General features: G+C 58.1%; 69 protein-coding genes and 15 pseudogenes (1 of these 84 only partly in view). 43 read left to right on the top strand and 41 right to left on the bottom strand.

Features of this window, described 5'->3' with window-relative positions:
- Positions 1-1,148 (top strand): Xaa-Pro peptidase family protein (locus EN851_RS16805; RefSeq protein WP_210234925.1); only part of this gene is annotated, 1,148 nt, incomplete at its 5' end.
- A gap of 131 nt (positions 1,149-1,279) precedes the next feature.
- Positions 1,280-1,963, top strand: coding sequence for a hypothetical protein (locus tag EN851_RS16800; RefSeq protein WP_135929588.1), 684 nt, complete (start codon positions 1,280-1,282; stop codon positions 1,961-1,963).
- Between the two features lie 1,069 nt (positions 1,964-3,032).
- Here the strand turns inward: EN851_RS16800 and EN851_RS37180 are convergent.
- Positions 3,033-3,755 carry a zinc ribbon domain-containing protein gene (locus EN851_RS37180; protein WP_245520751.1) on the bottom strand — a complete coding sequence of 241 codons (723 nt, stop codon included), beginning with the start codon at positions 3,753-3,755 and terminating at the stop codon, positions 3,033-3,035.
- A gap of 46 nt (positions 3,756-3,801) precedes the next feature.
- Between EN851_RS37180 and EN851_RS16785 the strand changes: the two are divergent.
- Positions 3,802-4,005, top strand: a pseudogene (locus tag EN851_RS16785) (ATP-binding protein); the annotation flags it as partial.
- Positions 4,006-4,207: 202 nt separating this feature from the next.
- Here the strand turns inward: EN851_RS16785 and EN851_RS37175 are convergent.
- Positions 4,208-4,499 (bottom strand): annotated as a pseudogene (locus EN851_RS37175) (phage integrase N-terminal SAM-like domain-containing protein); the annotation flags it as partial.
- Positions 4,500-4,805: 306 nt separating this feature from the next.
- Between EN851_RS37175 and EN851_RS16775 the strand changes: the two are divergent.
- The 5 genes and pseudogenes from EN851_RS16775 to EN851_RS37165 all read left to right on the top strand — a co-directional run.
- Positions 4,806-6,026, top strand: a complete 1,221-nt coding sequence (locus tag EN851_RS16775) for an acetyl-CoA carboxylase biotin carboxylase subunit family protein (protein WP_135929586.1) — start codon at positions 4,806-4,808, stop codon at positions 6,024-6,026.
- Between the two features lie 311 nt (positions 6,027-6,337).
- Positions 6,338-7,471, top strand: a complete 1,134-nt coding sequence (locus EN851_RS16770; protein ID WP_135929589.1) for a Xaa-Pro peptidase family protein — start codon at positions 6,338-6,340, stop codon at positions 7,469-7,471.
- 131 nt (positions 7,472-7,602) lie between these two features.
- Positions 7,603-8,292: a hypothetical protein gene (locus tag EN851_RS16765; RefSeq protein ID WP_135929584.1), complete on the top strand. Its 690-nt coding sequence runs from the start codon at positions 7,603-7,605 to the stop codon at positions 8,290-8,292.
- Between the two features lie 1,215 nt (positions 8,293-9,507).
- Positions 9,508-9,758: pseudogene (locus EN851_RS37170) on the top strand (IS110 family transposase); the annotation flags it as partial.
- A gap of 65 nt (positions 9,759-9,823) precedes the next feature.
- Positions 9,824-9,962: pseudogene (locus EN851_RS37165) on the top strand (IS110 family transposase); the annotation flags it as partial.
- Positions 9,963-11,133: 1,171 nt separating this feature from the next.
- On the opposite strand, the gene asnB reads toward EN851_RS37165, so the two are convergent.
- Complete coding sequence (gene asnB / locus EN851_RS16755; RefSeq protein WP_135929583.1) at positions 11,134-12,972, bottom strand: asparagine synthase (glutamine-hydrolyzing); 1,839 nt, start codon at positions 12,970-12,972, stop codon at positions 11,134-11,136.
- A gap of 2,370 nt (positions 12,973-15,342) precedes the next feature.
- Between asnB and EN851_RS16750 the strand changes: the two genes are divergently transcribed.
- From EN851_RS16750 to EN851_RS16705, 12 genes and pseudogenes are all read left to right on the top strand, one after another.
- A complete protein-coding gene (locus EN851_RS16750; protein ID WP_135929582.1) occupies positions 15,343-16,629 on the top strand; it encodes a methylaspartate ammonia-lyase in 1,287 nt (428 codons plus the stop codon).
- Positions 16,613-17,764 carry a CaiB/BaiF CoA-transferase family protein gene (locus tag EN851_RS16745; protein WP_135929581.1) on the top strand — a complete coding sequence of 384 codons (1,152 nt, stop codon included), beginning with the start codon at positions 16,613-16,615 and terminating at the stop codon, positions 17,762-17,764. The genes EN851_RS16750 and EN851_RS16745 overlap by 17 nt, the downstream gene beginning before the upstream one ends.
- 121 nt (positions 17,765-17,885) lie before the next feature.
- Positions 17,886-18,788 (top strand): CoA ester lyase, encoded by a 903-nt coding sequence (locus EN851_RS16740; RefSeq protein WP_245520750.1) that lies wholly within the window; start codon positions 17,886-17,888, stop codon positions 18,786-18,788.
- A 123-nt stretch (positions 18,789-18,911) separates the two neighbouring features.
- Positions 18,912-19,838 carry a LysR family transcriptional regulator gene (locus EN851_RS16735; RefSeq protein ID WP_135929580.1) on the top strand — a complete coding sequence of 309 codons (927 nt, stop codon included), beginning with the start codon at positions 18,912-18,914 and terminating at the stop codon, positions 19,836-19,838.
- Positions 19,839-20,041: 203 nt separating this feature from the next.
- Positions 20,042-21,475: an NAD-dependent succinate-semialdehyde dehydrogenase gene (locus EN851_RS16730; RefSeq protein ID WP_135929579.1), complete on the top strand. Its 1,434-nt coding sequence runs from the start codon at positions 20,042-20,044 to the stop codon at positions 21,473-21,475.
- A 6-nt stretch (positions 21,476-21,481) separates the two neighbouring features.
- Positions 21,482-23,026: a fumarate hydratase gene (locus EN851_RS16725; protein ID WP_127313399.1), complete on the top strand. Its 1,545-nt coding sequence runs from the start codon at positions 21,482-21,484 to the stop codon at positions 23,024-23,026.
- Positions 23,027-23,227: 201 nt separating this feature from the next.
- Positions 23,228-23,725, top strand: coding sequence for an Lrp/AsnC family transcriptional regulator (locus EN851_RS16720; protein WP_135929578.1), 498 nt, complete (start codon positions 23,228-23,230; stop codon positions 23,723-23,725).
- A gap of 157 nt (positions 23,726-23,882) precedes the next feature.
- Complete coding sequence (locus tag EN851_RS16715) at positions 23,883-25,289, top strand: aminotransferase (RefSeq protein WP_128284838.1); 1,407 nt, start codon at positions 23,883-23,885, stop codon at positions 25,287-25,289.
- Positions 25,290-25,556: 267 nt separating this feature from the next.
- Positions 25,557-25,832, top strand: coding sequence for a hypothetical protein (locus EN851_RS37695; protein ID WP_189521868.1), 276 nt, complete (start codon positions 25,557-25,559; stop codon positions 25,830-25,832).
- The gene (locus EN851_RS37690; RefSeq protein WP_281041087.1) at positions 25,777-25,992 is read left to right on the top strand and encodes a hypothetical protein; all 216 of its coding nucleotides are present in this window, start codon (positions 25,777-25,779) and stop codon (positions 25,990-25,992) included. The genes EN851_RS37695 and EN851_RS37690 overlap by 56 nt, the downstream gene beginning before the upstream one ends.
- Positions 25,934-26,356, top strand: coding sequence for a helix-turn-helix transcriptional regulator (locus tag EN851_RS37685; RefSeq protein WP_189521855.1), 423 nt, complete (start codon positions 25,934-25,936; stop codon positions 26,354-26,356). The genes EN851_RS37690 and EN851_RS37685 overlap by 59 nt, the downstream gene beginning before the upstream one ends.
- Positions 26,334-26,960 (top strand): annotated as a pseudogene (locus EN851_RS16705) (acyl-homoserine-lactone synthase). Before EN851_RS37685 ends, EN851_RS16705 begins: the two are co-directional and overlap by 23 nt.
- Before the next feature lie 808 nt (positions 26,961-27,768).
- Here the strand turns inward: EN851_RS16705 and EN851_RS16695 are convergent.
- Positions 27,769-28,050, bottom strand: a complete 282-nt coding sequence (locus EN851_RS16695) for a hypothetical protein (RefSeq protein ID WP_135929577.1) — start codon at positions 28,048-28,050, stop codon at positions 27,769-27,771.
- 197 nt (positions 28,051-28,247) lie between these two features.
- On the opposite strand from EN851_RS16695, the gene EN851_RS37145 reads away from it, so the two are divergent.
- From EN851_RS37145 to EN851_RS16660, 6 genes are all read left to right on the top strand, one after another.
- Positions 28,248-28,352: a hypothetical protein gene (locus tag EN851_RS37145; protein WP_245458612.1), complete on the top strand. Its 105-nt coding sequence runs from the start codon at positions 28,248-28,250 to the stop codon at positions 28,350-28,352.
- A gap of 1,385 nt (positions 28,353-29,737) precedes the next feature.
- Entirely contained in the window at positions 29,738-30,649 is a 912-nt protein-coding gene (locus tag EN851_RS16680) for a hypothetical protein (protein ID WP_091597930.1), read from the top strand.
- On the top strand, positions 30,646-31,113 hold the full coding sequence (locus EN851_RS16675) for a hypothetical protein (RefSeq protein WP_091597927.1): 468 nt from the start codon (positions 30,646-30,648) through the stop codon (positions 31,111-31,113). The genes EN851_RS16680 and EN851_RS16675 overlap by 4 nt, the downstream gene beginning before the upstream one ends.
- Positions 31,114-33,114 (top strand): hypothetical protein, encoded by a 2,001-nt coding sequence (locus tag EN851_RS16670; RefSeq protein ID WP_135929576.1) that lies wholly within the window; start codon positions 31,114-31,116, stop codon positions 33,112-33,114. It begins immediately after the preceding gene.
- Positions 33,115-34,266: 1,152 nt separating this feature from the next.
- Positions 34,267-34,809 (top strand): SET domain-containing protein-lysine N-methyltransferase, encoded by a 543-nt coding sequence (locus EN851_RS16665; RefSeq protein WP_135929575.1) that lies wholly within the window; start codon positions 34,267-34,269, stop codon positions 34,807-34,809.
- Between the two features lie 122 nt (positions 34,810-34,931).
- The gene (locus EN851_RS16660; RefSeq protein WP_135929574.1) at positions 34,932-35,669 is read left to right on the top strand and encodes a class I SAM-dependent methyltransferase; all 738 of its coding nucleotides are present in this window, start codon (positions 34,932-34,934) and stop codon (positions 35,667-35,669) included.
- 750 nt (positions 35,670-36,419) lie between these two features.
- Here EN851_RS16660 and EN851_RS16655 read toward each other — a convergent pair.
- Positions 36,420-38,864, bottom strand: coding sequence for an FAD-dependent oxidoreductase (locus tag EN851_RS16655; protein WP_135929617.1), 2,445 nt, complete (start codon positions 38,862-38,864; stop codon positions 36,420-36,422).
- A gap of 722 nt (positions 38,865-39,586) precedes the next feature.
- Here EN851_RS16655 and EN851_RS37140 point away from each other — a divergent pair.
- Positions 39,587-40,060 (top strand): annotated as a pseudogene (locus tag EN851_RS37140) (IS481 family transposase); the annotation flags it as partial.
- A 964-nt stretch (positions 40,061-41,024) separates the two neighbouring features.
- Entirely contained in the window at positions 41,025-41,762 is a 738-nt protein-coding gene (locus EN851_RS16650; protein WP_135929616.1) for a LuxR family transcriptional regulator, read from the top strand.
- A gap of 546 nt (positions 41,763-42,308) precedes the next feature.
- On the opposite strand, the gene EN851_RS16645 is transcribed toward EN851_RS16650, so the two are convergent.
- Entirely contained in the window at positions 42,309-42,590 is a 282-nt protein-coding gene (locus EN851_RS16645) for a DUF2285 domain-containing protein (protein WP_127239666.1), read from the bottom strand.
- A 116-nt stretch (positions 42,591-42,706) separates the two neighbouring features.
- On the opposite strand from EN851_RS16645, the gene EN851_RS16640 reads away from it, so the two are divergent.
- A complete protein-coding gene (locus tag EN851_RS16640) occupies positions 42,707-42,940 on the top strand; it encodes a helix-turn-helix transcriptional regulator (protein WP_091597910.1) in 234 nt (77 codons plus the stop codon).
- A gap of 478 nt (positions 42,941-43,418) precedes the next feature.
- On the opposite strand, the gene EN851_RS16635 is transcribed toward EN851_RS16640, so the two are convergent.
- The gene (locus EN851_RS16635; RefSeq protein WP_029354712.1) at positions 43,419-43,685 is read right to left on the bottom strand and encodes a DUF2285 domain-containing protein; all 267 of its coding nucleotides are present in this window, start codon (positions 43,683-43,685) and stop codon (positions 43,419-43,421) included.
- Positions 43,686-43,794: 109 nt separating this feature from the next.
- On the opposite strand from EN851_RS16635, the gene EN851_RS16630 reads away from it, so the two are divergent.
- Positions 43,795-44,013, top strand: a complete 219-nt coding sequence (locus EN851_RS16630) for a helix-turn-helix transcriptional regulator (RefSeq protein WP_029354714.1) — start codon at positions 43,795-43,797, stop codon at positions 44,011-44,013.
- Positions 44,014-44,753: 740 nt separating this feature from the next.
- Here the strand turns inward: EN851_RS16630 and EN851_RS16625 are convergent.
- From EN851_RS16625 to EN851_RS16595, 7 genes are all read right to left on the bottom strand, one after another.
- On the bottom strand, positions 44,754-45,452 hold the full coding sequence (locus EN851_RS16625; RefSeq protein ID WP_135929615.1) for an OmpW family protein: 699 nt from the start codon (positions 45,450-45,452) through the stop codon (positions 44,754-44,756).
- 38 nt (positions 45,453-45,490) lie between these two features.
- On the bottom strand, positions 45,491-47,653 hold the full coding sequence (locus tag EN851_RS16620) for a prolyl oligopeptidase family serine peptidase (RefSeq protein ID WP_126097363.1): 2,163 nt from the start codon (positions 47,651-47,653) through the stop codon (positions 45,491-45,493).
- A gap of 213 nt (positions 47,654-47,866) precedes the next feature.
- Positions 47,867-48,781, bottom strand: coding sequence for a hypothetical protein (locus tag EN851_RS16615; protein WP_126097364.1), 915 nt, complete (start codon positions 48,779-48,781; stop codon positions 47,867-47,869).
- A 365-nt stretch (positions 48,782-49,146) separates the two neighbouring features.
- A complete protein-coding gene (locus tag EN851_RS16610) occupies positions 49,147-49,821 on the bottom strand; it encodes a hypothetical protein (RefSeq protein WP_127275150.1) in 675 nt (224 codons plus the stop codon).
- Between the two features lie 108 nt (positions 49,822-49,929).
- Positions 49,930-50,352: a hypothetical protein gene (locus EN851_RS16605; RefSeq protein WP_126097366.1), complete on the bottom strand. Its 423-nt coding sequence runs from the start codon at positions 50,350-50,352 to the stop codon at positions 49,930-49,932.
- A gap of 334 nt (positions 50,353-50,686) precedes the next feature.
- Entirely contained in the window at positions 50,687-51,004 is a 318-nt protein-coding gene (locus EN851_RS16600) for a hypothetical protein (protein WP_126097367.1), read from the bottom strand.
- 29 nt (positions 51,005-51,033) lie between these two features.
- Positions 51,034-52,143, bottom strand: a complete 1,110-nt coding sequence (locus tag EN851_RS16595) for an XRE family transcriptional regulator (protein ID WP_126097368.1) — start codon at positions 52,141-52,143, stop codon at positions 51,034-51,036.
- Between the two features lie 140 nt (positions 52,144-52,283).
- Here EN851_RS16595 and EN851_RS16590 point away from each other — a divergent pair, with 140 nt between their 5' ends.
- Both EN851_RS16590 and EN851_RS37135 read left to right on the top strand, forming a co-directional pair.
- Positions 52,284-52,958 (top strand): hypothetical protein, encoded by a 675-nt coding sequence (locus EN851_RS16590; protein ID WP_126097369.1) that lies wholly within the window; start codon positions 52,284-52,286, stop codon positions 52,956-52,958.
- A gap of 423 nt (positions 52,959-53,381) precedes the next feature.
- Positions 53,382-53,729 (top strand): hypothetical protein, encoded by a 348-nt coding sequence (locus tag EN851_RS37135; RefSeq protein WP_245464223.1) that lies wholly within the window; start codon positions 53,382-53,384, stop codon positions 53,727-53,729.
- Positions 53,730-54,448: 719 nt separating this feature from the next.
- Here EN851_RS37135 and EN851_RS16580 read toward each other — a convergent pair.
- Both EN851_RS16580 and EN851_RS16575 read right to left on the bottom strand, forming a co-directional pair.
- Complete coding sequence (locus EN851_RS16580) at positions 54,449-55,642, bottom strand: TlpA disulfide reductase family protein (protein WP_245458614.1); 1,194 nt, start codon at positions 55,640-55,642, stop codon at positions 54,449-54,451.
- A gap of 110 nt (positions 55,643-55,752) precedes the next feature.
- Positions 55,753-56,028: a hypothetical protein gene (locus EN851_RS16575; protein ID WP_126097371.1), complete on the bottom strand. Its 276-nt coding sequence runs from the start codon at positions 56,026-56,028 to the stop codon at positions 55,753-55,755.
- 331 nt (positions 56,029-56,359) lie between these two features.
- Between EN851_RS16575 and EN851_RS16565 the strand changes: the two are divergent.
- A pseudogene (locus EN851_RS16565) lies at positions 56,360-56,681 on the top strand (hypothetical protein); the annotation flags it as partial.
- Here the strand turns inward: EN851_RS16565 and EN851_RS16560 are convergent.
- From EN851_RS16560 to EN851_RS37830, 4 genes and pseudogenes are all read right to left on the bottom strand, one after another.
- Positions 56,678-57,577 (bottom strand): annotated as a pseudogene (locus EN851_RS16560) (aldehyde dehydrogenase family protein); the annotation flags it as partial. The pseudogenes EN851_RS16565 and EN851_RS16560 overlap by 4 nt on opposite strands.
- Positions 57,568-58,193: pseudogene (locus tag EN851_RS16555) on the bottom strand (type II toxin-antitoxin system HipA family toxin); the annotation flags it as partial. The pseudogenes EN851_RS16555 and EN851_RS16560, both read right to left, overlap by 10 nt.
- A 269-nt stretch (positions 58,194-58,462) precedes the next feature.
- Positions 58,463-59,014: an insulinase family protein gene (locus EN851_RS37835; protein ID WP_335930839.1), complete on the bottom strand. Its 552-nt coding sequence runs from the start codon at positions 59,012-59,014 to the stop codon at positions 58,463-58,465.
- Between the two features lie 49 nt (positions 59,015-59,063).
- Positions 59,064-59,120: pseudogene (locus tag EN851_RS37830) on the bottom strand (hypothetical protein); the annotation flags it as partial.
- 604 nt (positions 59,121-59,724) lie between these two features.
- Between EN851_RS37830 and EN851_RS16545 the strand changes: the two are divergent.
- The 6 genes and pseudogenes from EN851_RS16545 (at position 59,725) to EN851_RS16525 (ending at position 64,486) form a co-directional block, all read left to right on the top strand.
- The gene (locus EN851_RS16545; RefSeq protein WP_167498459.1) at positions 59,725-60,063 is read left to right on the top strand and encodes a helix-turn-helix transcriptional regulator; all 339 of its coding nucleotides are present in this window, start codon (positions 59,725-59,727) and stop codon (positions 60,061-60,063) included.
- Positions 60,053-61,369, top strand: coding sequence for a HipA domain-containing protein (locus EN851_RS16540; RefSeq protein ID WP_126063913.1), 1,317 nt, complete (start codon positions 60,053-60,055; stop codon positions 61,367-61,369). The genes EN851_RS16545 and EN851_RS16540 overlap by 11 nt, the downstream gene beginning before the upstream one ends.
- Positions 61,370-62,569: 1,200 nt before the next feature.
- On the top strand, positions 62,570-62,755 hold the full coding sequence (locus tag EN851_RS37130; RefSeq protein WP_245460175.1) for a hypothetical protein: 186 nt from the start codon (positions 62,570-62,572) through the stop codon (positions 62,753-62,755).
- A 54-nt stretch (positions 62,756-62,809) separates the two neighbouring features.
- Positions 62,810-63,343, top strand: a pseudogene (locus EN851_RS37125) (IS21 family transposase); the annotation flags it as partial.
- 10 nt (positions 63,344-63,353) lie between these two features.
- A pseudogene (locus tag EN851_RS37120) lies at positions 63,354-63,664 on the top strand (ATP-binding protein); the annotation flags it as partial.
- 192 nt (positions 63,665-63,856) lie between these two features.
- Complete coding sequence (locus tag EN851_RS16525; protein WP_126097373.1) at positions 63,857-64,486, top strand: hypothetical protein; 630 nt, start codon at positions 63,857-63,859, stop codon at positions 64,484-64,486.
- A gap of 403 nt (positions 64,487-64,889) precedes the next feature.
- Here EN851_RS16525 and EN851_RS16520 read toward each other — a convergent pair whose 3' ends face one another.
- Positions 64,890-65,363: a hypothetical protein gene (locus EN851_RS16520; RefSeq protein ID WP_126097374.1), complete on the bottom strand. Its 474-nt coding sequence runs from the start codon at positions 65,361-65,363 to the stop codon at positions 64,890-64,892.
- A 98-nt stretch (positions 65,364-65,461) separates the two neighbouring features.
- Entirely contained in the window at positions 65,462-65,917 is a 456-nt protein-coding gene (locus EN851_RS16515; RefSeq protein WP_281015810.1) for a transposase, read from the bottom strand.
- 793 nt (positions 65,918-66,710) lie between these two features.
- On the opposite strand from EN851_RS16515, the gene EN851_RS16510 reads away from it, so the two are divergent.
- Complete coding sequence (locus EN851_RS16510; RefSeq protein WP_245329899.1) at positions 66,711-67,226, top strand: DUF2285 domain-containing protein; 516 nt, start codon at positions 66,711-66,713, stop codon at positions 67,224-67,226.
- A gap of 788 nt (positions 67,227-68,014) precedes the next feature.
- Here the strand turns inward: EN851_RS16510 and EN851_RS16505 are convergent.
- The 7 genes and pseudogenes from EN851_RS16505 to EN851_RS16475 all read right to left on the bottom strand — a co-directional run bounded on the left by EN851_RS16505 (position 68,015) and on the right by EN851_RS16475 (position 78,167).
- Positions 68,015-69,490 carry an NAD-dependent succinate-semialdehyde dehydrogenase gene (locus tag EN851_RS16505; RefSeq protein ID WP_126102500.1) on the bottom strand — a complete coding sequence of 492 codons (1,476 nt, stop codon included), beginning with the start codon at positions 69,488-69,490 and terminating at the stop codon, positions 68,015-68,017.
- 405 nt (positions 69,491-69,895) lie between these two features.
- Positions 69,896-70,621: pseudogene (locus EN851_RS37825) on the bottom strand (pitrilysin family protein); the annotation flags it as partial.
- Positions 70,622-71,170: 549 nt separating this feature from the next.
- A pseudogene (locus EN851_RS16495) lies at positions 71,171-72,475 on the bottom strand (pitrilysin family protein); the annotation flags it as partial.
- A gap of 1,950 nt (positions 72,476-74,425) precedes the next feature.
- Positions 74,426-75,754, bottom strand: a complete 1,329-nt coding sequence (locus EN851_RS16490; protein WP_126097375.1) for a HAMP domain-containing sensor histidine kinase — start codon at positions 75,752-75,754, stop codon at positions 74,426-74,428.
- Complete coding sequence (locus tag EN851_RS16485) at positions 75,751-76,410, bottom strand: response regulator transcription factor (RefSeq protein WP_126097376.1); 660 nt, start codon at positions 76,408-76,410, stop codon at positions 75,751-75,753. The genes EN851_RS16490 and EN851_RS16485 overlap by 4 nt, the downstream gene beginning before the upstream one ends.
- 619 nt (positions 76,411-77,029) lie before the next feature.
- Positions 77,030-77,464 (bottom strand): annotated as a pseudogene (locus EN851_RS16480) (helix-turn-helix domain-containing protein); the annotation flags it as partial.
- Between the two features lie 244 nt (positions 77,465-77,708).
- A complete protein-coding gene (locus tag EN851_RS16475) occupies positions 77,709-78,167 on the bottom strand; it encodes a response regulator transcription factor (RefSeq protein WP_245458615.1) in 459 nt (152 codons plus the stop codon).
- A 754-nt stretch (positions 78,168-78,921) separates the two neighbouring features.
- Here EN851_RS16475 and EN851_RS16470 point away from each other — a divergent pair.
- Both EN851_RS16470 and EN851_RS16465 read left to right on the top strand, forming a co-directional pair.
- Positions 78,922-80,043, top strand: a complete 1,122-nt coding sequence (locus EN851_RS16470) for a DUF418 domain-containing protein (protein WP_126097377.1) — start codon at positions 78,922-78,924, stop codon at positions 80,041-80,043.
- 1,542 nt (positions 80,044-81,585) lie between these two features.
- Complete coding sequence (locus EN851_RS16465; protein WP_127249593.1) at positions 81,586-81,798, top strand: cold-shock protein; 213 nt, start codon at positions 81,586-81,588, stop codon at positions 81,796-81,798.
- A 228-nt stretch (positions 81,799-82,026) separates the two neighbouring features.
- Here the strand turns inward: EN851_RS16465 and EN851_RS16460 are convergent, their stop codons facing one another.
- From EN851_RS16460 to EN851_RS16435, 6 genes are all read right to left on the bottom strand, one after another.
- Positions 82,027-82,497 carry a MucR family transcriptional regulator gene (locus EN851_RS16460; RefSeq protein ID WP_127249594.1) on the bottom strand — a complete coding sequence of 157 codons (471 nt, stop codon included), beginning with the start codon at positions 82,495-82,497 and terminating at the stop codon, positions 82,027-82,029.
- Positions 82,498-83,391: 894 nt separating this feature from the next.
- A complete protein-coding gene (locus EN851_RS16455) occupies positions 83,392-83,934 on the bottom strand; it encodes a tetratricopeptide repeat protein (RefSeq protein ID WP_245458616.1) in 543 nt (180 codons plus the stop codon).
- A 53-nt stretch (positions 83,935-83,987) separates the two neighbouring features.
- The gene (gene sctV / locus EN851_RS16450; RefSeq protein ID WP_063169272.1) at positions 83,988-86,051 is read right to left on the bottom strand and encodes a type III secretion system export apparatus subunit SctV; all 2,064 of its coding nucleotides are present in this window, start codon (positions 86,049-86,051) and stop codon (positions 83,988-83,990) included.
- Between the two features lie 232 nt (positions 86,052-86,283).
- The gene (locus EN851_RS16445; protein WP_024505382.1) at positions 86,284-87,174 is read right to left on the bottom strand and encodes a hypothetical protein; all 891 of its coding nucleotides are present in this window, start codon (positions 87,172-87,174) and stop codon (positions 86,284-86,286) included.
- Between the two features lie 117 nt (positions 87,175-87,291).
- Positions 87,292-87,534, bottom strand: a complete 243-nt coding sequence (locus tag EN851_RS37115) for a nodulation protein NopA (protein ID WP_224570034.1) — start codon at positions 87,532-87,534, stop codon at positions 87,292-87,294.
- A 71-nt stretch (positions 87,535-87,605) separates the two neighbouring features.
- Positions 87,606-87,935: a hypothetical protein gene (locus tag EN851_RS16435; protein WP_081714433.1), complete on the bottom strand. Its 330-nt coding sequence runs from the start codon at positions 87,933-87,935 to the stop codon at positions 87,606-87,608.
- A gap of 1,348 nt (positions 87,936-89,283) precedes the next feature.
- Here EN851_RS16435 and EN851_RS16430 point away from each other — a divergent pair.
- Positions 89,284-91,398 carry a hypothetical protein gene (locus tag EN851_RS16430; protein WP_245454733.1) on the top strand — a complete coding sequence of 705 codons (2,115 nt, stop codon included), beginning with the start codon at positions 89,284-89,286 and terminating at the stop codon, positions 91,396-91,398.
- Positions 91,399-91,923: 525 nt separating this feature from the next.
- Here EN851_RS16430 and EN851_RS16425 read toward each other — a convergent pair.
- The 6 genes from EN851_RS16425 to sctQ all read right to left on the bottom strand — a co-directional run.
- Positions 91,924-92,727 (bottom strand): hypothetical protein, encoded by an 804-nt coding sequence (locus EN851_RS16425; RefSeq protein WP_024505378.1) that lies wholly within the window; start codon positions 92,725-92,727, stop codon positions 91,924-91,926.
- Positions 92,728-93,083: 356 nt separating this feature from the next.
- Positions 93,084-94,121: an EscU/YscU/HrcU family type III secretion system export apparatus switch protein gene (locus EN851_RS16420; protein ID WP_024505377.1), complete on the bottom strand. Its 1,038-nt coding sequence runs from the start codon at positions 94,119-94,121 to the stop codon at positions 93,084-93,086.
- Complete coding sequence (gene sctT / locus EN851_RS16415; RefSeq protein WP_024505376.1) at positions 94,118-94,936, bottom strand: type III secretion system export apparatus subunit SctT; 819 nt, start codon at positions 94,934-94,936, stop codon at positions 94,118-94,120. Before sctT ends, EN851_RS16420 begins: the two co-directional genes overlap by 4 nt.
- A gap of 8 nt (positions 94,937-94,944) precedes the next feature.
- Entirely contained in the window at positions 94,945-95,220 is a 276-nt protein-coding gene (locus EN851_RS16410) for an EscS/YscS/HrcS family type III secretion system export apparatus protein (protein WP_024505375.1), read from the bottom strand.
- Between the two features lie 2 nt (positions 95,221-95,222).
- Positions 95,223-95,888, bottom strand: coding sequence for a type III secretion system export apparatus subunit SctR (sctR, locus tag EN851_RS16405; protein ID WP_029354851.1), 666 nt, complete (start codon positions 95,886-95,888; stop codon positions 95,223-95,225).
- Positions 95,881-96,780 carry the 3' portion of a type III secretion system cytoplasmic ring protein SctQ gene (gene sctQ / locus EN851_RS16400; RefSeq protein ID WP_095769044.1) on the bottom strand. Its footprint extends 129 nt past the window's final position, so 900 of the gene's 1,029 nt are visible here — the last part of the coding sequence; the start codon falls outside the window, past its right edge; its stop codon occupies positions 95,881-95,883. The genes sctR and sctQ overlap by 8 nt, the downstream gene beginning before the upstream one ends.

Here is a 96,780-nt window from a genome sequence, read left to right as displayed (position 1 = left end):
ACCGAGATCATTTGATGAAGCATCGTCCGCTCCTCCCGCCACGCTTTCCCATCGATGAATTCCGCTCGCGCCTCGGAGCTTTACGAACCATCATGGTCGAGCGGCGCGTTGAAGTACTTGTCGTGGATCAGCACGAGCATATGATTTTTTTCAGTGGTTACGCATCCACAGCGGCCATGTACCAAGCGCTACTGATCCCCCTTGATGGAGAGCCGGTCCAAGTGGTCCGCGCGCTCGACGGTCCGGTTTTCGGCCAAGCAAGCTGGCTCACCGATTGCGTAACATTTGCCGATAACGAAGATCCTATCAAGGTCGTCGCTGATACCCTTAAAGTCCGCGGTTTTGGAGCCTCGGTTATTGGGGTTGAGCGCGATAGCCATTTTCTCACTGTAAACCGGGCATTAGAGCTCGAAAGCCTGCTGCCGACTGCCAGGATCGTTGATTTCTCCCGTATCATGTGGGAAATGCGGCTGGTCAAGTCGCCGCTCGAGCTTGCCTATCTTGAGAAAGCAGCCGAGATCTGCGACCGAGCGGCGGCGGCAGCCTTCCACGCAGCTCGGGCAGGTATCAACGAGCGCGAAATCTTCATAGCCATGACCAGCGAAGCATGGCGCAATGGCGCGGATAACGCGCAGCTCGCCGCAATCTCGTCCGGACCTTCGACATCCTTTCATGCCTCGCTCGGCGAACGTGTGTTGGAGGAGGGTGATAGTGTGTTTGTGGAACCGGTCCCGCACTTTCGCGGCTACACCGCCAGGATGATGCGCTCGAAAGCCATCGGGGTGCCAACCGATGAACAATTCCGGACTGCAGAAACGATCGTCCGAATTCAAGACGATCAGTTCCACGCCATGAAGCCTGGCGCAAAGGCAAAGGATGTGGACTGCATCGTGCGCCAGGGAATGTTGGCTGCTGGTTTGCGCGACAGCTACACGAACGTAACCGGCTATACGCTTGGCCTCAAACGTCCGCCTCGCACCAGTGATTTCACTCGCGTCTTTCTGGCCGACAGCAACTGGCAGCTGCAGGAAAACCAAGTCTTCCACATGTATACCTCGGCGCGGGGCCTACCGTTCAGCGAAACCGTCGTCGTCACACCGGAGGGCGGGAAGCGCCTGACGAAAATGGAGCGTAAACTTTTCTACTGAGCTCATCTGACTAGGGTCAATCCACGACCGTAGTGGCCGAGCTGCGATCTTTTCAGCCGGCGTTGCCCCCCCCCGGCTGTATTGAGCTCCAATCATTAGCAAGTGGGTGTTGTTCTGAAGGGAGATGCAACGTGAAAACCTTAGGGGTTCTGAGCCTGTTGAACGTTGGCGAGTACCATGGTCAACATCCTGACTTCGGCCAAGGGGTTGGCGATGCGCGCCGTTATGCGTCCCCACCAATATGGAAGACAATCACAGGAGGATGGGCCCGCGATGTTGTCTTGGGTAACTCTGCTTTAGAAGACGAATATGTAAGCGCCGCCCGAGAACTTGTTCAAGAAGGAGCCGACGCAATTACGTGTGACTGCGGTTTTACGGTGCGATACCAGCGGGCGATTGCAGCAGCCGTATCAGTCCCCGTGTCGACTTCAAGCCTGCTGTTGCTTCCAACACTGCTATCCAATGTGCCTGCGAACAAAAAAATCGCAATACTCACTGCGGATTCACGATATCTAGATGCTGGCATTTTCGCGACGCTTGGCATCCATGAGTCATCGCGCTTCGTCGTCGAAGGGCTGGAGGGTACAGCAACCTACGCCTACATGTGGGCTGAGCAAGGCAAGATACACGTCGACGACGTCCTAGCCGACACTGATGACATCATTGCCCGGGTCCAAAAGCATGAAGATGTTGTAGCTATTCTATGCGAGTGCACAATTTTTCCGCGAGTCTCGCCGAGAATACGAAGGGTCACCGGATTACCAGTCTATGACGCGGCTAACAACGCGGCGCTACTTATGGCTGCCCTAAGTTAATGGTAACGCCCGACTCTGGTTTAAACTAAATGGGACAGCGCTGGATTGGAAAGTCAAAGGCTGAATGGAACTGGGGCAGTTACTTCGAGGCAGAACCTCGTTTCACAGGAGACGGCCGCTTGGCTCTTTGTTACCCTGCGTGCTGCGTAGGCCAAACTTCCCGAGCATGAGATTCCTGTACTCACGTCTAAGCGAGCAGAATACACGAGAAATTCGGGTCCAAGGCGACCCACTCTCGCGGCCGAAATTTCGCCCCAGGCGGGGACCGGGACGGAGAGACAAACTTGGGCAACTACACTGGCCCTCCAGCTTGGCCCAATGAAAGCTTATGAAAGAAAGGATGAATATGCTTGAATTCGAGGGACGCCAATACCTTGATGGTCGCGCGTGGATCCACGCGAACTCGGCTGGATGCGTGGCGCGCCTCCCCCCGCCGACAAGCGCACCACATTTGAAGGTGACAGTATCCTCGTCTTCCCACAGATCCGCTGGGCGCTCTCAGACATGCGCAGTGGCGCGGGTCCGGCGCCCACTGCGCATTTTGAGCGTCATGACAGGACCAGTGAGATCGACGCGTTGAAGATCACAGACAGAAAAGGACACATCTCCGCTTCGATCAAGCTCTCCTCGACACCTACACGGATGGCATAGTGGTATTGCATCGCGGACAAATTGTTTACGATTGTTACTTCGGCGCGCTCGAGCCGCACCTGCCGCACGCGATGATTAGAAAGCGATCCCACACTATCTTCCCAAATTGCGTGGCACAGCCTGGGAAGACGCCACCGTGCGCCAAGTGATGGATATGCAAACTGGGCTAGCCTACCTCCAGATGTCCGAGTTTTCCTCGGCGTAGACTCTGTATATCACCGGGCCTGCGGCAGGCGGCCGCGGTTAGCCGATTACTACTTGGGAACGGTACAGAAGGCGCACACGGCACCTACGCGTATAAGAGTGTGAATACCGACGTGATCAACTTGGGTGTGGCCCGCGTGAGTGGCCACACGTTCGCGCAGCTGTTGCAGGAAAGCTTGTGGGAGCCGCTCGGCTGCGAGGAGGACGCCTACGTTCACGTCGATCCTGCCAGAATGCAAATGGCCGGCGGCTTGTGCGTGACCCTTCGATGCTTGCCGGCAACGTTCATCTTCAGCTTCGATGCCGTGTGGTCCCCTCCTTGCGAATGCAGGATCATCTCGATGACACCACCTTGGATGCGGACGACGATCTCGCTCAAGGCTGCGCGAACGATCCTCTTGCGCGTCGCAGATGTCGCTGCCGGGTGCGACCAGGCGAGGTCCAGATCGGCGCCGAGCCGCGTCAACTGATCCCGCTCCTTCTCTCCCAGCGGAGATGGTCTTCTCGTCTCGAGCGCGGCAATCTCGCTTTCGATCTCGTGAACGGCTTCAAGCGCGTTGTTCCAGCGGCGCTCCAACTCGCCAGCGACCAGACGATTGGCAGGGTCGACAGCATCGTATTGCTGCCGCGCATGGGTGGCCTCGTAACGTGCTCGCTGCAGTGACAGTTCGAGCTGCCTTTGTGCGGCTGACGTCTCGCTCGCTTGAGCCTCGAGCGCCTTGGTTGTGGCGTCGATACCGATCGGCTTCAAGGCGCCAAGAACCGCGGCGCCAATAGCCTGATCGGCGCGCAAGCCGCCACACGAGATGCACCGCTTGGTGCCATGATTGACGAGCGCGCCCTCGCAGGGATAGCGACGCCCCGCCTTGCCGCCATAGGCGACACACATCTTGCGGCCGCAATGACCGCAACGCAGAAGCCCTGCGAGAAGCAACACTCGCGCCATACCGCTCCTCTGGCGGTGGCGCTGCCTTTGCCGGTCTGGGCAGTTGCTCTTCCATCTCGTCTCCAAGCTCTACGAGCGCACCAGCGTCATCACCACCACCAATCTCGCCTTCGGCGAATGGCCGAGCGTCTTCGGTGATGCCAAGATGACCACCGCGCTGCTCGATCGCCTTACGCATCATTGCGAGATCGTCGAGACCGGAAACGACTCCTGGCGCTTCAAGAGCCGCTCTCAAAACTAAAGCCGAAAAGCCAATCAGCCGCGCCCGATCAGGCTGTGCAACCCCGACCAGCTCCGCCTGATCGGGCGCTCATCGGCGTGCCCTTCACCGCCCCAAAACCGGGGTCCCGATTTCACGGTCATTGACATCTACGATCCCAAGATCAATCGCAGCTACGGCATGGGCGGTGCGTGTCTTCAGGCTCGCTCGAGAAAGCGGACACAGCGCTGAGAACCACCGGGAGCATGCGTGGCGCGCGGGCATAGGCGATCCGCTCAGGAATCTCGGCATGACCCAACGTCCCGCCGTAAAAGAACCGCAGCGCGCACACCGTCTGGTTCAGCGCTGGCCACGAGATTCCGGTGGAGACCAGATGTACCTGGAAGGCGCGGACGTCCTCCAGGTCAAGCCGGTCCGGGGATCGGCCCACAGTAGCGGGAGAGCTTCGCTACCGCGTGCACGTAGGATCGTTGCGTGGCCGGTGAAAGATTGCGAATCGTGATGTCCTCGATCATGCGCCGGCCACAGTCACGCGGGCTCGGGCAACATCGAAGGGCTGGACTTGAGCCCGAGCTTGCCGCGTCGGAGTGGTTGGTTTGATCGGGCTGGGCTCTTTTCCCATTCCGCCCACCCCTCGTAGCCATCTCATCTCTTGATCGGCTCCACATCGGCTCCCGGCCAAAAAACCGCTTCGAGAAACATTCAGAAAATTTTGCAAATATTTACACTGAGTTTTCCAGGGAATGCTACCATGAGCCATGTAAATAGACGTGATCCTCCACGAGCTACTGACTCACGCACAGATGATAGAAGGTGAACCAATGGAAAGAAGAGCGCTCATCCTGGTGGAAGGCGCAAGTAATATGCTGCGGTACGTTTCAGCGGCCCGGCGCCTCGGCCTCAATCCGATCCCTCTGGTTGCTGACCCGGATCGTTATAAGTACCTTGCGGCGGAAGGGATAGAGGCGATCCGTGTCGATACAAATGACGTCGATGCGCTCGTGCGCGAATGTACTCGGCTGCTTGCAAGCTATCACATTGCTGGCATTACGTCAGCCCTGGAGTTGACCTATGCGGCGGCTGGCAAGCTCTGTCAGTATTTCGATCTACCGGGTCCTAACCCCACTTCGGTTGAACTGTGCTGTGACAAGTTCACTCAACGTCAGCTCCTCAGGAACGCCGGCGTTCCAATACCATCTTATCAACTGGCGACGAATGTGACGGAGGTAGAAAGCTCTGCGGCTCAGATCGGCTTGCCAGTGGTCGTTAAGCCAGCTGCCGGAATAGGGAGCGTGGGTGTTCGATTGTGCCGCACTTTCAATGAGGTAACGCAACATGCGGGTTATCTATTGGGGGGCGAGCACATTGAGCGGTCTTCGCCAAGGATACTGGTAGAAGAATTCGCGCGAGGTCCCCATTACAGTATTGAAATAATGGGAAATGAGGTTATTGGAATCGCTGCCGCCGACTTCGGTCGCCCGCCGCATTTCGTCTGTCGTGAGTACATATATCCTGCCCTACTGGCGGATGACCAGTATAGGCGTATGAACGATGTTTCGCTTAGCTGTTTGCGAGCTCTTGGCCTCGGTTGGGGACCCTCGAACATTGATCTGCGGTGGACGGAGCTTGGCCCAGTTGTCATTGAAGTCAATCCGCGTCTTGGTGGCACGCCCACGCCTCAATTGGTCCAGTTGGCTTACGGAGTCGATCTCGTCACCGAGCATATCAAGCTCGCCATCGGGGAGGAATCGAATTGGGGCAGAAGGCGGTCGCAGATTGCAGCCGCGCGGATTCTACTTCCTGATCGCGACGGCGCCCTCGATTGGATCGAGGGCAGTAGGGCGGCCACCGTGCCAGGTGTAGCCGAAGTTAAATTCTATATTGAACCTAAGACGCCGATTATCAGAAAAGGGGATAGTGGAGACAGGATCGGCCATGTCATGGCCGCTTCGCCCACACGTACTCTGACCAAGTTGATTCTTCAGCGTGCTGTCGACTTGATCGATTGGTCCATCGAGCCGTTTCCGAACCCTGGCGAATAGGAAGCATTCCCTTCGGCTCCCCGAATACCAGCGTGCGAAGCAGTAGGATTTCTTACTAGTCTCTTTGAACATCGCTCCGAAGTGGGGCCAAGGTCTTTGCCATGCCGCCGCAAACAGACAACGAATATATTAGCAGGAGTGATGTAGAACGGAAACACAGTTCTCCGATTTTTGCTATTCGGGTCACTATAAACTGATTCTCGATCACTGTTCCTTCCATACCTGATTCTCACTGCTCAGCCTCGTCGATTGCGACGGCCGCTTAGTCCGGCTCCGTTAGCCTCAGTTATATGGTCATAAAGGATCATTTGATGAAGCATCGTCCGCTCCTCCCGCCACGCTTTCCCATCGATGAATTCCGCTCGCGCCTCGGAGCTTTACGAACCATCATGGTCGAGCGGCGCGTTGAAGTACTTGTCGTGGATCAGCACGAGCATATGATTTTTTTCAGTGGTTACGCATCCACAGCGGCCATGTACCAAGCGCTACTGATCCCCCTTGATGGAGAGCCGGTCCAAGTGGTCCGCGCGCTCGACGGTCCGGTTTTCGGCCAAGCAAGCTGGCTCACCGATTGCGTAACATTTGCCGATAACGAAGATCCTATCAAGGTCGTCGCTGATACCCTTAAAGTCCGCGGTTTTGGAGCCTCGGTTATTGGGGTTGAGCGCGATAGCCATTTTCTCACTGTAAACCGGGCATTAGAGCTCGAAAGCCTGCTGCCGACTGCCAGGATCGTTGATTTCTCCCGTATCATGTGGGAAATGCGGCTGGTCAAGTCGCCGCTCGAGCTTGCCTATCTTGAGAAAGCAGCCGAGATCTGCGACCGAGCGGCGGCGGCAGCCTTCCACGCAGCTCGGGCAGGTATCAACGAGCGCGAAATCTTCATAGCCATGACCAGCGAAGCATGGCGCAATGGCGCGGATAACGCGCAGCTCGCCGCAATCTCGTCCGGACCTTCGACATCCTTTCATGCCTCGCTCGGCGAACGTGTGTTGGAGGAGGGTGATAGTGTGTTTGTGGAACCGGTCCCGCACTTTCGCGGCTACACCGCCAGGATGATGCGCTCGAAAGCCATCGGGGTGCCAACCGATGAACAATTCCGGACTGCAGAAACGATCGTCCGAATTCAAGACGATCAGTTCCACGCCATGAAGCCTGGCGCAAAGGCAAAGGATGTGGACTGCATCGTGCGCCAGGGAATGTTGGCTGCTGGTTTGCGCGACAGCTACACGAACGTAACCGGCTATACGCTTGGCCTCAAACGTCCGCCTCGCACCAGTGATTTCACTCGCGTCTTTCTGGCCGACAGCAACTGGCAGCTGCAGGAAAACCAAGTCTTCCACATGTATACCTCGGCGCGGGGCCTACCGTTCAGCGAAACCGTCGTCGTCACACCGGAGGGCGGGAAGCGCCTGACGAAAATGGAGCGTAAACTTTTCTACTGAGCTCATCTGACTAGGGTCAATCCACGACCGTAGTGGCCGAGCTGCGATCTTTTCAGCCGGCGTTGCCCCCCCCCGGCTGTATTGAGCTCCAATCATTAGCAAGTGGGTGTTGTTCTGAAGGGAGATGCAACGTGAAAACCTTAGGGGTTCTGAGCCTGTTGAACGTTGGCGAGTACCATGGTCAACATCCTGACTTCGGCCAAGGGGTTGGCGATGCGCGCCGTTATGCGTCCCCACCAATATGGAAGACAATCACAGGAGGATGGGCCCGCGATGTTGTCTTGGGTAACTCTGCTTTAGAAGACGAATATGTAAGCGCCGCCCGAGAACTTGTTCAAGAAGGAGCCGACGCAATTACGTGTGACTGCGGTTTTACGGTGCGATACCAGCGGGCGATTGCAGCAGCCGTATCAGTCCCCGTGTCGACTTCAAGCCTGCTGTTGCTTCCAACACTGCTATCCAATGTGCCTGCGAACAAAAAAATCGCAATACTCACTGCGGATTCACGATATCTAGATGCTGGCATTTTCGCGACGCTTGGCATCCATGAGTCATCGCGCTTCGTCGTCGAAGGGCTGGAGGGTACAGCAACCTACGCCTACATGTGGGCTGAGCAAGGCAAGATACACGTCGACGACGTCCTAGCCGACACTGATGACATCATTGCCCGGGTCCAAAAGCATGAAGATGTTGTAGCTATTCTATGCGAGTGCACAATTTTTCCGCGAGTCTCGCCGAGAATACGAAGGGTCACCGGATTACCAGTCTATGACGCGGCTAACAACGCGGCGCTACTTATGGCTGCCCTGGCTGAACGATGATCGGCTACCATGGGGCAAGAGATGTCGTAAAGAGCCAACTATAATTGGGGAGCTGCGTCAAACTGCTCCTAGCGGGTTTTTACGTCTACGGGCGGACTCCAGCGGCTCCGCGATGATCCGCGCCTTGTCATCCACCGACCAATGACGCGGACCGCCAACACCATTGGTCACCTCGGAACGCCGAAGCTGCCGCTCCGGGTAAGCGGCCGAACGCACATGTTTCCGAGGTCGCCCGTCGGCATGGCCTTAGGCCGCAGCATGTCTGGTGCCGCGAAGCGCGCAGCCTGCTTGGGTGCAGCAAGATTCTCCTACCTTTGTGCCGGCGGTGGCGGCGGCGGGACAGAACAGCGCTACATTCATGCCGCTGTTCTTCCGCTTCGCTGGTCGTGATCGGGAACAAATCCCGTTTCCGCCCCGCCGCGCGCCCAAGATGGCCTCCGGGCTTGGCATCGCCAGCTGTACAAAGGTCGTTGCGACTTCGTGCCGCCTCCACCTCGCAACAACAGTACCGGACGCGATGCTTTCCTCAGGATCCGTACTTCTCCTCTTGCGCCAGTGCCGTTCGGCACCCAAACGTCCAATCTTCATCGACCTCATGACCGATCACCAAGCGGCTGGAGCGAGACCGCTTCCTGTGGACTGTCGCCTCCGATTGTGTAATGACTTGGCGGCGCGAGTGAAAATCGCCGACGGTCATGATTCGCTCGGCTTGTAAACACCGCTGCCGATTCGCTGCCATCCGCCCCTGCCTCCGACCACGCGATGATCCTGGCGGAACATGCTGCGCGATTGCGGCCCGGCGGGGCGCTCGAAGGGACGCCTGGTCGCCCACCTCACGCTACGGATAGAAAATCTGGCCTGCGAACTCTATGGCCCAGTTCGGAACGCAGGCGCGGCCAGCGGATCAAGTTGCTGCTGGAGTACTTGAAGACGCGGCCAGCGAAGACGAATTGGCTGCCGAGAAGCGGCGGCGCGGGCCAGAAGGTCGATATTTGAGCGCAAGCGGCCGTGGCGCAAGTCCCGGCCATTGGACTTAGAGCACGTCATGTTGCACTTGGGTCCTGCGGGCTTGAAGTAGTTTGCGCATTCGCCTGGTGTGAACTGCTGGATCGAACCGACGGTGTCCCACACTGCTTTAATGATGGACACCCCCTCGACGGCATCGATGTGCCAAGGTGGTCGGTGTTAACCGCCACAACAAAGGAGGTGTCCGAAATGGAAGTTAGCACGATTGGACTGGATTTGCGAAGAGTGTGTTTCAGGCCCACGGGGCGGATGCCTCTGGTGTCGTTGTTTTCCGGAAACAGTTGCGCCGGAATGAGGTGCTTGAGTTCTTTGCCAAACAGTCGTCCTGCTTGGTCGCCATGGAAGCCTGTGCTGGCGCGCACTATTGGGGGTGCGAGATCGGCAAGCTCGGCCACACGGTTCGCCTGATCCCGCCGGCCTATGTGAAGCCTTTCGTGCGAGCGAACGCTGCGGCGCCTGCTCATTCTCCGGGGTTCGCCAAGCTGTTCAGCACGGCGTGCCGGAAGGATCGTGGCTCGGGCGCATGCTCGCCTGCAAGCCGCGCGCATACTTGTGATCGTCGCTCTTGAAACAAACTTGCCCGCATTGTCTGGGCACTGATGGCGAAAGGCGGGGTCTACAAGGCTCCAGTTGCGGCGGGATAAGCCGACCGCAACCGGAGGCGTCGAAGGCGTAGGAGGGTCGAAAGGAAGGTATGGCGCACAGTCGATGAGAGACGGGATTGGGAAGACCAGACTTGAACGGAGTGCCACGAGCACGCTTTTATGATTTGGACCCGATCCGCGAACTCCCATACGGACCCGCGACATATCGAAGGTCGCATCAGAGGCCGGACAGATGTCAGCACCCGGCTATGTGCAGCTTACCGAACTGAAAGATTCTTCTTGCGCTTAAGGGGGTGTCCACAGATGGTTCTCGGCTTTGGCGCGCACTAGAACCTTGAGCTTTGAGAAGGCACTTCCGATCGGATTGAAGTCGGACTATTGGGCAGTGCATGAGCCCCGCGCCGGCTGCCTAGTGGGCGAGATTATGAAACAAGGCGACTTCGGTGCTCGACAGGCAAGGAACACGTTGCACTTTCATGGCGCGGTCACAACGAACGGGCTGTGCCGTCAGCCGTAGCGCGCCCGTCGAGGCGGTGGTCTGCCAATGGCGGTGCGGCTCGCCAGCCCGGCAGGGGCGGCTCACCGCAATGGCGCACCTGCTCGCAGACGGGCAATCTAATCGATAATCTGCTCTCGTCAATGCAAGGAGCTTCGTCGAATCGAGATCGAGTTGGCGGCCGAAGCAGGGCGGCGGCGCTTCAGCATTCGGGCGGTCCTGCTCCAGCGGGTGTGCGACTTTTTTGAACGTCCACCCGTGGCCGCACAGGTATGCGCTCAAGGCCGCGGCTGATCCGCACCGATCGCTCGCCCTAAGCCGCTCCACCTCTCGAGAAACGTGATTTCCTTGCCTTCATCGATCGGTCCCTGCGATGAAGCCTTCATGCCAATCGAGGCTGGACACTCGGCGGCGGGCTTGCGGCCGGGGCGCCAGCTAGCAGCACCCGCACGAGCTTCACGTTCGGCTGCGCCCGGCGTTTGATGGTCTTGGTGAAGCCGATTAGCAAGGTGCGCGCTGCTGTGGGCATTCGGTCGTGTCCTGCAACCGCCTTCGCCGCCCGTCCGCAGATTGCCGGAGCTGGCTTGGCCGGCCAAGCTGCCATCAACAGCAACCGCCGCCGCGGAGGGCCAGACGCTTGTCGGGAAGGGGCTGCCGCAGGTAGCTCTTCCTCCTGCACGGACCTCCTTTGCTACACATGCGTGTCCCGCAGATTTAGACTGTGACACCCACCTTGTAATCGGTTAGGAAATCTTGAAGAGCCAGGACAGGCTCCACCCCTCTAAGGTCGCCAGTCGTATCAAGCAAGGCACGGGAGCCGTCAACGGACAGTAATGGTGCCACTGTCGCATTGCGGTCATCGAGCAGCGCGGTGAACCGCTCGCGCAGCATCGTGTTGTAGGTCGGGTCCTGAATAGCCGGATAGCCGCTCTTGACTCGCTGCACCACCGACTGCGGCAGCAAGTCCGCGGTAGCGGCCCGCAGCAGGCTCTTTTCGCGCTTGTCGAAAGTCTTGTAGGCCCATGGGGTCCCAAACACATACTCAACGAGACGGTGGTCGCAGTAGGGGACTCGGACTTCGAGACCCAGAGCCATGCTCAACCGATCCTTGCGATCAAGCAGCGTCGGCAGGTAACGCGTGAGAGCGAGGTAGCAGACCTCGCGCATACGATGCTCATTCCGATCGGTCGAAGCCGGCCCGGTCAGGGCGGGCACCTCCGCAAGTGCCCTGCGGTACTGCTCGTCGACATAGCCGGGGAGGTCGAGTTTCTCGATCAGGGCGGTATCTAGAGACTGCAGTGCGATCTCGTCGCCGAGTTTGTACCAGGGAAACGTGTCGCGCTGAAATTGTGCGTGATCGTGGAAAAACGTGTAGCCGCCGAAAAGCTCATCGGCCCCCTCCCCGGACAAGGCCACCGTCGAGTGTTGCCTGATCGCCCGGAACAGGAGATAGAGCGAGCTATCAAGGTCGCCCAAAGTCAACGGCAGGTCGCGTGCGTGAAGGGTGGCGGCCCGCACTTTCGGGTCCATGAGCTCCTCTGCCGATAACATAATGTCCGTATGATCGGTACCAACGAACTTCACTACCTCCTGCACGTAAGGACCATCGGGTGTGGGGCGTCCGGGGCCGGGGATGAAGTTGTCGGTCTGGCCAACAAAGTCGAGGGCGAACGAACGGATCCGTTCTTCGCTGAAGCACGAGGCCAGTGCAGTCATGGCCGAGGAATCAAGCCCGCCTGACAACAGCGTGCACAGCGGCACGTCGGCGACGAGTTGCCTCTGGATCGTGTCATCAAGCAATTCGCGGACGCGCCGAACGGTGGTAGGCACATTGTCGGTGTGCCCATTGTCGGTGAGCTGCCAGTATTTCATCTGCTGGATCCCGCCGCGGCTCACGCGGGCAATGTGGCCAGGTTGTACCTCACGCATGCCTCGGAACACGGTGTGGTACGGGTCGGCGATAGAGCTGGAGCATAGGGCGCGACGAAGCCCCTCGAGGTCTATTGCACGCTCGGCGAGACTATTGGCAAGGATCGCCTTTGGCTCAGAGCCGAACAGAACTCCGTGCTTTGTCTGGTAATAGTAAAGCGGCTTAATGCCGAGGCGGTCGCGTACGAGAAGCAGCTCGCGCTTGGCGGTGTCCCAGAGAGCATAGGCGAACATCCCGTTGAGTTCGCTTACGGCCGTGCGAGGGTCGCGGTGACCCCACTCACGGTGAGCGTGCAGCACCACCTCCGTGTCACTGCTCGTGTCAAACCGATGGCCTAGGCCGGCGAGGCGTTGACGCAGCTCGGTGTAATTGTAAGTCTCACCGGTGTAGACAAGCACCAAGGCGGGTCGGCCGTCTTCCTGGAGCGTCATGGGCTGGCAACCCCCCTGGAGGTCGATGATCGCAAGGCGGCGATGTCCCAGCGCCGCGGCCCCGTCGATCCAAGTCCCATCGTCGTCCGGACCCCGTTTTGCCATGGTCGCTGTCATATCGGCAAGCTGCTTTCGCCCGTCTCGACATCCCAGGTCCCGATCGAAATCAATCCATCCACAGATGCCGCACATATCTGGCTCCTTCATTTGGGGGCACATGGGAAACCCGCACCTTCGAACACGCATGATCGTTGATTTCGACTGATCGTGGGCGTTTATTCCCGGATGCCGCCTCCTAGCACCCTGGCATGCATTGCGCACCGACCAGTTCTAGTAGTGCTGTGAAGGGTAACTGGAGCAAGCCCCGTTTCCGGGCATGGCTGCATTGGATCCGCCGCTATCACAAGGCAGGGGAAGCAACTGAGGTATGCTACGAGAATGGCGAGCCGCTACGAGATCGAGAAATTTCGAGGCCGGTCGTCTCACCTACACCACCTAGTCTAGTGGCGAACAAGAGGAGACGAAGAACCATGACCTTCCGATCAATCTGTAATGCTGAGCGCGGTCGATCGAGTGGAGTCTCTTTCCCAGCGGATATTCATCAGGACGCGCAGCGACGTTGCACATTCAGACGTCGCTATACACAGCCTCAAACCAATGGCCTGATCAGCTGTGATCGTTTTCGAAATAGCCTTGTCGAATCCGGCATACCAATTAAGGTGCGACTGCATCTAGATCTGCGGTAGAGTGTCACAGCCTTGGCGCGCTGCTTCGTCCGGCACCTGAAGACCCATTAATGCGCGTCTCCCTCACAGTATCTGGCGTCCTTTCGCGCCAAATAAGCCGTCTGGACGACGGTCGCCAGTTCCGTCACGACGATCGGCGAATAGTATCCCCGACGGCCGACATCCAGATCGTAGGTACCCGCGCGATCACGATAGCTCTTGGCTAAATAATCGAAATCCGTGTCGGCTGCACAGAAGTTTTCTTTCGTGCGGCTTGGTCCAGCGTGGATGGTGGTAGCGGGGCCATGACCGTTCTCCATTCGGTGGCAGATCTGATGCGGCACAGTCGTCAGGCGCGCGGCAGGCAGTTTCGTCTGCCGTATCGCGCGTCATGGCTGTTCGTCCGTGCCAAGGCTCCTAACACCATCTAGCGCATCGCTCAGCTCCGACCGAGTCCGACAACATCTTTATGGAGCAGCGCGAGTAAAATAAACTTAAAATCGTTGGAGGACTGCTCATTTGCGGAGATATTCACGCAGGCAACAACATCACTATAGAGCCAGATTGCCAGCTGACGTCACACATCTATGCCTAACTTAGACCTATTAAGCGCTCTTCGAGTGCCCCCGGTACGCCGAAAGTCCGGAAATTGTGAATACCGAATCAGGCATAAAAGCAGAGGTCTCCGTATTGTATCGAGACAGAGTGTGTAAGTAGATGTCGGAAAGGGGATATTTCCGATTTCAGCTCAGAGCGACGTTCCTCTCGTGTATTGTGTTTATGGAACATTCACGCTGCTCTTTAGGCGTGGGCAGCAAATAGCTGCCTCCGATCTGCCGCGCAGGCACTAGATGAAGACGGCTCTTTGGTCATAGAAGTGCGTGTGCCGGCCTTAAATGGCTTCGTCTGCGGAAAGAAGACCACTGCGCTCTTGGACCAAGAGACGACATTCGTCGATCCACTAAATCACAACTTGGTGTCCACCCCTCTCTGGTTTCCTGGTACATCGGTCAGACGTTTTCGACAACGCGTTCGTTACGGTATCACAGGAGTTCGATACTGTGGCCGAATGCGTTGGGCTGGAGCTCGCGGAGCGATGTGGAGATTGGGCGAGAGGTGCATTTACCGAAGGGTTCCCTACCACGTTTCAGTTTACCGCCGAACCAGCTTGTAGGTCCGTGACTAGCCTCTGAAGTGCATACCCCCGATGATGAGCTAATCGCCTCGATGCAGGACGCCAACACAGTTATTCACGCGTTTGCTGCTCCTTCCGGCAAATTGCGGCAACCAGACAAATTGCACAAACATCTCGGCTGACCGGGTGGGGTGCGGGAATTTCTGCAAATCGCTCACGGGTGTTGATGCGGCGCGACAATGCAGCCGCGAGCGTTGCGTCAATTGAGAATGGTCGCACCACAGTCTGACGCAAGATCTCGATGCGCTGCAAGAGTTTGTGCGGCCGTCTGCCCAGAGCTGCTCGAGCCGAGAAGAGCGAGGCGCTGCAGGCGACAGGGCGAGCCGCGCTAGGCTACCGCCTCGGGCTACCGCGCGCCACGCTGATCCACGCATCAAAGTACCGGCCTGCGGCATATGGAACGGCCCGCAGTGTCCAACGCTTCAGTTCTCTTGCTTCCAAAATGGCTGGAGTGCAAACGAGCACTTGACGTACCCTACTCGGCGAACGACTTTTTTTGGGCAGATCCGACCCATCTCAAAAAGAGATGGTAATGTCCGGAACATTATATTGGTGAACTCAACACCAAGTGGCGCATAATAGGCACCTAGCGGACGAATTCCAATTGCCAGTCAACGCAGTCGTAAAAACGAGCGAAGTGAAGTGCAGATCAAAGATGTCCTGCTCGCGCCTGGCAACGGCGCATTTTTCTATGACGATCAGGAGGCCATCAGGTCTGGCGCTGTCCAGGACGGCTTTATCTATGTCGGCGCACCGACAACGCCTGGATTTAAGTCGATTCGCATGCCAGCATCTTCAATCGGCGTCGGGCTCGTCCTTACCGACGACACCGTCGTCTGGGGCGACATGATGAATGTCCAGTACTCTGGTGCTGGTGGGCGCGATCCCGTGTTCGATATGAATCAAATCTCATCTTTGACGTCGCGCGTTGTCGCGCCGCGGCTTCTCGATGTGGATGCCTCTCGGTTTCGTGGTTCTTGCACGCATGTGTTGGAATCGGTCGGACGGCAGCGGTTACCTCTGGCTGTTGAATATGGCGTCAGCCAAGCTCTTCTTCGCGCAGCCGCCCATCTTCAGCGCAAAACGATGGCGGAGGTCATATGCACCGAGTTTGGTCTGCCGCTGCCGACCCGCAGGGTCCCGATTTACTGCCAGAGCGGTGATGCTCGCGAAATCAACGTCGACAAAATGATCCTGAAAGCGGTGGATGTTCTTCCGCACGGACTGATCAACTCGCGCCAGAAATTCGGCGTCGAGGGCCAGACCTTCATGGAATTCGTGAAGTGGGTTGCAGCGCGTACGCGCCAAATCGGCCGGCCGGGGTACCATCCGGTCTTGCATTTCGATGTATATGGCTGGATCGGCCAGGAAATCGGTCTGAAGCCGCAACGGATTGCCGACTTTATCTGCAAGGTTGCAGATACCGTCCCGGGTTTCACCGTGAATATTGAGTGCCCGGCAGATTTTGGTTCGACGCAAGCGCAAATTGAAAATTACGCCAAGATTGTATCGATTTTGGACGACCGGGAGTCCAAAGCTCGCATCGTCGTGGATGAGAGATGCAATACCCTAGAGGATATTCGGGTCTTTGCCGAAGCGAAGGCCGCGCACCTGGTCCAAATTAAGACGCCAGACGTCGGCTCAATCGCCGATACGGCGAGGGCCGTTCTCATCTGCAAGGAAAACAAGGTAGGGGCTTATGTCGGTGGGAGCTGTACGGAAACGGATTTCTCCGCCCAGGCCTCAGTCCACATCTCTGTATCGACCCAAGCCGACATGATGCTCGCAAAGCCCGGAATGGGTGTCGACGAGGCATTCTCAATTGTTGGTAATGAGCAAAACCGGTTGCTGGCGATACTGAGCCGTCGTCGCGCTCAAGACGAAAAAAATTCGATGAAAAGCACGGTGTCCCATGCAGAACTCTCTTGAGAGGATCACGGTCGTAGCAGTAGAGCAGGCGGTGGCCGCGCCTTACGCATCGTCACGGCTTGCGGATGCTGGAGCACGAGTCATCAAGATCGAGCGGCCCGAAGGGGATTTTGCCCGAAAGTACGATAAGTTGGTGCGGGGACAGAGCGCTTACTTCGTTTGGCTCAACCGGGGTAAGGAGTCCGTCTGTCTGGACCTGAGGTCGGAACCTGACCGAGCCGTGCTGGACACGCTTATCGCCAGTGCTGACGTCTTCATCCAAAATCTGAAGCCAGGCAGCATAGAAAAGCTGGGGTTCGGGTCTACGGATCTCCGTAAAAGGTTCCCTCGGCTGATCACCTGCGACATCTCCGGTTTCGGGGAGACAGGCCCGTATTCCCATTTGAAGGCATATGATCTCATCGTTCAGGCTGAAACGGGCCTGTGCGCGATCACCGGCAATCAACAAGGACCCGCGCGTGTCGGAGTCTCGGTTTGCGACATCTCGGCGGGCATGACGGCTCATAGCGCCATTCTTCAGGCACTGTATCACCGCGAAGTGACCGGCGAAGGGAACAGCATCCGGGTGTCACTGTTCGATGCTCTAGCCGATTGGATGAACGTGCCGGTTTTGCAAAACGACTACAGCGGCTATCGCACGGTACGCGCCGGCGTGAAGCACCCGTCGCTGGCGCCATATGGGGCGTATCGGTGCGCCGACGGCAAGGAGGTTGTCTTTTCGGTGCAAAATGACCGCGAATGGGTAAATTTCTGCGAGAAGTTCCTGAAGCGAACCGAGCTGACACGCGCACCTGGTTTTTCCGACAACATGGAGCGCCTGGACAATCGGGCGCAACTTGACGAGATCATCACGTTGCGCTTTTCCGAACTGTCCTGTCACGAAGCAATGCAGGAGCTTGAGGCAGCCGGTCTGGCATATGGCCGACTGAACGAGGTGGCTGATGTTTCTGGGCATCCCCACGTTCGCAGGGTAGCCGTTAGCACACCCGAAGGAACTATAGAGACGATAGCGCCGGCGGCGATCTTCAACGCGGAGCGTCCGTCGCTGCGCCCGGTTCCGGCTCTTGGCGCTCATACGCAGGCTGTCCGGGAAGAGGTTCTGGGGCTTTTGCGCGACAGGGCCGCGTCAGCATGAGCGCCCATCGTGTCGGGAGGTGGACGCGCTCGCGAGTTACAATAAGCGTGACGGTTACCAGTGCGGCACTCGGCCAACCGACTGCTACCGCCATCGCTAAAATCGGCGGCAGAGGCACTCCGTGATCAAGGACACCGTTCCGGCCGTTGAAGGCCCGACGTTTGTGCGCCGCTGGAGATCCCTGCTCTTCGTTCCCGCTCACGTTTCCCGTTTCGTGGGAACAGCTCATGAAAGGGGGGCCGACGGCGTCATACTCGACCTCGAGGACTCCGTTCCCCAGGATCAAAAGGCTGAGTCACGGCGGCAGCTCCCTGAATCGGTGGCAAAGGTGGGGCGCAAGGGCGCATCTGTTTTGGTCCGCGTGAATCGTGGTTTGCGAGCGTTGGCGGCGGATCTCGATGCAGCTGTGGTGGCGGGTGTTGATGCGCTTGTCCTTCCGAAGACGGATTCGGCGGAGTGGGTAGCAGAGATCGCGAATGCCGTATTGGAACTTGAAGGAGAAAGAAATCTTGTCCAGGGACGCATCCGTTTCCTTGCCCAAATCGAGACGCCCGCAGCACTGCAAAGGCTCGCGGCCATAGCCTCGGCTCATCCCAGGATGCTTGCAATGGCGCTCGGTCCTGAAGACTTCAGTGCCGCTGTTGGAGGCACGCCGGAGTTCGACCTCCTTTTGACGCCGAACCTTTCCGTTCTGTTTGCCGCCCGTGCGGCCGGATTGCTCCCTCTGGGCTTTGTTGGAAGCATCGGCGAGGTTACAGACACTGATAAACTTCGTGAGACCGCGGCGCATGCGCGGCGGCTTGGCTTTGCCGGAGCTTTGGCGATCCATCCGACACAGGTCGCCATATTCAATGAGGCCTTCTCCCCGAGCGCACAGGAAATCAAGTGGGCCCGTGATGTCATCGCTGCAGAGAACGATGCGGCCGCCCGCGGGCTGTCTGCATTCTCGTTGAACGGTAAGATGGTTGATCCGCCGGTGGTTCGGCGCGCCCACGACACTCTGGCTCTCGCGGACAGGAACTGAGCTACCTCCGATCAATGAGACCGCGCATCTTTCCCGGCGTGGGGTAGGCAAGTATTACTTGCCGGCTATCTAGTTTCGAGATAATAGGATGGGACTGGGAAAGTGCCTCAGTTGGTTTAAACCGTGGATATCAGGCAGTTAAAATACTTCGTCGGCGTCGTGGAGGCCGGCAGTTTTACGAAGGCCGCTGCGCTCCTTCACGTTGCTCAAAGCGCTCTAAGCCTGCATGTACGTCAACTGGAGGAAGGATTCGGAACCCAGCTGCTCGTTCGCGATAGGACGGGTGTCAGCGTCACCGCGTCGGGAAACAGGCTGCTTGAGCGCGCACGGGTCATCCTAAGGGAAATTCAGCTCACTGAAGCGGAACTGACCAACTCGGTGGCTGCTCCTTCCGGAGAAGTGACCATTGGCATCCCGTCCGGCGCCGCTCGCGTGCTTAGTGGTCCCCTCCTCGAATCAGTAAGAAGCGAACTTCCGAGGATCTCGCTTAAGATGATCGAGGGCATGACGGGACCGCTGGAGGAGTGGATGGCTGCTGGCCGCTTCAATCTGGCAGTCCTGTATCGCACTGCCGAGAGCGTAGGGAAAATGACGGTGCTGGCCCGCGAAGAGTTTTACCTGGTGGTGCCGCCGGGTGAACCGCCCTTCGAAGATTCGATACGGCTTGCCGACCTGCACGCGTTTCCCCTGGCGGTTCCGATGCGCAATAACAACGTTAGGCGTTCGGTGGCTGATGTCGTTGCGCAACACGGTTGTGTGCTCGACGTAAGATTCGAAGTCGACTCCCTTTCAACGATCATCAATATGGTCATGGAAGGAAAGGCCTATTCTATCCTTACGCCGTCGGCCATTCAGAAAGAGGCGTCTCAAGGCCGCGTCCGGACAGTGAAGATCATTGATCCGGTGATCACCCGGTCCGTTGTCCTTGCCGTTAACCCGAAAGATGAGCGCTCTCCAGCGGTCTCTGCCATCCGCAACCTGATCCCCAGGGTCGTCAGGACATTGATCGAGAGCGGACACTGGTCAGCCATGGCTCCCGACCGGACTTAGGCCATCCTTCAAACCAAGCTCTTCCGCTGCTATCGCCGCGCTCCTTGGCGGTTGCCTGGGCGATATCCATCTGTATTCGAGATGGTTTTGCTCGACATTCCATATTTGACCGGGCGGGACCATCGCGATGAAACTGAAGGAAGCGAGCCTATGGTCGGGATATCGGCTGGTATCGCACTGAATTCAGCCAAGCGGAGCACGCTATGTCCCACGCCACGAGCTATGAGCTCTTTATCAACGGCAAATGGCGAGCCGCTAACAACAGAGCCACGTTGCCCGTTATTAACCCGGCGACGGAGAAGGTATTTGGCTCGGTGGCCTCGGCGACGGTTTCGGATCTGGATGAGGCCCTCGCTTCGGCCGAGCGCAGCCGCAAGGCCTGGTCCTCGCGGCCTGTAAAAGAGCGCGGCGAAATCCTTGTGGCAGCCGCCAGGATCCTTGCCACAAAGGCAGGAGACGCAGCAAAGGATCTATCGGCTGAACAGGGAAAGACGATTGCAGAGGCGACCGGTGAGTACGCACGCGCTGTAGAAACGCTGGAGTGGAACGGCACCCACGCCGAAAAGCTGTCGGCCCCGATTCCGTTGGACCCTAACAGGATGATCGTCCCGGAGCCCCTCGGTGTCGTTGCTGCCTTCACGCCTTGGAACTATCCCGCCGTTCTCATCGCCCGCAAGCTCGCCCCTGCGCTGGCAGCAGGCTGTCCGGTCATTCTTAAAGGTGCGGAAGAGACGCCGAGCGCCGCCGTTCATATCGTAGAAGCCTTGCGCCATGCGGGTGTCCCGGACGGCGTGGTCAATCTCGTTTTCGGTGTACCGGTGCATATTTCCCGCCATCTCCTCAGTTCCTCAATCGTGAAGGTCTTGACTTTCACGGGCTCCACGGCAGTCGGAAAACAGCTGGCCTCGCTCGCCGCGAATAATTTGCAGCGCTGCGTCCTTGAACTCGGTGGACACTCCCCCGTCGTTGTGTGCGCGGATGCGGACGTCGCACAGGCGGTCCCCGCCATATCGGAATACAAGTTCGAATGCGCGGGCCAGAGCTGCAACGCGCCGAGCAGGATTCTCGTCGCGCGGAATCTCTATCAGGAATTCCTATCCCGAATGACGGAAGCCGCCCGTAAAATCAAGATCGGTCCACCGGATGACCCGGCGACCGAGATGGGTCCCATGGCGAACGCGCGGCGAATTGAAGCTATGCAGCGTCTGATCCAGGATGCGGTCGATCGCGGCGCCCGCATTGAGACTGGTGGCACCCGCCTCGACCTGCCCGGTTTTTACTGGCCGCCAACCATCCTGACAGGGGTGCCAAAAGATGCCAAAGTGCTTCATGACGAGCCGTTCGGACCGATCCTCACCGTGGCGCCGTTCGACACGATGGAGGAGGCGATCGAAGAAGCTAACGCCACTGAGTATGGCTTGGCCGCCTACTTCTTCACCGAAGCCGCCAATGCGAAACGGGCGCTGATCGATGGTCTTTCGGCGGGCGCTGTCAGCGTGAATTACCTGAAGGGGGTTTCGGCAGATGCGCCGTATGGAGGCATTAAACAGAGCGGCTATGGATACGAAGGGGGTGAGCAAGGGGTGCGGAGCTTCCAAAGCCTGAAAATGGTTAATGGCCTCGGCTCATTTGGATGAGATCCGGTGGGAAATAGATCGCGGATCATCGCTGGCAAGGACATCACAAGGAGCGTTGCAGACGCTCTTCAGTATATCTCATACTACCATCCTCCAGATTATGTCCGGTCTCTTTCGCAGGCATATGCGCGCGAACAGAGCCCGTCGGCGAAGAATGCTATCGGGCAGATTTTGCTGAACTCGCGCATGGCGGGCTTCGGACGGCGCCCGATCTGCCAGGACACCGGTCTTGTGGTGGTCTTTGCAAAGGTCGGCATGGGGGTCCGCATTAAATCAGCGGCGAGTTTCGCCGACCTCGTGAATAGGGGCGTTCGCCAAGCATATCTCGACCCGGACAATCCCCTCCGACCATCGATCGTCTCGGATCCGCTTGGCCGACGGGTGAACACTCGTGACAACACGCCGGCAGTCGTCCACGTGGACCTCGTGCCTGGTAACCAGATTGAAATCACCATCGCAGCCAAAGGGGGCGGGTCCGAAAACAAGGCGCGTTTCACCACCCTTAATCCCAGCGCGTCCGTTGCCGACTGGGTGGTTGACACCGTTTCGACCCTTGGCAGCGGATGGTGCCCACCCGGCCTTATCTCGGTCGGCATCGGCGGCAGCGCTGAAAAGGCCATGCTGCTGGCCAAGGAGGCCATGAACGAACCCATCGATATGTTGGAACTGACAGCCAAGGGGCCATCAAGCGCGGAGGAGGCACTACGGATTGAGCTTTATGAGCGAATCAATGGGCTTGGCATCGGCGCTCAGGGCCTGGGCGGCCTGACAACAGTCGTGGACGTCAAGGTTGCAACCTATCCTACGCACGCCGCGTCGAAGCCAGTCGCGCTCATTCCACAATGCGCCGCCAACCGGCACCTGACGTTTACATTGGACGGCACAGGGCCGGTCCAGCTCCAGCCGCCTGACCTTTCTGAATGGCCACAGATCGGAAATGAAGAATTGCACACTGCTGAGGTCAGGCGGGTCAACCTCGATGCGCTCACAAAGGAAGAGACGGCATCATGGCGTTGCGGGGAAACCCTTCTTCTGTCCGGAAAGATGCTGACCGGCCGGGACACCGCCCACAAGCGAATGGTCGATTTGATCGATGCCGGCGAGCAGCTTCCTGTAGATCTGCGGGGTCGCGTGATCTACTACGTCGGACCCGTCCGCGCGGTGAGGGATGAGGTTGTCGGGCCGGCTGGCCCAACAACCTCGAGCCGAATGGACAGTTTTACGGAAAAGATGCTCGCCGAGACGGGGACATATGCGATGGTCGGCAAGGCCGAGAGGGGTCCGGCGGCCATCGAGTCAATTGTGAGACACAGAACGCCCTATCTCATCGCAGTGGGCGGTGCTGCGTACCTGATTTCAAAATCGATCAAGACCGCGCGGATCGTGGCCTTTGAAGACCTGGGCATGGAAGCCATCTATGAATTCGAGGTGCAGGACATGCCAGTCATCATGGCTGTCGATGTTGAAGGAAACTCTATTCACAATTCCGGGCCAATCGAGTGGCGTAAGCGCATGGCCGCCGATACTATCGCCCGCAACATCGGCGTTTGATTATTCCCGTTAGGCCAATTAGTCCTGTGTCGGCTACGCATAGACCATCAAAGGGCAGCGAGAAGCTTTGTTTTTGTATCGGGCAAGCTGTGCGCATGGGCTTATGCCTACACCAGCTGCTGGCACGACCGGACCATGGATGCAATTGGCGGCAGACCCTCGTCAGACTAAACGTAAAGCCATACTCAGCCCGGCAACCCCATGAAGTCGAAAGTCAACACAGTTCGCCTGGACGCTTGGGACCTTCGGATCCTCGCGGAGCTTCAGACAGACGGTCGGATATCGAAGAGCGAATTGGCGAAGCGCGTTCACCTCTCCGCGTCGGCTTGCTCGGAGCGGCTCCGCATACTCGAAACAGCAGGGATTATCGAAGGCTATTGCGCGCGGCTGAGTCCATCCCTCACCGGGGGCGTGATTTTCGTAATGGTGGAGGTCGTTCTGGATCGTCACCGCCTCGAAGACCAAAGACACTTTGAGACGGCAATTCAAGGCATCTCCGAAATTTTGGACTGCTGGGCGATCGGGGGCCGGGTAGATTACCTGATGCGCGTTGCAGCTCCTTCTATGGCTGCCTACCAGGAATTCATGGAGGGTTTGTTACAGGTTGGACTCGGGATCGATCAATATTACAGCCTCATAGTGACGAAATCCGTAAAATCCAATTCGCCCATTCCCTTGTCCGCGCCAAGACAACGCTGAGTTGTCCGTGTTTTCCACGGAGATTGACGCAACTTCCGTGATTTCATCGGCCGCGGACGTACATTGCCGTGGAACGTGAAGTGTGTCCGTCGGTATAGTAGCTCTCGACGAGCGGGGACTGAGTGTTCTCCGCCGGGCAATAAACGGGAGAGCGACAATGAGCCTGACCAATCTGGGAACCAAGCAAGTCCAAGAAAAGGATCGGAGCTTCGTCTTTCATCCGTCCACGCACTTGGCAAAACACAGCCGCGGCGAGACGCCAAACCGGATCATGGCCGGAGCGGAAGGCGTCTACATCTGGGATACTGAAGGCCGAAAGAGCCTCGACGGTTTCGGTGGGCTCTACTGCGTCAACATGGGATATGGATGCACGGAGATTGCTGACGCCATTGCCAAGCAAGCGCACGACTTACCGTTCGCTCATGTCTATGCCAGCCAAGGCACGGAGCCCGTTGCCCGCTTAGCGGAGGCCGTGGTGGAATATTTCGGGCAGAACATGCAAAGAGTTTATTTTGGCCTCTCCGGTTCGGACGCCAACGAGACCAATATCAAGCTCGTCTGGTATTATAACAACGTTCTCGGGCGTCCCGAAAAGAAGAAGATCATTTCGCGACATCGCGGTTATCACGGTTCCGGCCTGGTCACTGGAAGCCTGACAGGTCTTCCGTTTTTTCATAAGTTTTTCGACCTGCCTTTGAATCTGGTACGCCACACAACGACCCCACATTACTATCGGCAGGCGCATGAGGGCGAAACCGAAGAAGCCTTTTCCAAACGCTGCGCCGACGAACTCGAGGCCCTTGTTCTTGCCGAGGGTCCGGAAACTGTTGCGGCCTTTATCGGAGAACCGGCACTTGGGACTGGCGGCATCGTTCCGCCCCCAAGGGGGTACTGGGCGGCTATTCAAGAGGTGCTGGATAGGCACGATATCCTGCTGATCGCCGATGAAGTCGTTTGTGGCTTCGCGCGAACCGGCGAGAAATTCGGCTCGCACCTCTATGGGATGCGCCCGGATTTCGTCACCATCGCCAAGGGCGTTAGTTCCGCCTACCTCCCAATTTCCGGGTCAATCATTGGCGACCGCGTCTGGTCTGTCCTGGAAGAAGGAACCGAGAAGAATGGACCTCTCGGCCATGGCTGGACATATTCAGGGCATACGCTTTGCGCGGCGGCCGCACTTGCCAACATTCAAGTACTTAAGGAAAGAAAGATCCTGGAGCATGTCCAGGATGTCGGGCCGTATTGGCTTTCCCGCATGAAAGCCGAATTGGAGGGACATCCCATTGTCGGCGAAGTTCGCGGCGTTGGAATCCTGTCAGCAGTAGAGCTGATGCGGGATCCCAAGGCGCGCGTACCGTTCGAGCCCGAGCTGCAGGTCGGCGCGCGTGCCGCCGCTGCTCTGCTTGAAAACGGTGTTATCGGCCGCGCCATGCCGCATGGCGATATCCTCGGCTTTGCACCGCCACTGATCATCACCCGGGCCGAAATCGACATCATCGTCGATGCGACGGCGAAGTCAGTTGACACGACATACCGCGCCTTGAAGGCGGAAGGCGCCGTATAATCTTCGTGAGCGCCAAACGACTTGTTTTGCTGCTGTCGTCCGGTCCTCCCATTTGACCGCTGGCGTTGCGCGGCGAGCCCTGCCGGTGTACCTCCCCGCCGGCAGGGAGTATTTCCGAGACGTAGCAGGTCCACCATCGCGCCAGTGAATTTATTTTGAATAGAACAATATCATCCAAAGAGACGCTTGTGATGCCGAGCACCTGGACTTGCTGCCGCCTGCAAGCAAGTTGCCGAAGACCCAAGGAACGTTCTGACAAGGGCAGACATGCAATCTGTCTTCGAAAGATTTTTGGAACAGCTTTCGGAAGGCGTCGATGAGGTCGATTTCCACAACGCCTTGGCCTATGTGAGCTCACAACTCGACCTGCTCGCTTTCGCCTATCTCTCGCTGCCGCCGCGGCCAGGTGGCAAGCCCACGCTGATCTCCAACTATCCGGCGCCCTGGACTGCGCGCTATCTTGTACCAGAGCATCGATCCCTTCGTCGTGCGTGCCCGCTTCGGCGGATGCTCGTTTCGATGGGACCCTGCACTGGATGTTGAGCCATCGGTAGCTGAGCAGAGGGTCTTTGACGAAGCGGCGCAATTCGGCATCTGCTGGTTTGACGATCCCCATCATCGATCTCCGAGGCAATTTTGCTGCAATGACCTTTGCCGCGGACAAGCGCGATGCTGCATTTATCCGCGCCGCGGAACGCTATGAAGACGATCTCCCTTACGTTGCGACCCGTTTTCACATGTTCGTTCGACGAAAACTGTCGGCTGACCGGATCGTTGACGGTGTGCGTTTGACGGCACGCGAATACGAGTGCGCGCAATGGGCAGCATGTGGCAAGACGGCCTGGGAGATCGGCTGCATTCTTGGGATCACGCGCCGCACGGCCGCGTTTCATCTCGATAACGCAGAAGCCAATTGGTTGCGCGTCTCACCAATTCGAAATCCTCGCCTCACTGACATTCTCACCCTGTGCAACTGGACAGGCTGCGCAAGCGTCGAGCTTCGCCTCCACTGCCGGGGAAAGTTTCCCCAACGAGGAGGCCTTGATGATCCAACTGATTGCACCTGACAGCTACGAGGACTTTGCCGACGACCTGCATTCCATGCATCGCCTGCGTTACCGGGTGTTCAAAGTGAGGCTCGACTGGCAGGTGAAAGGAAATGGCGGCTATGAGATCGATTCATTTGACGCGTTCAGACCGCACTACCTGTTGCTGCGGGGTTTCGAGGGTCGGCTGGACGGTTGCGTGCGCCTTTTGCCCACGACGGGCGCGACGATGCTTCGCGACACCTTTCCCATACTGTTGGAAGGAAAGACGGCGCCTGAGCATCCGAACGTATGGGAAAGCAGCCGCTTCGCGCTCGATATTGGTTCGTCGGCACCGAAGGGAGCGGGTGGCATTGCAATCGCCACCTACGAACTCTTCGCCGGCATGATCGTTAGGTCTCTCGCGCCAGCTCAGTCATATTGTAACGGTCACCGACTTGCGCATGGAGCGCATCCTTCGTCGCGCCGGCTGGCCGCTTGAGCGGATTGGAGAGCCGCACACCATTGGCGTCACCCGCGCGCTAGCCGGTTTAGAAGTGTCGGATAAGATGCTCCAGGCGGTGCGGCAAACGGTGGCATTGGCGGTCCGGTGCTGTGGGCGCCGGTGCTTCGCCGGGTAGCATGATCACGCGGCGGGGAGCACAGTCATGCCCATATCTGTCGCGCCAGATGCCGATCAGGAGTGGCAGGATCGCTGCTCCTATGGCTGCACTGCTCAATTGACGTCGAATGGCTGGGCCTGGGAGTTCTTGCGTCGCAATCCGGCATTCCGGCGTGATCTGGCCGCTGCCCTCTAGCAGGCCAATACACTGTCTCGCGGAGCCCTTATTGACGTGATCGCTTCGGCCGGCGATCTTTCGCGCTGCGGTGTTTTGTTTCGCCCAGTCTTACGCACGCACTGCGGTCGTGTTCTGGTGTCCGCGCCGGTGCGCAAATGTATAGCCGGTCGTCGCGAAACAGCCCTCTGTATCGCCAACCGCGTCGCCGTTCGACCTGACGGCATGGTCATGCCGAGCAACAGTTCTACTGGGATCCTATGAGCATCAGCACGTCCATCTTCGCAAGGCGGAGCATACCCTCCAGCTCGCAGTTTCCGGAGCGGATATCCTGCGGCCCGCTTGCCTGCGTGCTGAGCTGGCCCGCGCATTCGCTTGTGGGCGCTCGAATGCCTCAATACCCTTTGTCTCGATGGAGAAATGTCCGGCCGCTTGGTTCCGCCTGAAAGAGTCTTATTTCTTCGCTCGACGCTCGAGCATCCCACCGCGACATTGCTGAAGCGCTGATCGGCGAAGGGCGCGTCCGGGCCAATGGAAGGATCCTGGCGATCATTAGCGCGATGGAAATCCGCAGCGCTGGCGTTCGTGGCCGCGCGCTGATGAATGGCGGGACCGAGACTTCCTCGTCTAAAATGGCGTCGCGACTCGCTTTGCAGTTCAGCCTTCGAACAGTTGCCTGCAACCGGTTGTCACCATCCAATTAGCGCGGTCGATATGGCTGCGGACTGCCTTGCGGGCGCGGACTGGTTCAAGGATCGGGTCGATGCCGAGAACGAGATTGGCCATTTCTTCGACGCTGAGATTGTCGGCGCAGGCGTCGCGGATGCACAGGTAAATGGTGCGATGTTGCCTGTCGTAGCTCGTGATGCTATCTGACCAGGGGACTTCGTCGCACAGAGTTGAGCTTCGGGTCTCATCTGTTCCCGTTGATCGATTCATGGCTGCTGCGAACCTCGCCAGTTAAGCGCTAACCCAAGCAATATATGCCAAAATGGGATAATTCGAAACGAGATTAGTCGCTGAGCCGGTCTTTCCTTGACCGGTTCCCCTAATGCCCAGATCTCTTCGGTCCCCCGCCACCAGCGGTTTCTGGCCCAGCTAATCGCTGCGCAAGGCAAAACCTGACCCAGGAGCAGGTGGCCGAAAAGCTTGGCCGTACGCAATCCTTCGTGGCCAAGTACGAGGGCGGAGAGCGCCGTCTCGATGTCATTGAGTTTTCTCCATGTAACTGCGGTGTTTGACGCTGACCCGTGCGATATTCTGTCCAGCCTCGTCATAGTAGGCGCCTGCGCGCCTTAAGACGCGCCGAGTGGTCATGAACCGAGCCCTTTTCTTCGGCAGGCTCAGGCGGTCTCGGCCATCCCGCTCGTCCCTGACGTGGGGCAGCCTTACTGAAACACGGGGCGCCCGACGGACCTTACTTCGTGCTGGAGCATCCGCAGTCGCCGCGCGCCCTTCGGCGAATGGCCCAGTCCGAGTGGAATGATCCTCGCGATCACATGCGCGACCGCATCCGCCGCCTCTTGTAACAGCGCGACCGCGTGGGCGCTCCGGGTCCCTCTTCGTCCCGGCCCTCGGATGCGGTCCGCCTTCTACGGCGGGCCTTCCCGGTCGCTTTCGCCGCCCACCCCGCCTCTGGCCTGATTCCGGGGGGAGGGCGTGATTGGCGTGCGGAGGACTAGACAATGCGTGCAAATAACAAGCGTTCCGGCAGCCGAGAGGCTGGCGCGGGCAAGGGCGGGCCTCAGCCGCCAGCATCTCAGGAGATCACAAACCGCATCATTGCCGAACTCGAGCGCGGCACCGTTCCCGTGGGGGGCAAGCCCATGCGAAGAATGTCGCTTGGCGGCCAACCGCAGGCTCTGTCTGAACGCCCATCTTGCGTCTAGATCGTTAGCATATGCAAACTGAATTTGACGTAGGCTGCGCGGCCATCAATCCTCACGAACACCCCGCAGATAGGCGTCCCAATTTTGTAAAAGGGCTTGAACGCCTACGCCGCAAATGCGGTAGCAGCATGCAAGACTGAAATTTTGAGCGAGCTTATGATAGAACCTGAATTGCCTGCACCTCTCGACAACGTTCAGGCACTTCGAGGTGATGCGGTCGATCGAGCACACTCGAACTCACGGACGGCAGTACCTCAAGGGCCTCGCTTCCGATCCGCGCGAACTCCGGCCGGGATGAGGGTTTCGCCGGACCGGCCGACCACGTTTGAGCGCAGAGACAAGGCTGCCGACATGATGCGCTCACATTAATTGACATGAACAGCGGCACCTCCCGCTTCGGAGAGGCGCTGTTCACATCGACGGTCGTGGTGCTGCATCGCGGGCGGATTGTCTGTAAGCGTTGAGCCGCACCTGACACATACGTCCTGATCCGTCACGAAGACTTACGCCGGCGCGATACGACGCGGACGTGAAGAGAGCTAGTCTTAGCCGTCCGCAGGAATGAGCAGACCGTATTCCGTTATTTGCAGAGGCCGTCTTGGCGGATTTACGAATCTTCTGGTACTCCGCGACGCAAGTCCGACGTTTGCAGCCTGACGTTGTGTTATGTCTTTGCTGTTTAGAGGACGACGTGCCTTCTACCGTCGCGGGAACAGTGCTGAATTCGGGGCGGTAAATTGAGTCTTTGGTATCTGGATTATAATGGGGATGCTTGGGAAGGCATTTGCAACGTTCTCCTCGGCACGAAATACGGGACGGATTATCAGCCCATCGGCGACAAGGGTGGCGATCTAGGATTGGACGGGCTCAATCTACGAGCCGGTACGGCATACCAGGCGTACGGGCAGGAGCCTGAAAACAAGGATCCAGTATCCGGCGTTCGCAAAAAGATCGGAACTGACCTCAAGAAGCTGCAACTGAACGAAAGCGAAATAGCCGCGATCATTGGTAGTAAGAAGCTTCGGAACTGGGCCCTGCTCCTTAACAAGGAAATTCCCCACAACGACCTGCATCGATACGCAAAGCAAAAAGAGACAGAGGTCAAATCGTGGGGCCTTTCCATCATAGATCCGGACTTTCAAGTATCCATTCAGACACCATCGTTTCTTGAGACGGAATGGCTGGAGTATCAAAAACGGCGCGACGACAGGATAGAAGTCACGGTTGAGGATCAGCCCGTCCCCGCGCTCGTCGTTTTGCGACAAAATGAAAATTTTAAGCTCGTCTATGAAAAGTTCCGTGTCATTACGGACAATGATGAGGAGGCTGAGCAACTTGCCTATTTCGAATTGAAAAACTTTCTGGAAAATTCGATTCAGCTCAGCGAAATCCAACGCCGAGAACCTGACTTCTTCAGCCAAATTGAGGAAATTCGTTCAGACATCGAAAATGATGCCGAGCAGGGCAGCATCGCGGTCGGCTCCTGGAACTCATTCTCCCACGTTAAAACGACGCTCGAGGCCCGTCTCAACGCTGTCGTAGGCAGCCGTCTCGGCACCAAGACGCTGAGCAGGATCAGGAAGTTTACGATTGCAGACTGGCTGGTTCGCTGCCCTTTGAGGTTTAAGAGGAAAAGGTCGCTGCAGTGAACCCTGCCGAAAAGATCGAAATCGAGTTCACCCAGCGACCCGTCGATGTGCCCGCCGACCTAAGGCTCTATCGGCGGCTAGCCATGGTCTGCATCTCCGTGTCGGAATGCTGCCGCGCCGGCTCCGCATCGTTCAAGCAGCTTCATTTTATCAATTCGCTATTCATAAACGAGGATTTCCGAGGTCCGTACATGGAGTTCAGATCGGTCAGATTTTCGCCAAGGATCCTTGCGCCGTCTGCCGACCCCTACCTGAACCGATGTGTGAACTATGCCATGGGAGCGGGTCTCCTCGATCAGAAGGACGTTCAGCGTGGCTTTAGGGTGGAACTGACCGATAAGGGAACGGACTTTGTGAAAAGCCTCAGGAGCCAACAACTGGCGCTGGACGTATTTGCACTGGCCAGGGAAGTAGGCAGGATCTCTGAGAACGAAGTTCAGACCGTCATGAGGGAGGGCATCTAAATGCATCTCAGATATAGTCGAGTACGCCTCGAGGCGAAGCTTTTCAACGGTAAGCTCGCCTCATGCGAGGTCGAACTTCGTCCCGGCGCAAACCTCATCCTGACGGACAGCAACACACAAGGCAAAAGCACGCTCGTCAACGCTCTCGCGGTCGGGCTAGGATTAGACGATCTCGTGAAAGGCAATGTTGCCGCTCTGGTAAAGGACACATTGAGGGGCGCACAAGGGGATCAAAGGATTGTCGAAGCGGCAATTCTCCTCGAGATTGCCAACGCTTCTAATGAACTCTTGACCATCCGTCGATCCGTCAAACCGGAATTGTCACGCGGGATGCTAGTTCGGCGCGGGCCGCTCAGCCAATGGAGCGAGGCCGGATTGGAGGAATATTATTTGGGGTCAGGATCTTACACGGACACTAGAGGTTTCCACCGTTTGCTCTCCGAGTTCATCGGCTTCCCGGAGGTTCAAGTTATCTCTCAAGACGACGGCGTGATGCGGCTTTACCTGGAATACATATTCTCCGCGATTTTCATCGAACAAAAGCGCGGATGGGCGGATATCATGGCGAACATGCCTTATTATCGGGTCCGTGATCCCAAGAAATCCACCATCGCCGAACTTCTGGGACTCGACTACATCAGGAACAATCTGCAACGGAATGCCCTTAGGCTGGACGAGCAACGGCTGAAGGCGCGCTACGACACCGGAATCGCCATTCTTAGACGTCACGTAAACGGCAGACAGTTTTCAATTAAGGGTATTCCCTCGGACATCGGCGTAGGTTCATTCAGCCCGCAGATATTCAGAGTGACGGAGGGAGAAAAACAGCAATCCCTGGCAGATTTGCTGTCAGCCGCTGAGGCAGATCTCGCCAGCAAAATCGCACTAGCCGATCTTACGCCTCCAGATCCTAGCCTGCAAAGTCGGATAGACGAGATCTCAAAAAGGATCACAGCGTTGGTCACCAGGAAGAGCGAGCTCGACAACGCGATAGCGGCCATTCGCGGCAACGTTCGTCGTTATCAGCAGCGTCTGGAGGTGCTCGCACGGGACCTGCAAAAGAACAAGGAGGAGCTGAAAATCCGCCGGTTGTTCAATCGGGACGAATGGGCGATCACAAGTGCGTGCCCGGTTTGCGAGCAGTCGATCGATGGCACGCTACTGTCGCAGATGCGCAGCTTTCCGACCATGTCAATCGATGAAAATGTCGAATACATTACCGACCAACGAAACCTCTTGCAGGACATCATTAGCGTCGAGATCGCCAGGCGTGAGCGTCACCAAGTCGAATCAGAGCAGCTTGGAAACGAAATCAGTATTGCTCTGACCCAGCAGTCGGAAATCCAAAAAAGCCTGGCTGGTACAATTCCATCGGAACTAATGGCGCGTGCCCGCGACATCGCGCGAATAGAGAACGCGATAGGGAGCTATCGCGATCTGCTCGACCAGACTAGCAGCGAGCTTGCCGCTCTTCTGAACATTTGGAACGAGTATCTTGACGTTGCTGGAAAGCTTTCGAAACTGAGGAGTGACCTGAGCGCTGACGACCAAAGCCTTCTACGGCAATTCCAAAGAACGTTCAGAGATTATCTCGGGCGCCTAGGTTTCAATTCTTTCGAGATCGGCTCCATGGTGATCGATGAGGGCTCTTTCATGCCGAGAGTCATCGTAAACGATCGTGACCGGCGGGTTCGGGCCGATTTCGGGACCTCGGCTAGTGACTGGATCCGCATCATAACGGCCTTCGTGCTCGCCCTTCACGCCAGCCGTGATAACTCCCAGAAAAGCAACCATCCGAATCTGACTGTTTTCGACGAGCCTGCCCAGCAGAACATCGACCGACAAGATTACCTCAAGTTCTTCGATATCGTCGCAGACGTTTGCAGGAAGGGGGGGCAGGTTATCGTTGCCGCGACTGACAAGGATCACGCGGTTCGGGCGAGGGCACAAGGCCTTCACATGCACGTCATCGATTTCGGTTCAGAGTATATTCTGCGATAGAGCTTCATCGCCTCCTCGTGCCTTTTGCTAACGGCCCACAGTGCGCCAAGTATTATTCTGCGCAGTATCCGCATCACGACGATTGCTGGCGCAACGCTTCATCGGCGAGGGGCTGCGGGCTACATCACTCCGAAACCGCAGTCGTTCAGCCGTTCATGGGGGAGCCCGGGAGCGGCTGCCATATTCTCGACGATACCGCGTATCTGTGCCGCAGTAGGGTTCGGCTCGGCTTGTGAGCAAAAGCCTACCGCCCCCGAGATGCAAGGGCTCGCCTAACCCGTGTCGTTCATCCAAGGGCTCGGCATCACCACCTAGGTCATTGGCGGCAAGCACTTCGGTGCAGGCGACGTTTGGGGCCTTGCGGCGCGTGCGGGTCGCTGACTTGAGGTGATGTGAGCCCGGCGGCCCACCTCGTCGAGGTTAGTCACCGAAATAACGCGCTGACCGGTGGCGAGCGGACTGACCGAAGACCTATCCACATTCTGACTTCGCCGAAAGAATGATACGGCCATCCCCGAGGTAGGCCGGATCGTTGCGCTCGACCCAGGCGTGAAAGATATCATCGCGAAACGAGGCTTTGGAGTCGAACCTCAGATCCCCGACATTCCGCCGACGACTCAACAGGGGTGTGAATAGATCGAGATGTAGTTCGCTGTTGGCCGGTGATGAACCTCGTTGTAGATGCTGCATCGTGAGATCGGAAGCTGTAAGTCCCAAGGAACTCGCCTGGTTCGATCGGGCCGATCCTATCGCCGTTCGGGCCGGATCCATAGAATACCTGCCGTTCGAACCCAAGATCGTTCTCATTTCGCAAGGCGTCTTTGATGCGCTCGCCGATCGGTTCCCATTCGAGTACGTGGTCCCGGCCTTGGAATGCGTGAACCGGGTTGGTTGGAGCGAAACGTAAGTCAACTACGAACCCACGCATATTGGTAGGTATGACGAGGTTGAGAACTAGCTATGTTCTCTCACGGAGAACAAGTTGTGGAATGAGCCATTGAACCTCGTCCCCTAGAAGCGCTTTACCGATCCCACGATGCGCTCCTTAGTCGGGATGCCGGTTATCAGAGGACGCGAAGTGGAGAAAGTATACTTGGATTTGGTCGAGGCCTCAATGGCACCTCCGTGAGGAGGAGGTTTGCGGCGAGAACAGTGGGCCTCGTAGCTGAGCGCTCGGTCAACACGCCGCCGACTTTCGTTGAAGTAATTGCTGGTGAATCGCGTCCGGAAGCTCAACGACTGCCCATCAGCTCCAAACTCAGGATTAAGAAGGTACACACGATGGTCGATAGGGTTTTTGATCGCAGTAACGCTCTCTATGTGAAGACAGTTCCCGGAAAAGGGCGTGGTTTATTCGCCAATATTAATTTTAAGATTGGAGATTTAATTGAGCGAGCTCCAACGTGGGAATTTGACGATCGACAAGCAAATGTCATAGATCTCACAGGAATACTTCAATATTACTTCGTACGTGGTGACAAAAATCTTGGTCCTTTGGCGCGCTATGTTGTGTTTGGACTCGCATCGCTAGTTAATCACTCTGTGAACCCTAATTCAGAAACAGTTTGGACTGATCAAGAATCCGGCGCATGGGCCAGCCTTGTAGCAATTAGGGACATAAAGCCGGACGAGGAAATAACACAAACATACACGAACATACCCGATTATCCGAAGACTATCAAGTTCGTTGAATGATGCGCGGCAGGTCGAACGGAGATGCCATATCTTGATAAAAAACCTGTTAACTTTGCGCTATGTAGAAAAATTGGTCAGTTACACTATGGCCTTAACTGACTTCCGCAATGTGGAGAATAGGAATGTCCGACAGTTTTGCCTATGACGAGAGTAGGGCTTACACATATGAAAAATTTACCAGCTTATTAGGGAAAGTTGCGGAGGCAGACGAAACTGCTGCCCTCCTCGAGCAACTTTCCAGAGGAGGAGGGGCTCTTGAGCTCGGTATTGGCAATGGGCGCGTAGCGGTGCCGTTGAGCGAGCGGGGAGTCAGGGTCGAAGGCATCGACAATTCAGACAGCATGTTAAAACTTCTCGCCAAACGTACTGATGTGATCAAAGCCTGGAAGGGGGACATTTCCGATTTCAGCTCAGAACAACGCTACGATCTGGTCTATTGTGTTTATGGCACATTCACCCTGCTCTCCACGCGCGAAGAGCAAATAGCCTGCCTTCGATCGGCTGCGGAGGCGCTAACAGAGAAGGGGGTTGTGGTAATAGAAGTTCGTGTTCCACCCTTGGACGGTTTTGTCGGCGGCCAAAAAACTACTACGATGTACGTTGATCATGAGAATACCTTTGTCAATGCGGTACTCCATGACCCAGTAAACCAGAACTTGACTTCAACCATCCTCTGGTTTTCTGGTACATCCGTCAGACGTTTACCACAACGCGTTCGGTACGTTTATCACCAGGAGCTCGATACAATGGCCGAATGCGTTGGGCTGGAGCTGGCGGAGCGTTGGGGAGATTGGGCGAGGGGCGCGTTCACCAATGAATCCAAAGGTCACATCTCAGTTTACCGGCGAACCAGCTTGTAGTTGGTGACCTGCCTCTGAAGGTTCGTCAGTGAGAGCCTCGGCGGTCAGCCGATGCCAATCTTTGGGCCGCCCTTGGCCGGACGCTGCCTGGGGCCATACCTCAACCTTGGGCCGGTACTTGCGCCGACTCAGTTCAAAAATGGCGCTGGCCGCGCGGTAAAGACCGCCCTGGTCTAAGTCCCCGCCATGCCCAGCGGCTACACCTATAACGGTTTGATCGATCCGCCCGGCCTGGGCATCATCGAAGAGACCTGGCCAAGACCGACATGACGCCTACCCATGCTGGGCACCACGTGACCACTGGCTGGTCGACAAAACTGCCACGGCACGCGGGCTAATTCATTCTGCTGTCTCAGTTGCCTCCTTTCTGTCACAGGGTCCGCGATTGCTGCTCAAAGCTCATCCCTCGCAAAGCCCTTATCTGGCGGCCTCATGTCGTCCCGAGACGACCGCGCTCTCGGTAAACGATACCTCTTGGCAACTTGGCGTCCGTTCGGCGAGTAGAAGAGTGACATGATAACAGTGCTTCTTGATCGCATTGAACGGGGAGGCCAGCATTTCGATTCGCCCGGAGATTACGCCCATCCCCTGCGTTCGCGCTCGAGCTGAATCCAGTCGAACACGTGGCATCCGCACCAATTGGCTCGTGAACCGCGCCTTCGAGGTCCAGAAGGCCGTTTATTAGGCGCGGCCTGCGAGCTTCGATACTTAGGATACGTTTATGCATGCCGAACGGCTCCAATTGGTATATCAAGCCCGCATCCGCTCGCCCTTCGGGTCATACATCGGTTCGAGGGAGACTTCCGCGGCATAGCACTCGCCGGCGATCTCAATCTCGTAAGAAGAGGAGAGCAGAGCTGCCTCGCTTTCGTCCTTGCACGGTATATAGCCAAGGCCGAGAGCTCCACCGAGCGTGTGCCCGTAGTCTCCGGAAGTAATCGTTCCGGCGATCCGACCGTCTCGGAAAGCGACTTCGTTCTTATGAAGTAGAGGGGCAGGGTCTTTAAGTCGGAACTGAACCAACCGACGGTCGAGTCCCGTCTCAAGTTTTCTCAGCACCGCATCGCGGCCAATATATCCAGGCTTTGCCGTCTTGACAGCGAAGCCCAGCCCCGCTTCGAGCACGTGATCCCCGCTGCCAACATCATCGGGGAGGTGCCGACATGCCTTCTCCATGCGGCACGAGCCGAGGGCATGGAGCCCACACAGCTTGAGTCCGACATCGGCACCCGCCGCCTCTATTACTTCGAACACATGCGCGGCTTGGTCAGTCGAAATGTAGATCTCCCAGCCCAGCTCGCCGACAGAGGCCACTCTATGAGCCCGCGCCAGACCCATCCCGATCTCAATCTCCTGCCAGGTGCTGTAAGGGTTGTTCTCGTTGGAGAAGTCATTCGGACTCACTTTGCCGAGCAGTTCGCGCGATTTCGGTCCCATCACTGCCAGGATGCTTTCCGACGCCGACACATCGACGATAACGACGAACTCGTCGCCTAGATGCCGCCTAAGCCAACAGAGATTGGTTTGTAACGTAAGGGCTGACACGACCAGCAGGAAAGCAGTCTCCGTGAGACGACTCACGGTCAGATCGCTCTCGATCCCGCCTCGCTCGTTCAGCATTTGCGTATAGACGATCCGGCCAACCGGCACGTCGACATCATTGGAGCAAAGTCGCTGGAGGAACGTGGTAGCGTCTCGGCCCTCCACTCGGATTTTTCCGAATGAGGTTAAGTCGAAGATACCAACGCGTTCGCGTATCGCCAGGTGCTCTTCGCGCTGATTATCGAACCAGTTTTGGCGATACCAGGAGTATCGGTATTCACGCTCCTGGCCGTCCTTGGCAAACCAGTTGGCTCGCTCCCAGCCCACCATCTCACCGAACACCGCCCCGCGTGCCTTGAGATGTTCATGAATTGGCGAGCGTCGAATGCCGCGCGCTGTTGTCATCTGACGAGCGGGGAAATGGTCGCCAAACGAGAGTCCCACTATCTCCGAAACTCGCTCTCTCAAGTACGAACTGTTTTTCTGTAAGGACGCCATCCGACGGATGTCCACGCCCGATAAGTCGAAAGGCGGCTCATCGTCATTCATCCACTGCGCCAGCGCCAAGCCCGCACCCCCTGACGCAGCTATTCCTGTACTGTTGTAACCACATGCGACCCAATAGCCCTTCACATCGGGAGCTTCACCGAGGTGGTATTGGTCGTCCGGAGTGAAACTTTCCGGGCCGTTGAAGAACGTACGAATACCGGCTGTTGCCAGCATCGGAACTCGCTTGAGAGCCTTCTCCACAATGGGTTCGAAATGCGCAAAGTCCTCGGGCAACTGATCGAAGCAGAAGCTTTCCGGGATGCCGTTCATCCCCCACGGCTTCGCCTTCGGTTCGACTGCCCCAAAGAGAATTTTCCCTGCATCCTCCTTGTAGTACGTATATTCGTCGAGAACTCGTAGGACCGGCAGTCGATTTAGCCCATCTATTGGCTCTGTAATCATGTAGAAATGTTCGCACGCATGCAATGGAACCGCGACGTCACTTCTGGCGCCGAATTCCCGTGCCCACATCCCCGCGCAGTTTACTACGTTATCTGTTTCAATTACCCCTCGCTCACCATCCTTCTCCCATGTCACGCCCGACACCCGTCCGTTCCTCGCCTGAACACCGGCTACCTTCACTCCCTCAAAGATTGCGGCGCCACGCTGGCGTGCGCCTTTGGCCAGCGCCATCGCGACGTTGCCTGGATCACATTGTCCATCATTAGGGAAATGAAGCGCAGCAGTGACATCAGACACATCGATATGAGGGTACATTCCCTCGAGTTCTCGCACAGAGATCTTTCGCGCCTCCACGCCGTAGGCGGGTGCGAGAGAGAGTTGCCTGTAGAGCTCGTGCTTGCGCTCTTGGGTAACTGCGATAGACAATGAGCCGACGCGGCGAAGTCCGGTTGCAATCCCTGTCTCTTCCTCCAGGCTCGAGTAGAGTTGCATTGAGTACTTGGTCAATTTCGTCATGTCGCTAGACCCGCGAAGCTCGCTGAGTAATCCGGCGGCGTGCCAGGTCGTGCCGCACGTAAGTTGCTTACGCTCGAGCAGGATCACGTCCGTCCATCCTAGCTTCACTAAGTGATATGCGACGGAGCACCCCGACACGCCCCCTCCGATTATGACGGCTCGTGCTTTGGAAGGCAGTGGCTTCATTTCCGATACCTCAACCCGGCAAATTTCTGGTGCGACTATCATTGTAAGCTCCTGTTCAGTTTCTTTTCGGCACCCTCGCCAGAGCCAGGGGAGCGCGCCGTCCAGTTGTTCGGGATGAATGGTGAGCCTGGCGAGACCACGAGGCCACCGCAGGTCTCTATCCCTTGTCGCCTTCGCGAAGAGTGCCCGGCCAGAGCCGCATGGCGGGCTGGCGGGCGACGGACCGCGGCCGTATGGCGCCAGGACCAGAATAGTCTTGGTCGGGCATGTAACGGCGGAAAGCACCTGTCCTGATCCGATGGCGCGCGCTTGGTCGAGCGAGCGCCATCGCAACTAAATTCTTTCCGATCCAAGTGCGGCTCTCTTCGGCGAATGAGTAGAAGGGATTGCTCTAGAAGTTGCGTTTGTGGTCACGAACTTTCCGGTATCGTCTAGCCGTAGCCAAGCTCGGGACGTTCGACGTGCCGGCGTTACTCGATGCCGATTGGAAAGCAAACGCACCTTCTCGCGTCGGCTCGGGAACGCCCGGTGTCGCGGGGGCGAACGTATGTACGGCGAGCGTGATCATGGGATTGTCCCGTGCGGCGCGGCAGTGCTTGGTAGATTGGGACAGCACGTGTCGTGCCAAATGAGAAAATCATTTCAGAACAATGAGTCGGTCTGACGGGATTTGTGTCTCATGTCCGACATCGTCACAGATCCGTGTGCAGACGATCGAGCGGCTGCGTCCCCAGCGCTGGACGGGGAAGCAGATCGCTGCCGAGGCGGGTGTCTCGCCGGCAATTGTCAGCCGCGTTCTACACCGGTTGGGCCTCAAGGAGCTGAGCGCCTTGGAACCCGAACCCGTTCGCCGCTATGAACGGGAGCATCGGGCAAACTCATTCATCCCCACCTCAAGAAACTTGGCCGCATCGGCTAGTCTAGGTGGGGCATCGCATCACTGGACGGCGGACAGGCACGGTCAACCGGCATCTCGGCATTGGCTGGGAGTTCGTCCACGTCTGCATTGACGGCGCCTCTCGCGTCACCTTCGTGCAGGTCATGCCGGATGAGCGCAGGGCGAGCGCCGCTGCCTCCTGGGGGCCGCCGTCGCCTATTATGCCAAGCTGGGCATCCGGGTCGAGCCCGTGATAACCGACAGTGGCTCCTGCCACCGGTCAAAGGCTTTGCGGGCAGCCTGCAAACGTCTGGGTCTACGCATTGGGGGTGGGTAAAACGCCGATTCCCTGCGCGAATGGACGATGAATCGCGCAAATCGGTCCAGTGAAGCTGATATAAACGAGCGACCTCCTTGGCTCAACCAACAAATTCCACCCAACCCGCCCACCATGTTCCGGATTTCGATCGCAAGCTGTAACCGAATCAGTTCTGCCGCCGCTGTCCTGTTGCCCAACGACCAGGACCTCTGTGCGGCGCGCCCTGCGGGTGTACCTCCCCGCCGGCAGGGCGCCCTTTTTGACCCACGTAATCAGAATCACTATGGCCCGTCCGGAATCGAGGGTCTGGTAAAGGTCATCTGCACGTTCCGATGCAGATTGAGCTTAGACGCGCCCTTTACATCATTGCAGCGGGCCACGGTCGCCGGTTCCAAAGTGCGGCAACGCCGAAGATATCTTCCTTCAGATCACAAAGAGCAGAATAATCATTGCGGTGAATTTTTATCACACCAGGCATATAAAAGGACGATACTCTTACGCCATCCCCGTTCACAAGGAAAAGGCATTTTAACATTGTTGAGACGATTTGCCTGTCAATGAAAAGAAAGCATCGCAACACTTCTTTCCGGATGACGGCGCCCCGGGTGGGGGATGAACGGCTATCCGAATTGTTATGCTAATGCCGACCCAAATTCCTGCAAAAGCTGGGTCAATGATGGCTTTTGGTCAGCGCAGGATGATTTCTCCTGATTCGGACGGTGCAGGGGCGGTCATGATTTAATGCATGGAGATTCTCTGATTGAGCTGTTGAAAGATCAAGAGGCGTCTGCCAGACGCCCATCGGGCGAGCCCAGCATGATTGGGATGACCGGCGAAGATCGAAAGTGTGGCAGCATTCTGGAGCCTGGTCAGCCCAGCGACGCCCGCGAAGTCAATCGCGTTTGTCGGGACATACACGACGCAGCCGGAAGGCGTGAAGAAAGAGGAAGAATCGAGCGCGACGATGACGAGGGACCTGCCACTTGTTTTCGAGACATTCCTTGAAAGACTGTCACAGAGTATCGATGAGGCAGATTTCCGGGATGCCATGGCTGAGGCGGCCGGACGATTTGACCTAATCTCCTTTGCCTACCTCTCCTTGCCAGCACGGCCTTCCGGCAAACCGAGGCTAATTTCGAACTATCCACCCCGCTGGACCAGACAGTATCTGGAAAATCAGTATGAGAAACTCGATCCTGTGATGTTGCGTGCTCGAAATGGCGGCTGCCCGTTTCACTGGGGATCGAATTTGGGAGGCGATAAAATGTCGCCGGCTCAACAGCAGCTATTCGATGAGGCGGCTCAATTCAGCATCTGCTGCGGTTTGACGATCCCAATTGTCGATCTCCGCGGCCGCATCGCTGCGGTTACTTTTGCCGCCGATGAGCCTCGTCCAGTATTTCTTCGGGTCGCTGAGCGGTACGAACAAGCTCTTCAGCTGATGGCGGCCTGCTTTCATCGTTGCGTTCGCCGCAAACTGCCGAGCGATCGAACAGTGGATGGGATTTCGCTGACATCCCGCGAATATGAGTGCCTGCGGTGGGCAGCGCGGGGTAATTCAGCCTGGGTGACCGGCCGCATCTTGGGCATCAAGCCACGCACGATCGCTTTTCATTTGGACAATGCCAAGAAGAAGCTAGGCGTGCGAACCCAAAATCAGGCTATAGCCCTTTTGGGGTCCGAAGGGTCCTCAATTGTCTGAGAAGCTTTTTGATCCGGTTGTGCTCGGTCCATTCGATCGCGCGCTTTGTATCGAGCGTTGACTGGATGCCGAGATCTTCTGTTCCGCCGGCTCGGTCAGGGCGATGCAGCCGTATTCTTCCAGTCCGCGCCGGTGATCTTAGTCTATCGGTGCTCGAGCGGGTGTTTCGTCGCTGACGAGCTAGTCGTGCGGTTTTATAGTTTCCGAGGATGGCCCGCTTGCATACCTGCCTGCCGGTAATCTTCAACCGTTGACTTAGGGCGATGGCTTTCGGTTATCCGGCTTGAAAGCGAAGAGGTGGACCCTTCTGGGTCGAGCGCCGGCACGATATGGAGTGCTGCTCCGGGCTATTACCCACCCAGACAGAGCGGAACCTTCTATCACGTCAGACGCTCGGACGAATTGCCAAAACCCGATTTCCTGGGAACTGAATTGTGCTCGCCACCGGGTCCATTTTGCCGGCGAGTCTGTGGTGCAGGTCCCGATCAGCCTGACCACTGGCTGCCACAGAACTGCCTACTTGTATGACCGAGCACTGCGCATTTGTCAGCTGGCGAACAATTCCTTGTAGCCGCTCGTCACCATCCAGTTCGCACGGTCGAGATGACTACGAAGCGCCTTCCTGGCGCGCTCCGGTTCAAGTGCCGGATCAATGCCGAGGATCAGATGGGCCATTTCCTCTTCGGGCGCCTCATCGGCTGAGGCGTCCAGGAGCCTCATATAGGTGGTAAAGTGCGCCCTGTCGTAGGCGGTAAGACGGTCAGACCAAGGGACTTCGTCGAGCAGTGTTGAGCTTTGATTCCTATCTGTTCCCGTTGATCGATTCATCTCTGCCGCGAACCTCGCATGTTGATCGCTGGATTCAAGGCAGAATATCCCAAGATGGGATAATCCGAAACGGGGATTAGTCGCTGAGCCGGTCTCTACCTGACCGGTTCACCTAAATGCCAAAATCTCTTCGATCTCCCCGCCACCAGCGGTTTCTGGCCCAGTTGATCTCACTGCGCAAGGTCAAAGGGCTGACGCAGGCGCAGGTGGCTGAGATGCTTGGTCGTCCGCAATCTTTTGTGGCGAAATATGAGGGTGGAGAGCGGCGTCTCGATATCATTGAGTTTCTCGACGTAACTGCGGCTCTCGACGCTGATCCGTGTGAGATTCTGTTGAGCCTGCGGACGTAGTGGGCGCCCGCGCCCATCACCGCGCGTGCCGGGTGCCGGTGGGTCGATCCCCGCTTTTCTTGGCTCAGGGCGTCTCGACCATTCCGCTGCACCTCCTAGCGCGTCGTTAGACTCTCGCAATTCTCTCTGTTGTGCCTTTCCCAGCAGGTGGCGCCGCATCCTTCTAGGCCCGCCGCGGCGTCCCGCAACCCTTAGCTAGCTGTGAGCTTTCAGTAGGTTGTCCATCCGGTCCTCCGGATGCGGTGCGGCTCAGACGGCGGGCCCGTTCCTGTCATGACTCGCCGCCGCACCGCTTCCTGGGAAGCAGCCATTGGCGAGCGGAGGACAAAACGATGAGACAGCGAAGCGCTGGGCCATCCGCGCCGACTGGAAGTCCTCGCGATCATCTTCGAGCGCATTCGCGCTGTGGTGATGCGTCGATGCATGGTGGTTACGCGACTTCGTTGCTTGAAGCGAAGCGACCGCACCGCCCATTTCGTCAACTGGCGAACAAATCCTTGTAGCCGCTCGTCACCACCCAGTTTGCACGGTCGAGATGACTGCGAAGAACGTTCCGTGCGCGCTCCGGTTCGCGTGCCGGATCAATGCCGAGGATCACATGGGCCATTTCCTCTTCAGTGGCGTTGTCGGCTGAGGCGTCCAGGAGCCTCATATAGGTTGTAAAGTGGTCCTTGTCGTAGGCTGTAATGCGGTCCGACCAGGGGACCTCGTCGGCAAACGGCGTGTTCGATTTGGGCTGTAACATCGCTAATTCTATCTCCGGCCAATGGACCCGCGAAGCCCTCTGCCTGCTAAATGTGGATTACATATTATAGTTGATAAACTCAAGCCGCCTGATCCGCTGGCTTGCGTGCATGGATATGCGCAAGTTGGTCGGACGGAATGTGCAGAGGATCAGGCAAAGGAAGCGTCTGACGCAGGAGCAGCTTGCGGAGATTTCCGGGTTCAGTCAGCAGTACATCAGCGGCTTGGAGAAAGGCCGAAGAAATCCGACAATTATCACGATCTATGAACTGGCATTGGCCCTCGGCGTCAGCCACATGGATCTGGTTCGGCCCGACAAACAGGCCTGATGCACCTGCCCTCCAAGTACCTGGCGGCCTGACGGCGCGCGCCGGGTGCTCGTGAACCCAATCCGCTTTTCTTAGGGCCCCCCGGCAGCCCCTGCCATTTGGCTCGCCTGGCACGGGCGCACCCTATTGGACAGTCGGCCGCTGCGGTTTTTGTCAGCCTTTCCTGGGGCGTGGGGGTTGGTCGGCATCCCCTTTTAGGCCCGCCGCGGCCTCCCGCAACCTTCGCTCTCGCTTCAGGTCCTTCTCTTCGTTACGGTCCTTCGGATGCGGTCCGCCGCTTTCAGCGGGCCTAATCGCTTTCTGCCGCCCACCCACGGGGACAGGCACGCGAGACTGGTATGGAGCGTTGCGGTTAGCGCGCGAACAGCAAAGGAACTGAAAAAACAGGCAACTGTCGCAGCATGGCTGAACCAGCCATCGTGTCGGCATCTAGGAGCCGCGTGTTCGCCTTGCGCTGACACGAAGCTCAGACATGACGTCCGGGAGACGATGCTGGCAAATGGTCTGGCTGAAGCATTCCACCCATAATACCAAAGCCCGTCCCGATCCAAAGCGCTTCTAAGCACTCCATCTCAGGCGCAAGGCCGGTTGGCCAGTGCACCTTCTTGGTCCGCCAGAAGAGAACCCCGCCCGAGAATAGCTTCATGAGGTCTTGCCCTGCAGTGTCGACCGTAAAAAAGGGCGCGCGAGGCGCCCTTCACTTTAAACCGGCAGTCGGGAAGCAGACTTCACTCTGATATTCAAAAGCGGTAGGTGACACCTGCGCCTATCAGCCAGGGATCGAGCTCCGCCTTCCCCGTCAGCTTCGCGCCGGCCACCGTGACGTCGAAGTCCGGCTTCAGGAAAAGCTTCTTCACGTCGAAGTTGACGCCCCAGTGCTCGTCCACCATGTAGTCGAAACCGACCTGCAGCGCCGTGCCGAACGTATTCTTCACCTTGAGAGCGTCGGCGCTGCCGGTGTCCTGGTTATAGAAAACCGTGTAGTTCACGCCGGCGCCGACATAGGGCTTGAACGCGCCGAAATCGGTAAAATGGTACTGCAACGTGAGCGTCGGCGGCAGCAGCCAAACTTTGCCGATGCTGCCCAACCCACCGATCGTCCCTTGGCCCGCGATGTTGGCATAGGTGGTACCGAGTATGAGTTCGGCGGCGATGTTGTCGGTGAAGAAATACGAGATATCGAGTTCCGGCGTCACCGTGTTCGAATAGGAAAGACCGGAGCCGGGAAGCGTATCAACGTAGCCCAGATCTTTCGTAACGACGCCCAACCCCCGCAGGCGGACCTGCCAAGGGCTTGGCGCTTCGGTGACCGAGGCTCCCGTCTCCGCCAGGACGGTCTCTGCTTGCGCAGGCTCCGCGGCGACGGCCTGCTGTCCCACGATGATCAGGGCCACCGCCGCTGCTATTGCCCGCGCTACGCCCATTCGCGTTCTCGCCATGATATTCACTCCTTGATGTTCAGAAAGGATGCACTGCACTATTTCGTCTCCTGCTCGAATGAATTGTTGATGGACCTCAAATGCCCCACTTGCGTTGCAACGCGTTCCGCCGTCTCCGGAAGGTGATCGTTGAAGCCGATTGCGCTGCGGAGAAAATTGGTGCCTAGACTGATGAATGCGGCTTGCTCCCGATTGTCCTCGCCGCAGCCGTGCCCGCCTGCGCTGGCCTCGTAGAAGTAAGCGGGATAGCCAAGAGCCTGCAGTTTTGCGGCCATCTTGCGCGCATGGCCCGGATGGACGCGGTCGTCGCGTTTCGTGGTGGCGATCAGGATAGGCGGATAGGGCTGTCCCGGCGCTGCGGCGTGATAGGCGGAGATTTCCTTCAGGAAAGCCCAATCGTGAACCTTGTCCGGATCGCCATATTCGTCGATCCAGCTCGCGCCCGCCAAGAGCTTGGTGTAGCGACGCATGTCGATAAGCGGTGCTGTGCAGAACAGAGCCCCGAAATGCTCAGGATAGCGGGTCAGCATGTTTGCGATCAGCAGGCCGCCATTTGAGCCACCCTCGGCGGCAATCCGCCTCGGCAGGGTGATGCCCCTTCGCACGAGGTCGGCGGCAACGGCGGCGAAATCGTCATGGGCGAGACGCTTGCCCTCCCTGCGCCCGGCTTCGTGCCAGCGGGTGCCGAACTCGCCGCCGCCGCGGATGTTCGCCTCGACACACGTGCCGCCGCGCTCGAGCCACAGCTTGCCCAGCGGGGAGTTGTAGTAGGGCAGGAGTGATACGCCGAACCCGCCATAAGCGGAAAGGTGAATCGGAGCATCTCCGTTCCCGTTCGCCGGACCAACCTGCGTATAGGGGATCAGCTCATGATCGATAGAGACTGCCTCGTGGCGCGTGACCACCAGTCCGGATGCATCGAAATTCTCCGGGCTGCGCTTCAGGATTGCTGAAGCGCTGAGAGACGGCGCGGCATTGAGATCGAATAGCAAGAGCTGCGGCGGCGTGATCGGATCCTGAGCACAGACCAGGACCTCTCCATTGGCCTCGTGAACTGCCGCATCGAATGACCAGACGTGGACAGTCCCTTCGGCGGGCAGAGTGTCCAGGACTCGGCGCGTCCATTCCTGGTGGCCGGGAGTGAACATCTCGAAACGCGGTACGAGATTGATGAGGTAAGAGATAATGAGCTTCCCGTCATTCCAGAAGAATGACTGCAGGGAGCGCCTTTCCCCTGGTTGAAACAGGGTCTCAAATCGGCGTCCGCCGGCGAGGAAAGAGCAAAGCGAGATGACGATCAGCGCGTCGGCGGGATGGGTGGTGCCTCCCACCGTCCACGGCTTGCGCGGCCTTACCGCCAGCCAGTCGCCGAAGACCCGCCACGACGCGTCACGAGGAAGATCGATCTGCCTCCTCGGCCCGCTCCTGTCGCCGATCCAGCTGATTTCCTCGAAGAAGGCCGGCTTCTCGATGAACCAAAGGCGCTCGCTGCGGCCGGTGCGGTCCGAATGACCAGACACCTTGAGGCTCTCGAACCCGGCCTCGAAGATTACCGGTGTGGTGAGGGGATCCGCGTCACGCTTCCACAGTCGCACGGTGCGCGCATAGCCGGAGCGGGTGGCCATGCCATTACCAAGCGCACTGGAAAGCAGAAGCGTGTCAGGGTCCAGCCAACTAACGTAGCCTTTGGCCTCGGGGAGATTGAAACCGTCGGCGACAAAGCTCAGAGAGATCAGGTCGAATTCGCGATGCACGACCGCGTCGCTGCCGCCGCGCGACAGGCGCAGAACGGCTCTTTCCCGTCTCTCCGGCTCGATGGACGCGCCGTCCCAGATCCAATCCTCTCCGTCGCTAGCCGCGAGAGCATCCAGATCGAGCAGTAGCTCCCATTGGGGATCCGCCTTCATGTAGGCGGCAAGGGTGGTCCGGCGCCACAGTCCGCGTGGATTTCCGGCATCTCGCCAGTAATTGTGGAGGTACTGACCATGGCGCGCGATCAGGGGAAGGTTGTCGCGATTGTCGAAAATGGCTGTCAGAGCCGCGCGGTCGCGCTCGAACTGCGTTCCACCGAAGTGCTTTAGGGTCTTTGCCGACTGGCCGGCGGCCCAGGCAAGTGCCCGCTCGCCCTCTACATTTTCAAGCCAGAGATAGGGATCGTCGTCGGGAGCATCCAGCGTTGGACGGACATCAAATGCGTTCATGTCCGAACGACCTGAGGAATGAAAGTGGAATGGCTTCCGTTTGATCGGGAACGCTCAGTGTTGGTAGCGGCGCCCACATGTTCGAAAAGCGTGATCATTGATGAGTTCTTCCAGTCGGTGCGGCATCGCAGTGCTTTTGCGCATAGGACCGCAACCGACGTGCCAACTGGGAAAATCGTTTCGGAACAATGCGATCGCTCTGGAAGCGTTGTGTCACATGTCCGACATCGTCGAGAATCCGACAACGAGTGCTCCTCCTAATCCCGGGTCAACTCCGGCGCCAGTCGGTGACACCGTGCAGAATTCGAGCAGACGAGCGCCCCCAAGCTCGCGAAGCGCATTGAAATACGTGAGCACTGTCAGATACGGATCGGCGGCATCTTCCCCTTCTTGCGTCGGGCTGGAAGTCAATGCCTGCGCGCCTGCCAGCAGGGTCTGCATGCTCCGAAGAAAGAGGAGTTTAAGCCCGCGACCCTGACTCGCCACACCGACGTAGAGGCGGGCTGGCTCTCGTGCCGATGGCACAGTGCTGGCGAAGAAGCTGTCGGTACGGTGGATGCCGGGTGGCGGAAATACGGCCGTCTCCGAACGATCGAACAAGGCTGCGATCTGTTTCTCCGCCCTTCGGACGGTCGCGGTCGAGGCGACGATTTTTGGACGAATGAGTCCATGAAGACCCGGCCGCGACGACAGCAGGTCGATCGCTGTTTCGTAGAGTGCGGCCGCCGTTCCAAGCGGGCCAGAGATCAGGTGCAGTTCGTCCTGGATGACAAGATCCGGCGGATCGAGCCGATGCCCGTTTCCGAAGGGGCGACCTTCGCCTGGCTCAGACGCGCCGAAGAACCCCTTGTCCGGATCATGCCGATCTACGTGTCCAAAGAATGCGCCGCTCTTGCCAATCCATGGAAGGGAGGCAAATTTGTCCACCGTGGCGATGAGAAATGCGGGAAGACGGCGGTAAATTGGCTCGTCCACCACGAGCACCGGCAGGTGTCGATCCCGCGTGAAGTCGCATTCGGCGTTCTCGCATTTGAGCACTAGATTCTGCGGAGCTGTCCTGTTGGGCGTGAAGTGGAAGCTCTCTGGCTTGAAGGGCTCACCACACCAGGGACATGCCTTCAGTGGCACCGGGGTTTCGTCTTAGGTCTGCTCTGGTACCGCTTCAGCCAGGTCGTCGCGGCGTCCTTGCCGGAAGAATTTCGCGGCTGGATTGTTCGGTGAGGCTGCGCCGCCCACCCAGAGTCCAATCTCGATCGGCCATTCGCCAAGCGTCTTCCGGCCATTGTCATCATGGGTCCGCAGGAGTTCGAGCGCGCAGACGAGACCAGCGGCGTGAGCAGGCGTAACGTGTAGCGCATGATGACGCTGATGCCCGCACCCAGCACGCCAGATCCGCGGAGCCGCCTCGGCACAATCGCATAGGCGGCAAGTCCAAGATATGCTTCCGTCTTGCCGCCGCCGGTCGGAAAAAAAGCAGGTCGACGATCTCGCGCTCACCACTGTTTCGGTCGGTCACGCCAACGAGATTGAGGAGGACGAAGGCTAGCTGGAACGGCCGCCATGTTGGCGGGTCTACATCGCCCGGCAGCTTCTTCTGCCTCGCGCCGGCGGTTGGCCATCGCCATCGCCGTATTCATCAGGCCGAATGCTTCACGCGCCATCGTATCACGCTTAAGGAGATCTATCCCATCGCGAATCCTGCTGCCGGCGGTGTCAACATTTTCCAGAAGCGCCTGGCCCGTCTTTAGCCGTCTCGGCGCAAGCCCTGTCATCAGTCCTTCCTGACTCCGCCGCCACTCGGCGTAAAGTTCAGGCAGTGAATCCAAGGCTGCACTGACCGCTTCGGCTCCGGAAACGGCAGCCCGAGCGAGAGCCTCCATGCCGAACTCGACGCCATCGCTCCTTGCCGGGACGACACGTTCCACCTCCTGCTGCGGAAGGAAATCGGTCCAAACACGCGTCACGGGGAGCGGATCGTTCGTCGCGTCAAGCCGTTCTTGCCAGCCTGCAGATGTGTTGCGACCAACGGCATATTCGCGGACATCGCGATAATGGAGATCGCCCAGCCTAAGGTCGAAATCATCGGACTGGTAGGTGGACAGGTCGCTGCGCGGATAAAATCCATCCGCACATTCGAGCTCGATCCGGGTCTGGAACGCGTAGGCCACGTCCTTGTACGGAGCCTTTGTGCTCCGTCGACGGTTTACCAAGAAGACGGTGATGACGCGCAGACGCTCTTCAGCCCCCTCCGGAGTCTTTTGACGGAGCACACGGTGTCAACGGCGACTTCGATGCCGCCGCCCGGCCTCTGAGTCAGCGCTTTCCGGCAGCAGGATTCCGGACTGGTTCCGAGTGACGTCGAGGACGATCGCGGCTTCGCCGGGAACCCGAACCCAACGGAGGTTCTCGGGCTTTTCTGGCTTTGGCTTGCCCTTTCCCGACAGTTCGGGAATGAGGAGCGCATCGGGCAATGGGGGCTCCGTCTTATAGTTCCCCCATGTTGCGCGCAGCGTGACTTGACTCACCGTTTGCGGAAGAACCACCGTCAACCCTATCGACGACGGAAGAAACCTGTCCCGCGGTGGTTGGTCAGTCGAATCCTTCTCCTCGACCTCCCCCTCGACAGCGGAGTCCAGCATCTCACTGGCGAGAAGGTCGTCGGCGGTTTCTTCGATGGTTTCCTCGCCGTCAGGTATCACAGGCGCAACACCGTCGTAGGCGGGAACGATAAAGCCCCCGGCGTCCCAGCGATTGCTTCTCGGTCAAACTTCGCGTGCGAGATTCTGATCAAGGTCAGGATTCGGGCCGACTAGGTCGCGGCGGAGGATGTCGATCAGCTTGTTTCGTACCTCGAGCGAATTCGTCATGGTGTCGGTCTCTCAAGGTAAAGCTGCGCAGCGTCTGGTCGAGCCATTTTTGGGTATAGGCATCTTTAACAGGACCTTCGGACGATGGCCGATATCGGCGAGGAGCCGCTCCAACGAGACCAGTCTGTCGCGCAAGCCGAGGCGCAGCCCAACGCGAAGACTCGCCTTATCCGGACCGCAAAGGAGCCAAGCGTCGCTGCGCGTGATGGTGTGTCCAGAGCATCTGCTCTCCGGCGTCCAGAAAGCGCATATGGTCGTCACGCAATAGCGCGCTCGCGCGTTCAATGTCGCTGACCGGATGTACGGCTTTAAGTGTCTCTCTCAGAACATTAGCTTCGATCTGCTGTTCGGGCCGCCGCCTCTGGAGCCCTGTCTGGGTTTCGATCTCACACATCTCGACCGTCTCCACCGGGTACCCGCTCGTCAGCGCCTTCCATGCCGACACACGCCAGCACTCGATGATGACGTTGGTATCGACCAGCAACGAACTTCGGTGCCGCGGCATTCACCCGCCTACAACTCGTATGGCGCTTCCACGCTGTGAACTGCAAAGAGGTCCGCAAGATCGTCGATCGAGATGCCGAGCAGGTGCAATACGCGCCTCATCGCCACACGACCCTCATTGACAGCCTTGCCGATCACCTCGACGAACGTCGGGGAGAACAGCGGAAGCAGCGGCTCTTCGGCGGGCTTGCTACGGCCGTTGTTGCGAAGGCGATCTTCGGCGATACCCCTGCCAATATCCTTGTCGATCCAGTCAAGGCCGACCAGCCGCCAGCGCAATGCGGAAGCCGTGACCCTCAATTCATCTGCGACCGCGTTCAGCCGTACGATGAGTTCGTCGCCTGCCAATTCGGACCAATCGCCAACCTTGCCAAGCACAGTTGAAGGCATGAGGAGAGCCGAGGCGAAATTGTCGGCGAGTTGCTCGACCCGGCTACGTTTCTTGGGCACGACATCTTCGACATGATCCGGCGGCATCGCGTCCCAGGTGAGGATGTGGAAAAGCTCGTGAGCGAGGTCGAAATGGCGGCGACCCGCAACCTCGCGGCGATTGATCAACACGACATCCAGTTCCGGCAGGCGGCAGGCGGCGCCCGACACGCCTTCGATCGGATCAACCATCAGGACCAGCATTCCGAGATCCCGCTCCATGACCTCGGCGAGGCGAGCGGCAGGCACGTTTCCTAGCTTATATTCGCCGGCGAACCGGTCGCCCGCAGCCGATGCATCCTCGTAGCTGGATTCTTTTGAAAGACCGAGCGAGCACCTCAGCAGCGGAGCTTCCCTGCCCACTTGTGGCGCGAGCGTACGGAATGCCGCGATCACGCGGCCCGCGTCTTCTTCGTAACCCAGTAGGGCACGACCGATGACGCCGTTCTGACGCCAGGAGAACTTACCTTCGCCGACGAGCAGAAACGGATCGGTGAAAAAGTCCAGCGGAACGCGAAAGATTTCGACGGCGCGAACGAGTTCCTCGGCCGAAAGTCGCCGCTCGCCCGTCTCGATGGCGGAAATGGTCTGGCGGTCCTTGAAGCCGAACAGACGCGCGGCCTCCTCCTGCGAGAGGTTGCGCTGTCTGCGCAGCGCTTTCAAACGGATGCTGATGGTGGGAGTCGACATGTCGCACCTCCGCAATCGCTATAATCTTGCGAATTTTGAAATGCAAGGATATGTCGCGATTTGGACCAGCAAAGCCCCCGTGAGGATCGTGGCTGGCCGTTGATCGGAAACGAATCGGAGGCACCTTCAGGTAACGCACGATGAATTTCACCATTTCCCTTTCTGATGCAGCTCGTCACACTATTACGCTTGCCACACTGGAAGCCTATGTTCTCGGAGATGGTCGTCCGCGCCGAACAAAGCTGGAAACGCTGGGGTATCTTTGGGGCTTCAGTCGCGAGGACTCGAAAGGAACGACCCATTTCCATGTCGATCTTATGAGTCTCAGCATTTCAGCCGAGCGATCACGGAACAGCGTGAAGCCCAACAATCAGGCTGTCCGCCTGAAGAGCGAACTGATGGATCGATGGGCACCACACTTGACGCTCATCGGTGATTTCCACAGTCATCCCTATGAAAATCTTGCCGAGGTACGGGACAGTAGTGGATTCGAGTTTTCGGATGCTGACGAAGCAGCATTTCTAGACGACGACTTCCTGTGGGAGCGGGCTAACAGCCAGCCAATCATGCTGGCAATGACAATCTGCAAGCTGGCGCGGGTCCATGAAAAGCATGCCGCTGAGACCATACGCTCGAACATTGCGCATTTCGACGTGGGTGAATTTCGGTTCTGGTTGAATGCCGCTGTTGGATTCCTAGACGCCTCCGGGTCCAGACGCTGCACTGGGAATCGGCCTTCAAACGTGGAACTCAGAATTGATTCTCGCTTCTACAATTTCTCGAGAGACAGGCTCGTCGTTGCTACCGTGCATTGATTTCCTCGCCTTCTCCTATGGGACCTTAAGTTTCGTGCGGAAAAAACGATTATCAAGAACTCGCCGACGTAAGTCCGGAAATTGGCACGCTACAGGGAGGCCTTACGGTTGGAATGATAATGACACTAGAGCTCATCTTATGACTTGCGAGTCGGTTTCCGATGTAACTACGCGAAATATCAATTCGTCACAGCTATGTCCCTGTGGTTCATGACGGCGGTTTCGGGGGACTATTCTTTTGCAGAACGCTTCTTCGACGCGACACCGCCGAGTGGAAAAATCTCTGAGCGTGTTTCCGCTCCAGAAGAGACGTTGGTTGGAGCCGACGCAAGCATTCTAGACTTCATCCGAGACGCCGACCAAAGGCCGTGTCGGCTAGTTGTTTCCTGACGCCAGACCGAAGGTCTCGTCAGCATTTCAGACATGCAGAAATTGCCAGTGCGAGCAGCGTCCATGGCGGATGCGATAAGGAGACGCTTCGAAACGCCGGGCCGCTGGCTGGAGAAGCTTAGCGCCGAAAGAAGAAAGAAGATTTCTCAAGTGATCGCCGATGCGAAGAGTGATGATGGATTTGTGGACGAGATCCTATTCACTCAGTTCTGCGACAAATCTGATGTTGTTCGAAAAGGAATAGAGCTCCCCCGGAGCGCGACATCGGCCGCCGACGTGTTCCGGCGAGCTGAGAAACTTAGAAATGCTGTTGCGCATGGAAATGACTGTGCCTGGCTCCTTCCGCCGCGAAAAATATCGCAGTGTTGGTCACAGATATGATGATTTTCAAAAGGGAGATTGATGGATAGAAGGCTTGCTCTGCACAGTTGCCTTTTTGGTGCGTTGGGAGACTGTCGACAGCGCGGCCCTTGCGTGTTGGATAAAGCCGCAAACCGGTTGCAAGAAATTCCGTTCGGATCGACGAAAATGACGGTGGCCGCCATCCCATGCACCTGCATCATGCCATTCAAGGCCGAGGCTCTGGTCGAGGTCACCTCATTGAGGATGACGGCGGCCTGAATTGCCTGGATCAAGCAGCCAACCGTGGTACGCGACACCTCATTTATTGAATTGAGGGTGGGTCCGGTGTTCCGGCATTGAAGTCCTGATATCAATTGTGCGACAGGCTGCCTCATCGAACCGCTGGCGGAGGCAAGCGTGGGCTGCAGTACCAGATCACAGGCATGCCGCCAGCGAGGCCCTCCCATGTGCTTAATGGCCATGCCGCCAAGATCGAATTCGCTACCGGCATGAAACCTTGGTGTGGTGGAGGTGTTGAGAGGCACCTGCGCCAGGCTGGCGAACGGTTAGTAGCGGGCAAAACCCGTAGCTCAGCTCATAGCCCGCCTAAACAAAGGCGGGCATCGTACAAGGCCGCAGTCCTTCGGACTTAGGTCCAAAAGAGCGGCCCAGGTGATTTCGCAAGCCGGGCGGGGTTTGCGCCGTTCGCATCAAGAGCTGTCCGCCCGGCCAGTTCTGTCCCTCACATAAGCTGGCGGTCAGCCGCAAACGGTATACCAGCTGTCGAATCGGCCATTGTTTGGAACCGCACACAGAGCGCCGTAACAAACCTTCTCACCCTTGAAGTAGGCCAGGAACTGCAGCAAATGGGATATTTCGCGCTGTTCATCTTCGTCCCGGATAAGCTCCGGACCGCCCTGCGACTTCAGTGCCAGTTCGATCAACTCGATCGCCCGATCTTTGTTGCCGCTCTCGTGATAGTAGAGGGCTGCCAAACGATAGGGCAGGAGCTTACGTTTGTCGCTTTCCGGGGGATTCAGTGCCAGGATGTGTTCGGACAGCTGTTTTCCCATCGCCAAGCGCTCAGCAGACGGAAAGTGCGAATGGTCATAGTTCGGAAAGAAGAGCTCGTCTAACGCCGCAACCATCCAATTCTCGGAGTTTCTGTTGATCGCGTCGCGAACGAATTGGCGCATGACGGGCAAGCCGACCTGCATGTCCTTCATTTTGTGAAGCAACAGATTCACATGAGAACGGCGGAAACCGAGGTTGTCCGGCATCAAGGCGATGCCTTCTTCGATCGCCGAGAGCGCCGTCCTCCAATTCTTTTTCTCCACCGCCGCCCGATATCTGTCATTGATCGGCTTCTTCAGCGCTTGTTCGCGCGCTATGGGTTCGCCTTCCGCGATCCGCTCCGCATCGGCGGATTTTGCTTTATCGCTGGTGCGCCAGCTGCCGTTAAGCACCTTCGGCAAGACCTCATCGAGTTCCGTCGGTGCACCAATAAAGGCGATGCAGCCGTCTCGGTCGACCACGAAACTGGTGGGAATCCAGAAAGAAAAGCTGGGCTCCATCCAAAGCTTGTCCATTTCGCCTGTCGAGTCGAATGCGATCCGATAGTTCAGATTCGGGAACTTTTCCGTCAACCAAGCGTCCAACGTGCTTCGGGCCTCATCGGCCGTTGGAGCGCGTTCACTAGCCGCGACTCCTACGATCTCAACGCCGCTTTCCCTGTATTTCTCCTGCAGCTGCATCAGATGGGGCATCCCGTCCACACACGAACCGCACCAAGTTGCCCAAAATTCGACGATGTACACTTTGCCAGGCTCGAAGCTGGTGAGGGGCTCGCCACGCAGCCAGGTTTCCGCTTGAATCGAAGGAGCCGGGGACTCGATCTGCAACACCACGTTGTTCTCCAAAGCCGTTGTCAAAGGTTGTGAGATTTTCTGCACGAGCTTATTTCCCTCTCAGAGACGGCACACGGTTCAGGGGAGAGAACATCCTCGTCTGCTCCATTGCATACCGTCCTGCTGCAAGCGTTGCAAGGTCCATGCCAGCGGGCTCAGCGCGCAAGTGCATGAATATGCTTTGAAAAACCTCCGTAGTGCCCGGATGGCGGTTGGATTGAACCTGACAAATTTCTGCCTTTGTCAGGTTTTGAACGCGCATTGCCCGTGTTTCGCGCCGCCAGAAAAGCGTGGCCCATCCGCACGATCCTGAAGCCCAAACCGTCGAACCCGTGCGACACCGCCGCAATCATGTCGCGCCATGCATCGATGCCAAGCGCCTCGGCGTTGAGCTCGCAGCACGCCAGAGACATCATCGACGAGACGTTCAAGCTCTACCCGGGAACGGGAAAACGGCCCGAGGTTTGGCCTTGGTCGGGACGGCCGAACGGCAATATCGCCGAGAGGGAAAGACGCAGAAGAAGATCATCACACCCGGCGAGCCGAAAGTGTCGGCAAGCCATCGCAGAAGGCAGCAAACATGCAGGCCCAGACGTATCGCTGGGCGATCTGAGGGAGTGGCATACGTCGCGCGCCTGGTGCAGAAATTGCTCGCATCATGCCGAAGTAAGGTCGGCCGCGCTAATCCGCCGGTATGGCAAAGGCGCGCTATTCAGCACGGTCGAGGGCACTTGGTTGCCCGGGAATTGAACCGGCTCATCACTGGTCAGTGACAATGCCAGCGAGTTCATCTCGAACGCCATCCTCTCCTGCGCGGATCAGAACCGGTCGAATGGCATTCCATGCGCATGGCAAGCATCGCTATCGCCTGTGGCGCGCCGACTGCAACACCGCGCGGCCGCACTCCCAAATCGCCTGGCAGACATCGGCCGAGTTCGCCACCACCTTCAACCCGCGACGGTCGCTCGCGCTGCGCTATGCGAAAGGTTCCGCGCCAGCGCCCGTCGCTTCACCCGCCCAGCAGCGCACAACCCACGCCGGAAACGAACCCAAAACTGGAGAAACTCGGGGCGACGTCATTTAGATTCCACCCATGCAGAGGTACTTCATTCCGAGGTAGTCTTCGAGCCCGTGGCGGGAACCCTCCCGCCCGATGCCGGACTGCTTCAAGCCGCCAAAGGGCGCCGCTTCCGAAGACATACGCCCGTATTGATGCCAATCATGCCATCCAATGCCTCGGCCACGCGCCAGACACGCCTCAGGTTCGAGGCATGGAAATAGGCGGCGAGCCCGTAATCGTGTCGTTTGCCTCACAGATGACCTGATCCGCATCGTGGAAGCGGATGATCGGCGCCAACGGCCCGAAAGTCTCCTCTTGCGCAACCGCCATGATGCTGGAGATCTCGGTGAAGACTGTGGGTTTGAAAAAGGTGCCATCCTTGCCGATATGTTCGGCCGCGCATCGAATTATCCCACCTTTGGCAACGGCATCTGCGATGTGGGACTCGATCTTGGCCAAAGCATGCATGTCGATGAGTGGTCCGACGTCCACTCCCGGAGCGAAGCCGTCGCCAACCGATAAGTGCCGGACTTTCTCCACGAACTTCTCGACGAACTCATCGTGAACGCTCGATTGGACGTAAAGCCGGTTCGATGAAACGCGCAAGTCTGGCCGGCATTGCGGAACTTCGCCTGGATCGCGCCGTCAACCGCAGCGTCAATATCCGCGTCATCGAAGACGATGAAGGGCGCATTGCCGCCGAGCTCGAGGCTGACCTTCTTGATCTGGTCCGAGCGCTGGCGCATGAGCAGTCGGCCAACCGCGGTGGAGCCTGTAAAGCTGATCTTTCGGACCTTGGCATTGGAGCAGAGTTCGCGGCCCCACGCGACCACCTTCGGTCGCATAGACCCAGGTTGACGACGACGTCAGGAAAAGCCGGCTTGCTGCGCGAGGGCAAACATTGCACCTAGCCGTGCCACGCCACGATCAGATCGAGCGCGGCTTCGTTGCGTGCGGGTTCTGTGGTCAGTGGAGGGCGGAGGAAAAAGCGCTCGGCGTGCTCGCCCTCGCGATACCGCTGGTTCGCGCCGGCAAGCGCCCATGTCGCGTCGGCAGCGCCCTGGGCGCTGCCGTATTGTTCTATGAGGCGGTTCGCGATTGCCTCGCGCATCGTCTCGCCGATGGATGCCGCGTGTTCGCTGCGCAGGCGGAAAGCTTCGAGGAAGCGCTGGCGCATCGAGGAGACGTCGATCCGGAATTCTCCCATTCCATCATCGACAACCGCTTGAGCGACTGATGGGTGGTCGGGAGCTGCGTTCTGAATGATTTCCAGCAAGCGCAAGCGCGTGCGCTGTATTCGTCGCCCGCTCAGGAACAGGCGGCCATCCCGGGTCGGGCCGAGAAGCACAGCGCTCGCCGCCGAGAGGTAAGCGTTGGGATACAGGTATTTGGCGATGGCGTGCTTGAGTATCATGGCCTCGATATCCTCCCCGGCATCGAGATAGATGCCGCGCATTAACTGGACGAGCTTGCCCGTTTCAGCCTGATAGTGGCTGCGGGTTTTATCGATGTTTTCACAACGAGGTGAAGGGCCATTTCTAAAGTTCCCTGAGATACGGGAAAGCTAGCATAATCATCATATTCAAGAGTTTCTAACTTTCCCGTATTTGGTATACGCAAAAGTTAGAATACTTTCTCGGAACGACGGCATTCTTCGGGGCGGGAAATCGAATCACGGGAGAGAACCTGGTCTGCGAGGGCGCGCAGGCAGTCTCAAGGCGTTCATTCTGCCACACCATAATCGGATCAGCCACACGTAGTTCGGCGAGTCCTTCAGCTATTGTAGAGCGTGGGATTATTCGCTGTCACGGGCCAACGCCCGGCCGAAAGCAGCTTCTTCGCCGCCGCCCTGCCTGGTCGAGGATCACCTGCTCGATGAGGGCCGGGCGGCGCTGGATGTAGTCCATGCCGAGTTTGTCGAGCTGCAACCCGACAAGCGTGGCGGAAATCGACCTGGAGGAACCCAGATTGTCGATAGCATAGGCGCCGATCAGATACTTCTTGCTCGCTTCGAGTTCGGCCGCTGTTGGGCCTGTGTCCACCAGCTCGTTGATTGGTTGTGTTATCAGGTCGAGCGTCTCGGCCGCCCTGTCGGCGCGCGTCGACGTCGTCACGACAAGCATGTTGGAATGCTGGTAGCCTTCCAAGCTGGACGAGACACCGTAGGCAAGGCCGCGCTTTTCGCGCACTTCCTGGAACAGACGTGAGGTAAATCGTGAGCCTCCGACTATATCGTTCATCAGCTGTCCCGCGTAGAATTCCGGGTCGTTGCGTCCAATGGCGGGAAAGGCCAGCTGGAGCGAAGTCTGGTGGAGGGCGTATGCGACCTGCGTCCGCTCGGCGCTTCGGGGTGACATCAGGTACGGGGGCGAGCGCCTGTTTCTGAGGCAAATCGCCGAACAGCTGGTCGAGCCTTGCTCTCAGGGCTTTGGCATCTATGTCGCCTACGACCGCCACATGCAGCCCGTCGCGGGCGAAAGCGGCTTTGTGGAAGGCGCTTAGATCGGAGGGCGTTACGCTGGTCAGGCTCCCTTGGGCGGTCTCGAATACGCCGTAGATTCCGCGCCGCCAGGCCAGCTCGGCGATCGCGTGAGGTTCGCGCTCATTGGCAATGATTTCGGAGAGAAGCTGGGCGCGTATGCGGTCGAAAAGTGCTGGTATAGCCGGCTGCGAGTCCCGCCGCCGAGGATGTCGGCCAGTAGTCGAGCGCCTCGGCCTCGCACCAGGGACCGCCCATCGAATGACTCATGCGAGGCGTCTCAAGGCTGTCCGCGATCCAGCGCCAGATCTCCGCCTCGCCCGAGGCGCGCAGAGCTGGCCGGTTGTGCAGGAGCCGTAGGCAATATTCGCCTTCCTTGTTCGGACGTGTAACGCTTGCGTCTCCCGTCGCATTCTACCTGGCTTTCCGAACGTAGCCGTGATGCGAACTCTTGCTGCATATAAAGTCGAATCAGGGGGATTGAGTCATACGATACGGAGTCTTGACTTTGGCAGTCGCTCTGCGACATTACCTATATAAAGGTCGAAAGATGGTGATATGGATCATGCATAGGTCACGGAGACCCGAATGACGGCAGCGCATAAACGCACCTATTCGCGCTACGCGATGGAAGCGCTTGGCCTTTTCGGTAAGACCATCCGGCTGGGCCGGATGCAGCACCGATTAACCGCACAGGAGTTAGCCGAGAGAATCGGTGTTTCACGCAGCACCCTGCAGCGCATCGAGAAGGGCGATCCCAAAGTCGAAATCGGACTGATGTTCGAAGCTGCTGCCATTGTCGGTGTGAAGCTGTTCGATGCCGACGGCAATGGCATCACAGCCCTCACAGGCCGCATTGACGATCGCATCGCGCTGCTGCCGAAGCACGTCTACAAGGCCGGCAAGCAGATCGTCGATGAGTTCTAAGGTCCCCAAGTACGACGAAGCCTATGTCTGGGTCTGGCTGCCGGGCGAGACCGCGCCGGTTGTCGCCGGGCGGCTATATGCCCATGACGGACTCGTCAGCTTCAACTATGGCAGGAGCTTTCGTGAACTGGGCAGCGCGATCCCGCTTTATCTCCCGGAACTGCCCCTGAAGGCAGGCGAATTGCCTTTGCTTCCTGGCCTAACCATGCCGGGATGCATCCGCGATGCTGCCCCCGATGCCTGGGGACGACGGGTTATCCTAAACCGCAAATTCGGTGTGAAGGGCGATGAAATCGCGCGGCTCGATATTTCAGAACTGACGTTCCTGCTGGAATCAGGCTCGGACCGCATCGGCGCGCTCGATTTTCAGTTTTCGCCCACGAATTACGAGCCGCGCGCACTGGCCAATGCCACTCTCGAAGAGCTTGTCCAATCGGCGGAGCGGGTAGAGAAAGGTATTCCGCTCACCCCCGAATTAGATCAGGCGCTGCATCACGGCAGCTCGATCGGCGGCGCAAGGCCAAAGGCGCTGATCGAGGATGACGCCGTCAAGCATGTCGCGAAATTTTCCTCGTCTGCCGACCTTTACAGCGTCGTCAAAGGAGAATTCATAGCCATGCGGCTTGCCGCCTTGTGCGGCATCAGAGCGGCATCCGTCTCGCTCGTTCGCGCCGCAGGCAACGACGTGTTGCTCGTCGAGCGATTCGACCGGATCAAGGTCACGGGCGGCTGGCAACGCAAATCCATGGTCTCAGCGCTGACGATGCTCGCGCTCGATGAGATGATGGCGCGTTACGCCAGCTACCAGGATTTGGCGGAGATCATTCGCCACCGATTCACCGCGCCGTCGGAAACTCTGCGCGAGTTATTCAGCCGCATTGTCTTCAACATACTTTGCGGCAACACCGACGATCATGCCCGCAACCATGCGGCATTCTGGGATGGGGCTAAGCTCACCCTCACGCCTGCGTACGATATTTGTCCGCAGGCCCGCAGTGGCCAGGAGGCCAGCCAGGCCATGCTCATCAGCGGCAATAACCGCATGAGCCGGATAGCGTCCTGCCTTGAAGCCGCGCATCACTTCCTGCTCAGCGCGCCGGAAGCTCTTGCGATTGTTGAAGGCCAGCTCCGATGCATTGCGGAGAATTGGCCGCGTGTTAGCGAGGAAGCTACGCTATCCGGCACAGATCGCAATCTGTTCTGGGGCCGACAGTTCCTCAATCCCTACGCTTTTACGGCGCTGGAAGGAAGCGCCGACGTTCTCCGCGCTCTGGCTGACGAACTACGCAACAGTGTTCACGCCTGATCCGGCGCTGGATTTCGGACAAGCTCGGCAAGCGTAAGACGCCCACAATATGGACAACCCTTGCCGTGCCAGGACGAAGATTGAACAAACGGCTCTTCAACAGTGACAACGTGCACTGCGGAGAGATGTGGAGCTGACATCGCAAAAGCCCAAGACGCGCGACTTCCCGCGATACAACTCCACATAACTGAGCGTCTACAAGCGGTGCAGCCAGCCAAACATCCAGCCATCAAAGCGATGATCGTCTGATCTTTTGCCGATGACATCACGTCGGGGAAGACTTGTTCGAGCGCTTGCCGCTTCATATCGATACCGGCCTGGGCGTAGCGCATCGTTAGTTCAGCCCGAGTGGCCTGGCCATCGACTGATGGTGGCGATGTCAACACCCGCCTTGACGAGGTGGATGGCCGTCGTGTCCCGCAAAGGGCGATGATGGATGCTTTTTTCCGCCAGGGTGGTTCCTTCGCCCGCAGCCATGTGTGCGCAGCAAGTATCGAACACCGAACCGGGTGAGCAGTGTGGGGCGGTCGTTGCTTTGCTCGGCGGGACAGGGCGATACCAGACGAAGGTCACAATCGAAGAGTCAGGATCCCTGAACTCGTGCATCCGTATTGAACATCAGCGAAAACAGAGCGTAATCCCGCTGTCCAGAAGGCGTGCGGCGGTCGATACGCGCCAGGACGCTCTTGATTTCCGGGCTCATCGAGATATTCGACAGGTGCCACCCACGCGCTCTCTTGAAGGGAAGTGTCACCACCAGTTGCAGCGTATCCTAATATTCGGGGTGCTCCGAAATCAGGAACCGCGCAAAGGCATGCATCGCCGCCAGCCTTGCATTGCGGGTCGCAACTGCCACGCTCGACCTCAAGTGATGTGAGAAAGCTGCCCATCCTGTCGGTATTGATGTCGGAGACCGCTTCTTTCAAGAATATCTTCCCGCTCTCCCGCGGCATGAGCCCGTGGCATGCTTCGGCCCAATGCTGTGGATTGATGTTTCTTCATGCCACAACCTCGCTGACGAGACCGCCGAAAGGCCCTTCAAAGCGGTCGGTGGCGATCTCTCGCAGCTTTGGAAGGTAGTGCATTGATTTTTCGTGGAATGGGGACCCTGTTTAAAGGGTGATTTTCGTCCAAACGGGACCCTTTAACGATGGGGTCATCAAGATGCCTCCGGCTTGATCGGAGGCATTTGTGTTTTGGATGTTGGTTTTAGAGACGATTGCAAAGATACGTCGGCTGTCGCTGGTCCAGGGGAAGTCGATCAAGGCGATCTGCCGTGAGCTGAAGATCTCGCGCAAGGTGGTGCGCAAGGTCCTGCGTTCTGAGCAGACGGAGTTCCGCTACGAGCGCAAGCACCAGCCCTCCCCGCATGGGAGCCTGGCGTGAGACGCGGGACCGGCTGCTGTCGGCGAATGCGGCCAAGCCGCAGCGGGAGCGGCTGCCGGTCGCTTCGACGGCTTCCATTGCATTCCCCCGTCGGTGTCGAAGACCTGCACGGTGCGCTTCGACAACAACAAATACTCGGTGCTGTCGAGTGCCGTCGGTCGGCCCGTCGAGATCCATGCTTATGTCGATCGGATCGCATCCGCCAGAGGATGGCGTGGTCGTGGGAGAACACGTTCGCTCCTTTGGCCGCAACGAGGTCGTCTACGATCCCTGGCACACGGCGCGCGCCGTTCCTTAGCTGGGTCCTGCGGTCGGCAATGGAGAAGGTGCGGCGCAGCTCAAGGCGGTTGATGACGTCGACCGGCAGATGGTGTTGATCCTCACCTGGGTGCTGACCGACGGATTGAGCGCGGTCGAGGCCGCCTGTCAGGAAGCCATCGAGCACGGTGCATCGTCGGCGCCGGTGATCCTCAACATCCTGGCCCGCAGCCGCGATCCGGCGCCGGGCACGATCCTTTCCATTCCCCAGGCGCTGAAGCTAGCTCACGAGCGGTCGCCGACTGCGCCCGCTATGACAGTCTCAGGAGGACAAACAGCCATGGAACGCACCGAGGTACTGGAACTGATGGGAGCGCTGAAGCTCTACGGAATGCGCAGAGCCTATGACGAGATCATGGGCGCGTCGCCATCAAGCGACGGCACGAGCCCAGGATTGTCGGTGATCTCTTGCAGGCCGAGATATCGGAGAAGCAGGCCCGCTCCATCAAATACCAGTTCGCTGTCGCCAAGTTGCCGCTGGCCAAGGACATCGACGACTTCGACTTCGCCGACACGCCGGTCACCCCCTGATGCGCGATCTCGCCCGGCGGCGCCTTCGTCGCCGATCAGCGCAACATCGTCCTGGTCGGCCGCCTTCACGGGTCACCCAACTCGCGCGGAAGGTCGACCGCATTGCGACGGGCGCGTGTCGACTTCCCAACAATGTCAGACAGGAGGCACAACGCTATCGGAGCGATCGCATTGCCCGAAACGATTTTCCCAGTTGGCACGACAATTGCGGTCCTATGCGCAAAAGCAAACTAGACCTGAGAGCCGCACCGCATGAATGTAGCCTCCCAATATCTGCCGCTTGTGGCGCATCACGAAGCCGGGCACGCGGTGGCCGCCATCGTTTTGCACCGTCAGGTGTTCGACGACGACCGTGAACTCCCTGCTTTCTCAAGTGTTAGTATTTACCCCGACGCCGGTGACGGAGAGTGCGGTGGTGTTGTCGAAGGCGCGGGTTTTTATTCAGCGCAAGGAGTCACCTCGAAGCGAAAGCCGATTTTCGAGGACGATATGGATCGATATTTGAAACGCGATTGTGCGATCCAAGAGATAGTTGCGTGTCTGGCAGGTCCTTTTGCAGAATCCGCATTCGAAGGCTATCTGGACCCGCGCGATATGGCGATGAATGCGTCCGATGGGAATGACGGGAGCAGCGACTACGCGGATGCCAAGCGAATCTATGGTGAGTTGCGGTTCCTGATGCCGCGCCGCCCCCGTTGGAGGCGGATCGAAGATCGCACGGCCCGGCTAGTACTCGATCACTGGTCAGCCATCGAAGCATTGGCCGCGCATTTGCTGGTCAAGCATGATCTCCAATTCGATGAGGCTCTGACGATTGTTGCGCCGCATCTTCCGCCCATGCCAGCAGCTACGCCGCCAGAGCGTCATCCGCAGCCTGCTTGATCAGCCATTCGATGTGATTTGACCACATCTGCAACACCTCGCGCCTCTCCTTGACGTTGCTAAAGAGATTGTAGATTTCGCCAATGTCTCAGGGACGACGCCTTGTGTTCACTATGTGCTCGATGACGTGTGGCAATACCTGCCGCCTGCCGAGATTTGTCGCGAGCGTCCTGCGCAGATCGTGAAGGGTCCCGTTCTCCAAAGCCACCCCGTCAACATTGACCTTGCCGTCTCGAGCCTTCTTGCCCTTCGCGTAGCCTGAGAAGTGGCTTTTTTTGTTGACCCTGGCAGGGAAAACAAACGTGTCATTAGTCTTCGGTGCCGACTGGGGGACCGACACCGCCAGTGTGGACAGCGGAATAAGCGTAGGCTCTTCGTTCTTCGTGCGGTCACCCGATAGTTCTCATGTTCCGGCTTCAAGGTTGAGTTCAGACCAATGCATCGCGGCAACTTCCGTACGCCTCTGTCCGGTCAGCATGAGCAGCTTGACGATGGAGCCGAACGAATAGCCGATATCGCCCGGTTCGGGCTCACAGCCCGTCCATATAGCCGCCAGTTCGGCATCGTTCACCACTCGCTTGCGCTTGACGATCGGGGCCGGATACCTAATTTTCCAAACCCTCGCGGGAAACCGCGATGAGCCGTTGCGGCGGTTTGCGATACCAGTTGAAAATGCCCGCATATACCAGAAGGCCGTGTTAGCCCTTTGCGGGTGACCCCCGGCGACGATCTTCTTGGTGATGTTAGCAATGTCGGTGTCGATCACATGGTGGATAGAGCGACTCCCGAGGGCAGGCACAAGATACCGGTTCAGGCTGGCCTCGACCAGTGCGGTGTTTTGAGGGTCGTTACTCGGCGGCCTGGAGGTGATCGCCATCGCCGTCCTCGGTATCGTCAGCGCTGATATGCGCCTGATCGGCAAGGAAGGCTGGCAGTTCCGATGGAGCTATGCTGGAATTTGGGCGACGAGGCTGATCAAGCGGCGCTCTGCGGCTTCGTTTCGATGACCTGGATTCCGTCCAGGAACCTGGCACCTGCGATGAGTTTCGGCAACTGATTTTGTCCTTTCAATCGTCGCCACTTCCTGGCCGCGGCCAACAGCTTGAAGACCATCAGCTGGGCGGTTTTCGAGGATAGCGAGCCCTTGGTGCGAACCGTGCGATAGCGAACGGTTGCAAAGACGCTTTCGATGGGATTGGACGTTCGCAGATGATCCCAGTGTTCGGCGGGGAAATCGTAGAGCGCCAGCGACGCATTCTGATCTTTCGTCAGGCAGTCGACCGCCTTGGCATACGCCTCGGCCTCCATCTCGATCGCATGCGCAAGCAATTTGCGCGCGCCGCTGCGAAGTACATCCGTCAGGGTATCATCGATTTCGTCGGGCTGACGAAGGCGAACAATGTGTTGATAGTCTCGTTCATGGCGTATCACTCTCCTTGAGAGGTACTGGCAGGCTTCATCACCCGCCTCGATACGCCGCTCTCCTCAAGCCGCCATCATCCAGTTTCCGCCATGGCTCCCCCTGATTGATCCGCTTCACCTGTGCAACTGCACAGGCTGCCCTAGCGGGGAGATTGGCCTCCAATGGCGAAAACTTGCCGCAGGAGACCCTCCGATGACCGTGCCTATGGCGCCGCCGCTACGACAACTTGCCGACAAGCAGCGTGCGATCCACTGCCGCGCTACTGCGCCTTCAAGGGACGTCTGGATCGCGACGCAGGAGCCGATGACCGTTACGGGATCAATTCCAGGTCGCGCTGGCCGTCGCTGTGCCAGTTCGACGGTCTGGTGGCAATTTGGGCACATCTTCTGTCGCCGACAGTGGCGATGGCTGACGCTTCAACGAAACGGGGTCTTCGACGTCTGCTGCCTTCGCCGATGCTTTGCGAAGTGGCATAATGTTTCGACGCACGCAGGCGCGGGCAGGGGATGTCAGTCATGAATCTCCTGACTGGCGCGGATCAGGCCGATTGGCGGGATGAAAGATCATACGACTACACCGCTGGCCTGACGCTGCGGGAGTGGGCTTGGGAGTTCTTACGCCGCAATCCAGCGTTCCAGCGCGATCTGACCGCTGCGCGCCAGCATTGCAAGACTTGGTCTCTCCAATCCTTTCTCGATATGGTCGCGTCGGCCGGCGACCTGTCACGCTGGGGTGTTCTGTTTCGCGGAGTCTTGTGGCCGCGCTTCGGTCGTATTCTGGTGTCCGCTCTGGTGCGTCCATGTGCTGCCGGTCATTGCGGAACGGTTGCCTGCCTCGTCGCCGACACCGCCGTTCGAACTCTCGGCATTGCCCTGTCGTGCAACCGTCCTGCTGGCGCCCGACAAGAGCCAGCATGTTCTTCTTCGCAATGCGGACCACGCGCTGCAGCTCGCCGTCTCGGGCGCGAATATCCTCCACCCTGTTTGCCTGCATACGCAAGCCATCTGGCCCGCGGTGCTTTTAAAGCATCGACTGAGGGGACTGGAGTGCCTCAATGCTCTCAGTCTAGGGCAACAGTTGCCCCCCCGCTTGTTTGCGCCGGAAAAGCGCGGCGTCCGTTTGTCCTTCGTTCTTCGTGCGCTCGACGGTTCGCTCGCCGGAGCACCTCATCGCGAGCTCGCCGAAGTTCTCATCGGTCAACGGCGCGTCCATGCCGACTGGGCGGATCCTCGCGATCATCTGCGCGACCGCATCCGTCGGGCCGTCTCGCGTGGCCGCGCGCTCATGAATGGTGGCTACAGAGATTTCCTAATTTGAAAAGCGACAGTCCGCGCTGTGCGTCGGTGGATGAACGTTCGCTCGCAGCTGTACCCGTCACCAACAGTTCGCCCGCCGACAGGACTGCATGGCGCCTTGCAAGGTGCGCTCTGGTCTAGCTTGTCGATGCCGCAATGAGATGGGCGAGGGTGCCAAGGCGGTGGTTCATTAGGGCCGGCCTCGACCTGGACGCACATCATTGGTCGGAAAGCGGCGTGCACCGCAATGTCGCCATAGCAGCCAAGATCCTTTGAGTCCGGACCTGCAGTCCTGTTGGACCGGCGGGTGCAACAATATGGAGGGATTTGAGGCCTCACACCGCTCCCTGGTCGACAGCTCGGTCAGACATAGCACCCACCGCTTGATTATGGAAATGGTGTGCCTGGAGTGCAGCGAGTAGCGGCTTGCTGCGCACTGTCCTAAGAACAGCAGTCATGACCCGTCTGGGGGTCTGCAACACGACGATTCAACCGCTTGGGCATTGTCGCATATCCCCACAATGTAGAATGCGCAACAGGGCAAAAGCTGATCCATCGGCGGTTTATCAATGCTTTTTGGCTTGGCACGGCACATGCAACGCAATCGGCAAAAGGCGCACGAACTGAGTGGCCCATCGGCCCTAGGAGCGCTGACTTATGCCCTCCCAAGGCATGTCCGGCCCGGCAGCGAGCTCAGTCTCCTGCCGGGCATCCGTGTTTCAGGTCAACGGCGTTTGGAACTTCCAATTAGGTGGCGGCATTGGCCGCAGGCCGCCCCCCCGGTGGGGCGGAGAGACAGTGCAGCAGGTTTCAAATCCCGCCCATGCAAAGATATTTCATTTCCAGATAGTCCTCGAGGCCATGACGGGAACCCTCCCGCCCGATGCCGGATTGTTTGATCCCGCCAAACGGTGCCGCCTCCGAGGACATGCGTCCCGTGTTGATGCCAACCATGCCATATTCCAGAGCCTCTGCCACACGCCAGACCCGCTTCAGGTTTGAGGCATAGAAGTATGCGGCGAGGCCGTAGATCGTGTCATTGGCCTCGCGCACAACCTGATCCGCATCGTTGAAGCGAATGATCGGCGCGAGCGGCCCGAATGTCTCCTCTTGCGCGACTGCCATGACGCTGGAAATCTCGGTGAGGACCGTGGGTTCGAAAAACGTGCCATTCTTGCCGATACGTTGGCCCCCACATCGTATTGTGCCGCCTTTCGCAATGGCATCTGCGATGTGAGACTCGATCTTGGCCAGAGCATGCCTGTCGACGAGCGGTCCGATGTCTACTCCGGCACCGAATCCGTCGCCAACCGACAAGTGCCGGACTTTCTCCACGAATTTCTTGACGAACTCATCGTGAACGCTCGATTGGACGTAAATACGGTTCGCCGAAACGCAGGTCTGGCCGGCATTGCGAAACTTCGCCTGGATCGCACCGTCAACAGCAGCGTCGATGTCGGCATCATCGAAGATGATGAAAGGTGCGTTGCCGCCGAGCTCAAGGCTAACCTTCTTGATCTGGTCAGAGCACTGACGCATCAGCAGCCGCCCGACCTCGGTCGAACCGGTGAAGCTGATCTTGCGGATCTTGGAATTGGTGCAGAGTTCACGGCCGACGCGATCACCTTCGGACGCATAGATCAGGTTGACCACGCCATCGGGAAAGCCGGCCTGATGGGCAAGGGCGAACATTGCGCCAGCCACGAGCGGCGTCTGTTCAGCGGGCTTGAGCACGATCGTGCAGCCCGCAGCCAAGGCCGGCGAGATCTTGCGCGCCACCATGGAGGCCGGGAAATTCCATGGCGTGATCGTGCCAACAACGCCGATGGGCTGCTTGATCACTAGCATTCGGCGGTCTGTCGAGGGTGCCGAGATCGTCTCGCCATAGACGCGATTGGCCTCCTCGGCATACCATTGCAGATACGCCGCCGCATGCGATACCTCTGACACGGCTTCGGCAAGCGGCTTGCCCATTTCCGCGGTCAGAATCGCGGCGAGATCGCCTGCATGGTCGATGATCAGCTGATGCCATCGCCAAAGAACGTCGCTACGCTCTCGGGCAGTCAACGCGGCCCATCCCGACTGCGCAACATAGGCCTTGTCTACCGCAGCACGTGTCTCCTCCACGCCCATATCGGGAAGCTCTGCCAAAACTTCGCCGGTCGACGGATTGACGACCTCGAACGTCTTATTGCCAACCGGTCTGCCGAGTGCCGGCAGGCGGTCGATGGCTCCAAACAGGTGCGGGGATTTCAGACGGCGGATCATCGGCAGGCACAGGGGCAATACCGGATTCCTCCTCAACGCAGCGAACATCCAGGTCGACAGGCCGTCGGTGTGTATTCTGCACCAGCGGGTTCGTCCTAGGGCCTCGGCAAAGCAGTTGGTAGACCAAACATACGACAACAGTTCCGTTAGTTTGAGTGCCCGCGGTTCATCAGTTGATGGATTGAGCAGCCGGATGTTTGCTTCATCCACCCGCTGCCTGCTGGTGGCGTGCGAGTGTATTCTGCAAAAGGCGGCATGCATGCTGAGGAGCGCCTTTTCGGCGAGAGGCCCCTGGACCGCCAATGCCGCGCAAGGCCCGCGAAACGACTCCGCGGGTCTGCATGATCTGCTTGGCCCACCGGCCTCCATATTCGCTCTTCCCACGAGAAGCCCCAAGGAAGAAGGAAGGCGAGATGAGTTTCTTTACTCATCCTTGCCGCCCAGCGGCGGGCCGACCACCAAAATGGCGGGCTCGGCCGAAAGCAGCTTCTTGGCCGCCGCCTTGACCTGTTTGAGCGTCACCCGACCGATGCTGCGGGCGCGACGCTGGTTGTAGTCGACGTCGGCATTTTGAATCTGCAAATCCAGGAGCCGGTCTGCAATCGAGCTGGTCGAGCCCAGACGGTCAATGGCATAGGTGCCGATCAGGTGCTTCTTCGCCGCCTTGAGCTCGGCCCCGGTCGGTCCTTGCTGCGCCATCTGCTTTACCACCTCTCGCACGATGCTCAGCGTTTGGGCGGCGCAATCCGAGCGTGTCTCTGTCGTAACCAGAAGCTTGTCAAGGGTCAGTTCAGAGCTGACGTGATAGGCAAGGCCGCGTTTTTGGCGTACCTCCTCGTAAAGGCGGGAAGTCAAGTATGAGCCGCCAAGGATGTCGTTCATCAGCACGGCGGCGTAGAAATTCGGCGCGCTACGCTTCACGCCAGGCCAGGCCAACGTTAGCGAAGTCTGCGGCAGGTCGTAGTTCTCCTCCACCAGTTGACCGAGTTTCGGCGCGACATCGTAGACGGGGACGAGGGTTTGTTGCTCAGGCAAATCACCAAACAGCTGGTCAAGCCTTTCCCTCAACGTGTTCGCGTCAATGTCACCCACCACGGCAATATGGAGCCCGTCGCGAGCGAAAATGGCCTGGTGGAAGGCGAGGAGGTCGGACGGCGTGATGCCGGCGAGGCTCTCTTTTGTGCCTTCTCCCGGCCTTGAACAAGGATGCGCGCCGTAGATCGCGCGCAGCCATTTGCGCTGAGCGATTGCGCCAGGGTCTCGCTCGCTGCCGACGATGCCGGAGACAATCTCGGCGCGGACGCGATCGATCGGCCCCTGGTCGAAGCGCGGCGCGTTCAGCGCGAGCCGAAGCAGGCCGAACGCGGCGTCCTGCTTTTTGGAAAGCATGCACACCGATCCGTAGATGTCGTCGCTTTGCGCGTCCAAACTCATTTCGGCGCCGGCATCGTCGAGCTTCACCTGGAAGGCATCGCTGTCGTAATGGCCAGCGCCTTCGATGAACAGGCCGGCCATCAGTTTGGCCATCCCCTCCTTCCCGACCGGGTCCTGCGTGGTGCCGCCGTTGAAGGCAAAGCCGATGTTGACGATTTCCACTGTGTGGTCCTCCACCAGCCAGGCGATGATGCCCTTTTCGGACTTCACCTCCTGGATGTTCATCGCAGCATGGGGCTGAGCGCCGAGCGTCATCTCTTGATTCTCCGTCTTGGGCAAGAGATAGCCCGTGGTCGAACGGTCGAACGCGAGATAGCGGGCGGCAACTGCTTTGATTTGCGCGGCGGTAACCCTGCGGATGCGAGACGGCCGTTCCTCGACATCTTTCACGGTGCCGCCGGTGGCCAGCGTCGAGCCGTAGATGCAGGCGAGGTCGTCCTGGTCGTCTTCGGCAAAGATCATATCGCGCACAAAGCGCTCCTTGGCCTTGCCCAGTTCCTCGCTGCTGACACCATCCTTGGCAATGCGAGCGACTTCGGCAGCGGCCGCCGCTTCGAGATCGGCCAGCTTGGCATCGCCGCGCGGCGCGCCATAGATGGCGAACCTGGTGTCGTCGAGCATGGTGCCCTGGAAATAGGCGCAGGCGCTGGAAGCGATACCTTGCTGGACAGCGAGCGCCTGGTAAAGCCGGCTGCGGTTACCGCCGCCGAGGATTTCGGACAGCAGGTCGAGCGCTTCGGCCTCGCCCGGCTTGGCGGTATGGTAAGACGGCACCACCCACTGCGTCGAAAAACTGGGCACGCTGACGCGGGCGTCGGAGAGCGTGACGGTGCGCCTGGTGTTCTGCTCGGGCTCAACCGGCCGGATGCGCGGCGGCAGGTCGGGCCCGCGCGCCACCTTGCCATAGGTCTTCTCGGCCAGCACCTTCACCGTTTCCGGCTCGACATCGCCGGCCACGATCAGCACGGAGTTGTTGGGCCAGTAGTATTTTTCATAGAAGGCGGTGGCGTCGACGCGGTTCAGCTGCTCGATCTCCTGCATCCAGCCGATGATCGGGATGCGATAGGGCTGGTTCTGCCACAGCGTCGCGTCGATCTCCTCATGGAGCACGTCCTGCGGGTTGGTGTCGGTGCTTGAGCGGCGCTCCTCGATGACCACGTCGCGCTCGGTCTTGACGACATCGTCGGTGAGGATGAGGTTTCGCATTCGGTCGGCCTCGAAGCTCATCATCAGCTCGAGCGCCGACGGCGCCACTGTCTGATAGAAGGCGGTGTAGTCGGAGGAGGTGAAGGCGTTGTTGGAGCCGCCGATCTCGAACACTGCGCGGTCGAATTCGCCGCCCGCATGGTTGGTCGTCGCCTTGAACATCAGATGCTCGAAGAAATGGGCGATGCCGGATTTGCCCGGCGGCTCGTCGGCGCTGCCGATCTTGTACCACACCATGTGGGTGACGATCGGCGCCCGGTGGTTGGGAATGACGACCACCTCCATGCCGTTGTCGAGCACGAAATCCCTCGCCTTGCCGTCCTCCCATGCGACGGGGATCGGAGCCGGCCCCGCGCCGACCAACTCGGACGCAACGGACGTCCTGCGAAGCCCATGAGTGCGGGGCTTGCTTGGTAGTTCTGGTAGGGAGAGTGGGGTTATGGGCTGCGTTCCTGGCAAAGTGATCTGTTCCTCATTTTGAAGGATCTATGTCTCCCGAACGCCTATTGGGAGAAAGTGGATCGGCACGCGACGCCGAGCCACATGAGCCGTCAGCGTGTTGCTGGGCCTGACGCGAGCCTCATCTTTGGATGCGTCCGGGAAACTTTCGGCATGGTGAGGCCATGGGAAGTCTGCTCGTTATCCATTGGGTGTTTGCGGATACCTGAGCATGCCCCGTGCCAAGTAAGAAAGCCCCGATTCGCAAGGTTTGATCCAACCTTGATACTTGCGATATCCGACATTGTCGGGCATCCGACAGAAAGCGCCTTTCGCCGGCGCGCCGGCTATGACGCTCGCCTCCTCCGGCGTGACGACGATCCTTTGGCGGGCGCCGCGCACACCGATCTGCCCGCCTATCAGCACCGCGACATCGAAGGACAGCGCGATCGTGACTGGATGGGTCTTACGCAAACATGCAGCAGTGCCACCGCGATCAGGACTTCATCCGCCCCACAAAGACCCGAGCGCGAGGGACGACGTGTAAGGCAACATGTCATCCTCGATAATGATGCCGCGCATAAAGAGGTAAGGTCCCTCGTCGTACCGGCGAGCCCCTTCGCTGGGTCTCGCGAGGGTCTGGTTTGCGAACGTCGACCGACAGCATCACGGCATGGGCGGCCCCATCGGTAGGCAAGCATTGACCGTGCCATCAGCGTTGAGGCAGCGCAGAGCCCAATTTCCCGGTGCCAGCCGGTACGTTGGAGCTTCAACTGTGGCCAGCCAAGCGGGCCGAGGCCGTGAAACTCCTGATACCCTGGACCGTCCGGATTGCAACGCACGACGCCTTGGTCTCGCGCCAACGTCCATTGACGCTCAGCGAAGCATCATGCGGACGAGCTGGGAAAGCTTGGCCGGGCCGGCGCCTTCCCAGGCGCACGGGACGCGCGACGACCCATGTGGACCTTGGATTTCACTACGCACTTACGCTGCTTTGGCCTTGTCAGCAGCCTGAGCATAAAGCGTGCTCAGCTTTCAGGGCGAGCCTCTTTCATGTTGATAGCATCTGTCGTCATTCAGGATCGCCCCATTTTCGCATGCCGCTTGCAGCTTTCAGACTGTTGTCAGCCAGGGCCGCCATAAAGGGTCTCGTTTAACGCATTCGGGAGGCTTCATGACTCGACCACATTAATTTCGGGCGGTTCGCCGGCGCTCCGAATGGCACTTAACACCAGATCCTCTCCAAACCCGTGATGATCCAAGAGGAAAACGAAAAATCCCTAAATCAGAAAAAAGCACCGATACGGTCGGCTCCAGGCTGATGAAATTGCGGTCTCACTGGCCACGCACGATACTTGCGATGGCGATGGCCATTGCAAAGGCCGGTCAAGCACCCAAGACGCTGACAAGCACGCCTCCGACCAAAGCTCGATCGTTGGCAGCCTTTCTAGCCGTATACTTGGGGCATTTTGGGCCGGCGATCCGGACGCCGATTAAAACCTGCCGGTCGTCTAAATGGAATGGTTGGTCCGGGTCCTTACTGGACCTGCGCCAACCCGATCGGGCCGGCGCACAGGGGCACCCAGACAATTGGACACGTCGCCTTTGCGCGGCGGCTTGCACTTTCTCGGATGGCCTCTTTTCTCCCCGGGCGAAATCGAGCGAGCGGTGAGGCGGAGCCTTCGATTTTGCCGATCATGTCGTGTCGCTTCGATCGAACTGCTCAGACGATGATAGCGGCATTGATTGCCGCGGCCGAAATGCGTTGTGTGAAGTACGATTTCTACGCCGTATACATACTGCCGTACAGTTCGCCATGTCAGCAGCCTTGCCAGCAATCCGCCCTGTGTCCAAATGTCGTCGAATTCACCGGTGTCATTGAGGAATTCGTATGATCGCCTCGAAACCATCATTGCGACCGCGGGCGGGCGACGCAAGCTCTAGACTGCCACCGATCCGCTGGATAACCATGTTAGCGATATGTAGACCAAGGCCTGAGCCCGCAGCAGGAGTAGCACCACGACTAAATCGCTTTGTAAGCCCTTCGAGGTCGGGGAGGGGCACCACCGGTCCGGCGTTTGCAATAGCGATGGTTCCATCAGTTTGGACGGAAACTGTTGTCGGAACAGTGGGCAGTCCATGTATCAGCGCATTCTCGATCAGGTTACGAAGGAGGATCCCAAACGCATCGACATCCACTTTGCGCATCAAAGTGGGGCAGCCGTCGACGTTAAGATGCAGGCGTCCGGCATATTGCGGCTTTTTCCTCAGGTCGTCGATTTCCAGCCGAACCGATCGGACAAGATCGATCGCGTGATCCGCCATGCCAACCCCCGATTCGGCTTGAGCGAGCTGAAGCACTTTTTCGACAAGGCGGCCAAGGCTCGACAGCGCTTGCTCGATGCCGCGCGCACGCATTTTGGCCGACCCATTGGGAAGCTCGGCCACTAATCTCTGCATCTGAGCGATTGAACCTGCGATCGGCGTGCGCAGTTCATGCGCACTGTTTGCGGCGAACTCGCGTTCGGCCTCGAGAGCCGCCCGCAGACGATCGAGAAGCCGATTGACGGATGCCGCGATTGGAGCCAACTCTGCCGGGAAATCGCCCAAGTCCATTGGTGACAGATTGCCGCCGTCGCGCGATCCGATCTGCTGTCGCAGTACCTCGATTGGCCGCAGCGAGCGCCGGATCACGATCCACCAAACAGCTAAGCTAAAGGGCAGGAGCACGAGTGTCGGAAGGAAGACAAAAAGTGCGCCCTTCGCGATTGTGGTACGGCGGCCATGAAGCGGTTCGGCCAACTGATGATACACGCCGTCTTGGATCTCCTCTGTGTAGACGCGGTAATCAGCGTTTCCCCAAAAGCCGTTACTCAGGGGAGCATCAGGGAAGGGCTGCTGACCCTCTTCCGGTTCAGAAATAAGCACTATCCCGTACTTATTAATAACCTGCTCACGATAGGTAAAGTACTTTTCGTAAGTGGGAAAGTTGTTATTGTATTGATCAACGTGTTTTCCATTCAAGACCTTGATCAGCTCTGGTTGTCTGTACTTTGCGCTCCCCTGGAGCAAGTCATCCGAACTTTCGTTTACATAATTGCAAAAAATGAACGCAGCCATGGTTGGGGCGGCGATCCAAACCAGGAGCGTTGCCCCGCCTAACCACGATAGCAGCTTTCTCGTCATGCTGTTCGAGTTCGTCATGTGACCACGAGCCTGTATCCGGAGCCACGCACGGTTGCTATTCTATCCCCGCCGATCTTCTTGCGGAGCCGGCTGACATAAACCTCCACTGTGTTGCTCTCGAACTCCGAATTGAATGAATAAAGCGCGTGCTCGATCCTCCCCTTTGAAACGACCGAACCGGGCTGGCGTAGAAGGCAGTCGAGCACCGCCCATTCGCGTCCAGACAGGTGGACCTCCTGCCCGTCGCGGAAGAGGCGTCGCTCGGCTGCCTGTATGGAAAGCGTCCCAACCGAAAATTGCGGCTCCGGAAAATGCCCTTGGCGACGTGCCACTGCACGGATGCGTGCCGAGAGTTCCCCCAGATCGAACGGCTTGACCAAATAGTCGTCGGCGCCAGCGTTGAGCCCCTCGATGCGATGCGAAATCCGATCGCGGGCTGTCAGAATGATGACCGGCGTTGTATCAAGCCCCTTGATCAGCTCCCGCAGATAGTCGATGCCATTGCCGTCCGGCAGGTGAACGTCGAGCAAAATAACGTCGTAGCCGGCCACAGCTGCATGACCGCGCGCTCCGGACAGGCCCTCGGCCCAGTCGACCGCGTGGCCACCAGCCACCAAATGATCGTGCACAGCACTTCTAAGGTCGTCGTCGTCTTCAATGAGCAGTATTCGCATCAGGCTGCCGAGCTCCGGTATGAGGGCAAGGCTCCTGCCTTATTGATCGAAGCTGACAGTAGGCTGAACCGGCGCCAGCGAATATCTGGGGGCTTTCAGGCTGCTGTCAGCTACAATTGCAAGAAAGGGGTCGTTAACAAAGCCAAACGAAGAGCCCCTATGAAACCCCTCCTGATCTCGGCACTTTTGCTCAATGTGACCACCGGCGGCTGTACACTGGTTGGCGGGCAATTCGACGTGGCGGTCAACGAATGGCAGCCGCGCCACGCGTCAATGTCCAGGCTTGAAACTGACAGGTGTCTTAAATACGAGGGCACCGTAGCGGGTGCCTCCAGTTATCGAACAGTGCCTAGCAGGTCAGAAGTGCACTTTGACCATAGGGGTCGTCCGTATTTTCGGCGCTCGCGAACAGAGTCGACGGTCAATCGATGCGCCACTGCCAGAGTCTGGAACGGTCAAGTGTTTGTTATCCCCCGTCCGGGCCATATTCTCTGCCGAGGACCAAGAAGGCCCTATTTTCGGTGCCCACGAACAGAGCCAACGGTCAATCGATGCGCCACTGCCAGGGTCTGGAACGGTCAAGTGTTTGTGATCCCCTGTCCCGGCCGTGTTCTCTGCCGAACTCGCCCTTGTAGTCGGCACACCAAAGATCGTTAGGGCGACAGCCGTTTGAAAGTGGTGTCCCCGTCGCCCTGTTGCGCCTGCGCTTGCGGCGCTCGACCATGCCGTGGCGGTCGAGCACGGCATGCACGGTCGAGATCGCGGGCCGGTGCACATCCGGATACAGCCGGGCCAGCCGCTCGCGTATCTTCGGCGCACCCCATGTCGGCTTGTCTTGCTTGAGGCGCACAATCAGCTTCTCGATTTGAAACGGAAGCTGATTGGCGTGGCGATAGGGCCGCCGCGATCGGTCCGTCAGCCCCTCCAGGCCGCTGTCGTTGTAGCGCGTGAGGATCTTGTAGCCGGTCTTGCGCGAGATATCGAACTCCCGGCAAAGCACCGCCATCTTCTCGCCGTCCAGCAGCCGGGCGACGAACTTCAGCCGCTCTTCCATGACGTTACACTCCTTCCAAGGCACCTTGCTCTCCTTGCAAAGGGCCGAAAGTTTAACCCATCTATCCGGAATGAACTGTCACCCATCTCTCGGGAAGGGCAGTCATGGCCAAGGCAACTGGAAGCCGAATTTTCTTTTAGAGTATGAATCAGCGCCGTCTGCCGAAAAGCGCGTCCACGATCTTCCCTTTTGAAACGACCGTGCAGGGCTGGGGCAGACGGTAGTCGAGCACCGCCCATCCGCGTCAAGTCAGGTAGACCTCCTGCCCCTCGCGGAAGAGGCGTCGCTCGGCTGCCTGTATGGAAAGCGTCCCAACCGAAAATTGCGGCTCCGGAAAATGCCCATGGCGACGTGCCACTGCATGGATACGCGCTGAGAGTTCCCCCAGATCGAACGGCTTGACCAAATAGTCGTCGGCTCCAGCGTTGAAGCCCTCGATGCGATGCGAAATCCGATCGCAGGCTGTCAGAATGATGACCGGTGCCGATTCAAGTTCCTTGATCAGCTCCCGCAGATAGTCGATCCCATTGCCGTCCGGCAGGTGAACGTCGAGCAAAATAAGGTCGTAGCCGACCACAGCTGCATAATCGCGCGCTTCGGACAGGTTCTTGGCCCAGTCGACCGCGTGGCCACCAGCCACCAAATGATCGTGCATAGCACTTCCAAGGTCCTTATCGTCTTCAGTGAGCAGTATTCGCATCATGCTTCCGAGCTCCGGTATGAGGGCAAGGCTCCCATCTTATTGGTCGAAGCTGACAATAGGCTGAACCGGCGGCAGCGAATTATTTGGGGAGCTTTCAGGCTGCTGTCAGCTACAACTTGCAAGAAAGGGGTCGTTAACAAAGCCAAACGAAGAGCCCCTATGAAACCCGTCCTGACCTCGGCACTTTTGCTCAATGTGACCCCCGGCGGCTGCATCAGCAAATTGATTTGGGAAACAGGCGCGCCGGTTCTAATGACCGACGCAGGCCGAGGTCTGGAACAGCTGGACCAGCGAACGGCGTCTTCGGTTTTTCAGGCAACAGCCACATGGAAGAATATGATTGGCTCGACCATGCGCCGAGCTTTGTCGAACGGATTGGTCGCGGGCGCACCACCACAGATTATGGCAGGTTTACGCCCTGGCCTTGACACCCGGGGTGATCGTCACCGGCGGAGCCGCGGCGTACTGATCGGATATCCAACGTCGCTGAGTCTCTCGTCGGTGCAGTGGATCTCTCGGCTTAGCCATCATGCAAAAAACGACGGTTCCGCGACACCACTTTTCAGGTCCGTGACACAGGCTTTGTGAGCCGATCTGTTGTTCTTACCCCAGGCTAATGGCTGAACAGCTCTGTCGCCGGCTCGATGCGCCAGATGGCGCGATGTTTTGAACCCTTTCACGAGGCGACGGCAGCAGCCGACCGGCTCTCCTATCGCGGCTCCCGCGATCCACACACCCAACAAGGGAATCTACCATGGTAATGAAGGCACCGGTTGCCGACGCTAGGAATGGGTCGGTAGTAGATCGGCTGGTCGGCATCGACCTCGCTCGGGGCCTGGCTGTCTTCGGGATGTATGCCGCCCATCTCGGTCCCGACCCCGGCGAAGGAGGACTAGTCGGGTTTCTGATGGAACTAACCCATGGGCGGCCGTCGGCCCTGTTTGCCGTATTGGCCGGTTTTTCAATCCTCCTGATTACAGGTCGCAAGGCGCCGAAGTCGGGGATAGCCGGTAGACAGGCCATCGCCAGAGTCGCAATTCGTGCCCTTGTTTTGCTCGCGCTTGGCTCAATCCTGGGCTGCCTCGGTACCCAGGTCGAAGTCATCCTAGAATACTACGGAATTTGCTTCTTGTTGGTATTGCCGCTCCATCGGCTCAGCGCATATCAGCTGGGCTTGATCGCTGCCGCTACGGCATTAGTTCTCCCGCAAGTCCGTTCCTCCCTTCTGTCGGTTGCCCCCAACCTCCTCGACCCGGTCTTCAACCTCATGGTCAACGGCTACTATCCCGCGGTGACCTGGGTTCCTTTCCTCATCGCTGGCATGGCCATCGCGCGCCTTAATCTTAATACGCTAGCAGCGCATTGGCGCCTTGGTCTGGCGGGGGTCGCGCTGGCCGTGTTGGGCCATGGGGGATCCTTGCTCGCGCTGAGTTCCCGCGCTTTGACTGAAACCTCCTTGTGGTGGTCTGACGTTGACGGCGCTTTTGAGCCTTCCAAGTCGTCATTTATAGTCAAGTCGTCATGGATAGCCGCACCTCATAGCGAAACGACGCTTTCGATCGTGGGCAGCACCGGTTGCGCAATGATCATCTTGGCGGCTTGCATGCTCGCTGTGGATGCGCTCCCGCGTCTGCGAAAGCTGGTCTGGCCAATAATCGCAGTCGGCTCGATGTCTTTGACGGCCTATGTGCTGCACATTGCGGGAATAGCCTATCTTATGAAGATAAACATTTTCAAAGACGAGAGCCTGTCCACGCTCTTTGGCTTCGTTGTGGTTATCAGCACTTTTGCGGTGCTTTGGCTGCGCGTCTTCCAGCGAGGACCGGTGGAAGTGCTGATGGGTAGGGTCGCAGATCTCGCGCGTCACATCCGCTGAGCACCGCCGCGCCCCGGCCTCCCGATCACATTACGGACAAGGTGGGGCTTTGTCCAAAGCTTGTTCGCGGCAGGGGAGGGTACTTCCTCCCACCCTGCCGCCTTGTTGATGGAAGCTAAAACGGTCGCGCAGGCGCTAGAGTTGCATCGGCATAATCAGCTTAAACTCGCGAAGTTAAACCCGCGGTTGGTCTATCTCGGCCCGCCTCACCTGAAAGGCTAAGGTATCCGTTTCGGTCAAGGGTTTTAGGGGCCATTTTCGCTGCGCCTTGAGGAGAGCGTTTGCTAGGATGAGGAGCTTTCGCAACAAGATGATGACCTTTGCGGGTTTGCCTGCCGCCTTTAGCGCCTGGTATTTTGCCTTGAGGTCGGGGTTGAAGCGCAGGGCGAAGGCCGGGCATGTAGAGGGCCTGGCGAACATTGGCCCGGCCGCCCCGGATGAAGGCGCGGCCGCTCCATTTTGCCGAGGCCGGCGAGGCTTGCGGCCTTTGGTTCCGAGTTCCGGCATGTCGATGGTGAGTGTGCAGGCGGTGGCATCCGATGCGCCATATGCTGGTCAGGATTTCGCGGCGCTGGACAGCGTCGGGATCGGCTTTCATGAGGGTAAGCATCGTCTGATCGATATCGCTGAGTTCACGTGGATCTGCTTCCAGCCACTCGTTGTTGTGGCGCCTGAGCAAGGCAAGCGGTCAAGGTCTGGCTCTGGTGCTGGCTGCGGTGCGATCCCCGCACGGGCCAGGTGCCGATCGTGTCGACGATCCACCTCGCCGCGGCCAGAGAGCTGCTACTCTCTTCCGCTGTTCATTCTGGCCTCTTCGCAATGAATGTCATAAAATCACCTGTCGCAATTAATGGTTTTTGATTTGGCTCCAACAGCTGGCAGATATCGCCGAGAGTTCCGCAGAGAGCGTCGAAAGTTTTGGCCGCCTTCTTCCGCAGCCGCGCCTTGAGTTTTGAGCAGACCTGTCTTGATCGGGTTGAGATCGGGCGAGCATGGCGGCAGGATCAGGAGCCAGTGCCCCTTTGGCCAACCAGTGGGCGGCGCGTACCTTGCCGACAATCTGGGGTTCCGAACCCGACAGTTGGTTTTCAACCCGACAGTGGCCCGCCTCAGAGCAGGCTACCGCCCTTCGGAGCAGGCAGAAGCTAATCGAGGTTCGCGGGTTCCGGTTTGAATGTGCAGGTCGCTGCGCGCCTGATCTTTCGGTCTGGCGGCACATGACAAAAACCCTCATTTTGGCCGACGATACCCGGTCAGGAGCGGGTATCGCAGTCGAGAAGCGACCCGAGCACGTCCACAAGATGTGCCGAGTTTGCAAGGTGTGTCATTGTTTCTGTCAACGTTCGAGCGACAGGGCACGACGAAACGTCTGGCATACGCCTCGTCTGGCACGCGCCTCGCATATGTTGCAGTTGCTGCTGGAGATCAGGCGATCGAGTGGGCCTTGCAATTTTCCGATTTTGATGCGCCTAAAGTCTCGTGTACAAATCAGGCTGGCGTGAATGGCCTGCCTAAGTTGCGACTTATTACAAAGGAATGGATATGGCGACTGGAACGGTGAAGTGGTTCAACAGCACGAAGGGTTTTGGTTTTATTCAGCCTGACAACGGCGGTCAGGATGTCTTTGTCCACATTTCCGCTGTTGAACGAGCGGGCCTGTCGACCCTTAATGAGGGCCAGAAGATCAACTACGAGGTGGAACAGGATCGCCGCACGGGAAAGTCCTCTGCAGGCAGCCTCAGCAAGGTTGGCTAACGGTCCGGGAAAGCCTTGGCAAGGTTCGTCATCGCCGGAACGCATTGACGGCTCGAAACCCGGGCCGGAGCATGCAAGTTAATGCCGCGGCAGGGATTGCTGGAGCCATCATGAATTACTCTGGAAATGAGGCTCTTGGACGGGAAAGGCGGGGCTCATCCCCGCCCTTTGATTCCGCGCAGATTGGGCCAACGGCTGCTGCGCGTCCGAACGACTGTTAATACGGATTTAGGCTGCGACCTTCTTGCGGGTCCGTTTCGCCGGCGCCGTGGCTGGGGCTTCCGGCTCTTTCGGTTTGCGGCCGAGTCCCATGGTCTTGGCCAAGGCGGAGCGCGCAGCGGCGTAATTCGGCGCCACCATGGGATAATCCGACGGCAGACCCCATTTGGCGCGATATTCGTCTGGGGTCAGACCATAGTGCGTCGCCAGATGGCGCTTTAGCGATTTGAATTTCTTGCCGTCTTCAAGGCTAATGATGTAGTCCGGTTCGATCGACTTTTTGATCGGGACAGCAGGTTTTTTTAAAGGCACAGGCTCTTCTGCCGGTATGAGTCCAGCCGTGCCGTTTAGAGCCCCGTGCACTTGGGCGATCAGGGCAGGAAGCTCCCCCGCCGGGACGGGGTTGTTGGAGACGTAGGCTGATACAACATCGGCAGTGAGCTCGATGAGGATGTCGGTCTTGTGGGGTTCTTCTGTCATAAACTTCTCCGGGCAGCTTGAAACACAGTTGGGCGAAGTGTCGCTTCATAGTGGCGGTTGCCGCTGAAAGCAAATGGATCGACGGGTGCGCTGCTCCTCCACCATTGAAGTCTCGGCGACGCATCCCGTCATCGTCCATCGCTAAAGGCAGCGTATTGAATTATGGGAGCGGTCGCGCCCGCCCCACCATAGCGATACAGCAAGACAATCAAAAAAGCCGGTCTTTGCTTGGCCCCAAATCTTTTCTCCTTTCGTGAACGCTGAGCTGCCAAGCTGCTACAGTTCACCTCGCGGGGCAACCGTGCACAACACAGGAGTCGCCCGAGCGATACATTCTTCACTTGCCGCTTATCAGCGCTGGTGATTGCACTTTGCAGCCTGCCTCCGGACCCGCAGCGCTCACGCTGTTGGTTTTGCGCCTGCAGGCGTCGGAAGTCGGATCGCCGCAGCTAATTTCCTCAGGCGGACGAATTCAACAAATCGATTGTTTGGATCGAAGGCATCCACACCATCGATGCCTCTAGAATATGATCCAGCTACAATCACCGTGCTGTAATGGCCGGGACGGCCAGCACAAGCGCGACACGATCCGGCGGGTCCATCGCTGCGTTACGTATTCATGGCTACTGCATCGGGCGCTCGGTCGACCGCCTTAAGCCAGGTCGCCGCATTGCGAGACGGTGACCGGCGAGGGAGAGGGCGCTCTGGCAACGAAGCGAGGCGGGTGGCCTTGCGGGTGGCCGCGTGATGTCATCCGGCTCTCCTGCCGATCTCTGCCGGCCAGATCTGGAGCAACTGTTTTGCATAGATATGGCTCTCTTCAGGGGGCCATCTATGATGGGAGCCGAGCGCGTGTTCGAGCCGGGGAACAGGCTGCGCATGCACTGTGCCCACCTATTGCGATCGTGCTAACCTTGGTTGTTCGGACTTGCCGTTAAAGGCAAGCGACAGATTGAAGTTATGCTGCACCATCTCATTGCCTGGCTCGTTTTCGAGAGCTCGCCGATACAGGGCCTGTGCCGCGTCATGCCGCCCCTCAATGTCCAAAATCACGCCCTTCGCATTCAATGCACGTACGTTTCCTGGGGCTGCAACCAAGACGCTGTCGAGCACCTCAACCGCTTCGTGCGGGCGCTTCTGGCCCACCAAGGCATTTGTAAGTCGTATCGCCGCATCAACATTGTCCGGGTGCTGCTTCACCTCATCCCGCAAAGCCCGCTCTTGAACATCCTGACCAACTTCGCGCAAAATGCGTTCGCGCATAGCCGGATCGATTTGATCGGCGCTGAGCAACTCGGGGGAAGATGTCTCCTGCACGGAAAGAGCCGGCTTTTGCCAGCTGGCGCAACCGCCCAAAGGCAGAATGGCGAGTACGGCAAAAAGAAGTGAGTTCCGGCGCAGAAACATAGGCGATGGAGAAACTGTATTACTATTCATGTTATCTCTCAGTTATCGGGGAGGCGCGTGGCGTTCAGTTAGGAAAGGTGGGACTACTCTAACAATCCGCTGTTCGATCCGTGCGGGAGTGTGACGGATCCTGCGGGGCGAATTGTAAAGTCGGAGGCGAGGTCTTGATACGACAGCACGGCGAGATCAACCCCGTTTCGCGTCAGAAAGCCGCGGACGAAACGTCGGACATCCATCGACGTCAACAGAATAGGGCGGGTTTGACCCGGTTCTGCGTTCGAAAGGACCTGACGTATCTGTGATAGCATCGCTTCGCTTTGCCGATCCTCCAGTGCGAGATAGGGGCCTGCATCCGAATCTCGAACCGCGCCACGCATCACATCCTCGCTCTCGCGCTCGACGACCAGGGCGGACACGATGCCCTCCGTGTTGGCATGGCGGTGGCAGATCTGTCGCTTCAAACCAGAACGGACATATTCCGTCAGCAGGGCAACGTTTTGCTCACGCTCGCTCCATTCGGCCAATGCCTCCAACACGAGACGGGTGTGGCGGATTGGGATACCTTCCTCCAGGAGGCGGCGCAGAACATCGGCAATCCGAGGAATCGGCGTCGTGCGTAGCACCTCTTTCACAAGCTCAGAATATTCCTGCTCCATTCGGCCCAGGAAATGTCGGGTCTCTTGGATGCCCACCAATCGCGGTGCGTAGCGGGTCAACGCTGCATGGACGCGCAAGGCGAGGAGTTCGCCGGGAGCCCTATGCTCCGTGCCGGCGCCCGTAAGGGCCTTTGCAGGGGTATGTTCAACCGGGAGTCTGTCCGTTTTCGGCTCACGTCTAAGGGGGACACCGCTCGAGTCGACGTGCGCTACATCGGCTCGGAGCGCCATCTGGTTTGGATCTAAGGCGTCCTGTTCGACTGGCACGCCCTCGACATCAATTCGGAATTGCGATTCAGGCAGCTGCTCGTCAACCAAGACAGGGATGCGAGGAACGATAATGCCCAGATCGGCTGTGACCAGGAGCGAAACGCGCCCAATATGTTTTTGCAATTCGGCTTGATCGACCGCCTGCATAAGATCTGGCGCTAGAAAAAATGCGATCGGGAATTCCTTCGCAGGCGCGGCTTGCTTAGGCTCCGCTGCAGTTCCACCTTTCGCATCGGCAGTGCCGGCGCCCAGCACATCAGCCTTGACAATGCTTACCGCAGCGAACACTGCGGCCAGCATCAGAAAGACGGGGAGGGGAAACCCAGGAACGAACCCCATTACAACCAGGACGCCGGCCGCCAGTCGCAAGGCTCGAGTGCTGGCCGTGAGCTGACTGACCATTTCTGTACCGAGGTTGATCCTCGCCGTCCCAGTCACACGGGTGACGATGGTCGCCGCAGTAATGGAGAGCAGAAGGGCCGGAATCTGCGATATCAATGCATCGCCTATCGTCAGCAGAGTGTAGTGATGCAGTACCTCGCCGAAGGACATGCCCTTGGAGAGCAGGCCGATCGAAATTCCACCCAGCATGTTGATGCAGATAACCACCAGCCCGGCGATGGAATCGCCCTTCACAAATTTCATCGCGCCGTCCATCGCGCCATATAGTTGGCTTTCCTTCTCCAATTCGGCGCGCCGCCGGCGGGATTCGTTGGCATCGATGTGGCCGTTGCGTAGCTCTGCGTCGACCGCCATTTGCTTGCCCGGCAGAGCATCCAGCGTGAAACGCGCCGCCACTTCTGCCACCCGTTCGGCACCCTTCGCGAGGACCATGAATTGCACCATGGTGACGACCAGAAATATGACGAAACCCACCACGATATTGCCTGAGATGACGAAATCGCCAAAAGTATGAATAATGCTGCCGGCCTCCCCCTCGGCCAGGATCAGTCGCGTCGTTGCGACCGTGAGCGCGAGACGGAATACAGTGGAAATCAAGATAACGCCGGGCAAAGAGGAAAAATCAAGTGGAGTACTGACATACAGGGCAACCATCATCAGCAGTATGGCCAACCCCATATTGAATCCTATCAGGGCGTCGACCACCACGACCGGGATAGGCATGACCATCATCGCGACAGCCAGAAGCAGCATCAACGCAACCATTAAATCCGGGCTGGCCGGCGCACGCTTGATGAAGTCACGCAGGACGTTGGCCATCGAGACACCTTTGCAATCGGTTGAGACTTACTCTGCTGTTACGCCATGAAACGTGGCTTTCGAACTCCGAAGGCGCCTCAGCCTTGGCCAGCGCGTGACCCTGCATGAGAGCCACAAGCAGGCGCGAAATGGCTGGGCAGCAAATGTTTCCAACGCAGCCAGCTTGTCAGCACCGAGCGCGACAGGATGTTTGGCTGGCCATAGAGTGCTGCTTGATGGGGCCTGCGAGCTTTCAATATTGGAGAGCAGCAATGCGGCCATTCCTGCTCAGCAGCACACGGCTGTCCTCAATACGTTCGACCACCCATCCATCAGCCAAAATGGCGCCGACAAAATACTTCTCGCTGTCGATGACAATATATGGTTGGACCCCATGCCACACAGCTTCGACCGCGATTGCGGATGGCGCCTTCTCCTCTTTGATGAGCACTCCGTTCACCAGTGTTAGAGTACCCTTGGTGCGACGATCGAACGATTGCTGAAGCTTCTGCCAGCTGATGACCGATTCAGACGTGACGGTGCCTTCGGCGGTCACAACACCCTTTGCCGACCCAATCTTGACGTCGAGAAGACCCGCTCGATCGACTTCCTCCTGCAGCTCTTGGGCCGCTGCCTCCGTAAGTTCATTGTCAGCGCGGTGACTGATCGTTCTGGACGCGACTTCAGCCCGAAGTGAATTGGGGCTCGATCCACTTGCATTGCCAAGATAGGAGATCGTGCCTGAAAGCGCGCCGATCCCGAGTGAGCTGATTATGACCATGGCGAGCACACCGATCGGTAGGCGCGGTATGCCGGTCGAACCAGGCGGCTCTGCATCCTGCACGGACAAAGCAATGGACATCTCGCCTACGAGCAGGACGACAGGAAGGGGCACAACAACGGACTGGCCTGCGGCGATATTCCGGTTGCCCTCGATACTGAGTCCGGGTGCAAGCGCCTCCAGTTCGATCGACTTGCCAAGAAGAGTTACACGAAGGTGATGCGGTGCCAGTCCCTGCTCGACAAAGACCAAATCGGCATCGAAGCCGCTGCCGATTAAACACTTTTGAAGATCCGTCTTGCCGGTCAGACCGCAATAGTGCCCCGAACGCACTTCGAAACGGAGGGAAACGGCGTCATCCACAGAGCATCTCTCAAACAGGATAGAAGCCGCATGGCAATTGCCATGCGGCTCATTTCGGGACTACGTCGCGTCAATAAGGAGACGCGCTAGGGGGCAGTCTAAAACCCGCTTCCGACATTACGAAACGCGTTCGTCGGCGGCCTTCTTGATGGTCTGGAGATTGGTCGTTAGAGTGCGCAACTGGACACTCCTTTTCGTCGCCTCCAAGCTAACATTGGTTAGTTCCTGCACTTGCGCCTGAAAAGCAGTAGCATCAGCTCCGCTTGTATTGCCGGGAGTGCCACTGTTAGTTTTATCGGTATTGCCGGCGCTACTGGTATTGGTATTGCCTGATTTTTTATTATTATCAACTGCAGCCATGATCATTCCTTTTTCTGTTGGAGTTGTGCCGTCAATAACGGCCTGTATGACCTCACGCCGGATTTCCCGCGTCAGGCATCTTCTGTGTCATCCAAAGCTTCATCGGCCTCAGCCATCGCATCGTTCGCGAATTGGAACGCGAACGATCGCAGGATACTTTGGAAGGCTTCACTTTGTGCTGCAGACTGTGAGTTGTCTTGAAGTTGATCATTTGAAACGGTCCGGTTATCCGCCCGATCGTTCCCGCCAGCTGCCTTGCCATCATTCCCACCAGCTGGCTTGCCATCATTGCCATCAGCCGGCTTGCCATCACCAGAATGCTCGGATTTCGAATCCCCATGGCCCTTTCGGATCAAGGAAGTCCCGAGGTTGCCAACTCCACTCCCAATTGCTGCTATCATCAGGTACTCCGGCATTTGCCATTGGCGGCGACGTGTTAAAGGTTAGCCTCGATCAAGCTAAGGGCGGGAGCTTTCGAGAACCTGACGGCTTTTGACAAAAACCGGCCAGCGCAAAAACGTATGCTCTGCAGGATGTTGCTCTCGCATCGAACAGTCGACCACGATCTCGGCTGTTCGGCCAATCCCGCCGTCCACGCATGCCGCGACCGAATGGCAGCCGCAGCAGCTCGTTTGCATCCTCGATGCTGTGGTGTCGAACAGGAGACACGGTCCACGTGCTGCATGACCGCAATGACCGTATTCTTGCTGGCTCCACGGGCGCACGCAACGAGCAGGAACTCGGTCTTTGCATCACCATTCTCTCGCCTGCACATCACGGCCCGGCGCGGTGAGCTCATTGGCTTCGAGAAGGTCGGCGACCGTACGAACATGGGATGGTCTGCCGGCTTTGGGAGGCCGGTGCGGATCCTCTTCTCACCATATCGAAAGCTTGAAGCGGTCGGATTTTCTTGCCCTGTTCGTGAGAACTCCCATCGTCAGCTAATCGTCAGCCAAGCGGTCTATCTAGGCCGGCCGTGCCTGACCTTCGGATCCAAAGGTCCCGTCTCGACACTTTTTGTAACTATAGATCGAAATGGTCCGCGTGATACGCAACGCACACGCTTCTCTGAAGCAAATGTGTGACTTTGTCGGTGGCGAACGAGAGGAGTGACGCATCAATAAAATCGTCAGGCACGTGTCTAGGAAGGGGAGCTAGCCGAGTTGGTCTGATTTCATTCGCTGTTCCTGGAAATCGGCGGACTGAAGCGCTGATAATCTCAGGACATCGATGGCAACGTTGCGAAAGTCCTGTGAGCTCGGGCCAATCTTGGCCTGCTACTGAGAAGCACTTTGGCGGGAACATTACGCCGTCGCGGGTCTGGCTGACCGTGACGTTAACCGAAAGATGCCGCTGGTCTCGTCAGCCGCCAGCACAATAGCAGCACATTCTCGCCTACTACGGAGACGCAATATGAAGGGCATTGGCCGACCACGGAAATCGCAGGCTGAAACTGGAGCCAGCCGCGCGGGGCGGGCGAGCAGTTCCCTTTCGCAATCAAGTCTTGCTGCGGGAGAAGGTGGACAGTCATTCGATTCCGTTGTGGAGCAGATGCGCTCTGGGGACGCCGATAGGAGGCCCTCCTCCCTTCCAGTTGCGCGCGGTCCAGGCGATGCCCGCGAAAGTCTGCCAGGCGCCTCGATTGGCGAAGATCAAATCCTGAACACACCGCGACGTGGAGCCGCTGCGCCACCACGCGGAACCGTAGCGCCACGTGGCGCAGCCGCAAGGCGGCGCGGTTCTCCCTCCATGTCTGAGGGCGAAGCCATGGCGCCGGTCGGTAGCCAACTATCAACCGCGCAGGTGGAAGGCACCAGCTCATCGTCAAATGAAGATATCAGTCCGACACAGCTCAGAATGAACAGTCTTGTTCAACAACTGACTGATTGCGAGGCTGCGGCCAGGAAAACCGACGTCCCCGAGGAGGCGGTGGAGCTGATCAGTCGGGTCGTCGATGCAGCCTCAGCAATTCTGGAGTACCGCGCTAGCCTGCCTGCGGCTGAGGCGCAGACAATTATGCCAGACGACAAGGTGCGTAGATGTTGCCAGATCGTGTGCGACGCCGCGAATGAAGTAGACAAACTTGGCCTGTCGACGATCACGAAATTGGACAAAAAGACCAAGAAAGCGGCAGGTATGGTCGATAAACTCTACTCCTACTCCCAGGCGGACCGGCAGGAGCTGTTGATTTTAAATGTGGAGAACCACCATACGGCGGCAATTAAGTGGTGGGAAAAAAAGGCATGGCGCTCCGAACGGCAGCGATCCGCCTGCGCTGCCACCGCTAGCCTATCCAGTGGAACGCCCGTGATGCGGGAAGCCGAGCGGTGCGCACTGCGGCTGCGTGCCGGCTCGGTACTGAGTGTCAGGATCTGGCTGGTCCGTGAGCGGATCGGTCTTGCGCGGGCCAAGATTGAACTGCGGGCGAGCAGGTTCGAGCCAGATTTGAAGGAACTCCTCGTCGGTCGAAATGGAGTGGTGCAGCTGATGGCAAGCGCCGCTCAAGAAGCTCTTCGCGCCCTCTCTTTGGCGAAGGGCATAATGGATGATGGCAAAACACTCAACGCTCATGATTGCGCGGTTGTAGAAAAAATCATGGAGCGGCTTTCGGATTTTGGATTGGCGTTGCACGAGGTGCATACCAAGCTAAGCCATACCTACCCAGATGCCGGCCTCCCATTGAAACTGTTCGAACGGATCGTGGACGATGCATGGATCACTGCGCACGATGCCATGCACTTGTTGAACCTGCAGTCTCCGCCGTCAGCCATCATGGCGCCACAGGCCCAGGCGGGCGCTGCGATGCCGGCCAGGGCAGGCGCTGCGATACCGGCTGGCACTGCTGGTACGGCTGCAGTGTCAGAAGGCACTACAGCGCGAAGGAAAGGGAAGTCAAAGCATAAGTCGGCAGCTCGCGCCGGGACTTCTGCCGCCGGGCAGCCATCAACACCAGTCGCTGCGAACGCCGGCACAGTGCCAGCAGCCAAGGTTCTCGCGCGCTCGGATCAAGTTGCGAGTACACAGGTGAGAGCGCAAGAGGTGGCTGCGAGTTCGTCGGGGGCAGGCTCGACAATCGGGGGCGCCGCGTTGTCAATGGAGGTATTGACGGAGCGGCTCAAACGATTGGACGAACTTTTGCAGTTCGATCTGGCCGGTCAGCAAAGCGTCGTCTCCCAAGTGCGCCAGATGAAGCCTGAGGAGGCCGGTAAGGTCGTGGACGATGTGGCCCAGTACCTGCGAGCCCAGGCCATTGAGATGCAAACCTGTCTCGCCGGGTTGCAGGGGCGTAATGTACGCCTGCTACTCACCTCCACCCAGCTACCCAAAGTGCACGAACGCACAGACCAGCTCAAAGGGTTGCTGAACATGGTGCTGGGACAGGCCAACGCATTGAATGAAGGAAAAGCCGGCATTACGACTGATTGCATGAAGACCTACGCATTTCCGGCGCAAAAATACCTGGAACATTTGTGCAATGCCGACGAATTGATGCCGCCGGAGGCACCGGTCGCGCTGCGTGGCGAGCCAGGAAAGCTGTTTGAGATGAAGCTGCAGCCCAAGATGCTGGTCAATGGTGCGATGCCGAGCCCGATGTGGGTGCACATCCACACGAGTCGCCCCGTCATGGCCAGAAACTTGGAAGGGCTGGCTGATTCCGAATTCACCGCTTGCCACGTTAAATCCAACGAACAGCGCGGCTACAATCGAGAGCGAGAGGAAGCCGATGCTAGGTCCGGTCGCGAGAAGGTCATAATTCATCGCGGCAAACTCACCCCCGCTTTCTGTAAGTCCTTGTTGACCTCAGGGCTTGGCCGCCAACCACGCCATTCGCGTGCCGAGCTCCCGTCGGCGCAGGCTGCATGACAGGGCACTCAGAATGCGGCCGGCCACGCTGTGAGTCAGCGAGCATTTCTCCTGGCCAAACCGCGAATGCCGCTGCGCGAGTTGCGGTCCGGCGATTGGAGTCGATCGGCTACCGTCAGGGCCGATTTGCGATGTCGCGTTACCGGCTGTTGACGTGGCGGCGTATCTTGCCTCCCATCCAACTTATCGCCGAGATCGCGCCGCCAAGATCGAGGCGGAAGGTCTTCCTGCGAGCGCGGAGCAGGCATAGCCGATCCGATCGGGATCGGCGCATCGCAACGACCCAACGGTGTGGTGGAGAAAATTGGATTCGGGAGAGCTCGGTTCCAAGAGGCGGAGTTCCGGCCCGAATACAATCCGCTCGCAAGCACCCACGATGCGCATCCGCAGTTTATTGTCTGGGAGATGGGCTGGATTGCTCGGCGGCGCTGGCGCTAAGGCGGGGCTGTCGCCGGACAATTAGCATTCACTGCCAACAGCCTTGCAACCGTCACCAGTTGCAAGGCTCGGCGGCGGGTCGACAAATCACATGAAATCGTCGTCGGACCCGCTATCGCTGCTGTCGCTATCCTCGGTTTTGTGGAGATAGAGTGGAGGTTTGCCTGCACGCTGCCACTCACCGGCACTGTTCTTCGTCCATTTGTCGGGATGCTGCGTAGGGTCAAGCACCAGGTCGCCATGATCCACTTCAACAAACCCCATCGTCTGCGCGCGCGCTTGTGCTTCCGGATTAGCCGCACGCCAATTCAGCAACGGTCGGTCGCCGTCTATCCGAAGTTGATGCTCCAGCAGAATATCGCCCGCATTTTCGACGAGCGGATGGGCGACTTGAAGATCCACTATGGAAGTGACCTCAGTTCGACCAGGAAATTGTTCCCGCCAACTTTCCGATTCGAACTCGTTCATGCTGAATCCGCCTTCCATTCTCAGCAGTCCGGCACTCCGGTCTCCCAATTGGTAACTGAAATATCGCGCGTGCTCCGTATCTCGACGGATGCCATATTGCTGAGCAACGTCCGCGGTGCGCCTGGCTCGTGACGATACGAACTCCGAATACTCTTGAGGATTGTCGGCGATGTGCGTGATTTCATCACCATGAAATTGCCTCACCTGTCTCCTGAAGGAAGTCCTGTTGATCTCCACCACAGGAGGTCGGGAATTGAGGGAGTATGCTTGGGGAGCCGCCGATGATGAGGCGCCGCTACCTTCCGATCCGGATAAGTGCATTCGGGCAAATGTGTCCGCGAACCCTTCGCTTCCTGCATCCGATTGCTCGCCGGCATTATGCGCGCGGTAACTATCGGATGAGCCACCAATTCGACCATACATGACGATTCGTACTCCTATGTTTCGCAACCGAGCTCAAGTTAGCACGGCTGTTCAACATAGGGCGCTTAGTTGACGACTAGCTGACGAGGGCATTCCAACGGCTGCACCAATCAAATCCGCACTGCCGGCCTCAAAACCTCGGACTGCGCCACGCACCGGCCAGCAGAGGCTGCAAGGTCATGCCCGGAGGACTTGCCGTAGTTGCTGGGTGGCAGATCCGAGGGGAGTGATTGCCCCAGGCCCGCGGTTGCGCGGTTGGCCTGACAGAGACACTGGGGCACGGATGGCCAGCCGACATTTGCCACTAGCATGGAGCCAGGTCAGTTTTGAACTGGGCAGTCGTGGACTTCCAATGACTAGGCCAAGCCTGCGGCAAAGAATGCTTTCGCGACAGGCTGGAAATATTGCATAGGAACCGCGTGGCCGAGTTTTGTAGTGCCTATCAGCTGACGCGCTAAGACATGGTCATGGACGATCGTCAGGCGTAGTGCCCGCGCCTCGCTCAACACATGTGAAACGCGCTCACCTTCGGCACGGCAAACTAAGAACGGCACCCCGGTTTCACCGCGAACGTAACGCAGACCGATCAGGACCGCCCTTCCTGTTAAGACCAGCGTGGCGCGATGCACGCCAAGCGCAGGCTCGTCGGCCGCCTCCTCGCGGATGCGACGCTGTTCACCTTTCAACTCTGGCGCTCCTTGCTGATCCTTCGACTCGCGCGTCACTTCGGTATTGGTCATGCGCATTTCGCGCAGATACAACGCGCGCTGGAGCAGAAGATCGATCAGTCCGCCGACCAGCAGTGCGCCGGCGCCAATTCCCATCAGCAATTTTGTCTCCATAAAGATGAGGCCAACACAGCCCATGCCGCAGATCGGCAGAGGGACCATTGTCTTCCACATCCCGAGAAGGACAATGGAAAAGGTTGCGCTGAGAACCAATACCTTGAACATGGTCTTGCAGACTTCGACCATGGAACGAGCAGACCCCAAGCGCTTCAGCCCTTCAAAGGGGTCAATTTTCTTAAAGCTGAGCTTCATCGGCTCCAGAGAGAAGACAAATCCACCATTGGCTAGCAGGCTGGCCAAAATCACCGCGGCGACAAGGGTTCCAAGCAGCGGGCCAACAGCCGCGACTGTGAGTTGGACGAGCACAACCAATGCCTGCGGCACCGCGGTATCGAAAGGTAGGCTCTGCAACTTGGTGGCTAATAGGAGCGCTTCCCGGCATTTGTCCTCGATCACGCTGCCTCTTAGCCAAAGGTAGCCGAGCCCAGCGCAAGTCCCGACCGCGCGGACGAAATCGGAGCTACGTGGCAGCTGTCCTTTTTTGCGCGCTTCACTTAACTTCTTCGGGCTGGCGGCGTGTGTCTTCTCTTCACTTGTGTCGCTCATGGCAGCAATTTGTCGAACCACTCCAGCACGCCGTTGGCACGTGTGACCTCCAGTTTCATGCTCTCCACCAGATAGGCAGCGTAGGTGACCATGAGAACTGGAAAGACAATGTTCTTGATTGCCGGAGACAGTTGGCTCGCCTTAAATTGCGGGGCAAAGCGACGCAGCAGCATCATCGATATATCAATCAGTATCAGGAAGAACACGACAGGCCCCGATACCAATAATGCCGTGCGCATTATGCTGTCGAGAAGCCCCAACAACTCCATTGCTCCTGGCCCACTCAGTGTCGGGTGAAACTGATACACCGGCCAGATCAAGTAGCTGCGGTACAGGACACTGATCAAAGTTTCCAGGCCTCCTGATCCGACGAATATGGCAATCGCAGTGATCCCCAGAAAAACGCCCATCGCGGAAGCCTGACTGTTCGTCGCGGGATCGGCCGAAGCGGTCGGGCTGCTGATGCCGCGTTGGTTGTCGATAAGCTCCCCGGCAGCCTGAAGGCCCCAAAGCGGAATGCCAAGAAAAGTGCCAAGGAGTACACCGACAAAAACTTCCTTGAATCCGAGCAGGGTTAGCTGGATCAGGCGCGTATCAGGATCCAGCGCCGGCAATCCGCCGCTGACGTGTGCCAGGCATGGTAGTGCGAAGCCAACAGCCAAACAGCCCCGGATCAGCCCACTGATCTGCGAGCGTGTGAATACGGGAAAGATCAGCATGATGCCCATCGCGCGGGCTGCCCCAAGACCTGCCGCAACGACGAGTTCGAGAGCCGTCTGGATCAGAATTTGAATATCGGCCGATGGCGCGTCCATGGGGCGGACTAGTAGCTAAGTGTCATTGCGGGAAACTCGGTGAAGATCTGATCGGCTAGCTCTATGAGCGGGGCGCTTAGCACAGGAGCAAACAGCCCAATCACCGCGACAACGACCAGAAGCTTCACGGTGAGCGGCAAGCTTTCATCCTGGATCTGCGTCGCCGCCTGGAGGATGCCGATGACGAGGCCGACAACCACTGATGCAATGAGCGGCGGTAGAATCCAGATCATGAAAACCACCAGTGATTGGCTCATAAGAGTAATGATGCTGGATTCAGTGATGATCAGCCTCCCGGTAACGTATAACTCAGCACAAGCCCATGCATCAATTTTGACCAACCATCAATGGCAACAAACAAGAAGATCTTGAACGGGACAGATATAACAGTTGGTGAGACCATCGACATACCCATTGCCATCAAGATAGTTGTCACTATCAGATCTATAACAATAAAAGGCAGATAAAGTAGAAATCCTATCTCAAATCCGCGCTTCAATTCTGATAGCAAGAAAGATGGTACAAGTATTGCAAAGTCATCAGGCGTGGCTGCAGCGTGCATTTCCTCTGGCCAGACCTTTTCTGTCGAAGATAGGAAAAATCGCCGCTGCTCTTCATTTGTGAATTTCTTGAGATGCTCGCGCAAGGGCTCACTTCCGGCTTTAGCGGCGCTTACCCAGTCGTCGAATGTCTGATAGTGGAGCTTGGGATCCGACATGCGGTCATAGGTCTGCTCAGCAACGGGCGCACTAACGAACATAGTGAGGATCATCGCCGCGGCGTACAGCACCACATTGGGTGGTATGGTCTGGGTCCCGAGCGCATTGCGGACGAGGAAAAGAACAATTGATACCTTTACAAAGGCCGTTGTCGTGGCAACTGCTAAAACCAGCAGACCGAGTCCGGCGGTAACCGCAAGAAGCGCCAGGATTGTCGGCTGAGCTTCACTCATTGCATGCAAACCCGCCACGGAGCCTGATGCCCAGCTCTTCTCCGATGCGGACAATGTCGCCACGCCCGATACGCTGACCATTGGCCACTATGTCGACCGGGCCGTCGATCGGCCATCCAAGTTCAAAAATATGCCCTTCGCCGGCACTTCTTAATTCCCCAAGAGAAATAGGCCAGCGGCCGCATTCAAAGACAAGCACGATCTCGACATCGTCGAGATCCTTAGTAAGCTCCAGTTGCGATCCGGGTTGTGTCATATGCGCACTCTCCAAAGGACACGGTCGCGGGCGGAAAGGCCCCCGCAAGATTAATTCATCGCCGTCAAGATCCGCCTCGGCGCACAACTGGCCGACAGCTAGGGTGATCTGGCCGCGGCCGAACGGCGCAATATCGGGCAACAATGCATCACCGACACATGCGCTTCGAAGAAGCGCCGCAGGAAGGCGAAGCGTGCCGACCTCTCCTGCAACAATGAGCGGGAGCTCTGGAGGCAGCCCGCCCAGCTGCCGCGGCAACTGGGCAAGCAGTTCGCCTAGCGCGCGAAACGCAGGCGGTACTAAGCCGTCAAGTGGCGTGAACAGGAATAGACGGCCCTTGCCCTTGACCGCGCCGAAAATGATGTCGAGTTCAAGATGAGGAGCCAGCATCGTGGCTTCGCATACCCGCACGAGTTGCACGTTCAGACGCGTCGTCTCCTCCAGTCGAGTGACAAGCGGCTCCAGAGCGAGTTCGAGAATTAGCGAAGCAGTTGGCTCGGAAGGGAAGGCCAAGCCGTTCTGCACTGTCGTGATGAACTCCTCTACGAGCGGGCGCGACAGTGACAAGATGACCGTTTCGGCTCCCACTCTCCAGACGCAGTCAAGCATCGGAATGGCAGCAGGTTCCTGCTGCCA

This window comes from Mesorhizobium sp. M8A.F.Ca.ET.208.01.1.1 (assembly GCF_004791315.1).
Taxonomy (GTDB): Bacteria; Pseudomonadota; Alphaproteobacteria; order Rhizobiales; family Rhizobiaceae; genus Mesorhizobium.
This window is presented reverse-complemented; position numbering and strand designations above follow the sequence as displayed.

Coding starts and splice junctions, on each gene's coding strand:
- EN851_RS16455 (WP_245458616.1), bottom strand. CDS start 83,934: ATGAATAGTAATACAGTTTCTCCATCGCCTATGTTTCTGCGCCGGAAC.
- EN851_RS16540 (WP_126063913.1), top strand. CDS start 60,053: ATGAGTTCTAAGGTCCCCAAGTACGACGAAGCCTATGTCTGGGTCTGG.
- EN851_RS16655 (WP_135929617.1), bottom strand. CDS start 38,864: ATGAAGCCACTGCCTTCCAAAGCACGAGCCGTCATAATCGGAGGGGGC.
- sctR (WP_029354851.1), bottom strand. CDS start 95,888: ATGAGTGAAGCTCAGCCGACAATCCTGGCGCTTCTTGCGGTTACCGCC.
- EN851_RS16430 (WP_245454733.1), top strand. CDS start 89,284: ATGTCTGAGGGCGAAGCCATGGCGCCGGTCGGTAGCCAACTATCAACC.
- EN851_RS16545 (WP_167498459.1), top strand. CDS start 59,725: ATGACGGCAGCGCATAAACGCACCTATTCGCGCTACGCGATGGAAGCG.
- EN851_RS16465 (WP_127249593.1), top strand. CDS start 81,586: ATGGCGACTGGAACGGTGAAGTGGTTCAACAGCACGAAGGGTTTTGGT.
- EN851_RS16635 (WP_029354712.1), bottom strand. CDS start 43,685: ATGTTACAGCCCAAATCGAACACGCCGTTTGCCGACGAGGTCCCCTGG.
- EN851_RS37685 (WP_189521855.1), top strand. CDS start 25,934: ATGACCTTTGCCGCGGACAAGCGCGATGCTGCATTTATCCGCGCCGCG.
- EN851_RS37115 (WP_224570034.1), bottom strand. CDS start 87,534: ATGGCTGCAGTTGATAATAATAAAAAATCAGGCAATACCAATACCAGT.
- EN851_RS16435 (WP_081714433.1), bottom strand. CDS start 87,935: ATGATAGCAGCAATTGGGAGTGGAGTTGGCAACCTCGGGACTTCCTTG.
- EN851_RS16720 (WP_135929578.1), top strand. CDS start 23,228: ATGAAGTCGAAAGTCAACACAGTTCGCCTGGACGCTTGGGACCTTCGG.
- sctT (WP_024505376.1), bottom strand. CDS start 94,936: ATGGACGCGCCATCGGCCGATATTCAAATTCTGATCCAGACGGCTCTC.
- EN851_RS16730 (WP_135929579.1), top strand. CDS start 20,042: ATGTCCCACGCCACGAGCTATGAGCTCTTTATCAACGGCAAATGGCGA.
- EN851_RS16475 (WP_245458615.1), bottom strand. CDS start 78,167: ATGATGCGAATACTGCTCACTGAAGACGATAAGGACCTTGGAAGTGCT.
- EN851_RS16620 (WP_126097363.1), bottom strand. CDS start 47,653: ATGAACGCATTTGATGTCCGTCCAACGCTGGATGCTCCCGACGACGAT.
- EN851_RS16595 (WP_126097368.1), bottom strand. CDS start 52,143: ATGTCGACTCCCACCATCAGCATCCGTTTGAAAGCGCTGCGCAGACAG.
- asnB (WP_135929583.1), bottom strand. CDS start 12,972: ATGTGCGGCATCTGTGGATGGATTGATTTCGATCGGGACCTGGGATGT.
- EN851_RS37130 (WP_245460175.1), top strand. CDS start 62,570: ATGTTGGTTTTAGAGACGATTGCAAAGATACGTCGGCTGTCGCTGGTC.
- EN851_RS16695 (WP_135929577.1), bottom strand. CDS start 28,050: ATGAATCGATCAACGGGAACAGATGAGACCCGAAGCTCAACTCTGTGC.
- EN851_RS16630 (WP_029354714.1), top strand. CDS start 43,795: ATGGATATGCGCAAGTTGGTCGGACGGAATGTGCAGAGGATCAGGCAA.
- EN851_RS16745 (WP_135929581.1), top strand. CDS start 16,613: ATGCAGAACTCTCTTGAGAGGATCACGGTCGTAGCAGTAGAGCAGGCG.
- EN851_RS16715 (WP_128284838.1), top strand. CDS start 23,883: ATGAGCCTGACCAATCTGGGAACCAAGCAAGTCCAAGAAAAGGATCGG.
- EN851_RS16470 (WP_126097377.1), top strand. CDS start 78,922: ATGGTAATGAAGGCACCGGTTGCCGACGCTAGGAATGGGTCGGTAGTA.
- EN851_RS16425 (WP_024505378.1), bottom strand. CDS start 92,727: ATGTATGGTCGAATTGGTGGCTCATCCGATAGTTACCGCGCGCATAAT.
- EN851_RS16650 (WP_135929616.1), top strand. CDS start 41,025: ATGACGAGGGACCTGCCACTTGTTTTCGAGACATTCCTTGAAAGACTG.
- EN851_RS16770 (WP_135929589.1), top strand. CDS start 6,338: ATGAAGCATCGTCCGCTCCTCCCGCCACGCTTTCCCATCGATGAATTC.
- EN851_RS37695 (WP_189521868.1), top strand. CDS start 25,557: ATGCAATCTGTCTTCGAAAGATTTTTGGAACAGCTTTCGGAAGGCGTC.
- EN851_RS37835 (WP_335930839.1), bottom strand. CDS start 59,014: ATGTCACCCCGAAGCGCCGAGCGGACGCAGGTCGCATACGCCCTCCAC.
- EN851_RS16670 (WP_135929576.1), top strand. CDS start 31,114: ATGCATCTCAGATATAGTCGAGTACGCCTCGAGGCGAAGCTTTTCAAC.
- EN851_RS16645 (WP_127239666.1), bottom strand. CDS start 42,590: ATGAATCGATCAACGGGAACAGATAGGAATCAAAGCTCAACACTGCTC.
- EN851_RS16520 (WP_126097374.1), bottom strand. CDS start 65,363: ATGGCGATCACCTCCAGGCCGCCGAGTAACGACCCTCAAAACACCGCA.
- EN851_RS16640 (WP_091597910.1), top strand. CDS start 42,707: ATGCCAAAATCTCTTCGATCTCCCCGCCACCAGCGGTTTCTGGCCCAG.
- EN851_RS16485 (WP_126097376.1), bottom strand. CDS start 76,410: ATGCGAATACTGCTCATTGAAGACGACGACGACCTTAGAAGTGCTGTG.
- EN851_RS16590 (WP_126097369.1), top strand. CDS start 52,284: ATGAATTTCACCATTTCCCTTTCTGATGCAGCTCGTCACACTATTACG.
- EN851_RS16420 (WP_024505377.1), bottom strand. CDS start 94,121: ATGAGCGACACAAGTGAAGAGAAGACACACGCCGCCAGCCCGAAGAAG.
- EN851_RS37135 (WP_245464223.1), top strand. CDS start 53,382: ATGCAGAAATTGCCAGTGCGAGCAGCGTCCATGGCGGATGCGATAAGG.
- sctV (WP_063169272.1), bottom strand. CDS start 86,051: ATGGCCAACGTCCTGCGTGACTTCATCAAGCGTGCGCCGGCCAGCCCG.
- EN851_RS16660 (WP_135929574.1), top strand. CDS start 34,932: ATGTCCGACAGTTTTGCCTATGACGAGAGTAGGGCTTACACATATGAA.
- EN851_RS16625 (WP_135929615.1), bottom strand. CDS start 45,452: ATGGCGAGAACGCGAATGGGCGTAGCGCGGGCAATAGCAGCGGCGGTG.
- EN851_RS16490 (WP_126097375.1), bottom strand. CDS start 75,754: ATGACGAACTCGAACAGCATGACGAGAAAGCTGCTATCGTGGTTAGGC.
- EN851_RS16525 (WP_126097373.1), top strand. CDS start 63,857: ATGAATGTAGCCTCCCAATATCTGCCGCTTGTGGCGCATCACGAAGCC.
- EN851_RS16460 (WP_127249594.1), bottom strand. CDS start 82,497: ATGACAGAAGAACCCCACAAGACCGACATCCTCATCGAGCTCACTGCC.
- EN851_RS16775 (WP_135929586.1), top strand. CDS start 4,806: ATGGAAAGAAGAGCGCTCATCCTGGTGGAAGGCGCAAGTAATATGCTG.